At 71.5% G+C, this 114,960-nt stretch carries 96 protein-coding genes, 6 tRNA genes and 1 pseudogene (2 of these 103 running past the window's edge); 56 read left to right on the top strand and 47 right to left on the bottom strand.

Translation table 11 applies throughout. From position 1 onward, the window contains the following. Together AB0N27_RS25775 and AB0N27_RS25770 are read right to left on the bottom strand one after the other, a co-directional pair. Positions 1-311: the 5' end (the start) of a M36 family metallopeptidase gene (locus AB0N27_RS25775; protein WP_364374830.1), read on the bottom strand. The gene continues 2,620 nt to the left of window position 1, outside the view; only the first 311 of its 2,931 coding nucleotides appear in the window; it begins with the start codon at positions 309-311; the stop codon falls past the left edge of the window. A 163-nt stretch (positions 312-474) separates the two neighbouring features. Continuing rightward, positions 475-1,077: a TetR/AcrR family transcriptional regulator gene (locus AB0N27_RS25770; protein ID WP_364374827.1), complete on the bottom strand. Its 603-nt coding sequence runs from the start codon at positions 1,075-1,077 to the stop codon at positions 475-477. 407 nt (positions 1,078-1,484) lie between these two features. On the opposite strand from AB0N27_RS25770, the gene AB0N27_RS25765 reads away from it, so the two are divergent. The 3 genes from AB0N27_RS25765 to AB0N27_RS25755 all read left to right on the top strand — a co-directional run bounded on the left by AB0N27_RS25765 (position 1,485) and on the right by AB0N27_RS25755 (position 1,750). Beyond that, positions 1,485-1,557, top strand: a tRNA-Gly gene (locus AB0N27_RS25765). Positions 1,558-1,591: 34 nt separating this feature from the next. After that, a tRNA-Cys gene (locus AB0N27_RS25760) sits at positions 1,592-1,662 on the top strand. A gap of 13 nt (positions 1,663-1,675) precedes the next feature. Next, positions 1,676-1,750 (top strand) — tRNA-Val (locus tag AB0N27_RS25755). A gap of 97 nt (positions 1,751-1,847) precedes the next feature. Here the strand turns inward: AB0N27_RS25755 and AB0N27_RS25750 are convergent. From AB0N27_RS25750 to AB0N27_RS25730, 5 genes are all read right to left on the bottom strand, one after another. Beyond that, positions 1,848-4,601: an ABC transporter permease gene (locus AB0N27_RS25750; RefSeq protein WP_364374824.1), complete on the bottom strand. Its 2,754-nt coding sequence runs from the start codon at positions 4,599-4,601 to the stop codon at positions 1,848-1,850. Continuing rightward, positions 4,598-7,765 (bottom strand): FtsX-like permease family protein, encoded by a 3,168-nt coding sequence (locus tag AB0N27_RS25745; RefSeq protein WP_364374821.1) that lies wholly within the window; start codon positions 7,763-7,765, stop codon positions 4,598-4,600. Before AB0N27_RS25745 ends, AB0N27_RS25750 begins: the two co-directional genes overlap by 4 nt. Before the next feature lie 7 nt (positions 7,766-7,772). Continuing rightward, entirely contained in the window at positions 7,773-8,495 is a 723-nt protein-coding gene (locus tag AB0N27_RS25740; protein ID WP_364374818.1) for an ABC transporter ATP-binding protein, read from the bottom strand. Next, a complete protein-coding gene (locus AB0N27_RS25735) occupies positions 8,492-9,424 on the bottom strand; it encodes an ABC transporter ATP-binding protein (protein ID WP_364374815.1) in 933 nt (310 codons plus the stop codon). Before AB0N27_RS25735 ends, AB0N27_RS25740 begins: the two co-directional genes overlap by 4 nt. Before the next feature lie 125 nt (positions 9,425-9,549). Next, a complete protein-coding gene (locus AB0N27_RS25730; protein WP_364374812.1) occupies positions 9,550-10,530 on the bottom strand; it encodes a DUF5937 family protein in 981 nt (326 codons plus the stop codon). Positions 10,531-10,600: 70 nt separating this feature from the next. Between AB0N27_RS25730 and AB0N27_RS25725 the strand changes: the two genes are divergently transcribed. Then, entirely contained in the window at positions 10,601-11,416 is an 816-nt protein-coding gene (locus AB0N27_RS25725) for an isocitrate lyase/phosphoenolpyruvate mutase family protein (protein WP_364374809.1), read from the top strand. 82 nt (positions 11,417-11,498) lie between these two features. On the opposite strand, the gene AB0N27_RS25720 is transcribed toward AB0N27_RS25725, so the two are convergent. Then, positions 11,499-11,744, bottom strand: a complete 246-nt coding sequence (locus AB0N27_RS25720; protein WP_364374807.1) for a DUF6458 family protein — start codon at positions 11,742-11,744, stop codon at positions 11,499-11,501. A 149-nt stretch (positions 11,745-11,893) separates the two neighbouring features. On the opposite strand from AB0N27_RS25720, the gene AB0N27_RS25715 reads away from it, so the two are divergent. Both AB0N27_RS25715 and AB0N27_RS25710 read left to right on the top strand, forming a co-directional pair. Next, a tRNA-Gly gene (locus tag AB0N27_RS25715) sits at positions 11,894-11,966 on the top strand. Positions 11,967-11,999: 33 nt separating this feature from the next. After that, positions 12,000-12,074: transfer RNA gene (locus tag AB0N27_RS25710), tRNA-Val, on the top strand. A gap of 398 nt (positions 12,075-12,472) precedes the next feature. Here AB0N27_RS25710 and AB0N27_RS25705 read toward each other — a convergent pair. Beyond that, on the bottom strand, positions 12,473-13,447 hold the full coding sequence (locus AB0N27_RS25705) for a nitroreductase (protein WP_364374804.1): 975 nt from the start codon (positions 13,445-13,447) through the stop codon (positions 12,473-12,475). 194 nt (positions 13,448-13,641) lie between these two features. On the opposite strand from AB0N27_RS25705, the gene AB0N27_RS25700 reads away from it, so the two are divergent. Further along, positions 13,642-14,280 (top strand): response regulator transcription factor, encoded by a 639-nt coding sequence (locus AB0N27_RS25700; RefSeq protein WP_285793775.1) that lies wholly within the window; start codon positions 13,642-13,644, stop codon positions 14,278-14,280. Positions 14,281-14,290: 10 nt separating this feature from the next. Here the strand turns inward: AB0N27_RS25700 and AB0N27_RS25695 are convergent, their stop codons facing one another. The 5 genes from AB0N27_RS25695 to AB0N27_RS25675 form a co-directional block, all read right to left on the bottom strand. Continuing rightward, positions 14,291-15,967, bottom strand: a complete 1,677-nt coding sequence (locus AB0N27_RS25695; protein WP_364375026.1) for a GAF domain-containing sensor histidine kinase — start codon at positions 15,965-15,967, stop codon at positions 14,291-14,293. Between the two features lie 96 nt (positions 15,968-16,063). Then, positions 16,064-17,086 (bottom strand): nitroreductase, encoded by a 1,023-nt coding sequence (locus AB0N27_RS25690; protein ID WP_364374802.1) that lies wholly within the window; start codon positions 17,084-17,086, stop codon positions 16,064-16,066. Positions 17,087-17,398: 312 nt separating this feature from the next. Then, positions 17,399-18,250: a universal stress protein gene (locus AB0N27_RS25685; RefSeq protein ID WP_364374799.1), complete on the bottom strand. Its 852-nt coding sequence runs from the start codon at positions 18,248-18,250 to the stop codon at positions 17,399-17,401. Positions 18,251-18,261: 11 nt separating this feature from the next. Further along, positions 18,262-20,655, bottom strand: coding sequence for a phosphoketolase family protein (locus tag AB0N27_RS25680; protein WP_364374796.1), 2,394 nt, complete (start codon positions 20,653-20,655; stop codon positions 18,262-18,264). 65 nt (positions 20,656-20,720) lie between these two features. Then, on the bottom strand, positions 20,721-21,581 hold the full coding sequence (locus AB0N27_RS25675) for a universal stress protein (RefSeq protein WP_364374793.1): 861 nt from the start codon (positions 21,579-21,581) through the stop codon (positions 20,721-20,723). A gap of 147 nt (positions 21,582-21,728) precedes the next feature. On the opposite strand from AB0N27_RS25675, the gene AB0N27_RS25670 reads away from it, so the two are divergent. The 7 genes from AB0N27_RS25670 to AB0N27_RS25640 all read left to right on the top strand — a co-directional run bounded on the left by AB0N27_RS25670 (position 21,729) and on the right by AB0N27_RS25640 (position 27,919). Next, on the top strand, positions 21,729-21,965 hold the full coding sequence (locus tag AB0N27_RS25670) for an HTH domain-containing protein (RefSeq protein WP_007457155.1): 237 nt from the start codon (positions 21,729-21,731) through the stop codon (positions 21,963-21,965). Next, a complete protein-coding gene (locus tag AB0N27_RS25665) occupies positions 21,965-22,543 on the top strand; it encodes a Clp protease N-terminal domain-containing protein (RefSeq protein ID WP_364375023.1) in 579 nt (192 codons plus the stop codon). Before AB0N27_RS25670 ends, AB0N27_RS25665 begins: the two co-directional genes overlap by 1 nt. Before the next feature lie 93 nt (positions 22,544-22,636). Continuing rightward, entirely contained in the window at positions 22,637-23,641 is a 1,005-nt protein-coding gene (locus tag AB0N27_RS25660) for a diacylglycerol kinase family protein (protein WP_364374789.1), read from the top strand. Next, on the top strand, positions 23,634-24,635 hold the full coding sequence (locus AB0N27_RS25655) for a YihY/virulence factor BrkB family protein (RefSeq protein ID WP_364374786.1): 1,002 nt from the start codon (positions 23,634-23,636) through the stop codon (positions 24,633-24,635). The genes AB0N27_RS25660 and AB0N27_RS25655 overlap by 8 nt, the downstream gene beginning before the upstream one ends. A 70-nt stretch (positions 24,636-24,705) precedes the next feature. Next, positions 24,706-26,196, top strand: coding sequence for a phosphatase PAP2 family protein (locus tag AB0N27_RS25650; RefSeq protein WP_364374783.1), 1,491 nt, complete (start codon positions 24,706-24,708; stop codon positions 26,194-26,196). Positions 26,197-26,206: 10 nt separating this feature from the next. After that, positions 26,207-27,022, top strand: coding sequence for an endonuclease/exonuclease/phosphatase family protein (locus AB0N27_RS25645; protein WP_364374780.1), 816 nt, complete (start codon positions 26,207-26,209; stop codon positions 27,020-27,022). A gap of 48 nt (positions 27,023-27,070) precedes the next feature. Beyond that, positions 27,071-27,919 carry a hypothetical protein gene (locus AB0N27_RS25640; protein ID WP_364374777.1) on the top strand — a complete coding sequence of 283 codons (849 nt, stop codon included), beginning with the start codon at positions 27,071-27,073 and terminating at the stop codon, positions 27,917-27,919. A 136-nt stretch (positions 27,920-28,055) separates the two neighbouring features. Here AB0N27_RS25640 and AB0N27_RS25635 read toward each other — a convergent pair whose 3' ends face one another. Beyond that, positions 28,056-28,886, bottom strand: a complete 831-nt coding sequence (locus tag AB0N27_RS25635; RefSeq protein ID WP_364374774.1) for an alpha/beta hydrolase — start codon at positions 28,884-28,886, stop codon at positions 28,056-28,058. Further along, on the bottom strand, positions 28,883-29,845 hold the full coding sequence (locus tag AB0N27_RS25630) for a TIGR03557 family F420-dependent LLM class oxidoreductase (RefSeq protein ID WP_364375020.1): 963 nt from the start codon (positions 29,843-29,845) through the stop codon (positions 28,883-28,885). Before AB0N27_RS25630 ends, AB0N27_RS25635 begins: the two co-directional genes overlap by 4 nt. 350 nt (positions 29,846-30,195) lie before the next feature. On the opposite strand from AB0N27_RS25630, the gene AB0N27_RS25625 reads away from it, so the two are divergent. Further along, a complete protein-coding gene (locus tag AB0N27_RS25625) occupies positions 30,196-31,554 on the top strand; it encodes a cellulase family glycosylhydrolase (protein ID WP_364374771.1) in 1,359 nt (452 codons plus the stop codon). 55 nt (positions 31,555-31,609) lie between these two features. Here AB0N27_RS25625 and AB0N27_RS25620 read toward each other — a convergent pair whose 3' ends face one another. The 6 genes and pseudogenes from AB0N27_RS25620 to AB0N27_RS25595 form a co-directional block, all read right to left on the bottom strand. Next, the gene (locus AB0N27_RS25620; RefSeq protein ID WP_364374768.1) at positions 31,610-31,930 is read right to left on the bottom strand and encodes a multidrug efflux SMR transporter; all 321 of its coding nucleotides are present in this window, start codon (positions 31,928-31,930) and stop codon (positions 31,610-31,612) included. A 113-nt stretch (positions 31,931-32,043) separates the two neighbouring features. After that, the gene (locus AB0N27_RS25615) at positions 32,044-32,274 is read right to left on the bottom strand and encodes a GH36 C-terminal domain-containing protein (protein ID WP_364375017.1); all 231 of its coding nucleotides are present in this window, start codon (positions 32,272-32,274) and stop codon (positions 32,044-32,046) included. A 168-nt stretch (positions 32,275-32,442) separates the two neighbouring features. After that, a pseudogene (locus tag AB0N27_RS25610) lies at positions 32,443-34,178 on the bottom strand (alpha-galactosidase); the annotation flags it as partial. After that, the gene (locus tag AB0N27_RS25605) at positions 34,175-35,056 is read right to left on the bottom strand and encodes a carbohydrate ABC transporter permease (protein WP_364374765.1); all 882 of its coding nucleotides are present in this window, start codon (positions 35,054-35,056) and stop codon (positions 34,175-34,177) included. The gene AB0N27_RS25605 and the pseudogene AB0N27_RS25610, both read right to left, overlap by 4 nt. Further along, positions 35,053-36,009, bottom strand: coding sequence for a sugar ABC transporter permease (locus AB0N27_RS25600; RefSeq protein ID WP_364374762.1), 957 nt, complete (start codon positions 36,007-36,009; stop codon positions 35,053-35,055). Before AB0N27_RS25600 ends, AB0N27_RS25605 begins: the two co-directional genes overlap by 4 nt. A 21-nt stretch (positions 36,010-36,030) precedes the next feature. Further along, complete coding sequence (locus AB0N27_RS25595) at positions 36,031-37,359, bottom strand: ABC transporter substrate-binding protein (protein WP_364374759.1); 1,329 nt, start codon at positions 37,357-37,359, stop codon at positions 36,031-36,033. A gap of 283 nt (positions 37,360-37,642) precedes the next feature. Between AB0N27_RS25595 and AB0N27_RS25590 the strand changes: the two genes are divergently transcribed. Together AB0N27_RS25590 and AB0N27_RS25585 are read left to right on the top strand one after the other, a co-directional pair. Further along, positions 37,643-39,634 carry a beta-galactosidase gene (locus AB0N27_RS25590; RefSeq protein WP_364374756.1) on the top strand — a complete coding sequence of 664 codons (1,992 nt, stop codon included), beginning with the start codon at positions 37,643-37,645 and terminating at the stop codon, positions 39,632-39,634. 37 nt (positions 39,635-39,671) lie between these two features. Next, entirely contained in the window at positions 39,672-40,445 is a 774-nt protein-coding gene (locus AB0N27_RS25585) for a DeoR/GlpR family DNA-binding transcription regulator (RefSeq protein WP_364374753.1), read from the top strand. A 104-nt stretch (positions 40,446-40,549) separates the two neighbouring features. Here AB0N27_RS25585 and AB0N27_RS25580 read toward each other — a convergent pair whose 3' ends face one another. Together AB0N27_RS25580 and AB0N27_RS25575 are read right to left on the bottom strand one after the other, a co-directional pair. Continuing rightward, complete coding sequence (locus tag AB0N27_RS25580) at positions 40,550-40,786, bottom strand: hypothetical protein (protein ID WP_364375014.1); 237 nt, start codon at positions 40,784-40,786, stop codon at positions 40,550-40,552. A gap of 86 nt (positions 40,787-40,872) precedes the next feature. Further along, complete coding sequence (locus tag AB0N27_RS25575) at positions 40,873-41,145, bottom strand: DivIVA domain-containing protein (RefSeq protein WP_364374750.1); 273 nt, start codon at positions 41,143-41,145, stop codon at positions 40,873-40,875. 330 nt (positions 41,146-41,475) lie between these two features. Between AB0N27_RS25575 and AB0N27_RS25570 the strand changes: the two genes are divergently transcribed. The 4 genes from AB0N27_RS25570 (at position 41,476) to AB0N27_RS25555 (ending at position 44,772) form a co-directional block, all read left to right on the top strand. Further along, a complete protein-coding gene (locus tag AB0N27_RS25570) occupies positions 41,476-42,348 on the top strand; it encodes a helix-turn-helix transcriptional regulator (RefSeq protein WP_364374747.1) in 873 nt (290 codons plus the stop codon). Then, positions 42,345-42,566, top strand: coding sequence for a DUF397 domain-containing protein (locus AB0N27_RS25565; protein WP_364374744.1), 222 nt, complete (start codon positions 42,345-42,347; stop codon positions 42,564-42,566). The genes AB0N27_RS25570 and AB0N27_RS25565 overlap by 4 nt, the downstream gene beginning before the upstream one ends. Before the next feature lie 119 nt (positions 42,567-42,685). After that, on the top strand, positions 42,686-43,756 hold the full coding sequence (locus tag AB0N27_RS25560) for a HEAT repeat domain-containing protein (RefSeq protein ID WP_364374741.1): 1,071 nt from the start codon (positions 42,686-42,688) through the stop codon (positions 43,754-43,756). 62 nt (positions 43,757-43,818) lie between these two features. Further along, the gene (locus AB0N27_RS25555) at positions 43,819-44,772 is read left to right on the top strand and encodes a sporulation protein (protein WP_364374738.1); all 954 of its coding nucleotides are present in this window, start codon (positions 43,819-43,821) and stop codon (positions 44,770-44,772) included. A gap of 66 nt (positions 44,773-44,838) precedes the next feature. Here AB0N27_RS25555 and AB0N27_RS25550 read toward each other — a convergent pair whose 3' ends face one another. Next, positions 44,839-45,210 (bottom strand): hypothetical protein, encoded by a 372-nt coding sequence (locus AB0N27_RS25550; protein ID WP_364374735.1) that lies wholly within the window; start codon positions 45,208-45,210, stop codon positions 44,839-44,841. A gap of 176 nt (positions 45,211-45,386) precedes the next feature. Beyond that, positions 45,387-47,429 (bottom strand): glycerophosphodiester phosphodiesterase family protein, encoded by a 2,043-nt coding sequence (locus AB0N27_RS25545; RefSeq protein WP_364374732.1) that lies wholly within the window; start codon positions 47,427-47,429, stop codon positions 45,387-45,389. A 189-nt stretch (positions 47,430-47,618) separates the two neighbouring features. Here AB0N27_RS25545 and AB0N27_RS25540 point away from each other — a divergent pair, with 189 nt between their 5' ends. Further along, positions 47,619-48,038 (top strand): hypothetical protein, encoded by a 420-nt coding sequence (locus AB0N27_RS25540; RefSeq protein ID WP_364374729.1) that lies wholly within the window; start codon positions 47,619-47,621, stop codon positions 48,036-48,038. Positions 48,039-48,118: 80 nt separating this feature from the next. Here the strand turns inward: AB0N27_RS25540 and AB0N27_RS25535 are convergent, their stop codons facing one another. Both AB0N27_RS25535 and AB0N27_RS25530 read right to left on the bottom strand, forming a co-directional pair. Continuing rightward, entirely contained in the window at positions 48,119-50,347 is a 2,229-nt protein-coding gene (locus AB0N27_RS25535) for an AAA family ATPase (protein ID WP_364375011.1), read from the bottom strand. A 256-nt stretch (positions 50,348-50,603) separates the two neighbouring features. Then, a complete protein-coding gene (locus tag AB0N27_RS25530) occupies positions 50,604-51,734 on the bottom strand; it encodes a sigma-E factor regulatory protein RseB domain-containing protein (protein ID WP_364374726.1) in 1,131 nt (376 codons plus the stop codon). A 97-nt stretch (positions 51,735-51,831) separates the two neighbouring features. Between AB0N27_RS25530 and AB0N27_RS25525 the strand changes: the two genes are divergently transcribed. Then, positions 51,832-52,488 (top strand): response regulator transcription factor, encoded by a 657-nt coding sequence (locus AB0N27_RS25525; protein WP_357988570.1) that lies wholly within the window; start codon positions 51,832-51,834, stop codon positions 52,486-52,488. A 59-nt stretch (positions 52,489-52,547) separates the two neighbouring features. Next, positions 52,548-53,915 (top strand): ATP-binding protein, encoded by a 1,368-nt coding sequence (locus AB0N27_RS25520; protein WP_364375008.1) that lies wholly within the window; start codon positions 52,548-52,550, stop codon positions 53,913-53,915. An 11-nt stretch (positions 53,916-53,926) separates the two neighbouring features. Here the strand turns inward: AB0N27_RS25520 and AB0N27_RS25515 are convergent, their stop codons facing one another. Beyond that, positions 53,927-55,516 (bottom strand): tetratricopeptide repeat protein, encoded by a 1,590-nt coding sequence (locus tag AB0N27_RS25515; RefSeq protein WP_364374722.1) that lies wholly within the window; start codon positions 55,514-55,516, stop codon positions 53,927-53,929. 57 nt (positions 55,517-55,573) lie between these two features. Further along, entirely contained in the window at positions 55,574-56,035 is a 462-nt protein-coding gene (locus tag AB0N27_RS25510; protein ID WP_364374719.1) for a MarR family transcriptional regulator, read from the bottom strand. Positions 56,036-56,084: 49 nt separating this feature from the next. On the opposite strand from AB0N27_RS25510, the gene AB0N27_RS25505 reads away from it, so the two are divergent. Next, complete coding sequence (locus tag AB0N27_RS25505; protein WP_364374716.1) at positions 56,085-56,606, top strand: VOC family protein; 522 nt, start codon at positions 56,085-56,087, stop codon at positions 56,604-56,606. 24 nt (positions 56,607-56,630) lie between these two features. Further along, a complete protein-coding gene (locus tag AB0N27_RS25500) occupies positions 56,631-57,515 on the top strand; it encodes a hypothetical protein (protein ID WP_364374713.1) in 885 nt (294 codons plus the stop codon). Positions 57,516-57,720: 205 nt separating this feature from the next. Here the strand turns inward: AB0N27_RS25500 and AB0N27_RS25495 are convergent, their stop codons facing one another. Beyond that, positions 57,721-57,900 (bottom strand): DUF4236 domain-containing protein, encoded by a 180-nt coding sequence (locus AB0N27_RS25495; RefSeq protein WP_030333600.1) that lies wholly within the window; start codon positions 57,898-57,900, stop codon positions 57,721-57,723. Positions 57,901-58,149: 249 nt separating this feature from the next. Between AB0N27_RS25495 and AB0N27_RS25490 the strand changes: the two genes are divergently transcribed. The 7 genes from AB0N27_RS25490 to AB0N27_RS25460 all read left to right on the top strand — a co-directional run bounded on the left by AB0N27_RS25490 (position 58,150) and on the right by AB0N27_RS25460 (position 63,597). Then, positions 58,150-58,227 carry a putative leader peptide gene (locus AB0N27_RS25490; RefSeq protein WP_349881247.1) on the top strand — a complete coding sequence of 26 codons (78 nt, stop codon included), beginning with the start codon at positions 58,150-58,152 and terminating at the stop codon, positions 58,225-58,227. 134 nt (positions 58,228-58,361) lie between these two features. After that, positions 58,362-59,393 carry an ABC transporter substrate-binding protein gene (locus AB0N27_RS25485; protein ID WP_364374709.1) on the top strand — a complete coding sequence of 344 codons (1,032 nt, stop codon included), beginning with the start codon at positions 58,362-58,364 and terminating at the stop codon, positions 59,391-59,393. After that, positions 59,390-60,235, top strand: coding sequence for an ABC transporter ATP-binding protein (locus tag AB0N27_RS25480; RefSeq protein ID WP_364374706.1), 846 nt, complete (start codon positions 59,390-59,392; stop codon positions 60,233-60,235). The genes AB0N27_RS25485 and AB0N27_RS25480 overlap by 4 nt, the downstream gene beginning before the upstream one ends. After that, on the top strand, positions 60,228-61,082 hold the full coding sequence (locus AB0N27_RS25475; protein ID WP_364374703.1) for an ABC transporter permease: 855 nt from the start codon (positions 60,228-60,230) through the stop codon (positions 61,080-61,082). The genes AB0N27_RS25480 and AB0N27_RS25475 overlap by 8 nt, the downstream gene beginning before the upstream one ends. A 9-nt stretch (positions 61,083-61,091) precedes the next feature. Then, a complete protein-coding gene (locus AB0N27_RS25470) occupies positions 61,092-62,426 on the top strand; it encodes an LLM class flavin-dependent oxidoreductase (RefSeq protein ID WP_364374700.1) in 1,335 nt (444 codons plus the stop codon). Then, the gene (locus AB0N27_RS25465) at positions 62,423-62,983 is read left to right on the top strand and encodes a flavin reductase family protein (protein ID WP_364374697.1); all 561 of its coding nucleotides are present in this window, start codon (positions 62,423-62,425) and stop codon (positions 62,981-62,983) included. The genes AB0N27_RS25470 and AB0N27_RS25465 overlap by 4 nt, the downstream gene beginning before the upstream one ends. Next, positions 62,980-63,597 (top strand): malonic semialdehyde reductase, encoded by a 618-nt coding sequence (locus tag AB0N27_RS25460; RefSeq protein ID WP_364374694.1) that lies wholly within the window; start codon positions 62,980-62,982, stop codon positions 63,595-63,597. Before AB0N27_RS25465 ends, AB0N27_RS25460 begins: the two co-directional genes overlap by 4 nt. A gap of 64 nt (positions 63,598-63,661) precedes the next feature. Here the strand turns inward: AB0N27_RS25460 and AB0N27_RS25455 are convergent, their stop codons facing one another. Then, on the bottom strand, positions 63,662-65,386 hold the full coding sequence (locus AB0N27_RS25455; RefSeq protein ID WP_364374691.1) for an exo-alpha-sialidase: 1,725 nt from the start codon (positions 65,384-65,386) through the stop codon (positions 63,662-63,664). Between the two features lie 359 nt (positions 65,387-65,745). Between AB0N27_RS25455 and AB0N27_RS25450 the strand changes: the two genes are divergently transcribed. From AB0N27_RS25450 to AB0N27_RS25440, 3 genes are all read left to right on the top strand, one after another. After that, positions 65,746-68,085, top strand: coding sequence for a beta-galactosidase (locus AB0N27_RS25450; RefSeq protein ID WP_364374688.1), 2,340 nt, complete (start codon positions 65,746-65,748; stop codon positions 68,083-68,085). A 212-nt stretch (positions 68,086-68,297) separates the two neighbouring features. After that, the gene (locus tag AB0N27_RS25445) at positions 68,298-69,077 is read left to right on the top strand and encodes a DeoR/GlpR family DNA-binding transcription regulator (protein ID WP_364374685.1); all 780 of its coding nucleotides are present in this window, start codon (positions 68,298-68,300) and stop codon (positions 69,075-69,077) included. A gap of 143 nt (positions 69,078-69,220) precedes the next feature. Beyond that, positions 69,221-71,995, top strand: coding sequence for a TIM-barrel domain-containing protein (locus AB0N27_RS25440; RefSeq protein WP_364374682.1), 2,775 nt, complete (start codon positions 69,221-69,223; stop codon positions 71,993-71,995). A gap of 73 nt (positions 71,996-72,068) precedes the next feature. Here the strand turns inward: AB0N27_RS25440 and AB0N27_RS25435 are convergent, their stop codons facing one another. The 3 genes from AB0N27_RS25435 to AB0N27_RS25425 are packed head-to-tail and all read right to left on the bottom strand — an operon-like array spanning position 72,069 to position 75,657. After that, on the bottom strand, positions 72,069-72,215 hold the full coding sequence (locus AB0N27_RS25435) for a hypothetical protein (RefSeq protein ID WP_364374679.1): 147 nt from the start codon (positions 72,213-72,215) through the stop codon (positions 72,069-72,071). Continuing rightward, on the bottom strand, positions 72,212-74,563 hold the full coding sequence (locus tag AB0N27_RS25430) for a family 20 glycosylhydrolase (protein WP_364374676.1): 2,352 nt from the start codon (positions 74,561-74,563) through the stop codon (positions 72,212-72,214). Before AB0N27_RS25430 ends, AB0N27_RS25435 begins: the two co-directional genes overlap by 4 nt. Positions 74,564-74,583: 20 nt before the next feature. Next, positions 74,584-75,657, bottom strand: coding sequence for a right-handed parallel beta-helix repeat-containing protein (locus AB0N27_RS25425; RefSeq protein WP_364374673.1), 1,074 nt, complete (start codon positions 75,655-75,657; stop codon positions 74,584-74,586). A gap of 307 nt (positions 75,658-75,964) precedes the next feature. On the opposite strand from AB0N27_RS25425, the gene AB0N27_RS25420 reads away from it, so the two are divergent. Genes AB0N27_RS25420 through AB0N27_RS25410 form a run of 3 tightly spaced genes read left to right on the top strand, consistent with a single transcriptional unit; the run spans position 75,965 to position 78,717 of the window. Beyond that, a complete protein-coding gene (locus AB0N27_RS25420) occupies positions 75,965-76,993 on the top strand; it encodes a 1-phosphofructokinase family hexose kinase (protein WP_364374670.1) in 1,029 nt (342 codons plus the stop codon). Then, positions 76,969-77,865: an SIS domain-containing protein gene (locus AB0N27_RS25415; RefSeq protein ID WP_364374667.1), complete on the top strand. Its 897-nt coding sequence runs from the start codon at positions 76,969-76,971 to the stop codon at positions 77,863-77,865. The genes AB0N27_RS25420 and AB0N27_RS25415 overlap by 25 nt, the downstream gene beginning before the upstream one ends. Before the next feature lie 9 nt (positions 77,866-77,874). Continuing rightward, entirely contained in the window at positions 77,875-78,717 is an 843-nt protein-coding gene (locus AB0N27_RS25410; protein WP_364374664.1) for a ketose-bisphosphate aldolase, read from the top strand. A gap of 30 nt (positions 78,718-78,747) precedes the next feature. Here the strand turns inward: AB0N27_RS25410 and AB0N27_RS25405 are convergent, their stop codons facing one another. Further along, a complete protein-coding gene (locus tag AB0N27_RS25405; protein WP_364374661.1) occupies positions 78,748-79,938 on the bottom strand; it encodes an ROK family transcriptional regulator in 1,191 nt (396 codons plus the stop codon). Positions 79,939-80,046: 108 nt separating this feature from the next. After that, entirely contained in the window at positions 80,047-82,479 is a 2,433-nt protein-coding gene (locus tag AB0N27_RS25400) for a family 20 glycosylhydrolase (RefSeq protein ID WP_364374658.1), read from the bottom strand. A 275-nt stretch (positions 82,480-82,754) separates the two neighbouring features. Between AB0N27_RS25400 and AB0N27_RS25395 the strand changes: the two genes are divergently transcribed. From AB0N27_RS25395 to AB0N27_RS25370, 6 genes are read left to right on the top strand one after another with little or no spacing between them, the layout of a single operon-like run. Continuing rightward, positions 82,755-83,570, top strand: coding sequence for an ABC transporter permease (locus AB0N27_RS25395; protein ID WP_364374655.1), 816 nt, complete (start codon positions 82,755-82,757; stop codon positions 83,568-83,570). After that, positions 83,567-84,349 carry an ABC transporter ATP-binding protein gene (locus tag AB0N27_RS25390; protein WP_364374652.1) on the top strand — a complete coding sequence of 261 codons (783 nt, stop codon included), beginning with the start codon at positions 83,567-83,569 and terminating at the stop codon, positions 84,347-84,349. Before AB0N27_RS25395 ends, AB0N27_RS25390 begins: the two co-directional genes overlap by 4 nt. Next, a complete protein-coding gene (locus AB0N27_RS25385; RefSeq protein ID WP_364374650.1) occupies positions 84,346-85,347 on the top strand; it encodes an aliphatic sulfonate ABC transporter substrate-binding protein in 1,002 nt (333 codons plus the stop codon). Before AB0N27_RS25390 ends, AB0N27_RS25385 begins: the two co-directional genes overlap by 4 nt. Before the next feature lie 28 nt (positions 85,348-85,375). Beyond that, complete coding sequence (locus AB0N27_RS25380) at positions 85,376-86,788, top strand: sulfatase (protein ID WP_364374648.1); 1,413 nt, start codon at positions 85,376-85,378, stop codon at positions 86,786-86,788. Between the two features lie 53 nt (positions 86,789-86,841). Beyond that, the gene (locus tag AB0N27_RS25375) at positions 86,842-87,153 is read left to right on the top strand and encodes a DUF202 domain-containing protein (protein ID WP_364374646.1); all 312 of its coding nucleotides are present in this window, start codon (positions 86,842-86,844) and stop codon (positions 87,151-87,153) included. Positions 87,154-87,186: 33 nt separating this feature from the next. Beyond that, on the top strand, positions 87,187-87,510 hold the full coding sequence (locus AB0N27_RS25370) for a DUF202 domain-containing protein (protein ID WP_364374643.1): 324 nt from the start codon (positions 87,187-87,189) through the stop codon (positions 87,508-87,510). A 58-nt stretch (positions 87,511-87,568) separates the two neighbouring features. Here the strand turns inward: AB0N27_RS25370 and AB0N27_RS25365 are convergent, their stop codons facing one another. The 5 genes from AB0N27_RS25365 to AB0N27_RS25345 form a co-directional block, all read right to left on the bottom strand. Continuing rightward, positions 87,569-90,202, bottom strand: coding sequence for a discoidin domain-containing protein (locus tag AB0N27_RS25365; RefSeq protein WP_364374640.1), 2,634 nt, complete (start codon positions 90,200-90,202; stop codon positions 87,569-87,571). An 81-nt stretch (positions 90,203-90,283) separates the two neighbouring features. Continuing rightward, entirely contained in the window at positions 90,284-92,557 is a 2,274-nt protein-coding gene (locus tag AB0N27_RS25360; protein ID WP_364374637.1) for a family 20 glycosylhydrolase, read from the bottom strand. Positions 92,558-92,587: 30 nt separating this feature from the next. Beyond that, positions 92,588-95,374 carry an alpha-L-fucosidase gene (locus AB0N27_RS25355; RefSeq protein ID WP_364374635.1) on the bottom strand — a complete coding sequence of 929 codons (2,787 nt, stop codon included), beginning with the start codon at positions 95,372-95,374 and terminating at the stop codon, positions 92,588-92,590. Positions 95,375-95,430: 56 nt separating this feature from the next. Then, entirely contained in the window at positions 95,431-98,220 is a 2,790-nt protein-coding gene (locus AB0N27_RS25350) for a glycoside hydrolase N-terminal domain-containing protein (protein WP_364374632.1), read from the bottom strand. Between the two features lie 553 nt (positions 98,221-98,773). Next, positions 98,774-99,505 (bottom strand): FadR/GntR family transcriptional regulator, encoded by a 732-nt coding sequence (locus AB0N27_RS25345; RefSeq protein WP_364374629.1) that lies wholly within the window; start codon positions 99,503-99,505, stop codon positions 98,774-98,776. 138 nt (positions 99,506-99,643) lie between these two features. Between AB0N27_RS25345 and AB0N27_RS25340 the strand changes: the two genes are divergently transcribed. The 8 genes from AB0N27_RS25340 to AB0N27_RS25305 all read left to right on the top strand — a co-directional run bounded on the left by AB0N27_RS25340 (position 99,644) and on the right by AB0N27_RS25305 (position 108,924). Then, on the top strand, positions 99,644-101,272 hold the full coding sequence (locus AB0N27_RS25340; protein WP_364374626.1) for an ABC transporter substrate-binding protein: 1,629 nt from the start codon (positions 99,644-99,646) through the stop codon (positions 101,270-101,272). Positions 101,273-101,375: 103 nt separating this feature from the next. Further along, positions 101,376-102,332, top strand: a complete 957-nt coding sequence (locus AB0N27_RS25335) for an ABC transporter permease (protein ID WP_364374622.1) — start codon at positions 101,376-101,378, stop codon at positions 102,330-102,332. Beyond that, a complete protein-coding gene (locus AB0N27_RS25330; protein WP_364374619.1) occupies positions 102,332-104,290 on the top strand; it encodes a dipeptide/oligopeptide/nickel ABC transporter permease/ATP-binding protein in 1,959 nt (652 codons plus the stop codon). The genes AB0N27_RS25335 and AB0N27_RS25330 overlap by 1 nt, the downstream gene beginning before the upstream one ends. After that, the gene (locus AB0N27_RS25325) at positions 104,287-105,360 is read left to right on the top strand and encodes an ABC transporter ATP-binding protein (protein WP_364374616.1); all 1,074 of its coding nucleotides are present in this window, start codon (positions 104,287-104,289) and stop codon (positions 105,358-105,360) included. The genes AB0N27_RS25330 and AB0N27_RS25325 overlap by 4 nt, the downstream gene beginning before the upstream one ends. Continuing rightward, positions 105,357-106,295 carry a dihydrodipicolinate synthase family protein gene (locus tag AB0N27_RS25320; protein WP_364374613.1) on the top strand — a complete coding sequence of 313 codons (939 nt, stop codon included), beginning with the start codon at positions 105,357-105,359 and terminating at the stop codon, positions 106,293-106,295. The genes AB0N27_RS25325 and AB0N27_RS25320 overlap by 4 nt, the downstream gene beginning before the upstream one ends. A 2-nt stretch (positions 106,296-106,297) precedes the next feature. Beyond that, positions 106,298-107,233 (top strand): ROK family protein, encoded by a 936-nt coding sequence (locus AB0N27_RS25315; protein WP_364374610.1) that lies wholly within the window; start codon positions 106,298-106,300, stop codon positions 107,231-107,233. Then, the gene (locus AB0N27_RS25310) at positions 107,230-107,910 is read left to right on the top strand and encodes an N-acetylmannosamine-6-phosphate 2-epimerase (RefSeq protein ID WP_364374607.1); all 681 of its coding nucleotides are present in this window, start codon (positions 107,230-107,232) and stop codon (positions 107,908-107,910) included. The genes AB0N27_RS25315 and AB0N27_RS25310 overlap by 4 nt, the downstream gene beginning before the upstream one ends. 48 nt (positions 107,911-107,958) lie before the next feature. Continuing rightward, the gene (locus tag AB0N27_RS25305; RefSeq protein ID WP_364374604.1) at positions 107,959-108,924 is read left to right on the top strand and encodes an acetylxylan esterase; all 966 of its coding nucleotides are present in this window, start codon (positions 107,959-107,961) and stop codon (positions 108,922-108,924) included. Between the two features lie 15 nt (positions 108,925-108,939). On the opposite strand, the gene AB0N27_RS25300 is transcribed toward AB0N27_RS25305, so the two are convergent. Further along, on the bottom strand, positions 108,940-109,395 hold the full coding sequence (locus AB0N27_RS25300) for an Rrf2 family transcriptional regulator (RefSeq protein WP_030333674.1): 456 nt from the start codon (positions 109,393-109,395) through the stop codon (positions 108,940-108,942). A 7-nt stretch (positions 109,396-109,402) separates the two neighbouring features. Then, positions 109,403-110,425 carry an AraC family transcriptional regulator gene (locus tag AB0N27_RS25295; RefSeq protein WP_364375004.1) on the bottom strand — a complete coding sequence of 341 codons (1,023 nt, stop codon included), beginning with the start codon at positions 110,423-110,425 and terminating at the stop codon, positions 109,403-109,405. A 200-nt stretch (positions 110,426-110,625) separates the two neighbouring features. On the opposite strand from AB0N27_RS25295, the gene AB0N27_RS25290 reads away from it, so the two are divergent. Next, the gene (locus AB0N27_RS25290) at positions 110,626-111,402 is read left to right on the top strand and encodes a glucose 1-dehydrogenase (RefSeq protein WP_364374600.1); all 777 of its coding nucleotides are present in this window, start codon (positions 110,626-110,628) and stop codon (positions 111,400-111,402) included. A 113-nt stretch (positions 111,403-111,515) separates the two neighbouring features. Here the strand turns inward: AB0N27_RS25290 and AB0N27_RS25285 are convergent, their stop codons facing one another. Next, entirely contained in the window at positions 111,516-111,947 is a 432-nt protein-coding gene (locus AB0N27_RS25285; RefSeq protein WP_007457244.1) for an SsgA family sporulation/cell division regulator, read from the bottom strand. Between the two features lie 273 nt (positions 111,948-112,220). Between AB0N27_RS25285 and AB0N27_RS25280 the strand changes: the two genes are divergently transcribed. Both AB0N27_RS25280 and AB0N27_RS25275 read left to right on the top strand, forming a co-directional pair. Further along, positions 112,221-112,799, top strand: a complete 579-nt coding sequence (locus AB0N27_RS25280) for a TIGR02611 family protein (protein ID WP_364374596.1) — start codon at positions 112,221-112,223, stop codon at positions 112,797-112,799. Positions 112,800-112,849: 50 nt separating this feature from the next. Continuing rightward, a tRNA-Val gene (locus AB0N27_RS25275) sits at positions 112,850-112,921 on the top strand. 233 nt (positions 112,922-113,154) lie between these two features. On the opposite strand, the gene AB0N27_RS25270 is transcribed toward AB0N27_RS25275, so the two are convergent. Both AB0N27_RS25270 and AB0N27_RS25265 read right to left on the bottom strand, forming a co-directional pair. Further along, entirely contained in the window at positions 113,155-113,952 is a 798-nt protein-coding gene (locus AB0N27_RS25270; RefSeq protein WP_364374594.1) for an aminoglycoside phosphotransferase, read from the bottom strand. A gap of 463 nt (positions 113,953-114,415) precedes the next feature. Next, on the bottom strand, positions 114,416-114,960 hold the 3' portion of the coding sequence (locus tag AB0N27_RS25265; protein ID WP_364374591.1) for a GNAT family N-acetyltransferase. It continues 112 nt past the right edge of the window; the window shows 545 of its 657 coding nt (coding positions 113-657); its start codon lies beyond the right edge, outside the window; the stop codon is at positions 114,416-114,418.

Genomic DNA, 114,960 nt, shown 5'->3' with positions numbered 1-114,960 from the left:
GGGGTGCGGCCGGGGCCGAGCGCCTGCGGGGTGCCGAGGCGGTTCCACCGCACGTCGGGGTCCGCGGCGCGGGCCAGGCCGCGCTGGCGGGCGTCGGGTGCCGCCGTACCGGTGCGGTTGTCGACGTCGGCGGGTTGGTGGCCCTCGGCGAACGGGCCGGACCTGCGCTCGGCGGAGGGTGGGTTCGCGCTGGGGGCCGCGGTGCTCACGCCGGTGGGGAGCAACGCGGCGGCCGTGGCCGTCGTCGCCAGGATGGCGATGAGCCGGCGTCGACGCCGGCTCATCGGGGGTGACCACTCCGGTTGTGGCACGGGACCTCCTCGTGGGAGCGGGATGGCCGGCGGCTGCCGACCGATGCTGCGCGGTCACGCATGCGCATCTGTGGATATCAGTCGGCCGGGGGCAGGGCAAGGTCCGGAGCCTGTGCAATGTCGTCGGCCCGCCATTGGGCGGGCGGCCGGTCGCCGGAGCGGGTCAGTCCAGCTCGGTCGGGTCGAGGCCCAGTTCCCGGGCGGTGACCAGCCGGACCCACTCGCCGAACTGCCGGCGGGAGATCACCCGGTCGTGCACGGCGAGCTGCACGGCCAGGCCGTCCATCACCGCGCTGATCCGCCAGGCAGCCCCGTCCGGGTCGGCGCACTGGAAGGTGCCGTCGGCCACGCCGGCGGCGATGACCGCGGCCAGGTCCTGCCGCCAGCGCAGGTCGAGCCGGCGGGAGACCTTCTCCAGCTCGGGGGTACGCAGCGACTCGGACCAGCCGTCGATCCACATCGACCAGGAGGTGGCCCGCCCGGCCGGTGTGTAGAGCTTGAGGATCCGGCGGAGCTTGGTCAGTGGCGGGGCCGTGGACCGGATCACCGCGTCCAGTCGGGCCAGATCCTGCTCGACCGCGTACGCGAACGCCTGCGCGAGCAACCGCTCCTTGGTGGCGAAGTGGTAGAAGACAAGCGCCTGGCTCACGCCGGCGGCCTGCGCCACGTCCGCCGTCCGGGTGTTCGCCAGACCGCGCTCGACGATCACGTCACAGGCGGTGCGCAGCAGGGCATCCAGGCGGATCTCGGCCGCACGTCTCGTCACGACCGTTACCGTAGCCCATCTGACCGAACACGAACAGTTACCGCCGCTGTCCGATTCGCGCTGCGGCAGTCGGAAGCCGGACACTTCCAGAAGGTGTCGTCGGTCGTTCTTCTGAGGGTGTTCGTCGAGGTCCGTCGCGCGTCCGCCGGGTGCGGGGACGCTGGTGGGCGAGGGTCGGACCGCCGGTGCGGGATCTGTCGGGTGATGCCGGAGTGTGACGACAGAACGTCAATTGAGACACCAGGCCAGCCCCCTAGGAAGCCCAGCCGGCGGTGGTCGTGATCTCGTCCGGCGCCACCCCCGAGCCACCGGAACGGGACGGGACGCGCCGAGACGCCCCCCGAGTTGGCAGTCGTTCCCGGGCTCGGCTAAAGTTCTCATCCGTCACCCGGGAACACCGGGGGCGTGCGGACGTAGCGCAGCTGGTAGCGCATCACCTTGCCAAGGTGAGGGTCGCGGGTTCGAATCCCGTCGTCCGCTCGGAGCTGCCGCCACGCATGACGGGGGCAACCTCGGTGGGGTGGCCGAGAGGCGAGGCAACGGCCTGCAAAGCCGTGTACGCGGGTTCAAATCCCGTCCCCACCTCGGCATTATGCACGGGCGATTGGCGCAGTGGGAGCGCGCTTCCTTGACACGGAAGAGGTCACTGGTTCAAACCCAGTATCGCCCACCAGATGGACAGGTGATTCGCCGAGACCCGGTACCGGGTCTCGGCGATTTCCGTTTCCGGAGTGATCAGCCGGGCGCCGCCGGGCCCGATCGGCCTCCCGTCACCCGCCGGCGCGGAGGACCTCGCTCAGCCGGTCGCGTCGCCGCAGCGCCGACTCGACAGGTACGACAGTGACGGCCGCCGCCAGCAGCGCCACGCTCACCAGGCCGAGCAGCCACCACGGCAGGACCGCCCCCGGGTCGGCGGCCTGGCCGGTGAGCAGACGCAGGTCGAGCGGGCCGAGCGTCAGGCGCGCCAGGAGGGCCCCGAGTAGCGGGCCGCACACGGCGGCGACCACGACCGGCGGCAGCAGTTCTCCGGCGGCGACCCAGCGGGCGTCGCGTGGCCGCAGACCGAGGGTCCGTAGCCGGGTCAGGGTCTGCCACCGCTCCGACGCGCCCGCGGCGGCCGCGAGCGCGAGACCGAGCAACCCCAGCGCCAGCAGCACCGCGGCGGCCGTCCACGCCAGCCGGAGGAGCCCTGCGGACAACGGAGCCACTCGCTGCGCCCGCAGGACGTCCGGGCGCAGGACGACGTCGGCGGCGACGCCGCTGTTCGACACGGCCCGCGCCGCGCCGGGACCGGTCACCCAGACGGTGTTCGGAACGGCGGGCAGCCCGGCGTCGGCGAGGGCCGCGGCGTCCACGATGACGACGTCACCGGCGCCCCCGACGGAGGGCGCGGCACCTACCGCGACGAGGTGGATCGCCGGACCGCCGTCGCGGGGAAGCTGCAAGCGCGTGCCCTGCCGCACATCGCCGTCGCTCGACCGGACCAGCGCCGGGACGTCCCCGGGGCCGGGTGCCGTGAGCCGGGCCAGCGCCGGCGCGTCGGGCAGCGGGGTGGTGGCCAGCAGGCGCCCGAACGCGGCGGCGTCCACGATGACCAGGCGTGGGGTGGACAGTGTCGAATCGGTGAAGACGCGCGCCGAGTCCGTCACCTGCGCGACGACGACCTGCTCCACCCCGGGCGCGGCGGCGATGCGCTCGGCCAGTGCGGGCGTGGCGGCCCCGGCGTCGGCGCCCACGTCGAGGCGGGCGTCGGCGCCGACGGCGCTCCACGCGCCGTCGGCCAGGCCCCGGGTGACAGTGGCGCCGAGGATGAGCGCGAACGACGCGAGCGCCGTGGTGCTCACCAGAACCAGCAGCGGCAGCGCCCGCCCGGCCGTGGTCGCCGCCCGAGCGGCACCGAACACGGCAAGCGGGCGGCGCGAGCGCAGAGCCTGCCGGAGCGCGAACCGCGCCCCGAGGGGCAGCAGCCGGAGCAGGACGAGCGCGCCGACGAGCACGCCCAGAGCGGGTGCGCTGATCGGCAGGATCTGTTCGCTGGTCAGCTCACCGGTGTCGCCGCCGGAGGCGGTGGGCAGGAGCCCGCGCTGGCGCAGTGTGACGAGGGCGGCGACCGCGGCGACGAGGACCGCGGCCTCCACGGCGGCGCGCCGCAGCTGCCCGGTCGCCCGGGTCCAGCGTCGGGCGGCCGGGTTGGCGGGTTGCCGCCGGTCGCGGCTGGCGCGGGCGGCGGCGAGGGTGCCGAACGCCGGCCCGGCGACGACACCGGCCAGGATCACGGGAACGACCCAGGACCAGGAGACGCCCGGAGCCACCGTGCGGGCGAGCGCGAGCCCGACGGCGGCGGCCGACACGGACACCACTGTGGACTCGGCGATCAGTTCGGCGCCGAGGTCGGGTAGCGCCGCCCCACGCTGCCGGGCGGCGCTCAGCGCCGGGGTGCGGCGGCGCACCAGCAGGTCGGCGGCGAGCAGCAGGACCAGCACCGTGGCGGTGAGGACCCCGGTGAGCAGGACGGCGGCCTGTGCGGATACGGCGCTGATCCGCGTACGGGCGGTGCGCAGGGTGGTGTCGAGCTGCGACTCCCACTTCAGGGACTCGTCGCGGGCGCCTGACGAGGCGGAGGCCGCCTTGAGTTTGACCACCTGGCTGGCGAGCGTCGCGGTGGTGTCCCAGGTGAGCGCGTCGGCTTCGGGGGCGAAGTGGACCGTGCGTCGTAGTTGGCCCTCGTCCACGGCGAGCCGGGCGTCCGGTAACGACTCGCGCGACAGCAGGCCGGCGAAGCGGGTGACGCCCACGCCGTCGGCGCCGGGCACGGGGCGCAGGAGCGCCGGAGCCAGGAGCCAGGCGGGGTCACCGCTGTCCGCGGGTCGGTAGATCCCGCTGATCCGGACGTCCCTGTCGCGACCCCGGCCGTCCCTGACCGGGATCCGATCGCCGGGGCCGAGGTGGAGCGCGGCGGCGTCCGCCTCGCACAGGCCCACCTGCACCGGCCAGGGCGGTCCGTCGTAGGGGGTCTCCAGGTACTCGTCGGGGACGGCGGAGCCGGGCGCGCTGCCGGCCACCCAGGTCACGTCCGGGCCGCCGGCGTCACCGGCCAGATAGGTGAACTGGAAGGTACGCGGCACGTCGCCCTCGGTGATGCTCAGGATCGGGCCGTTGACGACGGCGATGGGCGGAAGCAGCGCGGCGTCCAGGTCGGGCCCGAGCGCGTCTGTCGCCCGGGCGCGGAAGTCGTCGACGTCCTCGGCGAGGCGGGCTGTCCGTACCCGCCCGCCGGTCGGGCCGTCGTCCCGTTCCCAGTCGGCGTGTGCGAGGACGTTCGAGTCGTGGCCGGAGCGGCGGACCTCGTCCTGGACGGCGTCGTCGGCGGCGGCGCGCAGCAGCGCCGGCACGGCACCGGCGAGCAGCGCGACGGCCGCGATGACGGCGGCGGTGAGCAGCAGCGGGCCGGCGTCGGTCCGGCCCCGGCCGCGGATGCTGGGCCAGTGCGGCGTCGGCCACCGGCGGGCCAGCCACCGCTTCACGGCGCCACCCGCAGGTGCGCGGCGTCGGCCCGGCGGACCTGGACGGTGACCACGACGGCGACCGCCAGCAGGCATCCGGCCAGCAGGATGGCGAGCAGTGCGGCCTCGGCCGGCCACGGCCACTGTGGCTGGGCGGCCGGGACGGGTGCGGCGCCGGTGTCGGAGCGTACGAGCAGGGGAGCGACGACGTGGGTGGCGAGCGCGCCGACGGCCGCGCCCGCCGCGAGCAGGGGCAGCAGGACGCCGGCGTGCTGGCCGAGCAGCACGGCCCGGCTGTCGCGTCGGGACATTCCCAGGCCGCGCAGCCGCGCCACCTCGACGGCACGGGCCTGGAGATCGCAGGTGACGTGCAGGACGACGCCGGCGAGCAGGAGCAGGGCCGCGGCCGGGACGATGAGCCGGAGCGCGCCCGGCAGCCCGGCGCGCAGCGGGCCGCCGGTGAGGCGGGCGGTCTCCGCCTCGCGGGTCGTGACGGTGCCCAGGTGCAGGGCGGTGGCCCGTTCGGCGGCGCCGGGACCGGCGGGGTGGCCGACCCACCAGGCGTCGACCGGGAACGTCAGATCGCCTGTGACGACGCGTGCGCGGGACAGCGTGTCCAGGTCGGCCAGGATGGCGACGGCGCCGGGGGCGGACGGTACGGTCGGCACGACCTGGGTGACGACGATCGGGACGGGCGTGATGCCGATCGTGACACTGAGCCTGCTGCCGCTGTCGGCGCCGACCTCGTCGGCGAAGCGGGCGGAGACGGCGACGGGCACCGGTCCGGGGTCCGGGAAGGCGCTGGCGACGATGGTCCGGGCGGCGTCGTCGGCGCCGCCGAGCTCGACGGTCGCGGCCATCCGCAGCGCGGTTCCCGTCGGCGTGGTGGACACCGTGACGGCCGGACCGCTCACCCTGCTCGGGACCGGTGGCGCGGACGTGGCGGTCCAGTCCGATCCGTCAGTGGCCTTCTCCGCCGACCCGGCGGGCGGCACGGTGAGCGTGACGGCTACGGCCACCGGGCCGCCGACCGCGTCGGTGGTGACCGGTAGAGCGACCGCGACGAGGCGCAGCCCGTCGGCCGTGGCGCAGGCGGGCAGCCGCGCCTCCCGGCCGTCGAGCGGTACGGGGGGACCGGTGCAGGACGTGCGGAGGCCGGCGGCGTCCTGCAACAGCAGCCGGGGCGTCACGGTCAGCGGGGTGTCGCCGGCCGCGGTTCCGCTCAGGACGAGTGGGGCGCCGGCCGCAACGGCGAGGCCGGTGACCCGGGTGCGTGGCGCCAGCGTGGCGGCGACGTCGGCCCATCCTCGGTCGCTGTCCACCTGCCCGCGCAGCAGCGCGTCGGCGCGGGTGGTGTCGACGGCGACCAGGCGCGGCGCGTCGCCTGCCGTGCCGAGCCACTGACCGACTGTGGTACCACGGTCGAGGGCCGGGCTCACCGCCCCGCCGGTGGCCGCGCCGATTAGCGCGCTGTCGCCGGCCACCGGGGCCGTGCCGAGGGTGAGTGCGAGGTCGGTGCCGACGGCGAGCGCGGCCTGGTCGCGCTGCGACTGGTGCCACGTGGTGTCGAAGGCGAGGCCGAAGGTCGCGGACGCGCAGGCCAGCCCGACCAGCAGCCCGGCGGCGACCGCCTGGGGCCGGCGGGCGGCCTCGGCGACCGCCAGCGGAAGCGCCAGCCCGCGGGCGCGGTAGGCCAGCCGGTCGACGCCGCGCAGGGCGGGCAGTACCACCCGGAGCGCCAGGGCGGCGCCTGCGGTGAGCAGCAGCGCCGGCGCGAGCACCCGGACCGCGTCGGCGCGGGGGCTGGCGGCGGTGGGCTGCGCGTACAGCTGCCACCACCCGGCGGCGGCGAACACCGCGAGCAGCAGGTCGGCGCCGGAGCGGGCCAGCAGTTCGCGGCGGGTGCCCCGGTCGCCGGCTGCCGGGACGGGCCGGATCGCCAGGACGGTGAGGACGGCGGCGAGCACCAGCGCGCCACCGGCGACCGCGAGGACCTGGGCGCCGACGATGGCAGGCCGTACGGTCAGGCCGGCGTCGTCAAGTGGTGGCAGACGGGTCAGGCCGGCGTGCACTGCCGACGAGGCAGGTGTCGCGAGCGCGGCGGCGACGGCGGCGACGATTCCGGCCTCGAGTGTCGCGGTGGCGGCGAGTTGGCGACGGCTGGTGCCCACGGCGGACCGCAGGGCGGTCTCGTCGGCGCGTATGCCCGCTGTCAGCCGGCCGGCGAGGACGAGTGCCGTCGCGGTCAGGACACCGCCGAGGACGGCGATGGCGAGCACGACGGCGGCGGTGACGTGTCGCTGGTCGTCGGCGGCCCGCAGGGTCAGCGGCAGGTCGGAGGCGACACGGGCGAGCGTGACACGGTCGCCGAGGGTGCCGGCGAGCCGGCGGTCGGCGTCGCGGACGCGTCCGGCCATGGCCTCCAGGTCACTGCGGTTGGCGTGGGACAGGTCCGGATGGGCGCTGATCTCCATCCGGTCGACTGTGGCTCCGGTGGTGACCAGGTCGGCGAGGTCCACGAGGAACGGGCCGTAGGCGTTCACCGGCTGAAGGAAGCGGCCGTCCCGGTAGCCGGTGGCGGAGCCGGCCGCGGCGAGCGGGTCGCGCTCCCAGCCGCGTCCCGGCAGCGGGCGTACGACACCGACGACTGTCACGTCGATGGCCGGTACGGGCGGGTGGGCCAACTCGGTGCCGAGGCGCACCCGCTGGCCGGGGGTGAGGCCGAGCAGGTGGGCGGTGGACTCCAGCAGCACCGCGTCGCCGGGGTGCTGCGGCCAGCGCCCGGTGACCAGCTCGGCGCGGGCCGGCAGGTCGTCCATCCCGGAGAGGTACGCCTGGGCCCCGACCGTGGTGCCCGGTGCGAGGGTGGGCGGCAGCGCTCGCAGCACCGTCGAGGCCCGCGCGGTCGTCGTCACCGGGAACGGTGCGTAGGCGGAGGCCACGACGGAACGGGTGTCGGCGGCGACGGACGGGACGTCCGGGCCCTCGACGGTTCCGGTGTAGACGGTCGCGTCGACGGCGGCGGGGGCGGCGCGGGCCATGGCGACCTCCAGTGCCCGCTCGGCGGTGCGGGTGACCAGCAGGGTGCAGGTCCCGAGCACTGTCGCGCCTATCGTGACGACACCGAGGAGGGCTGCCAGCAACGGCCACTGCGCGCGGGCACGCCGGCTGACCAGCCTCAGCATCGTCGGGTCACCTGGCGTCCGGTGCGGGCTCGGACGGCTGCCCGGCCGCCTGGTCGTCGAGGTGCCCGTCGTGCAGGCGGATCACCCGGTCGGCCAGGGCCATCATCACCGCGTCGTGCGTCGATACCAGCACGGTGACGCCTTCGGACTCCGCTATCCCGCGCAGCAGGGCCATCACCGACAGGCCTGTCTCGGCGTCCAGTTGCCCGGTGGGTTCGTCGGCGAGCAGGAGCCGGGGCGAGGCGGCCAGCGCGCGGGCGATCGCCACCCGCTGCTGCTGGCCGCCGGACAGCTCGGCCGGCCGCTGCTGGGCGTGGTCGGCCAGGCCCACCAGGTCCAGTAGCAGCTCGACCCGCCGTTCGCGCTCGGCGGGGGCGACGCGGGCCAGCCGCAGCGGCGCGGCGACGTTCTCCGTTGCCGACAGCACCGGGATCAACCCGAAGCTCTGAAAGACGTACGACACCTTCTCGCGTCGCAGCCGGGACAGGCCGTCCTCGTCGAGCGCCGTGACGTCGGTGCCGTCGACGTGCACGGTGCCGGCGTCCGGGCGGTCCAGGCCGCCGATGACGTTGAGCAGGGTGGTCTTGCCCGAACCGGACCTGCCGACGAGCGCCACCATGGAACCGGCGGCCACGTCGAACGACACGCCGCGCAGGGCGTGGACGACTGTCGGCCCGGTGCGGAAGCGCCTGTGTACGCCCCGCACGCGCAGCAGGGGCTCGCCGCTCATTCGCCGCTTCGCGAGTCGGAGCGGATCGTGATGTGGTCGGATTCCAGGGCCAGCCGGACCCGTCGGGTCAGTGACAGCGCCTCGCGGAACTCGCGGGGCACCTGGACCCGCCCGGCCCGGTCCATCACGGCGTACTCCTCGGCTGTCATGTGCGTGTCGCCCTCCGCGTCGGTGGTGGCGCGGCGCAGCACCTCGCTGCTGGTGCGACCATCCCGGATCGCGACGGTCCGTTCGACCTGGCCGCTGACCTCCGGGTCGTGGGTCACCACGACAACTGTGACGCCGTACCGCCTGTTGACGTCCCGCAGCACACCGAAGACCTCCGCGGACGTGGCGGCGTCCAGCTCACCTGTCGGCTCGTCGGCGAGCAGGACCTGCGGCTGGTTGGCCAGTGCCACGGCGATCGCGACCCGCATCTGCTGCCCGCCGGAGAGCTGCCTGGGGCGGCGGTCGGCGCAGTCGGCGACGCCGAGGCTGTCCAGCAGCTCGGCCGCGCGCTCCCGGCGTTCCTTCTTCGCGGTACGGGCCGCCGTCATCGGCAGGTCCACCATCTCCCGCGCGGTCAGGTAGGGGATCAGGTTGCTCGCCGTCTGCTGCCGTACGAACCCGACGGTGTGCCGCCGGTAGTCCACCCGGTCCGCGCGGGACATCGCCAGCAGGTTCCACCTGTCGACCCGGACCCGCCCGGCGGTGGGGGTGTCGATGCCGGCCAGGATGGAGAGCAGCGTCGACTTGCCCGACCCGGAGGCGCCGACGACGGCGACCATCTCACCGCTCTGCACGGCCAGGTCCAGTCCCTGCAGTGCCTGCACCTCGACCGACCCGGTCTGGTAGATCCGCACCAGGTTCTCGCAGACGATGAGCGAGTCCCGGCCGAACTCGGGTGCCCGCGCGGACGGCTGCGGCAGGGACAGCGGGTTGCTGGACATTCCCAGCAGTTTCGCAATCGGCGGCTTCGTTGACCATGCCCCGGGGCGGCTTTTCTGCGTAACGCGCGCTGCCGGTGCGCCTCACCAGCGCGCGAACGGCGTCGGGCCACCCGCCCGGACGTCGCCTACGCGGTGGCGGACAGCAGTGCCTCCGCGAGGTCGGTGCGGGCGCTGAGCAGGGTCCGGCCCCGGCGGTGGGTAACCACCAGGCCTGCCGCGCGCAGCGCCGTGAGGTGCTGGGAGACCCCGGCGGGTGACATCCCGCTGCGCCGGGCCAGCTCGGTGTTGCTGACCGGCCCGGTCAGCTCGGTGAGCAGCCGGGCCCGTCCGCGACCGAGCACGACGGCCAGCGCGTCCGGGACGCCGTTCGAGGGCTCCCACAGGGTGCCGAGCCCGCGGGCGGGGTAGGCGAGCTGGGGCGCGTCGCCGGCGGACACGCTCGCCACCGACGGCCAGACGAAGACCGACGGGACCATCACCAGGCCGGGGCCGTTCGCGACGTCCGGGGCCAGGCAGTGCCGCTGCGCGACGACAAGCGTGTCGTCCTCCCACCGGACCTGCCGGTGCAGGTCGTTCAGGAGCACCGCCGCGCCGTCCTCGGCGAGCAGGCGGGCGCGGGCGGTGACGTCGGCGTCGAGCAGCAGCCGCAGCCGTGGCCAGTGCGGTGCCAGGGCGATCCGCCAGTACGCCTCGATCTCCTCGCACAGGTGGCGCAGCCCGGCCGGCGGATCGGCGTACAGGGTGGCGAGCGCCGGCGGCCGGTCGCCCGGATACAGGTCCAGGTGGGCGCGGACGGTGTCGGCCGGGGTGGCGCGCAGGGCTGCCAGTTCGGCGACCAGGTCGGGATTGAGGCCGGCGGGAGGCGGGGTGAGGAAGTCCGCCAGGTAGCCGGGTGGGGCCGGTACGAGCTGCCAGAGCAGCGCGCCGTCCGCCTCGATGAGACCCGCCTCGATCAGGGGTCGACGTACCCGCCGTACCCAGGGCAGGTGGACCGCGTGGTCCCCGGGGTCGCGCAGCACGCGGACGCTCGCGACGACCTCCCAGAGGCAGGAGACGGCGAACCGGATGCGGGCGACGGCGCCCGCCGACATGCTGATGGCGACCACGGCACCCCCGGTGGATTCAGCTGGGACTGAAACATTACCGGCGGCGTCGGCGCCGCCCGAGACTTGCCGGGTGAGCGAACACCACACCCGAGCTGCCCTGTTCCGATCCCTGCACATCCCCGGGACGCCACTGGTCCTGGTCAACGCCTGGGACGCCGCGAGCGCCCGCATCGTGGCGGCGGCCGGCGTCCGCGCGGTGGCCACCACCAGCGCCGGCGTCGCCTGGAGCCTCGGCGCGGCCGACGGCGACGTCCTCGCCCGCGACGCGGCCGTCGACCTGATCGGCCGGATCACCGCCTCCGTGTCGCTGCCGGTCACCGCGGACATCGAGTCCGGGTACGGGGCGACACCGGCGGAGGTAGGCGTGACCACCCGCGCCGTGCTCGACGCCGGTGCCGTAGGCGTGAACGTCGAGGACGCCCACCGCGCGGCCGGCCCGCCGTTGCGCGACGTACCCGACCAGTGCGCGCGGATCGCGGCGGTGCGGGGCGCTGCCGACGCGGCGGGACTGCCGCTCTTCGTCAACGCCCGGATCGACACGTTCCTCGCCGGTGCCGGGGACGTCGACGAGACGGTGGCGCGGGCCACCGCCTACCTCGCCGCCGGCGCGGACGGCATCTTCGTGCCCGGGGTGGTCGCCCCGGAGACCATCAGCGCGCTGGTGGAGGCGGTGCCGGCGCCGCTGAACGTGCTCGCCGGACCCGGTGCGCCCACGGTGGGGGAGCTGGCCCGGCTGGGCGTGGCGCGGGTGAGCCTCGGCTCGTCGGTGGCGGAGGCCGCGTACGCGGTGGCCCGCCGGGCGGCCGACGAGGCCCTCGGCGCGGGCACGTACGGCGCGCTGGCGGACGCCCTCGACTACGGCACGCTCAACTCGCTGATGGGATGAGCGGCGTCGTCACCAGGCGTGGAACGGAGTGCGACGAGCCGGCCGCCTCGGGGGGAGGTGGCCGGCTCGGTAGGCGGAAGCCTCACAGCGGCGGGGCGATGTCCCGCCGCTCCTCGACCCGGCGGTACTCGACCGGCTGCTCGGTGCTGGCGACCACCGCGTTGCGGCGACGACCCCAGATCAGCGTGGTCATGATCAGGCCGAGCACACCGGCCCCCATCAGGATCCAGCCGACCACGTCGAGGTTGATGCCGCCGACGCTGGCGTCGAGCGCGAAGGTGAGGATCGCGCCGAGGGCGATCAGAAAGATGCTGGTGCCGATACCCACGACAGCCTCCTTAGGGGATGTGGTGTGCTGTCGAGGTCCTTCAGTACCCCGTCGTCAGGCAGCGCAACCGCCACCGCCGCAGGGTGCCGCGCCCGCCGATCTTGGCATCGGGTAGAGTCTCACCCGTCGCCGGCGCTCGCCGGGGGCGTGCGGACGTAGCGCAGCTGGTAGCGCATCACCTTGCCAAGGTGAGGGTCGCGGGTTCGAATCCCGTCGTCCGCTCTCGATCCGCCAGCTGGTTCCGGCGGAGACCACGGGCGATTGGCGCAGTGGGAGCGCGCTTCCCTGACACGGAAGAGGTCACTGGTTCAAACCCAGTATCGCCCACCATCCCTGAACGACCCGGTGGCCGTTCCGGCCGGCCGTTGCGGCACCCTGACCGCGCGCATCCAAGGCATCCCCCGTCGACAGCCGGTCGTTGGCTTCTGCCCGGAGCAGATCCGCTGCTGGTGAACGCGGGTGCCGCCGACCATGGCTGGCGGGCAGGGTGGCCGCATGCGACTGCTGATGGTGGGTGGGACGGGTTTCGTGGGCGGCGCGACGGTCGCCGAGGCGGCCCGCCGGGGGACGAATGAGATCTGGTGGTCGACACTGGCCGCGACGGAGGTCCACGGCGAGCGGTCGGTGCCGCCGCGCGCCGGACGTCCGGCGCGGGTGCGGTGGGCCTGGACGCGCAGCGGGAGGCGGCGCTGCTCGCCTGAGCGTTGTCGCTGCCGGTGGTGCCGGGGTCAGGCCGGCACCACCGGCAGCTCCAGCACCTCGTCGACCGAGCGGCGTGGGGTGGGCCGGCCCGGCTGGCCGTACCCGATCCGCAGCACCATCTGCGGGGTGCCGAACCGGCCCAGCGCCAGCCGCAACTGGTCCCGGGCGGTGGGCACCTCGATCGGTTGGGAGAGCATCGACACGCTGAGCCCGGCGTCGGTGGCGGTGAGCAGCAGCCGTTGCAGCGCCTGCCCGGCGACGACCTGGTCCACGGCTGTGTTGCCCATCGACCCGAGCACGCCCACCAGCGGCTCCGGTTCGAAGTCCCGCCCCGGCGCCCGGTCGCGGCCGCCGAAGCCGCGCGTCGGCAGCAGGTCCTGCGGTTCGCCCTGCGGGCCGCCGGCCGAGGCGGGTACGCCGTCCGGCGCGGGCTCCCGGCGCAGCCACTCCTCGCGTTCGGCCCGGTAGGCCGGGTCGCGCTCCAGCACCCGGTGCGCGCTGTGGGCGATCTCGCCGAACGCCGTGACCGCGCTGACCCCGACCAGCAGTTCCAGCCAGCAGTCCTCGGCGCGGGCCGCCTCGCCGAGCCGCCACCGCGCGTCGGCCGGCACCGGGTCCGGCCAGAACGGCATCCGGTTGCTGAACCGGCGGGGGATGGCCGCGTACAGGCTCTGCTCGGTGGGGGTGGGTCGACGCGGAACGTCAGGCACCAGCCGGGCCAGCAGGTCCGGCTCGGCCGGGTCGGGACGCAGTCGTACCCGGGCCGGGAGACCCGCCACGGCCAGCGCGACGCGTAGGTTGAACAGGGCCGCGCCGCAGGCGATCCGGACCCCCCACCCGTTCGGGTCGGTCGCCGGCAGCCGACGGGTCTGGTCGGCCAGCACCTCGATCCCACCGTCGCGCAGGCGCAGCCGCCACGGCTGGGTGTTGTGCAGCGACGGCGCCCGGACCGCGTCCACGGCGGCGGCGCGCAGGTGGGCCGGGCTGTAGCCGACGTCCATGGCGGTGCTCCTCTCGGTCCGGCCGGTCGCCGAGACGTGCGGCCGACGCACCCCCACGGTCCGCCCCACGGGTGGGTGACGAGCAGGGCCGGACGTCCCGACCAGCCGGGTCCGACCGCCCGCGAACTCCGGCCCGTCCTGATCGGGACCTTCGGCCCGTGCGTTGGGTCGCGGCAACGGGGTAGAAACGAGGGATGATCCGCGTCTTCCTCCTCGACGACCATGAGGTCGTCCGCCGTGGCCTGGCCGACCTGCTGCAGAGCAGCGGCGACATCGAGGTGGTCGGCGAGTCCGGCTCCGCGCAGGAGGCGGCCCGCCGCATCCCCGCGCTGCGACCCGACGTGGCGATCCTCGACGCCCGACTGCCCGACGGCAACGGCATCGACGTGTGCCGCGACGTCCGGGCCGTCGACTCGTCCATCAAGGGCCTCATCCTCACCTCGTACGAGGACGACGAGGCGCTGTTCGCCGCGATCATGGCGGGCGCCGCCGGGTACGTGCTCAAGCAGATCCGCGGCACCGACCTGGTCGACGCGGTGCGCCGGGTGGCGGCCGGGCAGTCGCTGCTCGACCCGGCGATCACCACCCGGGTGCTGGAGCGCATCCGCAACGGTGTCGAGCAGCCGCGCGAGCTGAAGTCCCTCACCGAGCAGGAACGGCGGATCCTGGAGTACGTGGCGGAGGGGCTGACCAACCGGGAGATCGCCGGGAAGATGTTCCTGGCCGAGAAGACTGTGAAGAACTACGTGTCGAGCGTGTTGGCCAAGCTGGGCCTGGAACGTCGTACGCAGGCCGCCGTCCTGGCGACCCGCCTGCTCGGCAAGACTCCCTGAGCCGACCCGGTCAGTCGCGCAGCGGAACTGTCCAGCACAGCTCGGTGCCGTGCGGCTCGACCCGGCGGACGGTGAAGATGCCCCCGTGGCCCTCGGCGCGTTCCCGCAGGTTGACCAGGCCGCCCCGGGCGGTGGCCGGGTCGCAGCCCACCCCGTCGTCGGTGACCGTCAGGCTGACCTGCCCGCCGTCGACCCGGACGGCGACGGTGACCCGGCTGGCCTGCGCGTGGCGGACCGCGTTCGACAATGCCTCGCGCAGCACGGCGGTGAGGTCCGGGCGGATGGCGTCCGGGACGGCGCTGTCCACCGGGCCGGTCAGCTCCAGGTGCGGCCTGAAACCCAGCGATTCGGCGGCCAGCTCGACCGCCTCGCGGATCTCGGTGCGCAGCGCGGCGGTCATCGGTGTGCGCAGCTCGAAGATGGTCCGCCTGATGTCGCGGATGGTGGCGTCCAGGTCGTCGACGGCCGCGTTGATCCGCTTGGCGACCTCGGGTCGGGTCATCATCGGCGCGGCGCTCTGCAGTTGCAGGCCGGTGGCGAAGAGCCGCTGGATCACCACGTCGTGCAGGTCGCGGGCGATCCGCTCGCGGTCCTCCAGGACCACCAGCAACTCCCGTTCCTCCTGACCGCGCGCCCGCTCCATGGCCAGCGCCGCCTGCCCGGCGAAGCTGCCCAGCAGGGCCATCTCGTCGTCGCTGGCGCCGCCGCCGCGCTCCGGCGAATGCGCGACGACGAGCACGCCGTGCAGCGTCTCCGCGGTGGCCAGCGGTGAGATCACCGCCGGGCCGGTGTGCAGCAGCGCCGGCCACGGCGCGGCGTGGCCGAGGTCGTCCACCTGGTCGTGGCGGCCCTCGGCGATGGCCCTCCCGAAGCTGGTGTCGGCCGCCGGCAGGACCGTGCCGACCAACCCGCGGGCCTGCTCGTCGACACCGTCGACCACCTCGACTGTGAACTGCTCGGCGTCGGTGTCGTAGAGCAGCACCAGCGCCAGCTCCGCCTCGGCCACCTCGCGGGCGCGCCGCGCCACCAGGGCCAGCGCGTCGGTACGGCGCACCTCACCGAGCAGCACCGAGGTGATCTCGGCGGTCGCGGCGAGCCAGCGTTCCCGCCGGTGCGCCAGCGCGTACAGGCGGGCGTTCTCGATTGCCACGCCGGCGGCGGCGGCGAGCGCGACGACGATCTCCTCGTCGTCCTCGGTGAACTGCGCGCCGCCCTGCTTCTCGGCCAGGTAGAGGTTGCCGAACACCTGGTCCCGGATGCGCACCGGCACGCCCAGGAAGCTGTGCATCGGCGGGTGGTTCGCCGGGAAGCCGTAGGAACGGGGGTGCTGGGTGATGTCCGGCATCCGCAGCGGCCGGGGCTCGTCGATGAGCAGGCCCAGCACGCCCCGCCCGTGCGGCAGGTCACCGATCCGCGCGTGCTGCTCGGCTGTGATGCCGTGCACGATGAAGTCGTGCAGCAGCCGGTCCGGGCCGATCACGCCGAGCGCGCCGTACCGGGCGCCCACCAGCTCCGAGGCGGACTGCACGATCCGTTGCAGGGTGGTACGCAGATCCAGGTTGGTGCCGATGCCGACCACCGCGTCGAGCAGGGCACGCAGCCGCTCCCGACTGGTGACCACCTCACCGACCCGGTCCAGCATCTCCTGGAGCAGTTCGTCGAGGCGTACCCGGGACAGGGGGCTCAACCCGAGAGACGGGGTCACCGGCGATTCGTGGCGGGGATGCGAAGGGCTGCTCGTCACCCGGCGATGGTAGCGCCGTGAATTTTCCGGCCGGGCTGCTCAGCCCTGCTCACCGCGGACCGCTGAGGTGTCGACCACCTGCTCGGTGGTCAGTCGCGGGGTGTGCGGCGGGCCGGCGTGTGCCGGGTCGGCGATCCCCATGCGCAGCACCAGGTACGGGTAGCTGAGCCCGGCGAGGAGCTGACGCAGCGTCTGCCGGGTGCCCGGCACCTCCACGACGGCGCTGAGCGGCACCACCGACACACCGAGGCGGGTGGCGGTCAGCCAACCGGCGGAGAGTGCCTCGCCGGCACGCAGCCAGCTGTCCGGTTCGTCCTCGTCGCCGTGCAGCAGCGCGTACACCGCGGCGCGGTCGTGGCCGGGACCCATCGGCAGGCTGCCGGGGCGGCCGAAGTCGCGGGCCGGCACCGTGGTCTGCGGGAGCTGCTCGGGCAGCACCTCCGCCGGTAGCCCGGTGCCGGTGCCGGCCCGGCCCGTCCAGTACGCCAGTTCGGCACGCAACTCCGGGTCTTCGGACTCGACCGTGTCGGCGTGCCCGGCCGTGGCGGCCAGCTCCAGCACCTGGTCGCGGTCGAGGATCTGCAACCGGCAGCCCTCGGCGGTGACCGCCCGGCTGATCTGCGTGATCGCGTCCGTCGGCACCGGCTCGTCGCTCACCGGCCGCCGGTCGGTGTGCCGGACCTGCATGCACTGCACCATGTGCATGGCGTCCGGGTCGGCGTCGGTGCGGCTCAGGTCGGTCAGCCGGGCCAGCAGCTCGCGGTCGCCCGGGTCGGGCAGCCGCTCCACGACGGCACGCCACCCCTGCGCGGCAAGCGCCACCCGGGCGTGGTGCAGGGCGGCGCCGCAGCTGATCGCGAGGAGCCGACCCTCCGGGTCGGTGGCGGCCAGCTTGCGGTCGGCGACCGAGCGCAGCTCCAACGCGTCGGGCAGCACCCGCCACCGCCACGGCTGCGTGTTGTGCACCGAGGGGGCGTGGCCGGCGGTGGCGGCGGCCTCCGCCAGCGCGGTGGTCAGCTGGCTCTCCTGACTCATGGTCACGACCTTTCCGTCTCTGCTCATCGTGCCTCACGACACGATGCCGTGCGGGACTTGCCGCACCATCCTGTGCCATCGGGCGTCAACCCGCAGGGGTCGCAGGTCCCGACCGCACCGGGACGTTGCGCCCGCACACCGACGAACTCCGGGTGTACGGTTGCCGCCCGGCCCCGGGCTGCGACGATGCGCAGTGGGGGCGGTGGAGTCGACCGAGTGTGTGCCGGAGCGGCCGGTCCGGGTCCGCCTCCGGCGGTGGTGGGCGTGGGAGGAGTTCTTCTCCCTGGATCCGTCGGACCCGTCGGCCGAGCGGCGGTGAACCACGAGCCCCGGCCGGTCTCAGCGTTCCCGGACCACCGCCACCGGGCAGTGGGCGTGCTGGATCAGCTGCTGGCTGACCGAGCCGAGCAGCATGCCGGCCAGCCCGCCCCGGCCCCGGGTGCCGACCACCACCAGCCGCGCGTCGCGGCTCGCCTCGATCATCATCGCCGCGGGGCTGCCCGGCACCAGGTCGACAGTGACGTCCAGGCCGGCGAACGTGCGCCGCCACGGCTCCACCAACTCCTCGATCGCGGCCCGCTCGTCGGGCACCCCGGCCGCCCCGCCGGGGCCCGGCGTCCAGGCGTGCAGAACGCGCAGCGGAACCTGCCGCTGCGCGGCCCGCTCCGCAGCGAAACCCAGCGCCACCTGCGACGGCTCCGAGCCGTCCACGCCCACCGCCACCGGGCCGACCGATGCGCCGCCCGGGACGTCACCGTCGCGGACCACGACGACCGGGCAGCGCGCGTGCGCGGCGACCGCCACCGCCGTCGACCCGGCCAGCAGGCCACCGAACCCGCCGTGTCCCCGGCTGCCGAGCACCAGGATCCCGGCCTCGGCGGAGCGCTCCTGCAACACCAGGGCCGGCGGCCCGTCGTACACCTGGCCGGTGATCGTCAGCCCGGGGTTCGCGGCCGTGGCGTCCGCCGCTGCCCTGCGGACCAGGTCCTCGACCTGCCGCCGGGCGGTGTCGTCCGGCCAGACGCCGGGCGCCACGCCCGGGCCCACCCAGCTGGCCACCGTCAGCCACTCGAACACGTACGCCAGTCGCACCGGCTGCCCGCTGCGCCGAGCCTCGTCCAGCGCCCAGTCCAGGGCCCTCGACGCGTCGGTGGAGCCGTCGTAGCCGACCAGGATCTCCGCGTCACGCACGTCGTCCTCCTTCAGCGGTTCGTCGGGTCGGTTTCGCGGACCCAGCGCCACTCCGCGACCTGGGGGTCGTCCTCGCCGTACCGGCGGGTGTAGTCGCGGGCGGCCTGCCGGGCGTCGACCATCTCCTGCCGCAGGTGCGCGGCGCGCGCGCCCAGCCCGGGCACCCGGTCGATGACGTCGATGACCAGGTGGAAGCGGTCCAGGTCGTTGAGCATCACCATGTCGAACGGGGTGGTGGTGGTGCCCTCCTCCTTGTAGCCGCGTACGTGCAGGTTCTCGTGGTTGGTACGGCGGTAGGTGAGCCGGTGGATCAGCCACGGGTAGCCGTGGTAGGCGAAGATGATCGGCCGGTCCGGCGTGAAGATGGTGTCGAACTCCTTGTCGGGCAGCCCGTGCGGATGCTCGGTGTCCGGTTGGAGCCGCATCAGGTCGACCACGTTCACCAGCCGCACCTTCAACTCCGGCAGGTGCTGGCGCAGCAGTTCCACGGCAGCGAGGGTCTCCAGGGTGGGCACGTCGCCGCAGCAGGCGAGCACCACGTCCGGTTCGGTGCCCGCGTCGCTGCTGGCCCACTCCCAGATGCCCAGGCCGCGCCGGGTGTGCTGGATGGCCTCGGTCATCGTCAGCCAGTTCGGCGCCGGCTGCTTACCGGCCACCACCACGTTGATGTAGTGCCTGCTGCGCAGGCAGTGGTCCATCGTGGCGAGCAGGGTGTTCGCGTCCGGCGGCAGGTAGACCCTGACCACCTCGGCCTTCTTGTTGACCACGTGGTCGATGAAGCCGGGGTCCTGGTGCGAGAAGCCGTTGTGGTCCTGGCGCCAGACGTGGCTGGACAGCAGGTAGTTCAGCGAGGCGATCGGCTGCCGCCACGGGATGGCCCGGGTCACCTTCAGCCACTTGGCGTGCTGGTTGAGCATCGAGTCGACGATGTGGATGAACGCTTCGTAGCTGGTGAACACGCCGTGCCGGCCGGTCAGCAGGTAGCCCTCCAGCCATCCCTGGCACAGGTGCTCGGAGAGCACCTCCATCACCCGCCCGTCGGGGGAGAGGTGGTCGTCGCCGGGCACCGTCTCGGCCACCCAGGCCCGGTCGGTCACCTCGAAGGCGGCACCCAACCGGTTGGAGGCGACCTCGTCGGGGCCGAGCAGCCGGAACGTCTGCGGGTTGGCGGCGATGACGTCGCGGATCCACGGGCCGAGCACCCCCGTCGCGCCGGCCATCGGCTGGCCCGGCTCGGGGACCTCCACGCCGTAGTCACGAAAGTCGGGCAGGGTCAGGTCTCGCAGCACCACTCCGCCGTTGGTGACCGGGTTGGCGCTCATCCGTCGATCGCCGCGCGGCGGCAGCGTACGTAACTCGTCCACCGGCGCGCCGGTGGCGTCGAACAGCTCCTCGGGCCGGTAGCTGCGCAGCCACTGCTCCAGCTCGGCCAGGTGCGCCGGGTTGTCGCGAACCTCCGACAGCGGCACCTGGTGGGCCCGGTAGGTGCCCTCCACCTGCTTGCCGTCGACCTCGCCGGGGCCGGTCCAGCCCTTCGGCGTCCGCAGGATGATCATCGGCCAGCGGGGGCGTTCGACGACACCCCCGGTACGCGCCCGGCTCTGGATCGCCGCGATCTCGTCAAGCGCCCGGTCCATCGTCGCGGCGAGGGTGCGGTGCACCTCGGCCGGGTCGTCGCCGGCCACCACGTACGGCTGGTAGCCCGACCCGTGCATCAGTTCGAGCAGGTCGGCCTCGGGGATCCGGGACAGCACGGTCGGATTCGCGATCTTGTAGCCGTTGAGGTGCAGGATGGGCAGCACCGCGCCGTCGCGGGCCGGATTGAGGAACACGTTGGAGAGCCAGCTGCCGGCCAGCGGACCGGTCTCCGCCTCGCCGTCACCGACGACGCACGCCACCACGAGGTCCGGGTGGTCGAACGCGGCGCCGTACGCGTGACTCAACGCGTACCCCAGCTCGCCGCCCTCGTGGATCGAACCCGGCACGTCCGCCGCGACGTGGCTGGGAATGCCGCCGGGGAACGAGAACTGCCGGAACAGCCGGGCCATCCCTGTCTCGTCGCGCGCCACGTCGTGGTAGCGCTCCGACCAGGTGCCCTCCAGCCAGGTGTTGGCCACGATGGCCGGGCCGCCGTGCCCGGGGCCGGTGACCAGCATGGCGTTCAGGTCGCGCGCCACGATCACCCGGTTGAGGTGGGCGTAGATCAGGTTGAGGCCCGGGCTGGTGCCCCAGTGGCCGAGCAGCCGCGGCTTGATGTCGTCAGGGGTCAGCGGGTCGCGCAGCAGGGGGTTGCCCAGCAGGTAGATCTGCCCCACGGTGAGGTAGTTCGCGGCGCGCCAGTAGGCGTCCAACCGGCGCAGCTCGTCGTCGGTGAGGGCGCCGTGCACGTCGAGAGCGGTGTCCATGATGCTGCCTCTCGCGGGTCGGATGGGCGTCCGGCGTCCAGCTTCGCGGCTGGCGGCGCCCCGGATCAGGGCCGTTGGTCCCGTGTCGGGCGGGCGGCGGGGCCGGTGAGCGGCTTCGTGGCGAGGCCTCGCACGACGACCACCGGGGCGGGGGAGTGGTAGAGCAGGGACTGGGCGACGGCGCCCAACATGGCTCGGCCTGGTTCGTCACCCCGGGCCGCGACCACCGCCACCTGCGCCGAGCGGGACGTCTCGACGAGCACCTCGCCGGGATCGCCGCGCTCGACACGGCTCTCGGTCACCACCCCGGGGCGGTCGGCGGTGTGCCGAGCCAGCGCCTCGGTGAGCTGCTCGGTGACCGCGTCGGTGTCCTCGTCGTACTCCGCCACCCGCATGGCCAGGAGTCGTGCGCCACGCTGGGCCGCGCACTCCAGGGCCCAGCGCAGGGCGAGGTGGGAGCTGGGTGAACCGTCGACGCCGACAAGCACCGGGCCCTGCGGCGGTGGCTCGCTGCGGACCGCCAGCAGTGGGCAGCCGGCCCGCGCTGCCAACTGCACCGCGGGCGTCTCGGCCGGTACGCACTTACCGCTGCCGGCCATGCCGCTGTCGCCGACCGCCAGCAGGAAGGCCGCCTCCGAGCGCCGGATGAGAGTCATCAGCATGGCGCTCTCGACGATCTCGCCGCGTACGGTGAGCCCCGGTTCGGTCCGGTGGGCGAGTTGGGTGGCCTGTGCGATCAGCTGCTCGGCCCGGTCCCGGGGCGCGGCGACGGTGTCGGCGGCGAAGGCCGCGTGCCAGTCGAAGGTGTGCAGCAGGCGCAGTGCCCGGCCGTGCCCGGCGGCCTCCAGGGCCGCCTGCTGGACGACCGGGAGATCGCGCTCCGAGCCGAGGCCGACGATCACCTCCGCATCGGCGGATGCGGTCATCCGACATCACCTCCCGGGCGTCGCGCCCGGCACGACCACGCTGTCCCTCACCGAGGGTAGTCGGGCGGGTGCGGCAGCGGGGCCGGTTCACCCACGCCTCGTCAACCGAGGTTGACACGAGTGGCGCTGTCAACGTATGTTGACGGCATGAGTCAGGCGACGGAACTCGCGGCGGCAGCCGGCAGCACCGACCCCCGGGTCGGGCTGCGCGCCGTTCGCGCGCTGCGCCGGCTGCTCGAGCGGCTCGAGGTGGTCCAGGTGGACAACGCCCGTCGACAGGGCTGGTCCTGGCAGGAGATCGCCGACGCGCTCGAGGTCAGCCGGCAGGCGGTGCACAAGAAGCACGCCGGACGACCGGCGGTCAACTCATCCTGGGAGGCGTGATGTTCGAACGGTTCACCGACCGGGCGCGCGACGTGGTGCGGCGGGCGCTGGAGGAGGCACGGGCCGAGGGGCAACGACCGGTCGGCACCGAGCACCTGCTGCTCGCCCTGCTCGCCGACGAGGCCGGGCTGGCCAGCCGCGTACTGACCGACGCCGGCGTGCGCGCCGACGACCTTCGCGAGCGGGTACGCCGGCACACCGCCAGCGGCGGCGCCGGCCTCGGCGACGCCGACGCGGCAGCCCTGCGGGAGATCGGCATCGACCTGGCCGCGATAGTGGCCCGCATCGAGGAGTCCTTCGGCCCGGACGCGCTGCGCGAGGCCGTACCCGCGCCGCGCCGCCGCTGGAGGCGCAGGAGGCACCTGGGCGGGCCGTTCTCACCCCGGTCGAAGAAGGTCCTGGAGCTGTCCCTGCGGGAGGCGCTGCGCCTGCGCCACAAGCACATCGGCACCGAGCACATCCTGCTGGGCGTGCTCCGCGAGGGCCACGGGCTGGGCGCGCAGGTGCTCACCGAATCCGGCGTCGACCTCGACGATCTGCGCCAGCGGGTGGAGAACGCCCTGCGGACCACCGCCTGACCGCCCCGCAGGCGTTGAAACCTGTCTGTGGCACTTCCGACGCCCGGCGTCCACGGGCTCGCTGAAGCCGTCCCGGTGCTGCACACTGACGCCGTGGATCCTGGACAGGACAGACGACCCTCGGGCGGCGACGGCGGGCTGCGCTCGGCAGTGGTGGTCAACCCGGTGAAGGTCGACGATCTCGACGAGCTGCGACGCACGGTCGACGACGCCCTGGCCGCCGCCGGCTGGCCGGCCCCTCAGTGGTACGAGACGACAGTCGACGACCCGGGCCGGGGCCAGACCGAGCAGGCAGTCAAGGACGGGGTGGACCTGGTCTTCGCCTGCGGTGGCGACGGCACCGTGATGTCCTGCGTCAGCGCGCTGGTCGGCACCGAGGTGGCCCTCGCCGTGCTGCCGCAGGGCACCGGCAACCTGCTCGCCGCCAACCTGGGCCTCTCCACCGACCTGGCGGCCGGCCTCCAGGTCGCCGTCGAGCGGGGCCGTCGGCTGCTCGACGTCGGCGCGGTCGAGGACCGCTACTTCACGGTGATGGCAGGCATGGGCTTCGACGCCCAGATGCTCGAAGCCACGAACGAGACCACCAAGGCCCGCATCGGCTGGCCGGCGTACGTGGTGGGCGCCGTCCGGCACCTGCGCGACAGGCCGATGCGGGTGCAGATCCGCATCGACGACCGGCCACCGGTACGCCGTCGGGCCCGCTCGGTCCTGATCGCTAACGTGGGCCGGCTCCAGGGCGGCGTACGGCTGCTCACCGAGGCCGAGCCGGACGACGGCTGGCTCGACGTCGCGGTGCTCACCCCGCACAGCCTGCGGCACTGGCTCGCGCTCGGCTGGGCGGTGATCCGCCGCAGCGGCGAGGTGCCCCGGATGGAGGTGTTCCGCGGCCGCAGCGTGGTGGTCACCAGCAACCGGGCCCAGCCGCGCGAGCTCGACGGCGACCTCATCGCCCCGGGCCGCCAACTGCGGGCGGACATCAAGCCCGAGTCGCTCTGGCTCTGCGTCCCCCAGCCGCAGGACGCCCCCGACCTGGCCGTCGACGCACAGGGCGCCGGAGAGCGGGGCGAGCAGCTGATCGAGGAAGCGCGCCGTGAGTAGCACCCGCATCGTGCCGGAGACCCGGCTGATGGCCGACGCGGAGCTGTCCGCCGACGACGCCTGGCGCACGCTGCGCCGGCAGGGTGGCTGGCACCTGCTGCGGGACGCCTTCATCCGGTTCCGCTACGGCGACGGGTTCAGCCACTCCCGGGCGTTCGCGCTGCAACTGTGCCTCGCCGTGGTGCCGTTCCTGATCGCCCTCACCGGGCTGGTCAGCGAGCTGGGCGTCCGGGAGGGCGGCCAGGTGGTCGCCGATACCGTCCTGGCGCTCACTCCCGGCCAGAGCGAGCAGGTGGTCGGCGAGCTGCTCGGCGAGGGCGAGCGGGTCGAGGACGCCGGGGAGCTGGCGCTCACCCTGGGTCTGCTCACCGGCCTGATCGCGTTGACCACCACGATGGCCCAGATCGAGCGGGGCGCCAACCGCATCTACGGCGTCGAACGGGACCGCCCCGCGCTGGGCAAGTACCTGCGCGCCGCCGTCCTCGCAGTCACCGCGGGCCTGCCCGCGCTCGCCGGGTTCCTCATCCTGGTCGGCGGCGGCGCGATGGGTGACTCGGTGCGCGAGCACTACGAGTGGGGCGATGTCGCCCAGGGCATCTGGGACGCCGTACGTTTCCCGCTGAGCCTCGGGCTGACCGTGCTCGCGGTGGCCGTGCTGTTTCGGCACGCGCCCCGCCGCCGGCAGCCCGGCCTGTCCTGGCTGCTCTTCGGCGCCGGCATCGCCACCGCCCTGTGGTGGATGGCCAGCCTGCTGCTGGCCGCGTACGTGCGGTTCAGTGACGGCTTCGGGCAGACCTACGGCGCGTTGACGGGCATGATGGCGCTGCTGCTCTGGGCCAACCTGACCGGGATCGCGCTCTTCGGCGGGCTGGCGTTCGCCGCCCAGTTGGAGGCGCTGCGCATCGGCGTGCAGGAGCCCGCCCAACCGGACCTGTGGGAGCCCGACGCCCAGCGCGGCGAGCTGCTCGACACCGGGGACATGTCCGCCCTGTAGCGCCCCCCGCGTGTACGCACGACGCGGATCGGGTAAAGCGCCTCGCCAGAGACGACAAGGGAGGTGCGGGGTGACCGCGGTCAAAGAGGTGGCGCGGCGTCCGATCGGTCATTTCGCCGAACGGAGCGTCGCCGGCCTGGCGGCCGTCACTGGCGCCGGGGTGGCCTTCGGGCTGCTGTTGCTGCTCGTGCGGGTGCGCTGGAGCCCGTTGCAGGACGCGGACCACGCCGTCGCCGAGTGGTTCAACGGGCTCGTCGCCCCGCACCACGCACTCGTCACAGTGCTCCAGGCGGTGACCGACCTGGGCGGCCGGCCGATTCTCATCTGGCTGGTCACCATCGCGGTGGTCGGTCTGCTGATCCGGCGGCAGCCCCGACTGGCCGTCTACCTGATCATCACAGGGGTCGGCGGTCTGATCCTCGACCCGTCACTCAAGACGCTCGTCGGCCGGCTCCGCCCGATCGTGGACGTGCCGGTCGCCAGCGCCCCGGGGAACAGCTTCCCCAGCGGGCACGCGCTCGGCTCGTTCGTCGCGTACGGGGCGCTGCTGCTGGTGTTCCTGCCGGCGATGGCGCCGCGCTGGCGTAAGCCGGCGATCGTCGGCGTCGGCGTGCTGGTGGCGCTGATCGGCCTGACCCGGATCGCGCTGGGCGTGCACTTCGTCTCCGACGTGTTCGGCGGCTGGCTGCTCGGCGCGGCGTGGCTGGGCGTCACCGCGTACGCCTTCCGGCTGTGGCGGCGCGAGCGGGGCCGGCCGGTGCCGCCGCTGAGCGAGGGTCTGGAGCCGGAGGCCGGGCACGACATCGCCCCCGCCCCGGCCGAGGAGCACGTGCTGGCCCATCCGCGCTCGGCGGTGGCCGAGCTGCTGGTCGGCTGGGTGCTCGTGTTCGGCGCGCTGTACGGCTTCGGCACGTACGTCAGCTACCACGCCAAGGGCACCTTCTTCGACACCCTGGACACGGAGGTGCCGCGCTGGTTCGCCGAGCGGCACACCGAGATGCTCACCGACCTGAGCTGGTGGTGGAGCAAGTTCGGCGACACCCACGCGATCCTGCTCATCTCGCTGGTGTTCTGCCCGCTGGTGCTCGCGGTGTGGCGGCGTTGGCGGCCGGTGCTGTTCGTGGCGCTGGCGATGATCGGCGAGCTGACCCTCTTCCTCGCCTCGGCGCGGGCGGTCGACCGGCCGCGTCCGCCGGTGGAGAACCTGGACGGGCAGATGCCCACCTCGTCGTTCCCGTCCGGGCACATCGCGGCGACGATCTGCGTCTGGCTGGCCATCACCCTCATCGTGTTCCCCCGTACCGACCGCTGGTGGCGGTGGGTCTTCGTGGCGCTGGCCGTGATCATGCCGGTCGGCGTGGCCACCTCGCGGATGTACCGGGGCATGCACCACCCGACCGACTTCATGGGTGCGATCCTGCTCTCCGCGCTCTGGATCGGGCTGCTCTACCTCGTCGTCCGCCCGAACGCCGACCTGAAGGAAGGCAACCAGCCGGCCATCGAGTCGGAGGACGTGCACACCCTCGACGACGAGCTGGCGCGGGCCGGCCGGGCCGATTGAGCGCGGCGCCGTGCTGCGCGTGATGACCTGGAACATCCGCACCGGCGGGCGGGACCGCGGTGGTTCCGACCGGTTGGATCAGGTGGTCCGGGTCGTCACCGAGCAGGCGCCGGACGTGCTGGCCCTGGAGGAGCTGCGCGGCTTCGACCGCGACGGGCTGATGGCCACTGTGGCGGGCCGGGTGGGGATGGCGCCCCACCTGGCCCGGTCCTGCTTCGGGCAGCCGGTGGCGGTGCTGGTCCGGCCGCCGTACCGGGTCGTCGACGCGGGCCCGGTGCGCCGCCCGTTCCACCACGCCGCCGCCCGCGCCGTGGTGGCCACCTCCGCCGGCCCGCTCACCGTGGTGGGCGCCCACCTCTATCCGTACTCCGGTGGGCGCCGGCGGATGGAGGTCGACTGGCTGGTGTCGGCCGTGCGACGCGCGCCCGGGCCCCTGACGCTTGTCACAGGCGATCTCAACTCGCTCGATCCGACCGTCGACCACACCGCACGGCTGGCCGGGATGCCCGCGATGTACCGGCGGCGGCACCTGCGACGGGCCGGCGGGACCGTGGACACCCGTGCCATCGCCCGGTTGCTTGCCGCCGGGCTTGTCGATCTCTGGCCCGCGTCCGCCTCCGGGGCGCCGGAGGCCGAGGGGCTCACCGTGCCCACCCGGTTCGGCGGGGCCGAGTTCGCCGGAATGCGCCTGGACTACCTGTTCGGCAGCCCCGAGCTTGCCGAACGCGTCACCGACTGTCGGGTGATCCGTGGCGGTGCGGCCGACACGGCCTCGGACCACTATCCGCTGCTTGCCGACCTGGACCTCGACAACGCTCCACACTGAACGGTCCAGGACCGTGAGCCGTGGCACGGGACCGTTATCGTGCCCACCGTGACCGACCGACCCACCGATCACCCGCCGCTGCCCGGTCGTCCGGGCTCTCCCACTACGGCACGTACGGCCGGGCACGGGGGAGAGCCGGCCGCCGTCGCGCTTCCGCTCGTCGCGGCGGTCGCGCGCGGTGTGGCGCTGGTCGTGGTGCTGCCGGTACGCCTGCTCTGGGAGCTGATCGAGGCTGCCGGCCGGCTGGTGCACCGGCACCTGCTCACCCCGGCCGGCCGGTTCCTGCGCCGCTGGCTGCTGGCGCCGCTTGTCTGGTGCGTCCGCCACCTGCTGTGGCTTCCGCTGGTGTGGGCGGCCCGCACGCTGGTCTGGGTTCCGCTGCTGTGGTCGGGGCGGGGTCTCGCGTGGCTGGCCCGCGTGCTGGTCTGGGTTCCGCTGGTCGCCCTCGGCGGCCTGCTGGCGGTGGTGGGGACGGCGGTGGGGCGTGCTGCCCACTGGCTGTTCTGGAGGCCGTTGGTGTGGCTGGGCGCGCTGCTCGCACCCGTCGGCGAGGTCCTCTGGCGGGGTGTGGAGCTGCTCGGGGGTGCGTTGGTCTGGCTGGCCAGCGGGATCTGGCGGGGGGTTCGTGGCCTCGGTCGCCTGCTCGCCGCCGCCGTCCTCGGCGCGTGGCGGACGGCCGGACGGGTGCTGCGGCTGCTCTACCGCCTGCTGCTGCGCCCGCTGCTGCTCGGAGCCCGGTGGGTCTGGTCGGTGACGGTGGTGCCGGTGGCGCGCGGCGTCAGGGCGGCCTGGCGGGCCACCGTCGCGCCGGTGGCCCGCTGGATCCGCCGGTCGGTGTTCGACCCGGCCCGGTTGGCCTCCCGTGAGGTGCTCACCGCACTGGGTTTGCGCCGCTGAGGCGGTCGGGCCTCACAGCACCAGGTTGAGCAGGACTGTCAGCACCACCGAGGCGACGATCGAGAAGAGGATCATCAGGAGGCAGCCGAGTCCGCCGCCGAGCGGGCGGATCTCCGTGTTTCCGAAGCGCATGGGTTCACCTTTTCGTCAGGGTGGAGCTGAGGAGGTGGCGGACCGCGTCGGCGACCGCCGTCGGGGCAGTGGTTGCCACGTTGTGCGCGGCACCGGGGACGACAACGAGGTCGCCGTCGACCAGCCGGGCCGCCTCGTCCCGCCAGCCGGCCGGTGCGACCGGGTCACGACGTCCGGCGACGACGAGGGTCGGCGCGGTGACCCGGACCAGATCAGCCTCGATGGCGTTGCGGGCCGAGTGCGACAGGGTGGCGAAGACCCGCCAGGGCCTGGCGTTCCACACGTCCCGCACCAGGATCGGCGCCTGCAACGGCGCCTCCCGCGCGGTGTCCACCAGCCACCTGCCGAACAGCCCTCGACGGGACCGGGCAGCCGGGTCGCTGGTCGGCCCGGCCAGGACCAGCGCACGTACCGCGTCCGGGTGGGTGGCGGCGAGCGAGGCGGCCACCTCCGCACCGAACGAGTGCCCGAGCAGGCACACCGGCGGCAGCCGGTACGCGGCAAGCCAGGTGGCCAGGTGCTCGGCGTGCCGGCGCACGTCGTACGCGCCCCGGGGGCGCTCGGACAGCCCGAAGCCGGGCAGGTCCGGCACGTACACCTGATGGGTGGCGGCGAGCGCGACGGCAAGCGGGGTCAGGTAGCGGTGGGAGACCGCGAGCCCGTGCACCAGGACCACAGGCGGCGCCTCGGTGCCCGGGTCCTCGCTTCGCCGGGTGTGGGTGCGCAGGCCGTCGACGAGCCGCCATTCGCTGACCAGACCGGCGGCCGGCCGGGGCGCGGCCATCGCGAGGCGCAGCTCGGTCCTCCCGAAACGGCCGCCGGGGGTCAACCTCACAGTTGCCGCAGCCGGGGCAGCAGTTGCTCCTGCGCCCAGTCCAGGAACATCGGCTGGGTCTCCCCGCCGACCTGGATGATCGCCACGTGGGTGAAGCCGGCGTCGACGAACTTGCGGAACGCCTCGACGTGCGCGTCGACGTCCGGGCCGCAGGGGACGCCCTGGGCGACGTCGTCCTCCCGGACGAACTGGGTGGCGGCGGCGAAGGAATCCGGCCCGGGCAGGTCGGCGTTGACCTTCCAGCCCAGCCCGAACCAGCGGAACTGGTCGTGCACGATCTTGCGGCACTCCGCCTCGTCCGGCCCGTAGCAGATGGCCACCTGCCCGTAGCGGGGCTGGCCGGCGCCGCCGGCGTCGTCGTACATCTCGATGATGTGCCGGTCGGGTTCGGTGGCGATGATGCCGTTGCCGTACTCGGCGGCAAGCGTCGCGGACTGCCGACCGGACGCGGCGACGGCCATCGGCACCGGACGCTCGGGGCGGTCCCAGACGTACGCGTCGGGCACGTCGAAGTGGTTGCCGGAGAAGGTGAGCGTCTCGCCGTTGAGCAGCGGCCGGATGATCTGCAACGCCTCCTCGAACATCTCGTGCCGCTGTTGCACGTGCGGCCAACCGCCGACCACGTGCTCGTTGAGGTTCTCGCCCGCGCCCAGGCCGAGGGTGAAGCGTCCGTCCGAGAGCGCGCCGATCGTGCTTGCCTTCTGCGCGACCACTGCCGGGTGGTAGCGGCGGATCGGACAGGTGACGAAGGACATCAGCTCCGCGCGGGAGGTGGCGTGGGCGACCGCGCCGAGCACCGACCAGGCGTACGGGGAGTGGCCCTGGGAGTCCAGCCAGGGGTAGTAGTGGTCGGACATCACCAGCTGGTCGAAGCCGGCGGCCTCGGCCCGGATCGCGTGGTCGACCAACTGCTTGGGACCGGCCTGTTCGCCCATCAGGGTGTAGCCGACGCTGACCATCCTGGTTTCCCCTTCCACCGACGTATCGTTCCCGGGATACCCAGGTCGGCAGCCCTCAACCCTCCCGTCCGGTTCACGGGTGGTGGTGCGTGACGGGATTAACCGGTTAAGATTCGGTGTCGCGCGCATCCTGTGGTGGGGATGTTCGCCCCGTGACGGCCTGCGCTCGCGTGGGCCGTCGCGGCTGTGCGGGGTCGGCTGCGGCCACTGAACCGGTTGCGCCCACCGATCCATCGTCCTACGCTGATGCCTGCGCCGCCGGGAGCCGAGCGGTGGCTGCCGGGCTGCAGCCGCCTTCCCTGTCACGTCCCACCCCTGTCGGGCACCGGGGGTCCTGCCTGAGGAAGGCCATGAAGACTCGACTCTCCGCCGCCGGCGCCGCGCTGCTGGCGCTGCTCGTCGCGGTGCTGGCGTTCGGCCAGCCGGCCCGCGCCGCCGCCGGTTTCACAGTCGCCAACGGCAAGTTGTACGACGCCAACGGCACCGAATTCATCATGCGCGGCGTCAACCACGCGCACACCTGGTACCCGCAGCAGACCAGCTCGTTCGCCGACGTGAAGGCGCTCGGCGCGAACACCGTGCGGGTGGTGCTCTCCAGCGGCGACAGGTGGACCCGCAACACCAACGCGGACGTCGCGAACGTCATCTCGCTGTGCAAGGCCAACCGGTTGATCTGTGTGCTCGAGGTGCACGACACCACGGGGTACGGCGAGCAGAGCGGCGCGATCACCCTCGCCCGAGCGGTCGACTACTGGATCAGCCTGGCCGACGTCCTCGCCGGCCAGGAGAAGTACGTCATCGTCAACATCGGCAACGAGCCGTACGGCAACCAGAACTACGGTTCCTGGGCCACCGACAACGCGGCGGCGATCAAGCGGTTGCGCACCGCCGGCCTGACCCACACGATCATGGTGGACGCGCCGAACTGGGGGCAGGACTGGTCGTTCACCATGCGCGACAACGCCGCCTCCGTCTTCGCCGCCGACCCGGCCCGCAACACGGTCTTCTCCATCCACATGTACGGGGTGTTCGACACCGCGGCGGAGATCAGCGACTACCTGGGCCGGTTCCGGGCCGCCGGGCTGCCCATCGTGGTCGGTGAGTTCGGGTTCAACCACTCCGACGGCGACCCCGACGAGGACACCATCCTCGCCTACAGTCAGGCCAACGGGATCGGCTGGCTGGGCTGGTCGTGGAGCGGCAACGGCGGTGGCGTCGAATACCTCGACCTGTCCACGTCCTTCAACCCGGCCAACCTGACCACCTGGGGTCAGCGGCTCTTCAACGGCGCGAACGGCATCCGGCAGACCGCCCGGGAGGCAAGCGTCTACGCCAGCATCCCCCCGCCGACCACCCCGCCGCCGACGACGCCCCCACCGACCACCCCGCCGCCCACGACCCCGCCGAACGGTGGCTGCACCGCGACGTACACGATCACCAACTCCTGGCAGGGTGGCTTCCAGGGTGAGGTACGGGTGACCGCCGGCGCGAGGGCGATCACCGGCTGGACCGCCGGGTGGACCTTCGCCAACGGGCAGAGCGTCACCCAGTCCTGGAATGTGGCCCTGACCAGCAGCGGCACCACGGTGACCGCGCGCAACGTGGACTACAACGGACGGCTGGCCGCCGGTGCCAGCACCAGCTTCGGCTTCATCGGCGGTTGGACCGGCACGAACGCCGCGCCTGTCGTGAGCTGCACGGCGAGCTGAACGACGGGCTGGTGGCCGAGCCCCACGCCGGGCCCGGCCACCACGCCCGTTTCGGTCAGTGCTCGCCGACCAGGTTCACGATCACCACTCCCGCGATGATCAGAGCGATGCCTGTGAGCTTCACCGGCCCGACCGACTCGCCGAGGAACACCGCCCCGATCGCCACGATGGCGGCGGTTCCCAGACCCGACCAGAGCGCGTACGCCACACCCACAGGTATCTCCTTGACCGCCTGGGCCAGCAGCAGGAACGCCACGCCGTAGCCGGCGAGGCAACCCACAGTCGGCCACAGGCGACTGAACCCGGCGGTGCTCTTGATCAGGCTGGTCGCCAGCACCTCGGCGGCGATGGCGATCCCCAGCAGCACGTACGCCATGCGCCGTCAGCCCCTCGTGGTCGGTGACACGTCGCTGCCCAGGCTAGCGCCGGCACCCGGTACCGCCCGCCGTCGACAGGGGGCGGCGCGAAGCACACGCGCCTCCGGACCGCTCAGTCGACGGCGTCGACCTCCAGGACCAGGCTCTGCTCCGGGTGCAACGCGGGCATCTGCACCCCCACCCGGGCCAGCGCCGCGCCGCTGAGCGTGACGCCCGTCGCCAGCCAGATCGGCGCGGACCTGTTGATCGTCGCCGGGGCCGGGACACCGTCCGCCGGCCGTACCCGGTAACGCCGCTCGGGGTCGAGGCCGGGCAGTCGTACCGCGCCCGGGACCTGCGCCACAGAGGTGGCCAGCCGTGCCACCGCGTACACCGCCCGGGTCTTGTCACCCGCGACCACGCCGTGCGCCCAGACGGCCGGGTCCGGGTGGTCGACCCGGACCACCCGGCCGGCGTGCAGCAGCGGGCGCAGCCGCTTGTGCAGCGCCACCCAGGCGGCCAGCTCGGTCTGTTCGGCGGCGCTGATCGACGCGATGTCCCACTCGATGCCGTGGTGGCCGAACAGCGCGGTGGCCGCCCGGAAGGCCAGGTCGTGCACGCGGTGGGTGGTGTGCGAGCGTTCCGGGCCGATGTGCGTGCCGATCAGTTCCGGTGGCAGCAGCAGCCCGGTCCAGCGCTGGATGGCGAGCCGTTCCAGGGCGTCGTTGCAGTCGCTGGCCCAGACCCGGTCGGTGCGGGCCAGGATGGCCAGGTCCACCCGGGCGCCGCCGGACGAGCAGCTCTCGATCTCCACGCCGGGGTGCCGTCTGCGCAATTCGTCGAGGAGCCGGTAGACCGCAAGCGTCTGCCCGTGCACGCCGGGTCGGCCGTGGTGCCCGGCCTCGGTGAGGTCCCGGTTCTGGTCCCACTTGAGGTAGCTGATTCCGGGATGGGCGCTGAGCAGTTCGTCGAGCCGTTCCAGCAGGTGGTCGTACGCCTCGGGGCGGCCCAGGTCGAGCACCTGCTGGTTGCGCCAGGCCGGCGGCAGCCGCCCCGGTACGGCCAGCAGCCAGTCACGGTGCGCGCGGTACAGGTCCGAGTCCGGGTTGACCATCTCCGGCTCCACCCAGAGACCGAACTGCAGGCCCCGACCTGTCACGTGGTCGATGAGCGGTTGCAGGCCGTCGGGCCAGACGTCCTCGTCGACGTACCAGTCGCCGAGCCCTGCTGTGTCGTCGCGCCGGCCGCGGAACCAGCCGTCGTCGAGCACGAACCGCTCCACCCCGATCTGCGCCGCCCGGTCGGCGAGCGCCCGCAGCCGGTCCAGGTCGTGGTCGAAGTAGACGGCCTCCCAGACGTTCAGCGTGACCGGGCGCGGGGAGCGCGGGTGCCCGGCCCGGGCCCGCAGGTGGGAATGGAGTACGTCGCTGAGCCCGTCCAGCCCGGCATCGGACCAGACGGCGTAGAGCAGGGGAGTGTCGTACGACTCGCCGGGGCCGAGCCGGATCTCGCCGGGGGCCAGCAGTTCGCCGCCGCCGACTGTCGACTCGCCTGTGGGACGGCGCTCGGCGAACGTGACGTGGTCGCCGCTCCACGCGGTGTGCACCGCCCACACCTCGCCGTGGCCGAAGTCGAACCCGGCGGTGCCGGCCACCAGCAGCAGGGTGGCGTCGTGCCCGGTACGGCCGTGCCGGCCCTCGCGGACCCAGGCGCCGTGCTGCCACGGATGCCGCTGCGGGGACCGTTCCCGGCACCAGCGGCCGGTCAGGTCGAGCAGTTCGGTGGCGACCGCCGGCACCGGCAGCACGGGCGTCAGCTCCCGCAGCTCGTACGCGCCGTCGCCGTCGTTGCGCAGCCGGTGGCGGAGGGTCAGCAGGCCGCGCTGGTCAGCGTCAGCTCGATGGTCAGGGACAGTCCGGCGGCCGCGTCCGACGCGCGCACGACCACCCGCGCCGTGGCGTCGGCGGGCTGGTCCACGTCGACACCGTCCAACCGGAACGCCGTGGACCAGTCCCGCCCGTCACGGTGCCCGGCCAGAGCAGGCCTGCCGCTCCAGCCGGCGCTCGCCTCCGGCAGCAGCGACAGCACGGCGGGCTCGTCGAAGCTGCTCGGCACCACAGGCGGTGCCGTCGCGTCGGTGAGCTGGCGCAGGCCCTCGTCGTCGAGGTCGCCGACGTCGCCACCCCAGTGCACGACCCGGGGCAGCCCCGGGCCGCGCGCGTCGAGCACCAGGCTGGTCCGCGCGTGGCGCAGGTGCAGGATCGTCATCCCTTCGAGGCTCCCAAGGTCAGGCCCCGGACGAAGTGCCGCTGGAGCATAAAGAAGATCACCAGGGTGGGGATCGCGACGAGCACGCTGCCCGCCGAGACCAGGTTGTTGTCGGTGAAGAACTCGCCGCGCAGGTTGTTGAGCGAGCTGGTCACCGGGAACTTGTCGCCGGTACGCATCAGGACCGTGGCCCAGAAGAACTCGTTGTAGATCCAGGTCACCTCCAGGGTGGCCAGTGCGGCCAGGGCCGGCCGGCACAGCGGCATGGTGACCTGCCAGTACTGCCGCCAGATGCTCGCGCCGTCGACCATCGCCGCCTCGTACAGGTCGCGGGGCAGCGCCTTCATGTAGTTGCTGAGCACGAAGACGCAGAACCCGCACTGGAAGGCCACGTTGATCAGGATCAGCCCCCAGTAGCTGTCGTAGAGCAGCTCCGAGTCGCTCATGAACTCCGGCAGCGGCACCTCGGTGAACAGCCGGAACAGGGGGATGAGCAACGCCTGTTGGGGCAGCAGGTTGGCCGCGGTGAAGATGCCGAGCAGGACCAGGTTGAGTTTCCAGCTGAACCGGGCGATGACGAACGCCACGCAGGAGGCGAGGAAGAGCGTCAGCAGCACCGCGGGCACCGTGATGTACACCGAGTTGAGGAAGTGCTTGCCGAACTCCGCCGTCCGCCAGGCGGTGACGTAGTTGTCGAAGGTCCAGCCGCCGAACGAGACGTAGCCGTTGACTGCCGTGTACTCGTACGAGCGCAGCGAGGTCAGCACCGCCCAGGCGATCGGGAAGAGCCAGACCAGCGCGACGACGATGAGGAAGCCGTGCAGCAGCAGCCGCAGCGGGGTCGGCCTGCGGCGACGGACCGGGATGTCGGTGCTCATTGCCGGTTCTCCCTCATCACTGTCGCCAGGTAGATGGTGATGAAGACAAGCGAGACGACAAGCATGATCGTGGCCAGTGCCGAGCCGAACCCGATCCGGCTCGCCTCACCCACCACGTTCTGGGTGACCAGCGCGGAGATCAGCTCCAACCCGTTGCGGCCCTTGTTGACCACCCAGACCAGGTCGAACGCGCGCAGCGACTCGATCACCGTCACCACCAGCACGATGATGTTGATGGGCCGCAGCACCGGGAAGACGACCCGGAAGAACGCCCGGCTCTCCGAGGCGCCGTCGACCGCGGCGGCCTCTCGCAGCGACGGGTCGACGCCCTTGAGCCCGGCCAGGTAGAGCAGCATGATGTAGCCGACGTGCCGCCAACCGGAGGCGACCATGACCGCCCAGATGTTGACGTTCGAGTCGCCGTACCAGTCGATGTTGCTGCCGAAGACGGCGTTGATCAGCCCCTGGTCGCGGGAGTAGAGCAGCTGCCAGACGAAGCCGATGAGCGCCAGCGAGAGCACCACCGGCAGGTAGAGCGCGGTCTGGTAGAAGCGGCTGCCCCGCAACTCCTTGTCCAGCAGCACGGCCAGGAACATGCCGAACGGGGTGGCGACCACGAACAGCACCGCCAGCCAGAGCAGGTTGTGCTGGATCGCCGGCACGAACGGCGGGTAGATGTTCACCACGTCGCTGTAGTTGCGCGCGCCGACGAACTCGATCTCGTTGAGTGGGCCGATGCCGTCCCAGTTGGTGCCGGAGAGCAGCACGGTGGCCGCCGCCGGCAGCCAGACGAATCCGGTGACGAGCAGCAGCGGGACGAGCACCATCAGCGTGATGACCACGCGGTCGGTGCGGGACAGGAGCCGTAGCCGCCGGCGACGACCACCCGTGGAGGTGGTCGCGGCCGGCGGCGGCACGGCGCGATCCGCTTGGATCAGGGGCAGGTCGGACACGATGTCCTCCCCCTTCCGCCGTCAGTCGGTGAAGATCGACTTCTTCTGGTTCTCGATGGACGAGGTGAGCCCGCCGATGTCCTTGGGGTCCTTGATGAACTGCTGGATCGCCGGAATGATCACCGTGGAGGCGAAGTCCGGTCGGGTGTCCCGGTCGAGGAACTGCGCGATCTCGGTGGCCGACCCGACCAGCTCCGCGGCCTTCTTCTGCAGGGCGGTGTAGCCGCTGACGTCCGCGCCGGTGTTGGCGACCAGGGTGGCCGGGTCGTTCTTGACGGTGATGTCCGCCGCGTCCTTGCCACCGAAGTACTCAAGCAGCTTGCGGGCGTTGTCCTCGTTCTTGGGCTTGCGGGCCATCATGTAGCCGTCGATCGGCGCGTCGAGCGCCTTGGCGCCGATCGAGGGGTCGATCTCGGGGAAGGTGAAGAAGTCGAGGTCGTCCTGCTCCTCGTTGGTGAACTGCTGACCGACGAAGAGGCCGAGCAGGTACATGCCGCTCTTCTTCTGCTGCAACGACTGGGCGGCCTCCTGCCAGGTGCGTCCGAGGCTGTCCGGCTGGTGCAGGGGGAGCAGACCGGCCCAGGTGTCGAACACCTTCTTGACCTTGTCGGAGGTCCAGGCCTCCTTGCCGGCCATCAGGTCGATGTGGAACTGGTAGCCGTTGATCCGCAGGTTGAGGATGTCGAAGGTGCCCATCGCCGGCCAGCCGTCCTTGTCGGCGAAGGCGACAGGGGTCAGGCCGTCTCTCTTCATCTGCGTGCCGAGCGCGGTGAACTGGTCGAGGGTCGTGGGCACCTGGTAGCCGTACTGCTTCCAGACCGACTTGCGGTAGAAGACGGCCCACGGGTAGTACGTCGCCGGGACGAAGTACTGCTTGCCGTCGTCGCCTGTGGATGCCTTCTTGAACGCGTCGGAATAGCCGGAGAGCTTGCTCCACACGTCGCTGATGTCGCCGGCCAGGCCCTTCTGCGCGAAGAAGCGCATCCGGTAGCCGGCGAACCAGGTGAACACGTCGTCCGGCTTGCCCTGGAGGTAGTTGTTGATGTTCTCCTGGAACGTGTTGTGGTCGACCGTGTTCACCGCGACCTGGACACCGGACGAGGTCTTGAACCCGTCGGTGACCTTCACCAGGACATCCTTGGGCTTCGGGTCGGACTGGTTGGACCCGAGCGACACGTCCTTGCTGGACCCGCCGGAGCCGGAGTCGTCGCCGCAGCCGGCGAGCAGGCCGGTGCCGAGCAGCGCGCCGGTGCCGGCCGCGCCGGCCAGCAGCGACCGTCGGTTGATGCCGGCGACGGACGGCGGTACGAGCCGAGCCAGGTACTCGGCTTGGGATCGGGGACGGGACATCTGTGCCTCCTGCGGATGAAGAGGTGCTAGTCCAAGGGCCATCAGAGGTGGTGACTGCGGAACCGCCGTCGTGATGACACATCGGGATCCACCGAGAATCCACATTGGCGAACACGAACGGCCATTGGGGCCTCAAGCTACCCGTCCGCAGGGCGCTGTCAAGAGGGCTGTTCGCCTCTGATAACCCAGTCGTGACGCGGCCGTTACGTGGTAAACGTTGGAAAGGAAATCGATGTTGGAAACTGTTGACTTGCGTGGATCGCCGGGTGCACCCTCAGCTGTCATGCGGCGATGGCAGGGCGACGGCATCCATTTCGGCGGCGACTACAACCCCGAGCAGTGGCCCGAGGAAACCTGGTCCGAGGACGTCGAGCTGATGCGCCGGGCCGGGGTCAACCTGGTCTCCGTCGGCATCTTCTCGTGGGCGCTGCTGGAGCCCAGCCCGGGCCGGTTCGAGTTCGGTTGGCTGGACCGCGTCCTGGACCTGCTGCACGACGGCGGCATCCAGGTCGACCTGGCCACCGCCACCGCCAGCCCGCCACCCTGGCTGGCCCGCGCGCACCCGGAGACGTTGCCCCGCCGGGCCGACGGCGCGGTCCTCTGGCCGGGCGGCCGGCAGGCGTACTGCCCCAGCTCGCCGGTGTTCCGCGAGCGGTCACTGGAGTTGGTGCGCGCGGTCGCCGGCCGGTACGCCGAGCATCCCGCCGTGGTGATGTGGCACGTCTCCAACGAACTGGGCTGTCACAACGTGCACTGCTACTGCGACGTCAGCGCCGAGGCGTTCCGGGGCTGGCTGCGCGAGCGGTACGGCGACCTGGACCGGCTCAACGACGCCTGGGGCACCGCCTTCTGGAGCCAGCGCTACGGCGACTGGGCCGAGATCAACCCGCCACGGACCGCGCCGACCTTCGCCAACCCCACGCAGCAGTTGGACTTCCTGCGGTTCTCCTCCGACGAGCAGCGCGCCCAGCTCCGCGCCGAACGCGCGCTGCTCAAGACCCTGGTCCAGCAGCCGATCACCACCAACTTCATGATCGGCATGAACGTCAAGCACATGGACTACCACTCCTGGGCGCCCGACGTGGACCTCGTCTCGAACGACCACTACCTGACCGCCGCCGACCCGCTGGCGCACCTCGGGCTGGCGCTCGCCGCCGATCACACCCGGGGCGTCGCCGGGGGTGACCCGTGGCTGCTGATGGAGCACTCCACGAGTGCCGTCAACTGGCAGCCGCGCAACGTGGCCAAGCTGCCCGGGCAGCTGCGCCGCAACAGCCTCGCGCACGTCGCCCGCGGCGCGGACGGGGTGCTGTTCTTCCAGTGGCGTGCCTCCCGGGCCGGCGCGGAGAAGTTCCACTCGGCACTGGTGCCGCACGCCGGCCCGGACACCAAGGTGTTCCGCGAGGTGTGCCAGCTCGGCGCGGACCTGAGGGCGCTCGCCGAGGTACGCGGCAGCCGGGTGGACGCCGACGTGGCGATCCTGTTCGACTGGGAGGCGTGGTGGGCTGTCGAGTTGGACTCGCACCCCAGCGTCGACGTCACCTACACCGACCGGCTCAACGCCCTGTACGGCGCGCTGTGGCGGGCCGGCGTGACCGCCGACATCGTGCACCCGTCCGCCGATCTCAGCCGCTACCGGCTGGTCCTCGCACCCACCCTCTACCTGGTGCGCGACGCGGACGTCGAGGCACTGCACAGGTACGTCGAGGCCGGCGGCACGGTGGCGGTCACCTACTTCAGCGGCGTCGTCGACGAGAACGACCACATCCGGCTGGGCGGCTACCCGGGCGCGTTCCGCGACCTGCTCGGCGTACGCACCGAGGAGTTCTTCCCGCTGCGCGCGGGCGAACAGGTGCGCCTCGACGACGGCAGCACCGCCGACGTGTGGACCGAATGGGTGCACCCCGACGGCGCGGAGGTGCTGTCGTCGTACACCGACGGGCCCTTGCCGGGCGTGCCGGCGCTGACCCGGCACCGGGTCGGCGACGGCGCCGCGTGGTACGTCGCCACCCGGCTGGACGAGCCGGCCACCGACCGGCTGGTCGCCCGGCTCCTCGACGAGGCCGGCGTCCGCCCGGCGGTGCCGGCGCCGACCGGCGTGGAGGTGGTACGACGACGCGACGGTGAGCGGACCTGGCTGTTCGTCCTCAACCACACGGGGGCGCAGGTCCGGCTCCCGGTGGCCGGCGTCGAGCTGTTGACCGGTGAGCGGTGTGCCGGTGAGCTGGCGGTGCCCGCCGGGGAGGTGGCGGTCGTCCGTGAGGATCGGGCCTGATCGTCAGGACGGCCCCGGCGCGAAGGAGGTTCCCCACATGCTCGCCCAGCAGCGGCAGACCGCCATCCTCGATCTGATCCGCCAGCGCGGCGGCGTGCGGGTGAGTCAGCTGGTCAGCCGGTTCGGCGTGTCCGACATGACGATCCGGCGCGACCTGGAGGTGCTCGCCGAGCGCGGCCTGGTCGACAAGGTGCACGGCGGCGCCACGCTCGCCGGCCCCGGATCGGCCGAGGAGCCCGGCTTCGCCGCGAAGTCGATCCGCCAGCAGGAGGAGAAGCGGGCCATCGCCGAACGGGCGGCGACGATGGTGGAGCCGGGAATGGCCATCGCGCTGTCCGCCGGCACCACCACCGCCGCGCTGGCCACGCTGCTCTCCGACGTACGCGGGCTGACCGTGGTGACCAACTCGATCCCGGTGGCCGACGCGCTCTACCAGAACCCTCGCGCCGACCAGACAGTCGTGCTGACCGGTGGGATCCGCACCCCGTCGGACGCGCTGACCGGGCCGGTTGCCGAGGCGGCCATCAGCGCCCTCAACGTCGACCTGCTGTTCCTGGGTGTGCACGGCCTCAGCCCGCGTACCGGCTTCACCACCCCCAACCTGCTGGAGGCCGGCGTCAACAGGTGCCTCATCGGCGCCGCCCGCCGGCTCGTGGTGCTCGCCGACCACACCAAGTGGGAGACGATCGGCATCGCCACCATCGCCCCCCTGGAGGCCGCCGACGTACTGATCACCGACCGTGGGCTTCCGACCGAGGCGCGGACCGTGATCGGCGAGCAGGTAGGCGAACTGGTGGTCGTGGAGCCCTGACGCCACTCAGCCCGGCCGCCCGGCTCGCCGCCGCTTGGTGAGGTACGGCAACGCGAACCAGCAGCTTCCCGGTAGTTGCGCGGATCTTGACCGGCCGCGCGGGCTCAGAGGTCATCGGCGGGCCGGCAGGATGCGGGGTGGTCGGCCGGCAGCCCGCACCGCAGGCGATCGGGCATGATCCGGTCGCAGAACACCCAATGTCGTACGTGCTGCGCGTCCTCGGCCGAGACTGTGGTGCCGGCAACGTCGACCTGCGGCGTCGAGGCCAACGCACGAGCCAGTGTCCGCGCCAGCTCCAATGCCCCGGCCAGGTCGGCGACCGCCACCGGCAGGTGGATCACATGCCGAGGTCTCTCCGTGTACGCCTCGACGGCGAACCTCGGCAGCGGCGTGAAGAGCCCGCTGTACTGGTGCTCCCATCCTGGGCTCACGGCTGACGCCGCTCGGGCCAGGCGCTGTGCCAGTCGCGTAGCGCCCGCTTCACCCGGGCGTTCTCCTCGCTGAGCCGGGCCACGTCGTGATGCAGCGTCGCCAGGTCGAGCGCGACGCGGTGCAGGAACTGCCGTACCTCCCGGGGGTCCAACCCGCGTCGGCCGAAACCGACCACGGTGAACTGCCGGTCGCGGACCTGGCTCGGGTGCAGCCGGGCCAACCGAGCGCCGCCGTGGAACGTGCCGTCGTAGAGCGTGCCTCGGGTCATTCATCACCTCACGCGTCGTCGACCGATGGGCGGGTCAGGGTCGCAAGGCGCCCTTTGCCGTGGTACTTATTCGTCAAGTCGGTTCGGAGCCGGGATTCGCACATCCCGACGCTCCAGTTGAGACCCGACGAGAGCCGGTATGCGACTGCCACTCGCGAGGCCGTCTCTCGTCACCTTCTCGGCTGTTGGCACAGCCGCGGTCGTCGTGTTTGCACCGGGCGTCCCCGGGGGCCGGCGATCACCCTCACCCGAAGGCCACGTTTCCAGTGGCCTCGGTCTTGGTGCAACGACACCAACGGAATCCTTCAGTGGATGCCTGGAGAGGTGAGCATGGCCGCGAACAGAGAGCCGTTCGTTCGAACCCTGCGTGCCCAATGGCTGGGCCAGCAGATGCGTGAGCTGCGCGAGAAGCGTGGGCTCACCCTCAAGTACGTCGCGCAGTATCTTGAGCGTGACTTCTCGTCCCTGGCCCGATACGAGAGGGCGGAATGGCCCTTCCGCCGAGATCTGGTAGTGGCGTTGCTGGACCTTTACGGCGTCTACGACGAGCGAGAACGAGATCGGCTGATCCAGCTGGCGCAAGACGCCTGGCGCGTCGACCGCTGGGACAACGGCTTCGACAAGACGATCTACGACAACTCGTTCATCGACTTCCCATGGTTGGAATCGAGAGCCGATGAGGTTTGTACCTACGCGGCGCATCTGATACCCGGCCTGCTTCAGACACGCGACTACGCCGAGGCGGTCATCAGAAATGCCGAGCCCGACTCCGCAAGCGAGGTCGAGATTCGGAAGTGGGTCCAACTACGCATGGATCGTCAGCGGTTGCTGGATGCTCCTTCCCCCATGAGACTCGCCGTGATCATTGAGGAGATCGTCCTGCGGCGGCCTGTCATGAGCAGAAGCGTCATGGCTGCTCAACTGACTCACCTGGCGCGCGCTATCGCGAGGCCGACCGTCGAGATCCGTGTCCTTCCGCTGACCCTCGGGCTGCACGCTGGCCTGGATGGCACCTTCTGGCTCTTCAGGATGCCGGCCCCCTACTCAGACGTCGCCCACGCCGAAACCCTCGGTGGGCGTCTCTTCCTGGAATCGGGCAATGCCTCGCGCTACGTCCGCGCGTACGATCGCCTCCGGGAGGCCGCACTCAGTGCGACTGAGTCGGCGAAGCTGATCACAGCACTCGCGGAGGAGCTGTCATGAGCGAGTCCACGCCTGATGTCGCCTGGCACATCAGCACGAGGAGCCCCGACAACGGCGGCAACTGCGTCGAGGCGGGGCCTGTGCTCGACGGTTCTCGTCGGGTGGCGGTGCGCGACAGCAAGGACCGTGCGGCGGCGATCCTCGTCTACGGCGACAGCGACTGGACCGCGTTCGTCAACGGGGTCAAGGACGGCAGGTTCACCCGTACCGACCCATGATCCACACGACATCGCCGACGTCGGGGTGTCCCGGTTGGGTTGATGGCCCCACTTCGGGGATGTCGAGTCGATCAGAAGTCGGTGGCGGCATGCGCTGATCGGCGGGCACCATCGTGGCCGTGGAAGCGCACGAGGTGGCGGACCTGTTCGACCGGGCGGTGCAGCGGCTACGGCGGACCGTCGAGGATGGCGACTCCGACGACGGATCGGTGTTGCTCCGGCAGGCGGCCGACGCGGGTGCCCTGGCTGTCCGGCTGGCCCTCGGCCGGCTCGCCGATCCGGACCGCGTGGTGCGCGCGGCGGCGTGCGACCTGCTTGGCGTCACGAGCAGCCAGCACGAGGACGTACGCGTGGAGGCGACGACGGCCCTGATCTCGCTGGCCGCCACCGAGACCGATCCCGAGGTGCACTGGTCGATCGCGCGCGCGTTGGGCGCCACCTGCGACCCTCGCGCCCTGCCGACCCTGGTCACCCTCGCGGACAGTCCCGACAGCGACGTACGGTTCCAGGTCGCCGTCGCGGTGCCGGCAGTCCTCGACGACCCGCCGGCCGAAGCCGGCGAGGCGGTGCTGATCGACCTGTGTGCCGACCCCGACCCGAAGGTCCGGGAGTGGGCCACCTTCAGCCTGGGCTGGGCGAGCACCGCCGACGGCGATGCCGTCCGGAGGGCACTGTGGGACCGCATCCACGACGCCGACCCGGAGGTACGCGCCGAAGGCATCCGAGGGCTGGCGCGGCGACGGGACGTGCGGGCGCTTCCACTTGTACGTGGGCTGCTCGCCCAGGACGCGGTGCACACGTTCACCTTCCAGGCCGCCGCGTACCTGGCGGACCCGTCGTTGCTGCCGCTGCTGGACGGGTTTGATCCCACCGCGGACGGCGTCGCCGAGGCCCTGCTCGAGTGTGACCCGGTCCGCCGCGCCGAGCGCGATGAATTGGCATGGCGACTACTGCTCGCCGTTTACCTGCGTCGCCCCGACTGGCAGGTCACCGTCGGCGGCGAGCGTTGCGATCTCGGCCTGTACCTCGATGTCACCGACGGAGGAGGCGTCGCCGGTCACTGGTTCGCCGACGGGTTGTTGAGCCGGGCCGGCGGCGACCCGGACCATGCAACCGAGCTGGCGATCGAGGATCTGGCGACACACGGGACGCGGCACGCTTCACAGCCACCTCACAGCGCATCTGGATAAGGTGCGCGTCGAGTCAACGTCCGACTCCAGCCTGGAGCGGTCGGCGTCGCACAGGAGTTCCGATGGTCTTCAAGAAGATGTTGAGCGCGTTCGGCGTGGGTGGCCCCAGTGTGGACACCGTGCTGACCAACCCCAACACCCGGCCCGGCCTGACCCTCGACGGGCAGGTGAACCTCGTCGGTGGTGACGCCCCGGCGGCCATCGAGCAGGTGGTGATCGGGCTGGTCACCCGGGTCGAGGTCGAGGGGCACGACGCCGAGTACTCGGGCACCCTCGAGTTCCACCGGATGGCCGTCAGTGGCGCGTTCGAGCTCGCCCCGAAGCAGCAGCTGTCGATCCCGTTCCAGCTGCCGGTGCCCTGGGAAACCCCGATCACCGACGTGTACGGCCAGCGCCTGCACGGCATGACGATGGGCCTGCGTACCGAGCTGGCCGTGGCGCGCGCGGTCGACAAGAGCGACCTGGACCACGTGGCGGTGCACCCGCTGCCGGTGCACGAGCGGATCCTGGAGGCGTTCCAGCGGCTCGGCTTCCGGTTCAAGCACGCCGACCTGGAGCGCGGTCACATCCGCGGCGTGCAGCAGACGCTGCCGTTCTACCAGGAGATCGAGTTCTTCGCCGCCCCGCAGTACGCGAGCACCATCAGGGAGGTCGAGCTGACCTTCGTGACGAGCCAGCGCGGCGTCGAGGTGATCCTGGAGTGCGACAAGCGCGGCGGTTTCCTCAGCGCCGGGCACGACGCCTTCGGCCGCTTCCAGGTGTCGCACGCCGACGTCGACCGCGTCGACTGGGCACAGGTCGTCGACGGCTGGCTGCGGGAGACGACCTCCCGTTACGGCAGCCTGCTCTCGCAGTACGGCCCGAGCCACGGGCGCGGTCACGGACACGGCCGTGGCCCCGGTATGGGTGGCATGGTGGCCGGCGCGGCGCTCGGCGTCGCCGGCGGCATGATCGCCGGCGAGATGATCGAGGACGCCTTCGAGGGCGACTTCGGCGACTTCGGTGGCGACGAGTAGTTCCGTCCACAGACGGCAGTGGCCTCCGGGAGATTCTCCCGGAGGCCACTGTGCGCCGTGATCCGGTCAGTGCCGGGTCTTGCGCTCTTCGCCGCTGCGCCAGGCGCTGCCGGCCTTGGCCAGACCCCGGCTACCGAGGTAGCCCAACGTCAGCAGGGTGATCAGGAACCAGGCGTTGTCGGCCCGGAAGATGTCGACCCCTGCCGAGTTCCGACCCACGACCTGCGACGCGCCCAGTACGGCGGCCACCGCGATCAGGTAGATCCAGAACTCGGTGGTCTTGAACGCCTGCTTGGTCTCCGTACCGGGTGCCCGCATGTCGTTCCGATGCCCGTCGTGCATGACCGGCATCTGCTGCGTGTCCCGCATGGCAGCGGGGTTCTGCGGGTCGTTCATCGGCCGGTTCATCGGCCGGGTGGAAGCAGCCTGCGTGCTCATCTGGTCCTCCTCAGGATGCGATGAGTCGTACCTGCCTTCCCTCGCCCCGCTACCGCGTTTCGGCCACGGCGCGGTTCGTGTTCACGGCGGGGACGCCCCCCGACTACCCGACGCCGGTGAGCAGGTAACACCGACCGCCGGCCGAAAAATCCAGCCGGCGGTCGGGTCGGCGCACGTCAGCGCAGGCCGTTGCGGACGGCCACGCTTACCAGCAGGTCCGGGTCGTCGGTGATGATGCCGTCGACACCGAGGTCGATGACCCGCTGCATGACAGTCGCGTCGTCGACGGTGTACGGAATCACCTTCAGGTCGTACCGCGTCTGGAGGGTCCGTACGTCCGGTCCGTGGAAGTACGCCGGGTTCTCCCGCAGGTACCAGTCGGCCGAGGCGACAGTGCCCTGCTTCGGGTCGTGCACCTGCCAGTTGGCGGACACCGTGCCCGCCCCCGCGGCGCGGGTCAGCCTGCCCAGGTCCCGGTACTTCCACCAGTCCAGCCCAGCGGTCCACGGGCTCTTCACCGACGGGTCGCCGTACACGGCCTCCAGCGAGCACTCGTCGGCGAGGGTGGCGCACTCGGTCGGCCCGTACTGCCAGACCAGGCCGACCGTGCCGATCCGCTTGTCGAGTTGCTTGGCGTACGTGATGGTGCGCCAGTCGAACGACTGGATGGTGGCCCGGCTGGTGAAGCCGGCCCGCTGGATGGCGTCGACGAGCTTGCGGGTGAAGCTGCGGTACGGCTCGGTGTCGTTCACCACCGGGCTGATCTTCGTCTCGATGTTCATCCCGACGTCGGTACGGCCACTGGCCTTCACCAGGGCGAAAACCTCGTCCAGGGTGGGGATCCGGGCACCTGGGACGGGCACCTGCGCGGGCAGCTCCGGCAGCGTCCTCGTGCCGCAGTCGACGGTCTTGAGCTGCGCCAGGGTCAGCTCGTGCACTCCCTTGCCCACGTACGGGAACATCGGGTCGCCGCGGCGTACCGGGGCGGTGTCGACGCAGTGCGACCCGTTGACCGTGCGGTCGTGCAGCACCACGAGCGTGCCGTCGGCGGTGACGCCGGTGTCCAGTTCGAGGGTGGAGATGGCCCGGTTGGAGAGCGCGTTGGCGAACGCCGACAGGGTGTTCTCCGGCCGGGTGGCCCGTCCGCCCCGGTGCGCCTGGATGTCGAACGGCGCCGCGTACGCCTTGGGCAGCCGGTAGCCGCGCTGCGCCAGCACGCCGCGTAGCCGGTCCGGGTAGTCGGTGATGATGCCGTCCACGCCGTCCTCGATCAGCTTGGTCATGGTCGGCACGTCGTCGACTGTCCACGGGATCACCTTGATCCCGTAACTGTGGGCCCGGGCGACCATGTCCCTGGTGACGTACGGCTGGTAGCCCGGGTCGGTGACAGTGCCGTTCTGCGGCATGCCGTGTACAGGTGAGAAGGCGCTCGCGCCGAAGCTGCGGATCGCCCTGATCGGGTCGCCGCCGAAGTCGTCGATGTCCAGTCCGCCCAGCCACGGCGAGGCGCCCGGCTGACCGGTCTGGAGGAAGTCGTAGTTGGTGAGGGCGACAAGCGGGAGCTTCGGTTCGACCTGGCGCATGCGCATCAGCGCGCCCCAGTCGAAGCTCTGGATGGTGACCTGCCTGAGCAGCCCGGCCGCGCGGATCTCGGCCGCGGTGACCCGCACGAACTGCTCGCGGGGCGCGGTCTCGGTCGGTGCGCCGGCCTCCACCTTGGTCTCGACGTTGAGCGTCACGTCGCTCGCCCGGTAGCGGTTCACCAGGGCGAACACCTCACGCAGCAGCGGCATCCGAGCACCCGGCACGGCGAGCTGGCCGGGCTTGTCCGGCAGCGTCTTCGCACCACAGTCGAGAGTGCGTACCTGGGCCAGGGTGAGCGTGTTGACGTACTTCCCGACGTACGGGAACTCCGGGTCGCCGGGCGTCACCGGGGCGGTGTCGACGCACTTGGCACCGCTGATCTTGCGGTCGTGGGTGACGACCGCCTGGCCGTCCTCGGTGATCTGCACGTCCAGTTCGAGGGTGCTCACCCCGAGTTGGAGGGCGTTGCCGAACGAGGCGAGGGTGTTCTCCACCCGCAACCCGAGGCCGCCGCGGTGGGCCTGCACGTCGAATGTCCGGTCCGGTCGCGGTTTAGCCTGGGCGGGCACCGCGAGCCCGGTCGTCACCGTCGCGGCCACCAGGGCCGCGACGGCGGTACGGCGTACTGTGCGCACGCTGTCTTCCCCTCCTGCCGGCGGGCGTCTCCCCCCGGTCGCCGGACAGCATGGACATCCCGGACTGCGGGCAGACGGCCAGTGGACGGCGCGACGGTGAACCGTCGTGGACGACCTCCGGTCGCGCCGGTTTGCCCGGCCGGTGGCCGGGCACGCAGTCAGTTCCACAGCTTCTGCGAGGTGATGATCGTGCGTGAGGACGACATGCGGCAGGACGCCGCCCGCCAGGCCGAGGATCGGATCGCCGGAGGCGTGTACGGCAAGGGAGCTGTCGAAGAGGTGACGCTGCCCCGCACGGACGTGGAACGGGTCATCCAGGAGGAGGACCCGTACGATCCGGCGCACCAGCCGATCGACCCGACCGTGCTGCGCGACGGTGGTCCCGTCGCCGGGCAGGGTGCGGTCACCACCACCGGTGGCACCGCCGGGCCGGCGAGCGTACGTCGGGTGGCCCGGCAGCCCGAGCGGCACCCGGGCACTGTCGCACCGACCACGACCGGCGATGCCACCACAGGCGGTCTGAGCACCCCGACGGGTGGCGGCACCAGCGACCAGTCCACGTCGGCGACCGGGCCGGCCAAGTCCACCCAGGACAAAACCCGCGACTGACGACCAGGCGCCTATCTACCGACTCGTGATCATGAGGTTGACGTGGCTGTCAGAGACCACAGGCCACGTCAACCTCATGATCAACTGGCGTCGGGCTGGGGGCGCAGGACGCCGAGGCGTTGGGTGGCGCGGGTGAGCGCGACGTACAGGTCGCTGCGCCCACGGGGAGACTCGGCGACCATCCGGTCGGGGTCGACCACGAGCACCGAGTCGAACTCCAGCCCCTTGGCCTGCGCGACGGTCAGGACGACGACAGCGCTCTCCAGCTCCGGGTGCTCGCCCACGGCAGCCTCGGGCAGCGCCGCGGTAAGCGCGGCGCCCAACTCGTCCACCCGGCTGGCCGGCACGATCACGCCCAGCCGGCCCTCGGCCAGCCCGGCGGCCTCCCGGGTGGCCGCCGCCACCAGCTCCGCCGACAGCTGCCCGTCGGGCACCGCCCGGTCCCACGGGGGTACGCCGCTCTCCCGCACCGAGCGGGGCGGCCGCAGCTCCGGGTCGATCTCGGCCAGGACGTCGGCGGCGACCGCCATGATCTCGGCGGGTGTGCGGTAGCTGACGGTCAGCTCGGTCAGCCGCCACCGCTGCGCCACGTACGGCGCGAGCGCCTCGGCCCAGGAGGGCGTGCCGGTGAGCGCGCCGGTCTGCGCGACGTCCCCGACGATGGTCATCGAACGGCTGGGGCAGCGGCGCATCAGCAGTCGCCACGCCATCGGCGACAACTCCTGCGCCTCGTCGATGATCACGTGACCGAACGCCCACTTCCGGTCGGCGGCGGCACGCTGCGCGGTGGTCAACCGGTCGGCCTCCTCCTGCCGTTCCAGCAGACGGTCCGCGTCGATCAGGTCGGTGACGCCGAGGATCTCGCCACCCTCGGCCTCGTCCTCGACGTCGATCGAGCGGGAACCCCTGGCGATCTCCAGCACGCCCTCGGCGTACTCGCGTTCCATCCGGCGGATGCGGTCCCGCCGGGCGGCGGCGGCCCGCTCGTCCTCGCCGAGCAGTTCGGCGGCCTCGTCCAGCAACGGCACGTCGGCGGGCGTCCAGCCACCCGGCTCGCGGTGCAGCGACGCCCGTTCCTCGTCGGTGAACATCGGCGTGGCGGCGGCGATCCGGTCCGGGTCGGCGTACAGGTCGGCGAGCAGGCGCTGCGGGGTGAGCACCGGCCAGAGCCGGTCGAGGGTGGCCTTGACCTCCGGCTCGTCGCTCAGCTCCCGGCGGATCTCGGCCCGGTCGGCCTCGTCGAGCAGATTGTCCCCGCCCAGCGGGTCGGCGCCGATCCGTTCGGCCACCTGCTCGGCGAGCGCATGCACGATCTCCACGTCGAACAGCGCCCGGGCCAGGTTGTGCGGGCGCTCGGTGCGACGTACCCGGTCCCGGGCGGCCCGTACGGTCTCCGGGTCGAGGATCAGCGCCTCGCGCTCGACCTCGATCTCCAGGGGCTCGTCCGGCACCCACTGCCGGTCCCGCACGGCGAGCGCCAGCACCTCGGCCAGCACCGCCCGGCCCTTGAGCGCGGCGGTCTCGGCCGGTTCGGTCCGCTGCGCGCTGACCCCGGGGAACAGGTCGCCCTGGGTACGCAGCAGCACGCCGGTCTCGGCGAGTGTCGGCAGCACCTGGGAGATGTAGCGCAGGAAGGTCGCGTTCGGGCCGACCAGCAGCACGCCCCGGCTGGAGAGTTCCCGGCGGTGCGTGTAGAGCAGGTACGCCGCCCGGTGCAGCGCGACCGCTGTCTTGCCGGTGCCCGGGCCGCCCTGCACCACCATGACGCCCGGCAGTTCGGCGCGGATGATCCGGTCCTGCTCGGCCTGGATGGTCTCCACGATGTCGCGCATCCGACCGGTGCGTCCGGCGTTCAGCGCGGCCAGCAGCGACGCCTCGCCGGTCAGCTCCTCGTGCGCGCCGGGGGAGGCGGTGTCGATGTCGAGCACCTCGTCGTTGAGCCCGGTTACCTTGCGCTGGCGCGTACGCAGATGACGGCGGCGGCGGATGCCCTGCGGGTTGGCGGCGGTGGCGAGGTAGAACGGGCGGGCGGCGGGTGCCCTCCAGTCCATCAGCAGCGGGTCGTAGTCGCCGCTGGTGTCGAAGATGCCGATTCGGCCGATGTAGCGGCGCGAGTCGTCGTCGCCGTCGAGCCTGCCGAAACAGAGACCGTTCTCCACTGCGGAGAACTGTTCGACCTGGTCGGCGTACATGGCCACCGAGCTGTCGCGCTGGGAGCGGTCCTGAAGGGTGCCGCCGGTGCTGCGCAGCGCGTCGGTGAGCCGGTCGGCGGCCTGCTCACGGAGCCCGTCGAGCCGGTCGTAGAGCATCGAGACGTACTCCTGCTCGCGGCCGATCTCGTCGTCGAGCGGCAATTCACCGGAACCGCCGGAGTGCCTTGACAAGCCGTCTCCTAAAGATTAGAATCTTTTGCAGGAACGGCTTTGAGCCGTTCTTTTTTTGTGCCTCGAATTGTCGAAGATAGCGCGTTCCGTCGGCTCCCATCAAGCCGTACGGCCCGGCGTGATCCGCACAACGAAGCGCCGGGCCGACCAGTGGTCGACCCGGCGCGTGCCCGAGGAGAGATCAGCCGCGAGCGGCCTGGTAGAGCCGTTCCGGCGTGACCGCTCCGGCCAGCACCCGGCCGTCGTCGGTCAGCAGCACACTGAACAGCTTGCTGGTGAGCAGTCGACCGCTGCCCCAGTCGCCGCTGACCGCCGGCAACCCGCCCAGCAGCTTCGACACGTCGACGTCAGGCGCGGCGCCGGCTGGCGGGACGGCCGGCTTGGCGTCGGCCGGCTTGCCGCCGACCGCACCGTCGAGCTTGGCGACCAGCACGGTCGTCCAGCCGGAGCCGACGGCCCGTACACCTGGGTCACCCGTCGGTGCGGCGTGCTCGGGACGGCCGCCGGCGGCCGGCCGCTCGGCGGCCTCCTCCTTCACGGTCACCCCGGGCGGCGGGTTGAACGTGAACTGGTCCGCGTCGGGACGCCGGTAGTCGACCTGGGTGAACGCCACCTCGAAGGCCGGCTGGTCACTGCCCTTCGCCAGCACCTCGAAACGCAGCGGAACGTGCTGCTCGGCGTCGATGGCGATACGCAGCTGGTGCACGAGCGAGTCGCGGTCGCGGGGCTGGAGTACCAGCTCGTACGCGTCGTGGCCGGCCACGGTGGCCGCCCGGCCGACGCTTACCTCGGTGCTGGGGTCGATGGCGCCCAGTGCCAGGTCGGCCGCCTCCTGCGGGGTGGCCGGCAGACTCGGCGTGGCCTGCGGGGCGGCCTTCTCGGCGGTGCCGTCGCCCAGGGTGCGGTGGCTGGCGGTGTTGGTGCGGCTCTGCCAGGTCCACAGGTCCCGGCCGTTGCGGATCACATCCTGCTCGCCGAGGGTGTCCAGCAGCGCGACCCGCTGCCGCTCCGGCCCCGAGTACCAGACACGCAGCGTGTGCGTACCGGTCAGCAGGGTGGTCACGTCGTTGCCGGGCACCAGACCGAGAAGGGGCGGCAGGCCGAGGTCGGCGCGTTGCACGACGGTGCCGGACAACCCCTCCAGCCGGGAGGTCTGAAGATCGACGAGGAGTTGGGCGGCGGTACGGGGCGGCAGGCTCGGTTCGGCCTCGGCGGCCAACGTGCCGACGGCCGCGCCACCGCCGATGACGGCGACGGCGGCGGTCGCGGGGACCAGCCAGCGCAGGACGGGACGGCTTCTCAGGACGGACATGGTGGGCACCTCCTGCGCACCATCCTGCCCGGTGCCGGCTGTGAACGGGCTGAGGACGCCGATCCGCCGCCGTTGACCCGGGTGGCACCCTTGGACTGTGCGGTTGCTGGTGGTGGAGGACGAGGCCCGGTTGGCGGCCGCCCTGCAGCGCGGTCTGCAGGCGGAGGGGTTCGCGGTGGACGTGGCGGCGACCGGCCCGGCCGGCCTGGACGCGGCCCGGCACGGCGGGTACGACGCGATGATCCTCGACGTGATGCTGCCGGGGCTGTCCGGCTACGAGCTGGTCCGGCGGTTGCGCGCGGAGCAGCACTGGCTGCCGGTGCTGATGCTCTCGGCAAAGGACGGCGAGTACGACCAGGCCGACGGTCTGGACTGCGGGGCGGACGACTATCTGACCAAGCCCTTCTCGTACGTCGTGCTGCTGGCGCGTCTGCGGGCGTTGCTGCGCCGGGGAGCGCCGGAACGTCCGGCCGTGCTCACGGTCGGCGACCTGAGGCTGGACCCGGCCCGCAGGCGGGTCACCCGGGCGGACGCCGAGGTGACGCTCACCGCACGGGAGTACGCCTTGCTCGACTACCTGATGCGCCGGCCCGGCCAGGTCGTCTCCAAGATCGAGTTGTTGGACCACGTCTGGGACGCCAGCGTCCAGACCGCGCCGAACGCCGTCGAGGTCTACGTCGGCTACCTGCGCCGCAAGCTCGGCCGGGACCGGCTGGAGACCGTGCGGGGCGCCGGCTACCGGCTGGCCACGTGACAGGGGTCGGCCGGCCGTGGCGGAGCCGGCTGCCGGCGCTGGGGCTGCGGGGGCGGCTCATGGCGATCGGCGTGTTCGGCCTCACCGTCGGGTTGGCGCTCGGCGGGGTGGTGCTGCTCGGTGCGCTCGGGTTCGTGCTGCAACGCACCGTGGACACCGAGGCGTTCCGGACCGCGGACGCGGTCGCGCTGCTCGCCGCCGAGGACGCGCTGCCCGATCCGCTGCCGGTGGCCGGTGGGCAGGTCCGCGTCCAGGTCATCGACGCGCAGGGGCGGATCCGGGCCGCCTCCATCGACGCGGACCGGCTGGTGCCGATGGTCCGGCCGCAGCGGCTGGACCCGGGCCGGCGGCAACGGCTGGAGGTGCCGGCGGAGCGGGTCGGGCTCGCCGGCCCGGTGCGGGTGGTCACCGTGCCCGCCGGTACGGCCGCCGATCCGCTGACCGTGCTTGTCGCCCGGTCGATGGCCGACGTGCGGCACAGCACGCACGTGGTCCGGACCATCCTGCTGGTGGCGTTCCCGCTGCTGGTGGCGGTGCTCGCCGCGGTGGCGTGGCGGGTGGTGGGCGCGACGCTGCGGCCGGTCGAGGCGCTGCGCCGGGGCGCCGAGGAGATCACCGGACGCGCCGGGACAGGCCGACTGCCGGTGCCCGCCTCGGCCGACGAGATCCACCGGTTGGCGGTCACCCTCAACGGCATGCTGGACCGGTTGGAGTCGGCCCGGGTCCGGCAGCGGGCGTTCGTCTCCGACGCCGCGCACGAGCTGCGCAGCCCGCTGACGAACATCCGCACCGAGCTGGAGGTCGCTCAGCGGCTCGCCGACCGGACCGACTGGACGGCGGTGACCGGCAACCTGCTCGCCGACACCGAAAGGCTGAGCCGGCTGGTCGACGACCTGCTGCTGCTGGCCCGCCTGGACGAGGCGCCGCAGGCGCGCGGCAGCGGCCCGGTGGAGCTGGGCGGGCTGCTGACCGAGGTCGCCGCGCGCTGTCCGTCGCCGCCCGTGTCCGTGGCCCCGGCGACCGGGCCACTGTGGACGACCGGGAACGCCGACGAACTGCGCCGCGTACTGGCGAACCTGGTCGACAACGCGGTCCGGCACGCGCGCGGCAGCGTGCTGCTCGCGGCCGAGGCCCATGCCGAGGTCGGGACCGGGGGAGTGACGTACCACCTGGTGACGGTGACCGACGACGGCCCGGGCATTCCGGCGGCCGACCGGGAGCGGGTCTTCGGCCGGTTCACGAGGCTCGACGACGGCCGGGCCCGCGACGACGGCGGCGCGGGCCTCGGCCTGGCCATCGTGCGGGAGCTGGTACGACGTGCCGGCGGCAGCATCGCCCTCACCGACGCCGAGGGCCAGTCGTCGGGTCTGCGGGTGTGCCTCCTGCTGCCCGCGCTGCCGGCCGAGGACGGCACCGACCTCCGCTGACGGGCGGGTGGTCAGCGCCGGCGGGTGCAGACCTGCTCGGAGTTGGCCACGGTGTCGGTGGACCAGACGACGGCCACCGTGAAGCAGTAGTCGTTGGTGCGGTTGAGCGCGTAGATGACGTAGGTGCTGGTGCCGGCCGGCAGGGTCGCGAAGACGTTGCGCTCCTGGCCGGCACGGCCGCCAGCGATGACCACCGGACCCTCGCCGCCCGGCGGGTAGGTCCAGCGCAACGTGATGCTGTCCCGGGTGTCGCTCAGGGCCACCGCGCCGGGCGGACTGCCGGGTGGGGCCGCGGCCGGTGCGGCCTCGGCCGAGGTCGGCGCGGCGCCCGGCGCCGGCGCGGTCGTCGCCGGTGGGCCGGCGGTGGGGGAGCCGCTGGCCGGTGGCGGGGTCGGGTCGTCGTCACCGTCGACGCGCGCCACCCCGGCGATCACCGCGGCGGCCCCGAGCAGCACCACGACCACGCCGGCCACCAGCACCGGCACCAGGCGGTTGCGCGGCGCCGGCGGAGCCCGGTGTACGGGTACCGGAAGCAGTCGTGACGGCGTGTACGGCTCCAGCGGCGCGTACGGGTCGCCCGGCGGCCGGCGCAGCCGGTACACCCCGGACTGCTCCTCCGTCGCGCCGGCCAGCCCCACGACCGACGGGGGGACCGGCGTCTCGGTGACGTGGGGGACCGGCTCCTCGACCGGCTCCTCGACCGGCTCCTCGACCGGATCCGGCGGCCAGGCGGCGCTGCCACCCGGCTCGTCGGCCGGTGCCCGGGGGGTCGGAACGCCCCCGCCGGTCGCCGCCGCCGCGGCCTGTTGCGGCGGGTGGTAGCCGGCCTCGACCGGCCCGTCGTCGAGAGGTGGGACGCGGGCGGCGGGCACCGTCGGGGAGCCCTCGGCGGCGGACGGCTCGTCGGCGCAGACATGATCCGGATTCGCCGCCGCCCGCGCCAGAGCCGCCACCTGCGCCGCCAACGGGTCGTCGGCCGCGAGGTGCTGCCGGCACAGCTCGCGGGCCAGCGCCAGATTGTCGTGGGCCTCGGTGAACTGTCCACAGTCGCGCTGCATCGCGCCGAGCCGGGCCAGCATCTTGATGCCGCTGGGGTGGCCGTCGCCGTACACCTCGCGGTGCAGCTCCCAGGCGTCCTGGAGCCGGTCCCGTGCCACTGTGCACTGGCCACGCGCGTACTCGACGGTGGCCAGGTCGGCGTGCGCCGCGAGCACCCGCAGCGACTCCGGGCCGTCCTGCGCGGTCAGCTCGATGATGACTTCCTGGTAGAGCCGGGCGGCCCGGGAGTGGCTGCCGACCCGGTGCAGCACCGCGGCCAGCGTCGCCGCGGCGGCCACCGTGCGCGGGTCGGAGCGGCCGTGCAGCCGGGTGGTGGCCGCGTACGCGAAGGCGGCCCACCCGCGAGCGGAGTGCGGTTCGCCGAGGGCGACCAGGACCCGCGCCTGGAGGCTGGCGGCCTCGGCCAGCTCGGCTGTGGCGTTGGCCGGGCGGGGATCGGCGTCGGTGAGCGCGTCGGAGAGCAGCCGCTGCGCGCCCACCAGATCACCTGAGGACACGAGGTGGTGCGCCTGATCAGTGAGGTCGCCGAAGCCGGAGGGCACGCCCCATCGTGCTCATCCGACGACGGTAAGTACAAGACCCACGGCGGTGTCGATCGGTCAGGATCCTGTCAGGTGCTCGGCCAACGTCTCGCTGATTCGGCGTAGCTGGTCGACCTGGGCCGGGCTCAACGCGTCGAACAGGTGCCGGCGTACCCCCTCGACGTGGCCGGGTGCGGCCGCCGCGAGGGTGGCGAAACCGTCGTCGGTGAGCACCGCGACCTGCCCGCGCCGGTCGGTGGGGCAGTCCTCGCGACGTACCCAGCCGGCGGCCTCCAGCCGGGCCACCGCGTGCGAGAGTCGGCTGCGCGACGAGCCTGCCGCCTCGGCCAGGTCGCTCATGCGGAGTTGGCGGCCGGGAGCCTCGGAGAGCCGGACCAGGATCTCGTAGTAGGCGTGCGGCATTCCCGCGTCGCGTTGCAGTTCACGGTCGAGCGTGTCCATCAGCGCCCGGGAGGCGGTGAGGTACGCCCGCCAGGTGCGCTGCTCGTCGGGGTTCAACCAGCGGGTCATGACGACCATCATACCCACGGTAGTTGAGCGTTCAACTAAACGGCGTTACTCTGGGGTCATGGGTATCCACCGGCTCAACCACGCGGTCCTGTACGTCAGCGATCTCGCCCGCAGCGTCGCCTTCTACCGGGACGTGCTGGGCTTTCGTCCGGTGGCGATGACCCCGGACGGCTTCCGGGGCGCCACCTTCCTCCAGGCCCCCGACTCGACGAACGACCACGACCTCGGCCTGTTCGAGATCGGCGCGGGCGCCGGGCGCTCGACCGCCGGCCGGGCCACCGTCGGTCTCTACCACCTGGCCTGGGAGGTCGACACCCTCGACGAGTTGGCCGCCACCGCCGAGCGGCTCGCCGCCGCGGGCGCGCTGGTCGGCACCTCCGACCACGGCACCACCAAGAGCCTCTACGGCAGGGACCCGGACGGCCTGGAGTTCGAGGTGGTCTGGCTGATCCCGGCCGACCTGCTCGACGACGCCGCGCTCGCCGCCCGCAAGCAGATCGGTCGGCTCGACCTGGACGCCGAGCGGCGGCGATACGGCGGCCAGACCCGCGGCGGGGTGGGGATCTCCGTCCCGGCCTGAACCGCCATGCGGTAGAACGGACCGATGCCGACCGACCGGACCACCGACTTCCTCCGCGAGCTGCTGGTCCGCCAGTTGACGACCTGGCTGCCCATGGCCCTGCAACGCTCCCGGCGGGCAACTGTCGCACTGGCCGGCGTCGACGGGGGTGGCGCGGAGGCCGCGCTGCGGGTGGTCGCCGGCCACGCCGCGCAGGTACGCGGCCGGCAGGTCACCGTCCTGGTGCTGACCGACAGCGCCGCCGACCTGCCGGCCCGACTCGGACCGGTCGAGGCGGACCTGCCCGCCGAGGTGACAGTGCACCTGCTGCCGGGCACCCCGGACCGGCTGCCGGTTGCGGTGAAGGCGGCAGGCGCGGCCGGCTCGCCGCTGTTCACTGTCGTGGCCGTGCCCGGCGCGGTGAGCGCCGACGTGCTCACCGCCGCCGCCAACGGGCGTACCGGCGAGGTCCTGCTGCACGCGGGCAGCAGTGCCCGCGACGCGCTCGTCGCGACCGGATTCCCGCTGGTCGCCGAGGTGGCGCCGGTGCTGCCCGACGACGGGGCGGCGGGTGTGATCGCGTTCGGCAGTCGCTCGGACCGCAGCCTGGAGGCCGTACGCGACGCTCTGTGGGCGGTCGGCGCCGACCTCGACGTGCGCTACCGCGACCCGGCCGACCCGACAGGCGCGACCGCCGACGTGGCAGGCGATCCAGACCTCGAACCGCTGGCCCACGCTCTATTGGCCGAACTGCGCCGGCGCGGCCCCCGAACGGTCACCGAACTGCGCCGGCACACCCTCACCGCGACCGTCTACCGCGCTACCGACGCCAACCACGCCCTGGAGAGCCTCGTCGACGCGGGCGAGGTGACACGCGAGCGCCCCACTGGCCGCCTGGCCGGAGACGAAACAATCACCCCCCACCCCTGACCCGCCCCCGCCCCGCCCCCGCCTCGCCCCCGCCCCCGCCCTCGCCCCGCGATCTTGCACTTTCTGCCCCGACGAAGGGTGTCAGACCGGGCATAACGGCGACCGAAAGTGCAAGATCGCCGGGGCGGGGCGGGGCGGGGCGGGCCCCGCAGACGCCGAGCGGGGCGCCGGTGAATCACCGGCACCCCGCTCGACCCCCGGGATGCTACGACCGGGACTTGTCCTGCTTCCAGGACAGCGGACCCGGCAGGTCGACCCGGTGAGCCCGTGCCTTGGAGTTCCAGGACCAGCGCCCGATCTTGATGCTCCAGGAGGAGAAACCGTTCTCGGTGAAGTTCAGGATGATCGGACCGTACTTCTTGCGCTTGCGAAACATGAGGCCCATCGGAGGACTCCCCTCGTCACCGTTCCCTGCCGTGTCGAGATCGAACATTCCCGAACCGGCGAATGCCGAAACCCCCTCGCCGTCCCGGGTGGACGATCGCCCGGAGCGGTGCCGCAATCTCTAGTCAACAGATAGGTGTTGCGCGAAGGTAAACGCTGTTGGGGGCGGTTCGTAACATCGGCAGCGATACAAGTCTCACCTTCTGGAAGAGCGTTGACCTGTCGATCCCGCCGCCGGCAGCATGAGGTCATGTCGCAGCGGGACGAGCTCCTTCTCACCGCTCGCGTGCACGTCGACCTGGTCCGGCACGCGAGCGCGCTCTGTTGAGCTGACCGGTTCATCCGGCTCGGCCGCAATCGCCGCCCTCACACCGCTCGCCCGCTCATCGCGGAGCGGCGTGCCTCCACGCCCCCACATCCGGGCGTACCCGTTCCCATCGTGGACAGATCAGGAGACACCCCATGTCCCCACCCCGTCGTACCCTCCTGCGCGCCCTCGCCGCCGCCACCACGTTGACCCTGCTCGCCGGCGCTGCCGGCTGCGGCGGCGACGCCCGGGCCGGTGGCGGGCAGGCCACCGAGCTGCGCTACCAGGGCTCCGTCGGCCAGGTCACCCTCCCCGAACTCGCCGCCGACCTCGGCTACCTCGGCGACGTCCGGCTCAAGTGGATCGGCAACGTGACAGGTGGCCCGCAGGACATCCAGGCCACCGCCACCGGGCAGAGCGACTTCGGTGGCGCATTCAACGGCGCGATCGTCAAGCTCGCCGCCGCCAACGCACCGATCACCGCAGTGGTCAGCTACTACGGCTCCGACGCGCAGACCTTCCAGGGCTACTACGTGCTCGACGACAGCCCGATCCGCAGCCCTCGCGACCTGATCGGTCACAAGGTCGGCATGAACACCCTCGGCGCGCACGCCGAGGCGGTCCTCAAGACCTGGCTCGCCCGCGGCGGGCTCACCCCCGCCGAGATCAAGCAGGTCGAGCTGGTCGCCCTGCCACCTGTCAACACCGAACAGTCGCTGCGGCAGAAACAGATCGACGTCGCGGTGCTCGGCGGAGTGATCCGGGACAAGGCCGTCGCCAGCGGTGGGCTGCGCACCATCGTCACCGACTACGAGCTGCTCGGCGCGTTCAGCGGCGGCACCTACGTCTTCCGCGACGACTTCATCAGACGCAACCCGGAGACCGTGAAGGCGTTCGTCACAGGGGTCGGCAAAGCCATCGAGTGGGCCCGTACCCAGCCCCGGGAGACGGTGGTCGCCCGGATGCGCGACATCATCGCGGGGCGAGGCCGCAACGAGGACCCGTCGCTCGTCGCGTACTGGAAGAGCAGCGGCGTCGCCGGCCGTGGCGGGGTGATCGCCGAACAGGAGTTCGGCACCTGGATCGACTGGCTCGCCGCCGAGGGCGAACTCAGGGGCGACCGCCCGGAACCGACTGACATCTTCACCAACCGGTTCAACCCGTTCGTGGACGGGGGCGGCGCGTGAGCACCGACAAGATCCTCTTCGACCGGGTGAGCAAGACCTTTCCGGTCCGCGCCACCCGACGCGGCGGCGCCGGCGCGGTCACCGCGCTGGACCAGGTGACCCTCGGCGTACGCCCCGGCGAGTTCCTGGTCGTCGTCGGCCCCAGCGGCTGCGGCAAATCCACCCTGCTCGACCTGCTCGGCGGGCTCACCCGGCCGACCGGCGGGCAGGTACTCGTCGACGGCCGGCCCGTCACCGGCCCCGGCCTCGACCGGGGCATCGTCTTCCAGCAGTACGCGCTGCTGCCCTGGCGCACCGCCGCCGGCAACGTCGCGTTCGGGCTGGAGGCCAAGGGCGTGCCCCGCGCCGAACGCGCCGCCCTGATCGAGCACCACCTCGACCTGGTGGGCCTGCGCGCATTCGCCGACCGCTACCCGCACGAGCTGTCCGGCGGGATGAAGCAGCGGGTCGCCATCGCCCGCAGCCTCGCGTACGACCCGGACGTGCTGCTCATGGACGAGCCGTTCGCCGCCCTGGACGCGCAGACCCGCGACTCGTTGCAGGACGAGCTGGTACGCATCTGGGCGGGTACCGGCAAGACGATCGTGTTCATCACCCACGGCATCGACGAGGCCGTGTACCTGGGTCAGCGGGTGGCGGTCCTGACGTCCCGACCCGGGCGGCTCAAGCAGGTCATCGACGTCGACCTCGGCGACCGGGACGCGGCCGAGGACGTCCGCTCCACCGACGCGTTCCGCCACCACCGCCATCAGATCTGGACGCTGCTGCGGGACGAGGTGCGGGCCGCCCAGGCGGCCGAGGGCACCGGTGTCCGCGTCACCGAGGAGGCCCGCGTTGGTTGACATCGCCGAACGTCCCACCCGACTGGTGACCGCACCCGCCGTGCCGGACCGTGTCGTCCCCGGGCGGGCCGGTCGACTGCTCGGCGTCGGGGCGAGGGTGCTGCACCGTACCGTCGCCATCGCCGCGCTGGCCGCGATCTGGGAGGGCGCGCCCCGGCTGGGGCTCGTCGACCGGGTCTTCCTGCCCCCGCTGTCCGAGGTCCTGGTCGCCTGGTGGGAGCTGCTGCGTACCGGGCAGCTCGCCGAGCACGTCGGCGCGAGCCTGACCCGGTCGCTGACCGGGCTCGGCCTGGCGGTGCTCACGGCGATACCGCTCGGGCTGCTGATCGGCTGGTACCGGCCCCTCGCCGAGCTGCTCAGCCCGCTGCTGGAGGTGTTCCGCAACACCGCCGCGCTGGCCCTGCTGCCGGTCTTCGTGCTCATCCTCGGCCTGGGGGAGACCTCCAAGATCGCCCTGGTGCTGTACGCGTGCTCCTGGCCGATCCTGCTGAACACCATCGCCGGCGTGAAGGGCGTCGACCCGCTGCTGATCCGCTCGGCCCGCTCGATGGGCCTGAACCATCTGCGGCTGTTCCAGAAGGTGATCCTGCCGGCCGCGGTGCCGACCATCTTCACGGGCGTCCGACTGGCCGGGGCGTACTCGATCCTGGTGCTCGTCGCGGCCGAGATGGTCGGCGCGAAGGCCGGCCTCGGTTACCTCGTGAACTACGCGCAGTACAACTTCGCGATCTCCGACATGTACTCCGGAATCATCACGATCTCCGCCATCGGCCTGGTCGTCAACCAGCTCCTCGTCGCCCTCGAACGTCGCTTCTCCACGTGGCGCGTCGACGTCTCCGCCGGATAGGACACTCTCATGCCTCGAACCCTGCACCTCAACGCGTTCCTGATGGGCGTCGGCCACCACGAGGCCGCCTGGCGGCACCCCCGCACCGACCCGCGTCGGGTCACCGACGTGCGGCACTTCCAGGAGCTGGCCCGCATCGCCGAGCGCGGCACCCTCGACTCGATCTTCCTGGCCGACGGGCTGTCGGTCGGGCCGAACCCCCGGCACAACATCCAGGCCGTCTTCGAGCCACTGACCCTGCTCGCCTCGCTCGCCGCGGTGACCGACCACATAGGTCTCATCGCGACCGTGTCCACCACGTACAACGAACCGTTCCACGTCGCCCGCAAGTTCGCCTCGCTGGACCACCTCAGCGGCGGACGCGCCGGCTGGAACATCGTCACCTCCGCGCAGGAACGCGAGGCGGTCAACTTCAACCGGGACAGCCACCCCGAGCACGCCGACCGCTACCGGAGGGCCGCCGAGTTCGTCGACGTGGCGATCAAGCTCTGGGACAGTTGGGAGGACGACGCGCTGGTCTTCGACACCGCCGCCGGCGTGTTCGCCGACACCGACCGGGTGCACGAGGTGGCCCACCGTGGGCCGGAGTTCCAGATCCGGGGCCCGCTGAACATCCCCCGCGGCCCACAGGGCCGGCCGCTGCTGGTGCAGGCCGGCTCCTCGCCGGACGGGATCGCCTTCGCCGCCCGCTACGCCGAGGCGGTCTTCACCGCCCAGCAGACCCTCGCCGACGGGCAGGGGTTCTACGCCGAGCTGCGCCGGCAGGTCACCGCCGCCGGCCGCGACCCGGACCTCGTGAAGGTCCTGCCCGGCATCGCGCCGGTGATCGGCGGCACCGAGGCAGAGGCAGTGGCGCTCGCGGCCGAGCTGGAGGAGCTGATCGTCCCCGAGTACGCCCTCGCCCAGCTCTCCGGGATGCTCGGCCTCGACCTCACCGGCCTGCCACTGGACGGGCCGCTGCCGGAGCTGCCAGACTCCGACACCGTGCAGGCGCATCAGAGTCGATACCAGCTCGTCACCGAGCTGGCGCGCCGGGAACAGCTCACCATCAGGCAGTTGATCGGCCGGCTCGGCGGCGGTCGGGGCCACCGGGTCGTCGCCGGCACCCCTGAACAGATCGCCGACCAGATCGAGGTGTGGTTCACCCAGGGCGCCGCCGACGGCTTCAACATCATGCCGCCGCACCTGCCCGGCGGCCTGGCCGACTTCGTCGACCACGTGGTGCCGGTGCTGCGGGCCCGAGGGCTGTTCCGCAGCGAGTACACCGGGCGGACCCTGCGCGAGCACTACGGGCTGCCCCGACCGGCGAGCACGTACGCCGCGCCGAGCCTGGTGGCGGCATGACCACCGTGGAGCGTCCGACGGCGGACGCCGCCGAGCTGCGCCCCGTCGACCGGGACCTGTTCAGGGTGCTGCTGCGCCGGCAGGCCACGAGCGTCACGGTGGTCACCGCCGTGGCGCGGGCAACCGACCCGGCCTGCCTGGGCGGGATCGGAGCCCCGCTGCGGGCCGGGTTCACCGCCACGTCGTTCACCTCGGTGTCACTGGACCCGCCGCTCGTCTCGTTCTGCCTCGGGGTGGCGTCGTCGAGCTGGCCGGTGCTGGCCCGCGCCGAGCACGTCGCGGTGCACCTGCTGGCCCACGGGCAGCGGGACGCGGCCACCATCTTCGCCACCAGCGGCATCGACCGCTTCGCCGCGTACCCGGACTGGACCCCGGGACCGTTCGGGGTGCCGCTGCTCGGCGGGGTGCTGGCCCGGCTGCTCTGCCGGGTGGTGCACCGGGTCCCGGCCGGTGACCACACGCTGGTGATCGCCGAACCGCTGGCGCTCGGCGACGGCGGCGACGGCGCGCCTCTCGTGCACCACCAGGGCGGTTACACCACGGCGGCGCCAGCGTGAGCGCGCCGACCACGTCCGAGCTGCTCGCACTGGACCGGGCCGCCCAGGATCTGCTGTTCCGAGAGGCCCGTACGGCCGAGGCGTTCACCGACGAGCCGGTCACCGACGAGCAGGTCGCGGCGATCCACGACCTGATCCGGTACGGGCCGACCGCGTACAACGGTCAGCCACTGCGGGTGCTGCTGCTGCGCTCGCCGGAGGCCCGGGCCCGGCTGCTGCCGTACCTGTCAAGCGGCAACCGGGCCAAGACGGCCAGCGCCCCGCTGACCGCGATCCTCGCCGCCGACGTGGACTTCCACAGGCGGCTGCCCGAGCTGTACCCGCACCGCCCGCAGGCCCGCGAGTGGCTGGCGGACCGGGCGGCGCGGGTCGAGCAGGCCCGCTTCAACGCGACACTGCAGATCGGCTACCTGATCGTCGGTGTCCGGGCTGCCGGTCTGGCCGCCGGCCCGATGGCCGGGTTCGACGCCGCGGGCGTGCAGCGGGAGTTCCTTCCCGACGGCCGCCACGAGGTGTTGCTCGTGCTCAACCTCGGGCATCCGGCCCCGCAGACCGGGCCGGCACGTCTGCCTCGGCTGGACACCGATGAGGTGGTCCGCACCCTCGACGGCTGAGCGGGGAAACGGGACCGTCCCCGGTGCCGGCGTCACGCCGGCACCGGGGACGCGAGGTCGCCTGTCAGGCGCCCTTGACCCAGTCGACAGTGAAGCGGGCGAAGAAGATGCCGCCGGTGTTGCCGACCTCGTACAGGTTGCCGACCGTGCCGTCGTTCAGCACGGCCATCGTCGAGTAGCCCGCGCCGCCCGGCTTGACCAGCGCCCGGGCCGGCCAACTCGCGCCGTCGTCGGTGGAGAGCCGGACGGTGAGGTCGTTGCGCGCGGCCGGGGCCGCGTTGTTGCTGAACAGGGCGGTGCGGGTGCGCACCGGCGCGCCGTTCGCACCCACCTCGGACGGGCGCAGGTAGGAGATCTCGTCGGCGTTGCAGAGCGGGTCGGTCAGCAGCGCGCTGGCGGTGGCCGGACCGAACGTCACAGCCCCGTCGGTGGACGTGGAGTAGAACCGGCTAGGGGTGCTGTTGTGCCGCATGTTCTGCACGATGGCCCCGGTGCCGCGCTCGACCGCCTTGCTCTCGTTGATGTTCCCGCCGGCGGGTCCACCGCGCCGCCACGTCACGCCGTTGTCGTCGCTGTAGACGTTGGCGGTCTGGGTGAGACCCGCCCCGTCCCGGTAGACGAACGGCTGGATCAGACGGCCCGTGCTGGTCTGGATGCCGTGCCCGGAGGAGAAGAACGCCTGCTGCCAGCTCGCGACCTTGATCGTTGGGTTCAGCTCGACCGGGGCGCTCCAGGTCGCGCCGTTGTCCCGGCTGGTGATGTATTGCAGGTGCAGGCTGTTCGGGTCGTTCGCCGTGTTGAGGCCGGACGAGCCGGACCAGAAGCTGATGCCCGGCCTGGGGGAGTACGTGTAGAAGCAGTAGACGGTGCCGGTCCGGCGGTCGACCAGCAGGCTGGGGTCGCCCGCTCCCTCGCTGGTGGTGGCGGGCGCGTGGATGATGCGCGGCTGGTCGAAGGTACGCCCACCGTCGGTGCTGCGGGTCATCGCGATCTGGATGTTGTTGGTGCCGCCACCGAGGTCGTACGAGCCGTTGACCCGGGCGTCCGCGACGGCGATGACCGTGCCGTTGTTGGTGACGGCCATGCCCGGGATACGGACCGAGGCCGCCGTGCCGTCGTACCGGCCGTTGGCGCCGTTGAGGTTGCGAATGACGCTCTGGGTGGTCAGCACCGCAGTGGTGTTCATCTGTGGGGTGCCGGCGGCCAGGCCGCAGCCGGTGGTGCCACGCACCGTGGTGTCGAAGCCGGGGGCGGTGACCCGCAGGTTGTACGCGGTGCCGGCGCCGACGGTCCAGTAGTGCAGGTAGTTGCCGCCGGCGGCGATGGTGCGGATCCACGGGGATCCGGTGCGCCCCGCCCAGGTGACTGTGAAGTCCCGGGCCGTGGTGGTGCGGTTCTCCAGCGCGAGCTGAAGCCGTCCGGCCGTGCAGTCGTAGCTGCTCACCGCTGACATGCCGGTGCCGCAGTGGAAGATGCCTGCCGACGTGTCGTCGAGCCCGGTCGGGGTGGTGGTGCGCAGCGTGTACGCGGTACCCGCCGGGAGGGTCCAGTACAGGTCGTTGCTGCTGCTGCCGGCTGCGACGGTCCGGGTCCAGGGGGAGTTGGTGCGGCCCGGCCAGGTGACGGTGAAGGTCTGCGCGGTGGTGCTGCCGTTGGTGAGCCGCAGGTTGAGCCGGCCGGTCGTGCAGTCGGCGCTGGCGGTGGCGCTCACGCCGGCGGGGGCGGCGTGCGCTGGCGTGGCGGGCAGGATCGCTGCCACGCCGAGGACGGCGGCCAGGACCGCTGTCACGCGGCGCGGTAGTGCTCGGACAGGAGACACGGGGGATGTCCTTCCGGGACGGAGGGTGGGGCGGGGGAAACCCAGGGCATAAGACGTCGGATATCTGATGTCGAGACGGTAAAGGGCGGCGCGCGGGTCGTCAATAGATCGATGAGCGAGCGTGGCCAGACGCCCTCCGGTCCGCAGTGGACGCACCCGTCAGCCCACGGCTCTGATCAAAGATGCAAAGTTGCCTCAGATATTTACATCATGTTGCGCGGTCTGGCAGGCTCGACACACATCGACCATTGTCATCGCGTCGGCATCCGGGCCGCCCCCGGCCGTGATCGCCGCCGGCGTGCCGACGATGCCTGTCCGAAGGAGACACCATGCAACGGCGTCAACTCCTCACCCTGGGCGTGCTCAGTCCGTTCGCGGCGATGCTGGCATCGGGCGGCCCGGCCAGTGCCGCCGCCGCGCAGACCTTCGGGTTCTCCGCCGATGGCAGCAACTTCCTGCTCGACGGCCAGCCGTTCCAGATCCGCAGCGGCGAGATGCACCCGGCCCGCATCCCTGTGCAGTACTGGCGTCACCGGATCCAGATGGCCAAGGCCATGGGCATGAACACGATCGCCATCTACGTGATGTGGAACCACGTCGAGGAGCGGCCCGGTGTCTTCGACTTCACCACCGACCGACGCGACATCGCCGGCTTCATCAGGCTGTGCCAGGCCGAAGGCATGTACGTGCTGCTGCGCCCCGGCCCCTACGTCTGCGGCGAATGGGACCTCGGCGGCCTACCGCCGTACCTGCTGCGCAACCCGACCATCAGGCTGCGTGTCCGCACCGCCGCCGACCCGAACTACATGGCTGCCGTCACGCGCTACGTCAACGCCCTCGCCACCCTGGTCAAGCCGCTGATGGTGGGCAACGGCGGACCGATCCTGATGGTCCAGATCGAGAACGAGTACGGGTCGTACGGCAACGACGTCGTCTACCTCGAGGAGCTGCGGCAACTGTGGCTGCGGGCCGGGATCACCGGACCCTTCTACACCGAGGACGGCCTCGGTCAGGTGCAGGGCAACCGGACGGTCGTCACCGGCGGCGCGATCGCTCTCAGCGGCGGTGACGCGGCGGCAATCGCGGCGGCCCGCCAGTCGTTCCCGACGGTTCCGGCCATGTCCGGCGAGCTCTACCCGGGCTGGTTGACCCACTGGGGCGACGGCGGCTTCGCCGGCTCGAACACCGACATCTCCAGCCAGTTGCGGGGGCTGATGGCCGGCCGGCTGTCGTTCAACCTCTACATGATCCACGGTGGCACGAACTTCGGTTACTCCGCGGGCGCGAACGCCGCCGACAACGGGTCGGGCTACCAGGCGGACATCACCACCTACGACTACGGCGCGCCGATCAACGAACAGGGCGGGCAGTCGCGGCTGTATCCGACCTACCGGGAGATCATCGGCACGGCCCTCGGGGTGACGCTGCCGGCCGTACCCGCGCCGATCCCCACCATCGTGCGGACCGGCAGCCAGGCCGTCCTGCCGGCGCCGTACGCCTCGCTGTGGGACAACCTGCCGGCCGCGCTGCCGACGCAGACGAATCCACAGCCTATGGAGATGTACGGTCAGAACTCCGGCTTCATGCTCTACCGCCGCGTCCTGCCCGGCTACACCAGGGGCACGCTGGACATCAGGTCGGTACGCGACTACGCGACGGTGTTCCTCGACGGCGTCTACCAGGGTGGGCTGTCCCGCAGCAGCCTTCCGGCGGCCTACACGACGCCGCTCGGGGTGACCGTGCCTGACGCTCCGTTGCCGTTGAGGGCCTCGGCGAGTGGCAGCCCCACGCTCGACATCCTCGTGGAGGGCATGGGGCGCACCAACTACGGTCAGGCGCTTGTCGACCGCAAGGGCATCACGGAGCGGGTGTCCCTGGTCGACGCGGGCACCCTGACCGGCACCCTGACCAACTGGCAGACCCACCTGCTGCCCGTCGACGAGGCGTTCGTGGCCGGCCTCCGTCCGGTGATCACCAACAGCTCGCGGCCCGGCATCTTCTTCAAGGCCACGGTGAACCTCGCCCAGACCGGCGACACGTACCTCGACATGGCCCGGTGGACCAAGGGCGTGGTCTGGGTCAACGGCCGCAACCTCGGCCGCTACTGGAAGGTGGGGCCGCAGCAGCGGCTCTACTGCCCGGCACCGTGGCTGCGGGTCGGTTCCAACGAGATCGTCGTCTTCGACCTGCACCAGGTGCAGGCGCAGCCGATCACCTTCGAAACCACCCTGAGCGGCCAGTCGGGCGCCGTGCGCCACACGGTTGTCAACCGGGCCAGCGGCAAGGCCCTCGACGTGCCGGACCTGTCCCGGGTCACCGGCACGCAGCTGATCCAGTGGACCCCCAACGGCGGAGCCAACCAGGCGTGGCTGATGGCCGGCACGGTGGGCGGCGTCACCACCATGACCAGCGTCAGCTCGAATCTGCTCGCGGACGTCGAGGGCGGCTCCACGGCGGAGGGGGCGCGGGTCATCCAGTGGACCGCGACCGGCGGCGGCAACCAGCAGTGGCGGGTGGCCACCGCGTCCGGTGAGTTCGTGAAGCTCGTGAACGTGCAGACCGGCAAGGTCCTCGCGGTGGCCGGCGGTGCGACGACGAACGGGGCCGCGATCGTGCAGCAGAGCGACACGGGCAGCGCCTCCCAGCACTGGCGGCTCACGCCGGCCTGACGCTGGCGGGCGACATGACGCCGGCCCGACCACCGGTCGGACCGGGACGGTACGGGTCGGTGGGCGACCAGTCGCGGTGCGGCGGCCGCGCGGGATCGCCCACCGGCCCTCGTCGTTCCCGTGGGCTGTCTCCTCGGTCGTGGTGCGGTACGGACGTTGCATCAGAGATGCAAAGATGGCCGTATGGGCGGGCCGAGCGACCGGAGTACGACGTGAACCAGCGCGAGCGGTGGCACCGGCTCCTGGAGATGGTCGCGGTCGAGGGCCAGCTCGAGATCGAGTCCACCGCCCGTGAACTGGGCGTCAGCACGGCGACCATCCGACGCGACTTCGACGAGCTCGCCACCCAGCAGTTGGTGACGCGCACCCGGGGCGGAGTGGTGGTCACAAACGTGTCCTACGACCTGCCGCTGCGCTACAAGGCGGTCCGGCAGGCCTCGGAGAAGCAGCGCATCGCCGCCGCCGCCGTCGCGCTGATCCCACCGCGCAGCACCGTGGGGCTCAACGGTGGCACCACGACGACCGAGGTGGGGAGGGCGCTCGCGCTGCGTACCGACCCGAACGGGCAGCTGCCGGAGGTCACTGTGGTGACCAACGCGTTGAACATCGCCAACGAGCTGATCGTGCGACCGCACATACGTGTGGTGCTCACCGGCGGGACGGCTCGCCCGCAGTCGTACGAGCTGGTGGGCCGCATCGCCGAGACGATGCTCGCGTCGGTGGCGCTGGACGTGGTGGTGCTCGGGGTGGACGCGATCGACCACCAGCACGGCGCCAGCGCGCACAACGACGGCGAGGCGGCGATCAACCACGTCATGGTGACAAGCGCGGCGCGGACGATCGTGGTGGCCGACGCCTCGAAACTGGGCCGCCGGAGCTTCAACCGGATCTGCCCGCTCGGCAACATCGACACCCTGATCACCGATAAGTCGGCGGACCCGGAGAAGGTCGGCCTCATCGAGCAGGCCGGGGTCAAGGTGCTCCGGGTCTGACGGGCGCCGCGTTCGGCAAAGATGGAACCCGGTGCAAAATTACGGGCCGATTCTTGCATCTTGAGTCAAGCGGGTGCAGCATCTCGTCTTATCGGCCTTCGTGAATGTCTGGGCCGCATCGTCCCTCACCACCGGGAGAAACGATGATCTGGTCACCGCTGCCCGCCCACCGCCGCCGTACCACCGTCAGGGCCGCCATCGTGGTCCTCGCCCTGCTCGCCGCGATGCTGCACGCCGTACCCGCCCGCGCGGCCACACCAGGGCGCGCCACCGGCATCACCCGAGCCGGGAACACGTACACCATCACCACCAGCACGGCCGCCCGCATCCGGCTCACGCTGGCGCGCGCGGACATCTTCCGCGTCTGGGCCGCACCGAACGGCACGTTCACCGAACCGGCCGCGAACGAGATCACCGTACGCACCGATTTCGGCAGCGTCGCCAGCACGGTGACCGACGACGGCAGCTCCTTCCGCATCGCCACCGCGGCGGTTGTCATCCGGATCAACAAGGACCCCCTGACGATGCAGGTCCAGCGCCCGGACGGGCGGCCGGTCTGGCGGGAGTCGCAACCGCTCGACTGGTCCGCCGGGCGTACGACGCAGCGCCTGGCGCGCGACGCGGACGAGCAGTTCTACGGCACCGGCCTGCGCCTGGGGGAGTGGGCGCTGCGCGACAAGACGGTGCCGATCGCCGTGGACAACAGGTGGCGGGAGAACACGAACGCCAGTCCGGCGCCCTTCTACCTGTCCACGAACGGCTACGGCGTCCTGCGCAACACGTGGGCGCCCGGCTCGTACGGCTTCACCGCACCGGTCACCACCACCCACAACGAGGAACGCTTCGACACGTACTACTTCGTGGGCGATTCGCTCAAGGCCGTGCTCGGCGCGTACACCGACGTGACGGGCAAGCCGTTCCTGAGCCCGATGTGGGGCCTCGAACTCGGCAACGCCGACTGCTTCAACGCGTCCAACCCGGCCTACCAGGGCGACCACAACCGGGCCGGACACCAGCGGACTCCCGACGTGTTGTCGTACGCCCGGGAGGCCCGGGCCAAGGACATGCCGTCGGGGTGGTTCCTGCCCAACGACGGGTACGGCTGCGGCTACGCCGACCTGCCGGCGACAGTGGCAGGCGCCAAGGCGCTCGGTTTCCAGACCGGCCTGTGGACCTCCACGGGGCTCGGGTCCATCGACTACGAGGTCGGGACCGCCGGCAGCCGTGGCGTGAAGACCGACGTCGCGTGGATCGGCGGCGGCTACCAGAACGCGTTCCGTGGTGTCCAGCAGGCGGTCGACGGCATCGAGCGGAACTCTGACGCCCGCCGCTACGTGTGGACCGTCGACGGCTGGGCCGGCACCCACCGCAACGCCGTCGTCTGGACCGGTGACACGTACGGCAGCTGGGACGACATGCGGTGGACCGTTCCGGCCGTCGCGGGCGCCGGGTTGTCCGGCCTCAACTACGCAACGGGTGACGTCGACGGGATCTTCGGTGGCAGCCCGAACACCTACGTGCGGGACCTGCAGTGGAAGTCGTTCACACCGGCGTTCATGACGATGTCCGGCTGGGGCGTGACCAATCCGGCGCCCGGCTACCAGGACAAGCAGCCCTGGCGCTACGCCGAGCCGTACCTGTCGATCAACCGCCGTTATCTGCAACTCAAGATGCGGCTGATGCCGTACCACTACACGATGAGCCGGGTGGCAAGCGTGACAGGCGTGCCGGCGACCCGGGCCCTGGTGCTGGAGTACCCCGACGACCCGGTCGCCCGGGGCAACGCCACGTCTGGGGAGTTCATGGCCGGCGACGCCTTCCTCGTGGCGCCTGTGGTCTCCGACACCGAGTTGCGCGACGGCATCTACCTGCCGGCGGGGACCTGGACCGACTACTGGACCGGGCGGGTGTACCAGGGGCCGCTCACGCTGAACGGGTACGCGGCACCGCTGGACCGGCTGCCCCTGTTCGTCAAGGGCGGCTCGATCGTGCCGATGTGGCCGCAGATGAACTACACAGGTGAGAAGCCGGTCTCCACGCTCACCTACGACCTGTACCCGCGCGGCTCGTCGAGCTTCACGCTCTACGAGGACGACGGGATCACCCGCGCCTACCAGGGCGGGGCCTACGCCACCCAGCAGGTCCGGATGGCGGCACCGGCGTCCGGCACCGGAACGGTCACCGTCGACGTGGGCGCCTCCACCGGTGCGTACGCGGGCAAGCCGTCGTCGCGCTCCTACGAGTTCACTGTGCACCTGGCGGCCGCGCCGCGCGCGGTAACCGTCGCCGGCCAGACGCTGCCGGCCCTCGCCACGCGCGCCGCGTACGACTCGGCGGGCAGCGGCTGGTTCTACGCGGACGGAGTGCTGTCGGTGAAGGCCGGGTCGCGGAGCAGCGCGTTCCAGACCCGGATCGACGGCGCGGTGCTGCCGGTCGCCGGCACCAGTACGACGCCGCCGCCGATCCCGCGCGACAACTGGCGGCTCGTGTCCGTCGACAGCGAGGAGACGAGCGCGGAGAACGGCAGGGCCACCAACGCGTTCGACGCCGACCCGGGCACCTTCTGGCACACCGCCTGGTCGTCCACGCCCGCGCCCCTGCCGCACGAGATCCAGATCGACCTGGGTGCCACGTACCAGGTCGACGGACTTCGGTACCTGCCCCGGCAGGACGGGGGAGTGAACGGCCGCATCGGCCGCTACGAGGTGTACGTCTCGGACAGCCCGAGCGCCTGGGGCACGGCCGTGGCGTCCGGGACGTTCGCCGACACGGCGACCCAGAAGGTGGTGCCGTTCAGCGCCGCCCGCAGCGGCAGGTACCTGCGCCTGCGGGCGCTGAGCGAGGCCGGTGACCGGGGGCCGTGGACGACGGTGGCCGATCTGGCGCTCACCGGAAGGGCGGTGGCGTCGGGGGGTTGAGCCCAAACGGCTGTGGTCCGTCGGACGGGGCGGCGCCCCGTCCGACGGACCACGAGCCGGATCCACGTGCCGGCTAGGACAGCGACCACTGCTGGCGGGCTGCCGTGGCCTGCGCGGCGGATGCCGGCATCAGCAGGCTCAGCAGAAGCGTCAACGCGACTGCGGCGGCGGTTCCGGCCCGGGGCGCCAGGCCCGGACGCGCCCTCGAACTGTCGTTCATCGGGTGATGGTCCATTGCTGTTCGGTACCTCCGCGGTAGGTCGACTGGACGACGGCGGCGCCGTCGTTGGTCGCGGCGTTCGCCACGGTGAGCGCCCTGCCGGAGTTCCTGTTGATGATCTTGTAATGCGTTCCGACCGGGATGACGCTCCACAGCTGGTTCGCGCCGCCGTGGCTCGTCCACTGGACGACGCTCGCTCCGTCGGCGGTGGACGAGCCGGACACGTCCAGCACCTTGCCGCTGCTGCGGTTGACGATGCGGTGGTAGCCGCCGCCGGCCTCGACGAGAGTCCACCGTTGGTGCGCCGCGTCGTTGCTCGACCACTGGATGGCGTTCGCGCCGTCTCCGCTGCCCGTCGGCACCTCGAGCACCTTGGTGCTGTTGCGGTTGACGACCCGGTACTCGGTCGACGGGTCGAACGCCGCGGCCGGGGTCGCCGCCCGGGACAGCTCGACCTTGTCCGCGGTGACCGCGGTGCCGGACGAGCTGGCGTTCCTGCTGTTCAACACCCGCACCCGCAGGACGTGCGAGCCCTGCGCCAGCGGTCCACTGGTGAAGACCATCGCCTGGTCCACCCGGGTGGGGGAGTACAGGTCGACCACCGTCTCCGGGCCGCCGTCGATCGAGACGCCGGCCCGCCCGTGGTTCGCCGCCCGGGCGGCGAAGAGCTTGATCTTGTTTCCGGTGAACCGGACCTGGTACGCGCTGTCGAGCGTGCTGCTGTAGTGGTCGTCGCCCTGGAACTGCCGGGCGCCGTTGGTCCCGTACTGCCAGGTGCCCGAGTAGCTGAACTGGTTGTCGCCGGTTCCCGTGGTGTTGTCGTTGACCTGGACCACGCTCGGCACGCCAGGAGCGTTCCCGATCGCGTCCACGCGGGTGAAGAACGCCTCAACGGTGCTCGATCGCGGGCCGCCCCACAGACGCTCCGCCACGACCTCCGTCGGCCGCTTCGCGTACTGGTCGAACCACTCGTCGGTCTGGTGCTCCACGGCGTCCGACCAGCGGGCCATCTGGTAGCCGTTGACCTTGGCGTTCTGGTCCGGCGTCCAGCTCTCGTAGACGTTCTTCGTGTTGACGTAGAGATTGAGCCCGGGAGTTACGTACAACGTGCTCTCCGGAACGCCGACCACCGTGTAGCCCAGGTTGTAGAAGTAGCTCAGCGACCCGGTGTACGGCGTGAGCACGATGCTGGTCGACGGCTTGATGCTTGTCTGCTGGCCGTTCGTCTCCCACCAGTTCCACAGCTGGGTCGTCTTGCCGTACGACCGCACCTTGTCGTTCATCAGGTTCATGAACTCGGTGAAGACGTCACCGGTGTACGGGAAGCCCCGCGCCTGCCCGTAGCTGACCAGCTCGGGGCAGCTGTTCTTGGCGCTGTCGGTCTGGTACTCGTCGCCGCCGATGTGGAAGTACTGACCGTCGAAGAGCGGTACGAACTCCGACAGCAGGTTCATGGCGAACGTCCGGGCGGAGTCCTTCGTCAGGTTGAGCGTCCAGCCGCCCCTCTCACCGCCCGGCCAGGGCGCGTAGTCCATCGACGGGCAGGAGAACCGCATCGACGGGTCGTACGTCGTCATCGCGGTCGCGTGGCCCGGCAGGTCGATCTCGGGAACGATCGTGATGTGGTACCGCTTGGCGACGTCCTGCATCCGGCGCAGGTCGGCCTTGCTGTACGACTGGGCGGAGGCCAGACCGGGGTACCTGTCGCTGCGCAGACGGAACCCGTTCCACTCGGTGAAGTGTATGCGCAGCGTGTTCAGACGCAGCCACGCCATGCGGCGCAGCAGGTTCTCCAGGTAGTCCATCTCGTAGAAGTGCCGGCCGACGTCGAGCATCACCCCCCGGTCCCGGTACTGCGGGTAGTCCCGGATGGTCCCCGCCGGCACCGTCGTCCTCGTCGCGCTCTGCTTGATCACTTGCAGCAGGGTCTGCGTGCCGTAGTAGGCGCCGGCCGCCGCGTTCGCGCGGACCACGACGGCCGACCCGGCGGTCAGCAGGTAGCCCTGGTCGCCGATGCCGGGGTCGCCGGCGTTGAGGGTGAGCAGGATGTCGCCGGTTCCCGGTGTCGCCGACGAGACGACGGGCACGTCGGCACCGCTTATCGCGCCGAGGTCGACGCGCAGCGACGTCGCGGCCGTCGACAACTGACTGGCGTACGTGGGGTCGACCAGGATGCGGGAGGTCCCGGTGAGCGTCCAGACGCCGGTCCCGCCGGTCCACTCCCGGAGGCTCGGCGCGACCTGGGGTGTCGGATTGGCAGCCCGGGCCGCCGACGGGACGCTGAGCCCCGCGCCGACCAGCAGGGAGGTGAGTACGAGAGGAAGGAGCCGCTTGCGGGACGAGAACACGGTCGTGTACCCCCGATCGTTCAGAGCGGTAGGAGATCCTTGACGTTGCCCTGCAACAGGGGCGCGGTGCCGCTGTTGGACTGCGTGCCGACCAGGTGCACCGGGACGCTGCCGGCGCAGGTGACGGCGAGGTTGGAGAGCGTGCACCCGGAGAGCAGCCACCGGCTGCCCTGCAGGTTCGTGGCGCGGACGTCGCTGTACCAGAGGGTGTTGCCGGTGAAGGTCGGCGGCAGGACGCCGTCGACGACCACACCGGGGCCCGGGTCGCGGACCGTCGCGCCGATCGGGAACGACAGCGCGGTGCTCCACCGCACGGGGACGCCGCCGTTGGAGTGGTTGACGGTGTTGCCGGTCAGGCTGCCGTGCCCCCAGTTGTCACTGGCGAGCGCGCCGTACGGGCTGGTCTGGGCGAACGAGTAGTACGCGCCGTAGCAGCCGACGATGACGTTGTCGTTGACTGTCCAGTTCCCTGACGAGTTCCAGATCGCGAGTCGGCACGAGGTGAAGCTGTTCGCTGTCAACTGCGAGTACTCACTGCGGTCGGCGAGCGAGACACCGAAGTAGCAGCGGTGAAAGGCGTTGCCGCTGACCTTGAGCCGGTAGCCGAAGTAGTCGTCGGCCGTCGAGCCCGTGATCGCCAGGCCGGCGCCGCGCCAGTTCGTGAAGTCGCAGTCCTGGATGCGGACGCCTGTGCTGCGGCTGATCCGGACGGCGACGTGCGCGAACTGTGGTGAGGTGCCGACCGGGTTGGCCTGGCGTCCGAGGAAGTGGACGCCGCTGATGGTGACGCCGGTGCGGCCCACGATGGACAGCGCGCCGGTCTGGTCGGTGGCGACGGTGACCGTCGCGCCGTTTCCGACGATGAGGCAACGGTCGGGCAGGGCGACGGGGGCGGTGAGGGTGTAGGTGGCGCCGGGGGTGAGCTGTACCTGAGGCGTACGGGCGAGGACGGCGTTCCAGTCGTCGGAGACGCCGAGTACCGGCAGGGACGTCGCGGTGACCGCGGCGTCGGCGCGCCCGGGAGGTACGACGGCGGCGAGGGCACCGGCGGCACCCGCCAGGGCGAACGAGCGGCGGGGGAGTCGTGTGGTCATGGGATCCTTCGGACCGAGGGTTGTCCTACGTCAGATGTCGGACGAACTTATGAGCCTTATCGACGCACGTCAAGGGATCGATGCAGCCTCGCTGCCCGTGCAACATGGTGCAAGTTTCTGCGGCACCGGACCGCCGCCCGGATGCCCTTGATCGGGTGTCGATGACCGTACGTGAAGGCGGAGGACCGACCTTGACGCCGCCGGGGGCAGCTCCTAAGGTTTGCAACATCTTGATTGATTCCGCCGCCTGGATGTCACGAAAGATCATCCGTGCTCGTGTGGCTGGCATCTTCCGGGAGGGGCGGACATGAGACGAGACCTGGACGGCGATCCGCCGGAGTCCCGGGTCCGGGCCGACCTGATCGTCTCGGTGGCGCTCAATCCGGCCCTGGACGTCACCTACACCGTCCCCGACCTGGTACCGGACACCTCCCACCGGGTGACAGGCGTGGTGTCCCGCGCCGGCGGCAAGGGCCTGAACGTCGCCCGGGTGCTGCGGCAGCTGGGCGCCGAGACGATGGTCCTCGGCCTGACCGGCGGTGCCGCCGGCGACCAGATCGAGGCCGAACTGGCAGCCGCCGGCATACCGGCGTGGTTCACCCGCCTCGACGCGGAGACCCGCCGCACCGTCACCGTCCTCGGACGGGACACGGCGACAGTCCTCAACGAACCAGGCCCGCAGGTCACCGCCGACCAGTGGGAGTCGTTCCGAGACGGGTTCGCGCAGCGGGTCCGCGCGGCCCGGGTGGTGGTGCTGTCCGGCAGCCGGCCACCGGGCGTCCCCGAGACGGCGTACGCCGACCTCGTCACCATCGCACGGGCCGGTGGGGCCGAGACCATCGTGGACACCGAAGGCCCAGCGCTCCGCCACGCGCTGCGGGCGGCACCGACGCTTGGCAAACCAAACGCGCACGAGGCGGCGGATCTGCTCGGCCGCCCGGTACGCACCCGCGAGGACGCCGTGGAGGTGGCGCACCAGCTGGTCCGGCTCGGTGCCGACGCCGGTGTCGTGTCCCGTGGCGCGGACGGGTTCGTCGCGGTGACCGGCGGAGCCGCCTACAGCGCCCGCGCGCCCGAACGGGTCGCCGGCAACCCGACAGGTGCCGGCGACGCCCTCGCGGCCGTGCTCGCGTACGGGCTGCTCACCCGCGCGCCGTGGCCTGACGTCCTGGCCCGGGGGGCGGCCGTCTCGGCGGCCGCCGTCGCCTGTCCGTGGGCGGGCGGGTACGACGACGGCGTGGCTTCCCGGCTGCTGCCCGGAACCACAGTGCAAGAGCTCACCGAGTACCGCACCGACAGAGAGCAGGAACCGTGTCGCACGTCGCCTCCGAGATAACCTCCCAGCCCGAGACGTGGCGTCGCGCCATGGAGCTGGCCGCCCGGCCGGGCGTGGCCCGGGCCCTGCCCCAGCCGGGCGAACGGGTTGCCGTCGTCGGCTGCGGAACGTCGTACTTCATGGCGCAGAGCTTCGCCGCGCTGCGGGAGTCGGCCGGCCAGGGCGAGACCGACGCCTTCGCCGCCTCCGAGTTCCCCGCCGGCCGACGGTACGACCGGGTGGTAGCAATCACCCGTTCCGGCACCACCACCGAGGTGCTCCGACTCCTTGAGCAGTTGCCACCCGGCAGCCGCTCGACGGTGCTCACCACCGACGCCGACCGGCCGGTGACCCGGCTCGTGAGCGACTGCGTGGTTCTCGACTTCGCCGACGAGCAGTCGGTGGTGCAGACCCGCTTCGCCACGACCGCCCTCGCCCTCTGGCGTGCCGGTCTGGGCGAGGACCTGACCCGGGCCATCGACCAGGCGCGGACCCACCTGGCCACGCCACTGGACCCGGCCGTTGTCGCTCGGGACCAGTTCACCTTCCTCGGCACCGGCTGGACTGTGGGCGTGGCGCACGAGGCGGCCCTGAAGCTGCGTGAGGCGGCGCAGATGTGGGCCGAGTCGTACCCGGCGATGGAGTTCCGGCACGGTCCGATAAGCGTCGTGGACAGCCGGTCGGTGGTCTGGATCTTCGGGCCCGTGGTGCCGGGCCTGCACGACGACCTGGCCGCCACCGGCGCGATCGTGGTGCACGAGGAGATCGACGCCATGGCGCACCTCACGACCGCGCAGCGCCTCGCCGTCGAACTCGCCGTGCGTCGCGGTCTGCACCCGGACCAGCCCCGGCTGCTCACCCGGTCCGTCGTCCTGACCGCGCCTGTCGCCTGAGGCCGGTCGATGACCCTCGTGCCGACCGCCGACCTGGTAGCGGCCGCCCAGGCCGCCGGTACCGGCGTGCTCGCGTTCAACGTGATCACGATCGAGTACGCCCAGGCGATCGCCGCCGCGGCGGAACGTGCCGGCCGGCCAGCGATCCTGCAGATCAGTCAGAACGCCGCCCGCTACCACTCCGGTGTGTCGGCAATCGCGGCGGCGACGGCCGAGGTCGCCTGGCAGTCCAGCGCCACCCTCTCGCTGCACCTGGACCACGTGGACGACGTGACCCTGCTGGAGCAGGCACCCGACGCCGGCTTCAGTTCGGTGATGGTCGACGCGTCCGCGCTGGCGTACGCCGCGAACGTGGCGACCACCCGCAAGGCGACCGACTGGGCGCACGAGCACCGGCTGTGGGTGGAGGCGGAACTCGGCTACGTCGGCGGTAAACCGGATGCCCCGGCGAGCGCCCACACCGCAGGTGTCCGCACCGACCCGTCCGAGGCCGCCCGGTACGTCGCCGAGACCGGCGTCGACGCCCTGGCCGTCGCCGTGGGCAGCTCCCACGCGATGGCCGACCGGACCGCCTCGCTGGATCTCGACCTGGTGGCCGCGATCCGCGACGCCGTACCCGTGCCCCTGGTCCTGCACGGCTCCTCGGGGGTGCCGCTGGAGCAGATCCGCGCCGCCGTCGCCCACGGCATGGTGAAGATCAACGTCGGTACGGCCCTCAACGTGGCGTTCACCGACGCGGTCCGGGACGCCCTGCCGCGGTCCCGCGATCCGCGCCGGTACCTGGCAGCGGGACGCGACGCGGTGACCGGGACGGTCGAGCACCTGCTCACGCTCCTGCCGGCGGTGCCGTAGCCGGGAACCGCGCCGGCGGGCGTGCTGGGCCTATGCCGTCGGCAGGGCCGGCAGAGGCTCGGCCGTGTTGAGCCGCAGGGCTGCCGCGACGGCACCCAGTGCCCCGCCCTCGTCGCCGAACTGGGCGGTCACCACGTCCAGGCGGCGCGGGTGTCGGGGGATCGCCAGCTGACGGATCGCTGCCCGGACCGGGTCGAGCACCACGTCGCCGGCATGGGCGACGGTGCCGCCGATGGCCACCTTGCCCGGGTCCAACTGCACCACCATGCCGGACAGGACCCGGCCGAGCAGCCGCGCGGCGTGCCGCATCACGTCCACGACTGCCGGCTCGCCGGCTTGTGCCCGCGCCACCAGATCGGACGGGTCGGCGACTGTCACACCACGGCCGGCGCACTGCTCGATGAGCGCCGAGGGGCGGATCAGCAACTCCAGGCAGCCGCGGCCGCCGCACGGGCAGGGGTCGCCGTCGGGATCGACGCTGACGTGGCCGATCTCCCCGGCGGCGCCGTTCGCGCCGCGGGCGAGCCGACCGTCGACGATGAGCCCGCCGCCCACACCGTCGCTCCACCGGACGTAGATGGCGTCCCGTACGTCACGGGTCGCGCCCCAGGTGCCTTCCGCGAGGGCGGCCAGCCGGGAGTTGTTGTCGGTGACGACGGCGACCCCGTACCGGTCCCGGATCCGCGCGCTCACCTGCTTCGCGGCCACCGACGGGCTGCCGCCGTCGGCAGGTCGACCCCGACCGGCCACCAGGCCGGGCAGGCCGAGGCCGATCGCCTCCAGCGCCCGCAGGTCGATGTCGTGTTCCTGCACGAGGTCGTCGATCAGCTTGATCGCCGCGTTGGCGCGTCGGGCCGGCCCCGCCGTCAGCGCGACGGCGCGGCTGCCCCGGGCCAGGATGTCGTGGCCCAGGGTGGCGACGACGACGGTGATCGTCGCCCGGCCGAGGTCGATGCCGACGATGCGGCCGGCGGACGGGTTGAGGCTGACGGTCGTGGACGGCCGACCCCGGCCCCGGTGCCCGGACAGCGCCGGCTCGCGCTCGACGACCACACCGCGGGCGATGAGGTCGCCGATGATGTCGAACAGCGTGGTGCGCGACAGCCCGGTCAGCCGGATGAGTTCGGCCCGGCTGAGCGGGCCGGCGCTGCGGAGCTGGGCCAGCAGGGCCTCGGTGTGCGCCAGCCGCACGCGTTGCATGGCATCCGGGCGTTCGATCACGGCACCATCATGACCGATACCTGCTTTCACCAGTCGTTCCCGCAGCGTACGGGCCGGTAACCACCAACCGGCGCCGCCACCGGCCGGGGTGGCGGCGACGGCCGGTGATCAGGCGGCCCGGACGGTGACTGTCAGTGCCGCCTGGACCGGGGCCAGTCCGGCCGCGCGCACCGACAGCGTTCCGGTGTACGTTCCCGCCGTACCGAACGCGCGGCGGGACACTACCGTGAATGCGCTGTTGATCTGCATCGCCGGGATGCTCGGCTCGCGCGTGGCGGTAGGCGTCAGCGCCTCCACCCGTCCGTCACTCCAGGTGACCGTGGCGGCCAGGTCGGTGGAACGCAGCCCCGGGGCGGTGACCGTCCAGGTGGCTCCGGCAGGTGCGCCGACGGGCACGGTGCCCGATCGACCGATCGCCTGCTGGCGCCACGGCACGTCGGCGGTGGGGAAGAAGTTGACACCCTCGACTGTCAACCGGCCCCCGGCCACGGACAGGCGGGTGATGAAGTCGGCGTAATCGCGCTGCGCCTGCGGCGTCCATCCCACCTCGGCGGTGGCGATGAGGCGCGGGAGACTGTAGTACTGCGCCTGGCCGACCCGGCGGATGAACTCGCCCCAGAGGGCCGACTCGACCCCGAGCACGCTGGTCTCGGCGATGTTCGGGATGAAGGTGCCCGGGTCCCAGTTGTAGTGCCGGTCCAGTCCGCACGGCCCACCGCAGGCCCAGGTGCCGCCGAGCGGCTGGCGGGAGTCCTGCTTCTGCGGCACGTACGTGTGGGCGGCGGGGGAGAGGACGACTGTGGCACCACGACCGGTCACCGCGTTGGCCACTGCGGTCCGGTCGCCGTTCCAGTACTGCACGACCGCCTTGTTGGCCGGCAGCGTCGTGCCCGCGTACTCGTTCCAGCCGACCACCGTCTTGCCGAGCGAGGCGACAGTCGCGGTGAAGGCGTCGACCATCGTGGTGTAGTTCGCGTGGCTGGTGACGTGCGCCTCGTCGCCACCGATGTGCAGGTAGGGCCCCGGGGTCATGGCGGCGATCTGGGTCAGGACCCGCGTGACGAACTCGTACGTCGTGGGGCTGGCGGAGTCGAACGTCGAGTAGCCGACGTTGCCGGTGCCGTTGGCAGGTGCGGTCTGCTGGCCGGGAGCCGGCTTGGGCTGGGCGCCCGCCGTGTTCAGCTGGGGGATCGCGTGCAGCGCCGCGTTGGTGTGGCCCGGCATGTCGATCTCCGGTACGACCGTCATGCCGTTCAGGCCCGCGTAGCGCACGATCTCGGCGTAGTCGGCCCTGGTGTAGAAGCCTGTGACACCCAGCTCGGTGCCCATCAACTGGCCGCTGTCGTTGTACGTCATGGCGGTGCGTCCGCTGACCGAGGTGAGCAGGCCGTAGTCGATGCCCGACGGATTGCTCGCCGGGTTGTCGATGGCGATCCGCCAGCCCTGGTCGTCGGTCAGGTGCAGGTGCAGACGGTTGATCTTGTATTGGGCCGCGCTGTCGATGTACGCCTTGATCTCGTTCATCGGGTAGAAGCTGCGGGCGACGTCGAGCATCATCCCGCGGTGCGCGAAGCGGGGGTAATCGGAGATCGTCACGGCCGGCACGGTCCAGGTGGCGCCGACGACGGTGTCGGACTCCACCCACTGCGGCAGGAGTTGACGCAGCGTCTGCACCCCGTTGAGCGCGCCGTTCGCCGTATCGGCGCTGATCTGGACCTTCGCGGTGGTCACGCTGAGCCGGTACCCCTCGGCGGCGTGCCCGACGGGACCCTTGCCGGCGCCGACCTCGACGACGATGGGCGCGGGCGCGCTGCTCTGGCTGACCACCGGCAGGGCGTACCCGGTGGCCGGGCGCAGGAGGCCGGCGAGGTAGGTCGCCGGTGCGGTCGCCTGCTGCCCGACCGCGACGATTGGCGTGTTCCGGTTCACGGTGTACGGCGTGCCGCCGTTCTCCGACAGTGACACGGGCTTGGGCAGCAGACCCAGTGACGGAGCCGGGGCCGGCGCGGTGTCGTTCCAGATCTCGAACTCGGAGATCGAGTATCCGTAACCCGCCCACCGCTTGTGCCCCCGCATCCGCACGTGGGACACCGGCTGCGACGAGTTCACCGCTATGACGTCCGTCCGGGGGCAGGTGTCGCGCTGAAGGCGGGCGACGTCGGTCCAGGTGGTGCCGTCCGCCGAGGTCTGCAGCGTGAAGTCACGGGCGCACGCGTTGGGCCAGGTGAGCGCGACGTGGTCGACAGTGGCGGGGGATGCCAGGCGTACCTGCACCCAGTTGTCGTCCTGGTATGTCGACGACCACCTGGTGCCGCGGTCGCCGTCGTTGACGTGCGCGGCGACGAAGTCGGCGCGGTCGAGTTCGACGCTCGACGCGGTGGCGGTGCCGGTCCGGGCCAGGTTCACGGGAGTGGCCGCGGCAACGGCCGGCGTGCCGGACGGGACCGCTGCGGCGAGCGTCGCGGCGAGGATCACGGCGAGGTGCGCCGCGAGCAGCCGGCGTCTCGGTCGGGTGGCAGGGCGGGAGCGCGGAATCGACATGGGACTCCTTCGTCCGTCGTCCGGGTCGCCGGGCGACTGGGTGGCTCGGTACGCCGAAGTCTCGTCATCACCTTCAATTTAGTCAATGGCCCACACATTAATCGTCGTGATGCGGGGAGGCGGTGGGCTCGGGTCGGCGGTGCCGCCGACCCTGGGTCTTTTTAGTCCGAAGGGTTGACAGGATTAGCCGCGTCACCAAGGATTCGCTTACCTTGAGCGCCGCCTACCGGAAAGAGGGGGCGCCACACGTCCGACCTGGGCTACGGAGGGCCACCGTGCCGACAGACGTTCAACAGCCCCGGACCCGCGGGCCGGGCACCACCCGGGCGGCGTCGCCGCCCCGCCGCGCAGTGCCACTGCCGGTCTGGAACGTGATCGCCGTGGTGCTCGGCCTCGCCATCTGGACCGTGCTCGCCCGGGCCGGCGTCTCGGGCCTTCCCGGGCCACGGGCCGTAGCCGTCCGCGCCGGCGAGCTGGCGATGGACGGCACCCTGCTCGACGACAGCCTCGCCAGCCTGCGCCGGGTGTTCATCGGCTTCGCGCTCGGCAGCGCCCTCGCGGTGCCGGTCGGCTTCCTCATGGGCTGGTACGGGACGGCCCGCGGCCTGATCGAGCCCTACGTGCAGTTCTTCCGCACGATCCCGCCCCTGGCCGTCATCCCGCTGGCCATCCTGCTCATGGGCATCGGGGAGACCCCGAAGATCTTCGTCATCTTCCTCGCCGCGTTCCTGTCCTGCGTCGTGTCGACGTTCCAGGGCGTGGTGAGCGTCGACACCACCCTGATCAACGCTGCCCGGGTGCTCGGGGCCAACGACGCGGTGGTGTTCCGCCGGGTGGTCGTCCCCGCCTCCACGCCGTTCATCCTGGTCGGCATGCGCGTCGGCCTCGGCGCGGCGTGGGCCACCCTGGTGGCCGCCGAGCTGATCGCCGCCCAGGAGGGCCTCGGCTACCGCATGCAGCAGGCACAGATCTACTACGACCTGCCGAGCATCTTCGTCGGCCTGATCACCATCGGCGTGCTCGGCCTGATCATGGACCGGCTGCTGCTCGCCGCGGAGAAGCGCCTCACCGGATGGCAGGAACGCCGATGACCGAGAAAATCTCCTTCCGCTCCACCACCCGGACGTTCGAGGTGGGCGGCAAACCCTTCCACGCCCTGCGGAACGTCGATCTGGACATCGCCGACCGCGAGTTCGTCACAGTGGTCGGCCCGTCCGGTTGCGGCAAGTCGACACTGCTGAACATCGCGGCCGGCCTGGTCGAACCCACCGACGGTGAGGTGCTCGTCGACTCGCGACCGGTACGCGGGCCCGGCCCGGAACGCGGCGTCATCTTTCAGCAGTACGCGCTGTTCCCCTGGCTGACCGTGCGCCAGAACGTCGAGTTCGGCCTCCAGATCGCCAAGGTCGGGCGGGCCGAACGGCGACGTAAGGCGCAGCACTTCATCGACCTGGTGGGCCTCACCGATTTCGCGGACGCGCTGCCCCGAATGCTGTCCGGCGGAATGCGGCAGCGGTGCGCCATCGCCCGCGCGTACGCCGTCGACCCAGGCGTCCTGCTCATGGACGAACCCTTCGGCGCCCTGGACGCCCTCACCCGTGTGCAGATGCAGGACCAGTTGCTGGCCACCTGGGGCTCCGAGCGACGCACCGTCATGTTCATCACCCACGACGTCGACGAGGCCGTCTACCTCGCCAACCGGGTAGTCGTCATGGCCGCCCGACCGGGCCGTGTGCACGAGGTCATCGACGTCGACCTGCCGTACCCGCGCACCGAGGCCGTACGCCTCTCACCAGAGTTCTCCCGGATCCGCAATCGCGTCTGGCGCGCCGTCTACCACCAGACCCCTCAGGAAGGTGCATCACTATGAGCCCTCTCTCCCGTCGCGCCGTGCTGGCCGGTCTCGCCGGCCTCGGTACCGCCGCGGCCCTCGCCGCCTGCGGCGACGACGACGATTCCGGATCCGGCGGATCCGGCGGCGATCCGGTGAAGCTCGGCTACATCGCCGACTTCACGGGCGCGAGCCTCATGGCGATCGCCGACGACAAGAAGCTGTGGGCCCAACACGGCCTCAAGCCGGACCTGAAGGTCTTCACCAACGGGCCCCTTCAGGTGCAGGCCCTCGGCGCGGGCGACCTCGACTTCGGCTACCTGGGCCCGGGCGCCCTGTGGCTGCCGGCCTCCGGCAAGGCCCGGGTTGTCGCCATCAACTCGCTCGGCTTCGCCGACCGCGTCATCGCCCAGCCGGGCATCACCTCCATTGCCGCGCTCAAGGGCAAGAAGGTGGGCGTGCCCGAGGGCACCTCCGGCGACATGATCGTGCGGCTGGCCCTGAAGCGCGCCGGGCTCTCCATCGACGACGTCCAGAAGGTGGCGATGGACCCGAGCACTGTCGTCACCGCGTTCGGCTCGGGCCAGATCGACGCCGCCGGTATCTGGTACCCGCTCATCGGCACCATCAAGAAGCGGGTGCCGAACCTGACCGAGCTGGCCAAGAACGACGACTTCTACCCGGCCGTCAGCTTCCCGTCCGCCTATGTCGGGCGCAACGACGTGGTGACCGGCAAGCCGGAACTGGTGAAGAAGGTGCTCGCGGTGCTGCGTGCCGCCAACGACGAGCGGGCGGCAAACGTGGACCGGGCGGTCGAGGTCACCGCGAAGTTCCTCAAGTCGGCTCCGGTGGACCAGCTGCGCGCCGAGGCGACCAACGCCCGGTTCCTGCCGTCGGCCGAACTCGCCGCCAAGTCGACCGACGGCACCGTCGCGGGCTGGCTCACCGGCCTCAACGGACTCTTCAAGGACCTGGGCAAGCTGCCGGACGTGGTCGACCCGAGCACCTACTACGACGCCACCGCGTACGCGTCCTGAGCACGGTCGCGTGAGAAAGGACCAACAGGTGCGGCCCAACATCGTCTTCATCATGGCCGACGACCACGCCGCGCACGCGGTGGGCGCCTACGGAAGCAAGATCAACGAGACGCCGCACATCGACCGCATCGCGGCCGGAGGCGCCCTGCTGGAGAACTGCTTCTGCACCAACTCGCTGTGCGCGCCCAGCCGCGCGACAATCCTCACCGGCACCTACAACCACGTCAACGGCGTGCAGACGCTGTCGACCGAGTTCGACAACCGGCAGCTGGTCTTCCCGGAACTGCTGCGCCGCGCCGGCTACCAGACGGCCCTGGTCGGCAAGTGGCATCTCGGGCACGGTCCGGAGCACGACCCCCGCGGGTTCGACTACTGGGAGGTCGTGCCCGGCCAGGGCCGCTACCGCGACCCGGTGTTCATCGGCATGGACGGCACCGAGCAGGTCCGTCCCGGCTACTGCACGAACATCATCACCGACCTGGCCGTCGACTGGCTCGACAAGCGCGACCCGCAGCGGCCCTTCTGCCTGCTGGTGCACCACAAGGCGCCACACCGCAACTGGGAACCCGACGAGAAGCACCGCGACATGTACGTCGAGGACGTGGCCGTACCGGGGTCGTTCGACGACGACCACTCCGGGCACGCCGCCGCCGCCCGAGCCGCCCGGATGCGGGTGGACCGGGACCTGACGGCCAACGACATCAAGGAGATGCTGCCGCCGCACCTGGACCCCGACGAGGCAGCGCTCTGGACCTACCAGCGCTACATCAAGGACTACCTGCGGTGCGTCGCCAGCGTCGACGACAACGTCGGCCGCCTGCTCGACTACCTTGACGAGCACGGCCTGACCGATGACACCATCGTCGTCTACACGTCCGATCAGGGCTTCTTCCTCGGCGACCACGGCTGGTACGACAAGAGGTTCATGTACGAGGAGTCGCTGCGGATGCCGTTCCTGATCCGCTACCCGGCGGAGATCCCGGCCGGCTCCACCACCGGGGCGCTCGCCATGAACGTCGACTTCGCCCAGACGTTCCTCGACTACGCCGGAGTGCCCGCCGACAGCCGCATGCAGGGACGCTCCCTGCGACCACTCCTGCGCGGAGAGGACGTCGACGGCTGGCGGCAGTCGGTGTACTACCGCTACTGGGAACACGACGACGACGAGCACCACGTGTGGGCCCACTACGGCGTACGCACCCACGACCACAAGCTCGTCTACTACTACGCGGACGGTCTCGGCCTGCCCGGCACCTCCGCCACGGCGCAGGAGCCGGAGTGGGAGCTGTTCGACCTGCGGGCCGACCCGTGGGAGATGCGCAGCGTCTACGACGACCCGGCGTACGCGCAGGTCCGGGCGGCGCTCACCGAGGAACTGGCCCGGGTCCAGCGGGAGTGTGGTGACGTCCCGTGGCAGCCGTCGGCACCGGTCACCGGGTGACGGAGGAGCCGACGGGACGATCCGACCGTCGCTGGCCATGCCGCGTCTACGGGGTGGGCACCGAGCCGGACCCACGGTTCTCCCTCGCCAACGAGCGCACCTTCCTCGCGTGGCTGCGGACCGCGCTGGGTCTCATGGTGGCCGCGGCGGCGGTGAAGGCCTTCGGCACGGAAGGCTCGCAGTGGGCGGCGGCCGTGCTGGCGGTGCTCGCCGTCGGGGTGGCCGTCGAGGCGTTCCCCCGGTGGAGCCGCAACGAACGGGCACTGCGGCTCCAGCTGCCGTTGCCGTCCACCCCCGTCGCGGTCGTGTCGGCGGCGGGGGTGGTCGTGGCCGGCCTGACCATCCTCGTCGTGGTGCTGGTCTGATGTGTGGTGCTGATCTGGCGTCGTGGTGCTGAGGTGACGGAGCCACCGCGCCTCGACGACCGGGGGGCGCAGGCCGAACGCACCCTGCTCGCGTGGCTGCGCACGGCGCTGGCGACGGCCACCGTGCTGCTGGCCGTCGGCCGGGAGCTGGTGCCCCGTCATCCGATCGCCGCGGGGATCGTGCTGGCCTGCGCACCGTTCGCCGTCGTGGTGGCTGTGCTGGCTCGACGCCGGTATCGCACCGTACGGCTGCCCACGCACCTGGGCCACCCGGAGGGTGCCGCCCTGCTGGCCGTCGGCAACGTGCTGGTGGTGGCGGGGGGCGTGGCGGTCCTCGCCCATGTCCTCGCCAGGTGAGGTGGGATGCGGCCGTCCCGGGGCGACGATAGGGGCGCCCCGGGACGGCCGGTACCGGTCAGGCCGTCGAGCCGTACAGGCTGATCTCGGCGGCGGAGGCGTACCCGGCGCCGTTCGCGGCGCGCGTGGTGCGCAGGCGGACGTGCCGGGCGGTGGTGGGCGTGAAGGCGGCAGTCTTGAGGGTGCTGCCTGCGCCGAAGGTGCCGGCGGCGATCTGGGTCCAGGTGGTGCCGTCGGTACTGACCTGGATCTGGTAGTCGGCGATGGTGCCGTTGGTGCCGCCGTCCTGGCGGGGCAGGTAGTCGAGTCTGTCGATCCGGTAGCTGCCGCCGAGGTCGATGCTGAGCTGGTGCGGCATGGGGGCGACACCCCCGACGTAGCGGGTGTGCCAGATGGTGGCGGGGTTGCCGTCGATGGCGTTGGCGGCGGCGCCGTTCTCCCCGACTGTCTCCACGCTGTCCGCCGTCGCGGTCCAGCCGGTACGGGGCAGTTGGGGGCTGCTGCCGCCGCCGATCGGTTCGTCCGTCGGCGTGGCTTGGAAGATGGCGACCTCGAACGGCGCCAGCGTGATGCTCCCCGGTGCGGCCGGACCGGAGACGAAGCCGGCGCGCCGCCCGTCGCGTTCGGTGAACCGGTACCGCTGGTGCGTCCCGCCGGGCAGCTCGAAGACCGTCTGCGGGTTGACAGTGAAACTCTGCGCGGACGCCGACGGGTTGCGCAGCATCAGCATCCCCTTCGACGCGCCCGCCGAGGAGTTCCAGGCGGCAGTGCCGTAGACCGCCCCGGCGGCCGGGTCACCGCCCACCCAGTGCACGTCGCTGAGCAGCCCCTGGTTCGCGCGCGCCCACCTGGCGTTGGCCGCCACGGTGTCCCAGAACCACGCCGCGCCCGGCCGACCCGCGTCGACGAGCGTGTTGCGGACGTACAGCTCCTGAAGGCTCAGCCCGAGCGCGAAGTAGGCGCGGATGTCCTGCGACACCTCGGCCTGGACACTGGGCTTGGTCAGGTCGTAGTCGGCGGTGAACTGGGGTGTGCGGTCGGAGAAGATGATCCCGTGGTTCATCAGGCTCGGGATCGGGAACAGCGGGTTCTGCCTGGCGTTGTTGCGGAACGTCTCCGAGTCGCGGTAGTTGACGTAACGCTGCTGTGCGCTGCCGGCGCCGACCAGACCCGCGTCGTGCCCGTCGCGCCAGATGGAGTCGGTGTACCACAGCCAGTACGGCGACCCCCAGGTGCCGACCGTCGCGTTGACGAACACGTCCTTCTGGTGCGCGCGCAGGTCGCCGGTCAACCCGAGCAGGGCCTCGTAGTCGGCGATGTAGCTGGCGTTCGGGCCGGACTGGTAGAGCCCACCGCCGATGCCGTCCAGCTTGAACCCGCGTACCCCCTGGTTGTCCATCATGTCGAAGGCGACCGACCGGAACCGGTCGTAGTAGCGGGAGCCGCCGAGCTTGAACTGGCCGCCGCTGTGCGTCTCCAACCGCTGGTCGGTCGGTTTGCTCGCGTTGAGGGCCTGGCGGGTGGCGGCGCTGGTGCCGTACCCGCCAAACGGTGACATCCAGACCGACATCGAGGCCCCGTACTGTCCGGCGGCGGCCTTCTGCGGTGCGAAGCCGGTGGGGAACTGGGTCGGGTCGAACGACCAGACGTGCAGGTTCGTCTCGTCGACCGGGGGCGTGCGCAGGTAGTCCCAGCCGTCGTCGACCCAGAAACTGTCGATGGTGGCACCACGGTTGCGCAACTGGGTGCCGAACAGGTTGATGGCCCGGGTCAACTCCGTGCTGTTGATGACCTCGCCCGGCGGTTTGAGATCCAGCCAGCTCTGGTAGTGCAGGAACGTGCGTCGGTCGTGGGCCCGTTCGCGTTGCAGGTAGTACTGGAACGAGCGGCGGAGCTGCCCGGCGGGTGAGACACCGGTGGAGGCCGTGTAGACCCACGACGTGCCGGCGGTGAGGTCACCGGCGCGGGGCACCGCGATGTCGACGGCGGACCCGTTCACACTGGCCTTCGCCATCGGGTTCTCGATGCCGACGAACACCGTCTCGGCGCCCGCCGCGCCGTGCACCAGCGGGCTGCCGTCGTCGGCACCGAGGACCCGCGCGTTTGTCAGGCCCAGTTCGACAAGGCGCAGCGAGGTCACGTCGAACGTTCCGGCCACCGAGCGCACGGTGAAGCTGTGCTGCACCGAGTTGGCCCCGCCGCGCAGTCGTACCTGCCACTGCACGTCGAGCGTCCGGGTGCCGCCGCCGTACCGGAAGGTGGTGGTGACCGCCTTGCCGGCGAAGCGTTCCGCGAGCCGGGCCGCCCCGGCGTTGGCCGGCAGGTCGCTGACCACGGGACCGGCCGAGACGCTCGTGTTCGCCGTCGTGATGGTGCTGCCGTCGGCGAGGGTGAGGGTGAAGAGCCCCCGCATGCTCATCGGCACCGAGGTGTTCGCGGCCCGGTTGTCGAACCGGGTCAGCGACACCGTGCTGCCGGCCACGCTCCAGGTGGCCGACAGCGCCGCGTTGGCAAGTGTGAAGCTGCCGCCGGAGAGCGACGCGGTAGCCGCGCCCGGCGCGACGCCGGGGAAGACCAGACCGGCGGCGTCGGCGTAGGTCGGGTCCGCCGGGACCGCCGCGCCGGCCGGGGCCGGATGGCCCCCGACCGTGGCGACGGCACCGGCGACCAGAGTCAGGACGATGGTGGGCACGACGAGCCGCCGTGGCCGTGGCCGTGGTCGGGATGCGGGTGGCAGTGGCGTGTCGTGCTGCATCGTGCCTCCATCGGTGGTTCAGAGGGTGGTGGGCGTGCTCCAGCGCTGGTTGGCGCCGTTCGTGCACGGCCAGAGGATGAGGCGGGTGCCGTTCGCGGTCGCGCCGCCGTTGGCGTCCAGGCACTTGCCGCCGGTGCGGTAGCTGCTCGTGGCGGCGTCGTAGGTCCAGCGCTGGTACGCGGCTGTCGAACAGGTGCGGATCACGATCGAGGTGCCATCGGTGAGGCTTCCGTTCGCCGGCTCCAGGCACTTGCCCAGGGCGGTCAGGGTGCCGTCGTTGCGGTGGGTCCACGTCTGGTTGCCGCCGCCGTTGCAGTCCCAGAGGTTCACCGCGGTGCCGTCGGCGGTGTTGCTACCGGGAACGTCGATGCAACGCCCGCTGGAGATACCGGTGATGGCACCCCGCTTCGGCCCGTACACCTCGAACTCCTGCAGCGAGTAGCCGTAGGTGGTGGCCCGCTGGGTGCCCTGCACGCGCACGTACCTGGCGGTGGTGTTGAGGATGTGCTCGTCGGTGCCGCCGTCACCGGCGGTGACGGTCACCGCGGTGGTCCAGGTGGTGCCGTTGGTGGAGGTCTGGATCTGGTACGCCCTGGCGTACGCGGCCTCCCAGCGCAGTGCCACGCGTGACAACTCCTGGCTGCTGCCGAGGTCGACCTGGATCCAGCTCGGATCGGTGTAGGCCGACGACCAGCGGGTGCTCAGGTCACCGTCCACGGCCGCCGACGCCGGGAAGGCCGCCGTCTCGGTGGACGACGCGGTCGCCGGACGGTTGAGCGCCAGGTTGCCTGTCGCCACGGCCGGGCCGCCGGGAGCCCGCCCGATGCGGTCGATGATGGTGTTGAAGGCGGTGTACGTGGCCGCCGGCTTCGGCGATCCCCAGGTCTGTTGGGCGACGACGCGCAGGATCGTCCGGATGCCGGCGGCGATCTGGTCCTCGGTCTCCGCGTCCGGGTAGTCGCACCAGACGTGCACCACGGTGCCCAGGTTGCGCGACGGATCGTTCACCGTGTTGTTGCCTTGGAACCGTTCCGGCGTCCAGGTCTCGTAGGCCCACGTCACGCTCGGCTTGCTGATGGCGGGGACGTAGTAGGTGGGATCCCACGCCTGGTTGGAGATGGTGTGCCCCCGGTCCACCAGGGCCTGCGGGGTGATGCCGTAGTTGTACCAGACCTCGACGTGGATGTTCGACGCCGGCCGGATGGTGCCGTCGGTGCCGATCCCGTCGTTCCACATGCGCGTCGTCTTGCCACCGGCGCGCACGATGTCGTTGGCCCAGTTGATGAAGCCGTAGTAGGCGTCCTTCGCGATGGCGTTCGGCCCGTACGTGGCGCGGGCGTACGTCAGCAGTTGCGGGTAGGCGGCGTAGTTGCCGACGTACTCGTCCGCGCCGATGTGCCAGTACCGGCCGGGGAAGAGCGGCAGGAACTCGGTGATGAGGTCCCGGGTGAGGGTGTAGGCACCCGGCTTGGACAGGTCGAGGTAGTAGGGGTTGCGGTTGCCGCTGGTGTCGGTGAGTTGAAGGTCCGGATGGTTGGCCAGGATGACGTTCATGTGGCCCGGCATGTCGATCTCGGGGATGACCTCGATGTGGTACCTGGCGGCGAGGGCGATCAGGTCGCGGATCTCCTGCTTGGTGTAGTACTGCTGCGACATCACCTCCGGGTGGGTGGTGCTCTCCAGCCGGAAGCCGAACGTGTCGGACAGGTGCAGGTGCAACCGGTTCATCTTCAGGTAGGCGAGTTCCTTGACGTGCCGGCGGAGCCAGTCGACTGTGAAGTACTTGCGGCCCACGTCCACCATCAGGCCGCGTTCGGACTTGGTGGGCGCGTCGGTGGTGGTGCCGGCGGGCACGCTCGTGGACTGCTTGAGCAGTTGCAGCACCGTCCTGGTCCCGTAGAAGGCGCCCGCGTCGGTGGAGCCCTGGATGGAGATGCTCGATCCGACAGTCATGGTGTAGCCCTCGGCGGGCTGGCTGCCGCCCAGGGTCAACCGGATGTCGCCGGCAGCCGCGCTCCCGGTGGCGACCGGCACCGTGCGTCCGGTCAGGTCCCGCAGGTCGGCCGCGAAGGTGGCCGCGTCGTCGTTGAGCTGGGTGGTGTACGCGGGGTCGACAACGATGCGGGTCGCGGCACCGAACGTGTAGCTGCCGGTGCCCGCCGTCCACTGCCTGAGCGCCGGGATCACCTGTAGGTCACCCGGCACGGCAGAGGCCGGCGTGGCGGGCACGGTCAGCAGCGCGGCGGCAAGTGCTCCCACCGCTCCGGTGACGCTGATACCTCGAAGACGCATGAACCGTTCCTCTCGGGAAGGGGCTGGAGATCAGCAGGACGCCGGGTTGGCGGTGCTGTCGGTCGCGTACGCGGTGAGCGTCGCGACCTGCGGTACGCCGCGCGCGGCGGTGACCCGCAGCCGCAGCCGGTCGCTGGTCACTGCGGTGGAGAGCGGAACGATCCGCTTGTAGCCGACCGTTCCGGCGGAGGCGACCTGTTGCCAGCCGCCGTTGATCCAGGCGTCCACGGCGAACGCCTCGACGCGCTGGCCGTTGCCGACCGACTCCTGCACCAGGACCCGGTCGAACGTGCGGACCCGGCAGGCGGTCAGCTCGACCGCGCCGGTGGTGGCCCCGTTCGCGGGCGACCAGTAGGTGCCCAGGGCCGTGTCGGTGAGGGCGGCGTGGGTGCCTGTCGCTCCTGCCTTGGCGAACAACTCCCGGCCGTACCTGGCGCGTTGCGCGGTGCCGAACCCGTCGAGGGCTGTGACGTCCGGCGCGTCGATCACGCCGGCCCGGTTGGGCGGCACGTTGAGCAGCAGGTTGGCGTTGCGGCCCACCGCGTTCTCGTAGAGCTGCATGAGCGCGGCCGGTTGCTTGACCGAGCCGTTCTGGCCGGAGTGCCAGAACCAGCCGGGCCGGATCGACACGTCCGCCTCGGCCGGATACCACGACAGGTAGGTGATCGTCCCCAGGTTGCGGCCGATCAATGCACTGGAACCCAGGTCGCCGGAACCGGCACCGGCGAGCATGTCGTCGTCGCGGTTCAGCGCGCCGGGATCGGTGCCCTTGAACGGCAGCGCGCTCCACTCGTCGGCCCGGAACGCCCCGGACTCCGAGCCGACCCAGCGCACGTCCGGTCCGTTGATCGCGATAGTGGCGTTCGGTTGCAGCGCCCGGATCAGCCGGTACCAGTCACCGACCTGGTACGGCTGCGGGTACGCGGTGTACGGGTTCGCGCCGTCGAACCACACCTCGGCCATCGGCCCGTACTCGGTGAGCAGTTCGTAGAGCTGGTTGAGGAAGTAGGCGTTGTAGTCGTCGGCCTGGTACGCGTACGTCTGGGTCGGGGTGCGGGTGTCACCGGCGACGAGCGTCGGGATGGTCACCGCCCGCTTGGCGCTGCCGTTGCCGAACCGGTCGCCTCCGCGCCGGCCGGGGATCTCCGCGCCGTCGGCGGGGGAGAGGTAGAAGCCGACGGCCAGGCCTGCGGCGCGGGCGGCGTCGACAGTGGCCCGCAGGATGTCGCCCTGGCTGGTCCGACCCCACCAGGGGCTGCTGCGGACCGAGTGGGTGCTGTAGCGCGACGGGTAGAGCAGGAACCCGTCGTGGTGCTTGACGGTGAGGATGACCTGCTTGAACCCGTTGCGCTTGAGGACGTCCATCCACTGCGCGGGGTTGACTGTCGTCGGGTTGAACAGGGCCGGGTCCTCGTTCCCGCTGCCCCACTCGACGTCGGTGAAGGTGTTCATGCCGTAGTGCAGGAACGCCGTCAGCTCCCGCTGCTGCCAGGCGAGTTGGGCGGCTGACGGGACGACCTGCGCGGCCTTCTGCCGGATCCGGTCGACTGTGTCGCACCTGTCGACGGTGATGACGGTGGCCGGGGTGACCGGGCCGCTGGTGCCGGGGTTGCCCGCGCAGCCGGGCGGCGGTGGGGTGCCTCCGCAGACCGGCGCGTCGAGTTGGAAGTCGGCCGGTCCGGCGGCGCCGGTCATCGTCGCCAGGGCGATGGCGTCCACCGTGCCGTGCCAGCCCCGGTTCCGGGTGCCGGCGTCGTTGCCGAAGGTCAGCAGACCCTGCGACGCGTTGGCCGCGGCGACGGGTGTGGTGACAGTGGTGCCCACCTGGCAGCCGTTGACGTACGCGACGAGCCGGGCCGCCGAGTCGCTCACGTACTCGTAGGCCAACGCCACGTGGGTGTCCTGCGTGGCGGGCAGGTCCGGTCCGCTCTGCCGGGTGTCGTGGTACGGCGCGTCCGGCCCGTACATGCCGATCTCGGTGGTGGTCTGCGAGCCGTTGGCGTAGCGGTAGTAGCCGCCGCCGGCGAGGCTGAGCACGGTGTCGAAGCTCAGGGTGGCGCCGCTCTGGCGGCGTACGACGGCCTCGGCCAGCAGGCTCCGGTTGACGTACTTCGCGCTGGTCACCGGGATCCGCGGGGAGAACCCGATGCCGGTGCCACCGCCGGTGAGCGTGACCGACGTGCCGCCGATCGTCTCGCTGCCGGCCAGCCGGGTGAGCTGCCCGTCCACCAGTTCGCCGGTAGACGGCGTGTAGCCGGTGGTGGAGGTGAACGTGCCGCTGAAGCCGACGTCGAGCAGCGGTTGGTAGTCGGCGGCGGCGACCCGCCACTGCTGGTTGGTGGCGGTTCCGCAGGGCCAGAGGATGACTGCGGTGTTGTTTGCGGTGCCGCCGCCGTTGGCGTCGAGGCAGGTGCCTGTTGCCTGGTTGCGCAGGGTTTTCGCTGTGGTGTCGTAGGTCCAGCGTTGGTTGGTGGCGGTGCCGCAGGTGGCGATGGTGGCGGCGGCGCCGTTGGTGGCGTTGGCGGCGGTGAGGCACTTGCCCCGGTTGCGGATGGTGGCGTCGGCCTCGCGGGTCCAGATCTGGTTTGTCGCGCCTGTGCAGTCCCAGAGGATCAGGGCGGTGCCGTCGGTGGTGGCACCGCCGGGCACGTCGACGCAGCGGCCACTGGCCACGCCAGTGATCGTGCCGTCTCCCGGTGCCGCTGCGGCCGGTGCCGCCGGCGGGGTGAGTTGGATCAGGCAGGTGGCGAGCAGGGCCAGGGCGGTCAGGGCGGCCCCGCTCGCGCGCGGGCGGGGGCGGCGCAGGGTGGGGGGCATGGGTGTCCTCTCCGAGAGCGGGGCAGGGAGGGGCGGTGCGGTGGTGTGAACGGGTGCTACATCAGCCACTGCTGGTTGGTGGCTGTGGTGCAGGGCCAGAGGATGAGTGCGGTGTTGTTGGCGGTGCCGCCGCCGTTGGCGTCGAGGCAGGTGTCTGTTGCCTGGTTGCGCAGCGTTTTCGCGGTGGTGTCGTAGGTCCAGCGTTGGTTGGTGGCGGTGCCGCAGGTGGCGATGGTGGCGGCGGTGCCGTTCGTGGTGCTGGCGGCGGTGAGGCACTTGCCCCGGTTGCGGATGGTGGTGTCGGCTTCGCGGGTCCAGATCTGGTTGGCCGCTGCGGTGCAGTCCCAGAGGATCAGGGCGGTGCCGTCGGCGGTGGCCGCCCCCGGTACGTCGACACAGCGCCCATTCGCGACTCCGGCGATCGTGCCGGTCGCGGCAGTGGAGACGGCCTGGTAGCGGTGCCCGGCCTCGGCCGTGAACGTCACCCGGTCACCTGTGCGCGTCACCGGCACGGTCTGGTTGGTGGTCAGGTCCACAAGCGACGCGGTGGCCAGCATCGGGTTCCGGACGGTGAGGGTGCCGCTGCTGCCGGCGGTGAGCGTGATCCGGCTGGCCAGGCGGTTGCGCCACTCGGCGTCCACTGTCACGTTGCCGCGTGCCCGCAGACCGCTGACCGAGCCGGTGGGCCAGGCCGCCGGTACGGCGGGCAGCACGTCCACGACACCGGTCTGGCTCTGCAACAGCATCTCCGCGACGCCGGCGGTGGCTCCGAAGTTGCCGTCGATCTGGAACGGCGGGTGGGTGTCGAACAGGTTGGCGAGGGTGCTGCTCTTGAGCTGCTCGGCGAGCATCTTGTGGGCGTGGTCGCCGTCGAGCAGCCGGGCCCAGAAATTGATCTTCCAGGCCTTGCTCCAGCCGGTGCCACCGTCGCCGCGTGCCGTGAGGGACACCTTGGCGGCGTTGGCAAGGGCGGGCGTGGTCGACGGCGAGATCTGCCGGCCCGGGTGCAGGGCGTACAGGTGCGAGACGTGCCGGTGGTCGTTCGTCGGGCTGTCCCAGTCCGCCTTCCACTCCTGCAACTGGCCCCAGGAGCCGACCCGCAGACCGCTGTCGAGTTTGCTCAGCGTGGTCTGCCACTGGGCGCGCAGGGTCGCGTCGACGCCGAGCGTGGTGCTCGCCTCGATGGTGTTGGTGAGCAGATCCCACACGATCTGCTCGCTCATCGACGCGCCGGCCGAGAAGTCACCCTGCTCGGGTGAGTAGCTGGGCGAGACGACCAGCTTGCCGTCGCGCGGGTCGACGTGCAGGTTGGCCCGCCAGAACTCGGCGGCCTCCTTCATCGCCGGGTACGCCTGGTCGCGCAGGAACGCGGTGTCGCGGGTGAAGCGGTAGTGCTCGTAGAGGTGCTGGCACAGCCAGGCAGCCGCCTCCGGGAACCAGAAGGCGGTGGCCCAGTCCTGGACGCCGGTGAAGCCGTACGGGTTGGTGCTGAGGTGGGTGACCCAGCCGGTCGTACCGTAGATGTTCTGCGCGGTGGCCCGGCCCGGTGCCCGCAGGGCGTCGATGAAGTCGAACAGCGGCGTGGCCGTCTCGGACAGGTTCGTGATCTCCGCCGGCCAGTAGTTCATCTGGACGTTGACGTTCGTGTGGTAGTCGGCCTGCCAGGGCGGGCTGTTGGAGTTGTTCCAGACGCCCTGGAGGTTGGCCGGCAGGGAGCCGCCGCGCGAGGACGAGATGAGCAGGTACCTGCCGAAGGAGAAGTACAGCGACTCCAACGCGCGGTCCTGGGCCCGTCCGGCGGCGCCGGTGTAGGCCGACCGCAGGTCGTCGGTGGGGATGTTCGGCATCTGCCCGCCCACGTCGAGCCGGACGCGGTCGAAGAGCTTCTGGTAGTCGGCCAGGTGGGCCGCCCGCAGGGCCGCCCATGTCGAGGTCGCCGCGCCGTCGACCGCCTGGGTCACCCGGGCGTGGGGGTCGGCGCCGCGATAGGTGGGGTACGTGTCGGCGTACGACGTCGCGGCGGACAGCACGACGAGAGCCGAGTCGGCGCCGGCGACGGTGATCCGGTCGCCGCCGTCGGTCCGGGTGCCACCGGTGGTCACCACCCGGTACTGGGTCTCGTGGATCAGCCCGTTGCCGGGCAGCGTGCCCCGCACTGTGATCCGGCCGTTCGCCACCGTGACGGTGCTGCCGGGCTGGGCCGGGACGGCGCGCAGGACGAAGGAGGTCTTCCCGGCCTGGCTTGCCGACAGCCGGGCGACGATCACGTTGCCGGGGTAGCTGGCGACGTACTCGCGCTGGTAGGTCACCCCGCCGTGGGCGTACCCGACGCGGGCGGTGGCCTCGCCGAGGTCCAGTTCACGCCGGTAGCCGCTCACCGTGGCGGGTGTGCCGGACATGTCGAGGTACATGTCGGCCAGGTTCTGGTACGAGCCGAATCCGGTCGCCGGCTGGCCGAGCGCGGTGGCGACCGCGCCGGGTGCCATCCGGGTGTCCCTGTCGATCTGCGCCCGCACCCCGTCGAGGGCTCCGGGCCGTGGTGCTGTCCAGTTGCCGTGGTGGTAACCGGTCGTGCCGGGCCCGCCCGTCCACAGCGTCTTCTCGTTGAGCTGGAGGTGTTCGGTCTGGATACCACCGAAGACCATGGCGCCGAGCGCGCCGTTGCCCAGCGGCAGCGCGTTGCTCTCCCAGTTGGCGGCCGGTTCGTCGTACCAGAGCGCGAGTTTCGGGTCGGCGGCGGCTGCGGCTGCGGCGGAGCTGGTGGACACGGGTGTCAGGGACGCGGCCACCAGAAGGGCCACTGTCGCGGTGCGCAGGATCGTCCGGATACCGCCGGTGAAAGACATAGGGCCTCCTCTATGCCACGGCAGTTAACGTGGGATGTATATTTTTGTCAATGGCGCGAACCTAAGTTCCTGATGACGCTGCATGGAGGCAAGATCGTCTCGTTCGACCATGGAACAACAGGTCATCCGGCCTATTGTTTTGGGCATCGACACATGTTAGACATCTGATGTCGGAGCTGTGATCCCGAAAACATATGATGTATGCGGGAGGTGTGGTGCGGCCTCTACATGCCAGCCGCCCGCTGACCGTCGATGCGCACGATCACCTCTGGAAAAGATCCCGCCGCGTACGGGTGGCTCGGTGACGACCGGATGCGGTCGGTCCGGCGCCCGTTCACCGTGGCCCAGTGGCAGGCCCAGCTACGCGCGGCCCAGGTCGCCTGCTCCGTACTCCTGGAGGCGGGCTATGTGACGAGGCGGAGTCGGACGACCTGCTCCGGTGGGCCGCCGAGGCCCGGATGTCCGAGGCGGCCGTGGCCGCTGACCGGCATCGCCGTCCGACTCTCGGAGCAGCTCAACCGTCAGCGGCACGGTGGGTGGCGATCGCGGCGGGTCAGGCCTGTACGACGCGGGCGATGCTCGCCCGGATGGGCGCGTAGTGCTCGGCGATGGCGGCCTGCAGGCCCTCCACGTTGCCGGCCGCGACCGCGTCCACAATCGCCCGATGCCGCTGGGCGGTGATCAACCGGTCCTCCTGCTCGGTGCGCAGCGTGGGAGCGACGATGGCCTGTACCTGCCAGAACGCCTCGGTCAGCTGGAGGATCAGGTCGTTGCCGAGGGGCTCCAGCAGCTTCACGTGGAAGGCCCGGTCGACGTCGAGGAAGTCCATGCCCTGGGAGGCCAGGTCCTTCATCTCGTCGGCGAGAGCGGAGAGAGCGGTCCGGTGCTCGCTGTCGAGGACGGCGATGACCTGAGCGGCCAGCCCCTGTTCGAGGGTCTGCCGGACGTCGACGACCTGGCCCAGGACGTGGTGGTCCTTCTCGCCGCTCAGCAGGCCGCGGAAGGCCAGGCTCTCCACGAGCGCGGCGAGGGACATGCGGCCGACGAAGGTGCCGTGACCGTGCCGCACCTCGACGATGTCGAGGGCGGAGAGGATCTTGACGGCCTCGCGGATGCTCGAGCGGCTCGCGCCGACCGCCTCGCACAGCTCCGCCTCGGTGGGCAGGATGTCTCCGGGCTTGAGGCGATTACGAAGAATGTACTCCTTGATCTTGGTCGCCACCTCCTGCCGGCGGGGACCCGGGCGCTCCGCACCGCGTAGCGGGGACGCGTCAATGGTCGTCATCTGCCACTTGCCCTTCGTTCACGGATCTGACACGCTCACCATATCGGCATCAGATGTCTGACGTCAGACCCCATTACCTTCGAATCCCTCAGCGCGAGCGGTGACGCGAGCGCATGAAGAGCCTATGGAGGCAGCTACGTGAGCACCACCGTTGAGCTAAAGGAGAGTCGGCGCTTCCCCCCGCGCCGGTTCCGCTCGTTGGCCGTCGCATCCACCGCGGCAACCCTCGCACTCGGGCTTGTCGCGTGCAGTGGCGGCCCCGCCTCGACAAACGCCGTCGAGGGCGGTAACGGGGGTGCGACCTCGATCGAGACCACTCTGGCGTTCACCCTCTCCAGCGGTTTCGACCCCGCGAACGCCTCGTCGGCGGTCGCGACGGCGGTCAACCAGCACATCTTCGAAGGTCTCGTCGATCTGGACCCGGTCACCCGGGAACCCTACCGGGCCCTGGCCAAGGAAGATCCGGTAGCCAGCGCCGACGGGCTCAGCTACACCGTGGGCGTGCGGGACGGCGCGAAGTTCTCCGACGGCACCCCCGTCACCGCCGAGGACGTCGCCTGGTCCTTCGAGCGCGTGCTGAAGCCGGCTGACCCCAAGGCCCCGCCGCTGATGCGGGGCTTCGTGTCGTTCATCGACTCGGTGACCGTGAAGGACGCGACGACAGTCGAGTTCAAGCTGAAGTACCCGTTCGCCCTGTTCTCCGAGCGGATCTCCGTGATCAAGATCCTGCCGAAGGCGAAGACCGCGGACGTGGCCGCGTCGAAGACGTTCGACACGGCGCCGATCGGCTCCGGTCCGTTCAAGTTGGACAGCGCGTCCAAGGAGTCGGGCGTCAAGCTCAGCAAGAACCCGAACTACAACGGCTCGCGTGCGGCCAAGGTCGAGACGATGACCTGGAACACCACCTCGGAGGCTTCCGCCCGGGTGTCCGACCTTCAGGGCGGCCGCGTCCAGGCCATCGAGTCGGTGCCGTACCTGAACGTCGACTCGCTCAAGGGCAAGTACACAGTCGAGGCGAAGCAGGCCTTCAACCAGGTCTTCCTCATGTTCAACTCGTCCGCGGCGCCCTTCAACGACAAGCGCGTACGCCAGGCTCTGCACTACGCGATCGACAAGGACTCGGTCATCAAGACCGCGCTCAACGGCTACGGCACGCCGGCGACGAGCTACCTGGACGAGGGCAACAAGGACCACCAGAAGGCCGCCACCGTCTACGACTACAACCTGGACAAGGCCAAGGCCCTGCTCCAGGAGGCCGGCGTCACCAACCTGACGTTCCAGCTCGACACCACCGACAACTCCGTCGTCAAGGATGTCGCCCCGCTGGTCATCGAGCAGTGGAAGAAGATCGGCGTCAACGCCAGCCTCAACACGGTGCCCTCGTCGGCCATCTACGGCGACGTCGTTCCGAAGGACACCTTCCGGGTGCTGATGGCCACCGGCGACCCGAGCGTCTTCGGCGTCGACACCGACCTGCTGATGCGCTGGTTCTACTACGGCGAGACCTGGCCGGGTCAGCGGTACCGCTGGAACGCCGCGGACCGCAATGCCATGGCTGACCTGCTGGACAAGGCGGCGCAGACCTCCGACGAGGCGGCCCGCAAGGCGCTGTGGAAGCAGGCCCTGGACAAGGTGGCCGACGAGGCCCCCCTGTACCCGATCCTGCACACCAAGGTCGTCACCGCGTACGACCCGTCGAAGCTCGACGGCTTCTCGGGCGCGGCGACCACCGGCCTGTACTTCCTGGGCACCAGCCGAAAGGGCTGAGCCCGCCTCGGGGGCCCCACCCTGGCCCCTGCGCGTCCCGCCCAGCCCCTGTCCCTCGGGCTGGGCGGGACGCCCCGGCGGCCCTCGACGAGAGAAAGACACCATGCTGAGCGTTCTGAGTCTGGTCGCGCGACGACTCCTGACACTGATACCCCTGGTGCTGGGCATCACGATCTTCGTCTTCGTGATCATGCAGTTCTCCCCGATCGACCCCGCGCTGTCCGTCCTCGGCGATCAGGCGACCCCCGCGCAGGTGGCCGCGTTCAAGGCCGCCAACGGTCTGGACGACCCGCTGCCCCTGCGGTACCTGCACTTCCTTGGTGACCTGCTCCGGGGCGATCTCGGCGTGACCTTCCCGCCGTCCGTCCCGGTCGCCGACAAGATCGCCACCGCGCTGCCCCTGACGATCCAGCTGACGGCCCTCGGGATCGTCGGCGCGTTGGTCATCGCACTGGGCCTCGGCATCCCCGCCGCGCTGTACCGCGACCGCTGGCCCGACCAGATCATCCGGTTCGTCTCGATGGCCGGTATCGCCATGCCGTCGTTCTGGCTGGCCCTGCTGCTGATCCAGGAGCTGTCGGTCCGCCGCCCCGTCTTCCCGACCGGCGGATACGTCAACCCCGGTGACTCGTTCTCCCTCTGGCTCCAGTCCCTCGCCATGCCCGCGCTTGCTCTCGCCGTGCCGGTCGGCTGCTCACTTGCCAGAATCGTTCGGACGTCGATGGTCGAGGAACTCGACAAGGACTACGTGCGCACGGCGATCGGCGCTGGACTGCCACCCCGCGTGGTGATCGGACGCAACGTGCTGCGCAACGCGCTTGTCAACCCGCTCACCGTGCTGGGCCTGCGGATCGGTTACCTGCTGGGCGGCACCGTCGTCATCGAGGCCATCTTCTCGCTGCCCGGCATGGGCACCCAGATCATGAGCGCGGTGCAGCAGAACGACACCGCGCTCGCGCAGGGGACCGTGCTGACGATCGCCATCTGCTTCGTCTTCGTGAACCTGGTGGTCGACATCCTCTACCTCTTCGCCAACCCTCGACTGCGCGGAGCCCACTGATGCGTCGAACACTCACCGCCCGGCTGTCGGCTCCCGGCATCGCCTTCAAACGGCTCGGCCTCACGGCCCGGATCGCACTGAGCTTCGTCCTGCTCATCGTCGTGGTGGGCATCTTCGCGCCGCTGCTCCTGCGGCACGACCCCGCGCAGGCCGGGCTCGGCCCCGCGCTGACCGGCCCGAACGGCGACTACTGGTTCGGCCTGGACAAGCTCGGCCGCGACGTGTTCTCGCGGCTGGTCGCCGGCACCCGACGCTCGTTGATCGTGGGCTTCGGCGCCGCCGGCATCGCCCTGGTGGTCGGCGCGATCCTGGGCGCGCTTGCCGGAACCAGCCGGCCGGCGGTCGACGAGGTGGTGATGCGGTGCCTCGACGTCGTCATGGCATTCCCCGCCATCGTCCTCTCCGCCCTGCTGATCATCTCGTTCGGCAAGAACAGCCTTCTCGTTCTCGTCGTCGCTATCGGTTTCGTCTTCGTTCCCCAGATCGCCCGTATCGTGCGCGCCAACGTGCTGTCGCAGTACCGGGAGGACTACGTCGCCGCCGAGAGGATCATCGGCGCCCGACGACCGCACATCCTCTGGCGGCACATCCTGCGCAACTGCGCCGCGCCGATCCTCGTGTTCACCACCGTCATGGTGGCCGACTCGATCGTGTTCGAGGCGTCCCTCTCCTTCATCGGCGGCGGGCTGGCGCCCCAGGAGGCCGCCTCCTCGTGGGGGTCGGTCATCGCCTTCGGCAAGGAGATGGTCCAGATCGGTGGCTGGTGGGCCACGTTCTTCCCCGGCCTGCTGATCCTGTTGACGGTGCTCGCCCTGAACGTGCTCTCCGAGGGCATGTCCGACGCCTGGGCCGCCCCGGCGGCGCGGCGGGCCACCACCACGAAGGCCGGCGACGCGCAGGAGGAGGCGCAGCCCGGCTCCGGTGAGGTGGTGCAGCTGCCCGGCCTGCCCGAGGCGGCGCAGCGACTGCGCGAACGGGCCCGTCCGCTCCCGCAGGGTGAGCCCGTCCTGGAGGTCCGGAACCTGTCGATCGGGTTCGAGGGGCGTCACCGGGGCGTGGACATCGTCGACGACCTGACCTTCGACGTCCGCCCCGGCGAGGTCCTGGGCCTGGTGGGGGAGTCCGGCTCCGGCAAGTCCCTGACGTCGCTCGCCGTGATGGGTCTGCTCCCGCAGGGCGCCCGGGTACGCGGCGAGGTCCGCTTCGCGGGCAGCGACCTGCTCACGATGAGCACGAAGCGGCGCCGTGCCCTGATGGGGCGCGAGATCGCGATGATCTACCAGGACGCCCTGTCGGCCCTGAACCCCTCACTGCGCATCGGTCCCCAGCTCGCCCAGATGATCAGCCGTGGCGGCACCCGGTCCGCCGAGGAGCTGATGGAACTCGTGGGCCTGGACGCGCAGCGCACCCTGTCCGCGTACCCGCACGAGCTCTCCGGCGGGCAGCGGCAGCGCGTGGTGATCGCGATGGCCCTGTCCCGGGACCCGCGCCTGATCATCGCCGACGAGCCGACCACCGCGCTCGACGTCACGGTCCAGGCGCAGGTCATGGAGTTGCTGCTGCGGCTGCGCGGCCAGTTGGGCTTCGCGCTGATCCTGGTCAGTCACGACCTGGCGCTGGTCAGCGACGTCGCGGACCGCGTCGTGGTGATGTACGGCGGGCAGATCGTCGAGAGCGGTGTCACCGCCGACGTGGTCGGGGCGCCGGCGCACCACTACGCCCGTGGCCTCCTCGGTTCCGTGCTCTCCCTCGAGGCCGGCGCGGAGCGGCTCACCCAGATCCGCGGAGTGGTGCCGTCGCCCGCCGACTTCCCGGCGGGCTGCCGGTTCGCCGACCGCTGCCCCATGGCCACCGAGATCTGCCGGGAGGAGACGCCCCGCCTGGAGGGCGTCGCCGCCCACCGGTACGCCTGCCACCACCCGGCCGTCACCGTCAGGGAAGAGGAGCTGGCCCGATGAGCGCGTCAGTCCCACACCAGTCGATCGTCGAGCTGCGCGACGTGCACGTGGTCCACCGCACCCGCGGGGGCGGCCTGTTCAGCCGCGAGCGGGTGTACGCCCTCACCGGCGCGGACCTGACAGTTCGCGCCGGCGAGACAATCGGTGTCGTCGGCGAGTCCGGCTGCGGCAAGTCCACGATGGCCAAGGTGCTCGTGGGTCTGCAACGGCCGACGAGCGGCACCGTCGCCTTCGCCGGCAAGGACGTCTGGTCGATGAACGCGGCGGAACGCCGGCTGCACATCGGTGCCGGCGTCGGCATGATCTTCCAGGATCCGGCCACCTCGCTGAATCGGCGCATGCCAGTCCGGGACATCCTGCGCGACCCGCTCGACGTGCACCGTCGCGGCACCCGCCGGGAGCGTGAGGAGCGGGTCTCCGAGCTCATGAACCTGGTGGGCCTGCCCCGGTCGGTCGCCGACGTTCTGCCGAGCCAGCTCTCCGGCGGCCAACGCCAGCGGGTGTCGATCGCGCGTGCCCTGGCCCTGGAGCCGGGCCTGGTCATCGCCGACGAGCCCACGAGCGCCCTCGACGTGTCGGTACGGGCGCAGATCCTCAACCTGCTCCTGGACCTCAAGGAGCGGCTGAACCTGGCCATGGTCTTCGTCTCGCACGACATCCAGACGGTCAAGCGGATCAGTGACCGCGTGGTCACCATGTACCTCGGCCGGATCGTGGAGCAGACACCCGCCGCCGGCCTCCCCGAGGTCGCGCAGCACCCGTACACGCGGGCGCTCTTCTCCGCCACGCCGGGTCTGCTCTCGCCCCTGGATCCCATCCCGCTCGTCGGCCCAGTCCCGCTCGCCACGAAGCCGCCGACCGGATGCCCGTTCCGGACCCGGTGCTGGAAGGCGACCGACGGCTGCGCCATCGAGATGCCGCCGGTCCGGTCGGGCGACGGCGGCGCCGGCTCCCACGAGTTCCGGTGCTACCACCCCGTACCCGCTGGTTCCAGCAACGCGGAGCTGGTCGAGCTCGCCAGAGCGTCGACCGGCCGTACCACCCCCCTACATGTCGAGGAGACAGCGTGACCACCCCTGCCCCGCGGTTCGCCGGAGTCGTGCCGCCGGTCGTCACCCCCCTGACCGAGGAGGGTGCGGTCGACGTCGCCTCCCTGGAGCGGCTCGTCGAGCGGATGCTCGCCGCAGGCGTCGATGGCATCTTCGCCCTCGGCAGCTCCGGTGAGACCGTGTTCCTCACCGACAGCCAGCGGGACCAGGCCCTGGAGACCGTGGTGAAGACCGTCGGTGGCGCCGTACCGGTCATCGCCGGCTGCATCGAGCCGACCACCCGCCGCGTCCTGGACCGGGCCGAGGCGTCGACGCGTCTGGGCGCGGACGGCCTGGTGGCCACCGCTCCCTTCTACGCCATCGTCGGCCCGCACGAGGTCGAGCGGCACTTCAGGTCGCTCGCCGCGTCGGTCGAGCTGCCCCTGCTCGCGTACGACATCCCGGTCTGCGTGCACACCAAGCTCTCCCCGGATCTGCTGAGCCGGCTCGCCGCGGACGGCGTCCTCGCCGGCGTCAAGGACTCCAGCGGCGACGACGTCTCCTTCCGCCAGTTGGTGCTGGCGATCGCGGACCGTGCGCCGGACTCCGGCTTCAGCCTGTTGACCGGCCACGAGGTGGTGGTCGACGGGATGATGCTCGCCGGCGCCTCCGGTTCGGTCCCCGGACTGGGCAACGTGGACCCGGAGGGTTACGTGCGCCTGCACCGGGCCTGCGTCGGCGGCGACTGGAATGCCGCCCGCGCGGAGCAGGACCGCCTGACCCGGCTGTTCCGGATCGTCGACGCGGCCGATCCGGCGACGGCGGCCGGGGCCACCCGGGGCGTGGGCGCGTTCAAGACGGCCCTGACCCTGCTCGGTGTCATCGACAGCAACGCCGTGTCGTTGCCCCTGCGACCGCTCGACGCCGACGAGACGGCGCGGGTGCGGGGCCACCTGGAACTGGCGGGGCTCGTCTAGCCATGCCCACGGTACGCACGCCCCCGGTCGTCGCCGCGCTCGACATCGGGGGCACCAAGACGGCTGCCGCCATCGTGACGCGCGACGGCGAGGTCGTCGACCGGCTCACCGCCGCGACCCCCGGTCGCGCCGGGGCGACCGCCATCCTCGACACCGCCGCGGATCTCGTCGATCGTCTGCGGGCGAGGGTGACGGGGGCACCCGTCGGCGCCCTCGGCGTCGGCAGCGCCGGCGTGATCGACCACCTGACGGGCCGGGTGCTCTCGGCCACCGACGCCCTCGCCGGTTGGGCCGGCACGGACCTCAGTGGACGACTGCGGGAGCAGCTGGGCGTACCCGTGTGGGTCATCAACGACGTGCACGCGCACGCCCTCGGTGAGGCGCGGCACGGCGTCGCGGCCGGCTACGGGACGACGCTCTTCATCGCGGTAGGCACCGGCATCGGCGCCTCGTTCGTCATCGACGGCGCCGTACTCACCGGCGCCCACTCGACGGCCGGCCACGCCGGCCACCAACCCTCGCCGTACGCCGGGCAGTTGCCCTGCACCTGCGGCGGGCAGGGTCACCTGGAGGCGATCGCCTCCGGGCCCGGCCTCACCGAGGAGTACGTGCGGCGTACCGGCCGGCGGGTCGACGACCTGCGGTCGGTGGCCGCCCGGGCGGCGGACGGCGACGACACGGCCCGGGAGGTGATCCTGCTGGGCGGGGCCGCCGTCGGCTCGGCGGTCGGCGGACTTGTCAACATGCTCGACCCCGGTGCCGTCGTGATCGGCGGCGGGGTCGCCGGCCTCGGCGACCTCTGGTGGCAGGCGCTGCGGGACGCCGTGCGCCGGGAGACACTGCCCAGCCTGGACGACGTGCCCGTGCTGGCCTCCACTCTCGGCTCGGACGCCCCACTTCTCGGCGCCGCCACACTCGCCTGGAAGGGCATCTCATGAACCCGTTGATCGAAGGGCTCCGCCACCGTCTGGTCGTCTCCTGCCAGGCGTACCCGGGTGAGCCGATGCGCACCCCGGACACGATGCGACGGGTGGCCCTCGCCGCCGCCAAGGGCGGAGCCGCAGGCATCCGCGCCCAGGGTCTGGCCGACATCGCGGCCATCCGGGAGGCGGTCGACCTGCCGCTGATCGGGCTGTGGAAGGACGGGGACGACGACGTCTTCATCACCCCCACGCTTGAGCACGCGCTGTCGGTGGCCCGGGCCGGCGCCCACGTCGTCGCGCTCGACGCCACCGCGCGGCCCCGGCCGGACGGTCGAAGCCTGCGCGAGACAATCGCCGCCGTCCACCAGTTGACCGGGGCGCTGGTGATGGCGGACTGCTCCACCCTCGCCGAGGGGATCGCCGCCGCCGCGGCGGGCGCCGACCTGGTCGGCACCACCCTGGCCGGCTACACCGCGTACACCACCAAGCAGCCCGGACCCGACCTGGACCTGGTCGCCCGCCTCGCCGCCACCGTCGACGTGCCGGTGATCGCGGAGGGCCGGATCCACACCCCGGTCCAGGCGGCGCAGGCGCTGCGGGCCGGGGCGTGGTCGGTGGTCGTGGGTACGGCGATCACCCACCCCACCACCATCACCGGCTGGTTCGCCTCGGCGATGGCCAACGCCCGGTAGGGCACCCCCCACACCAACCGACAACCCTGCTGTCACGGAGGCCGTGCTGTGGCTCTGAGCGATCTCACCCTCGCCGAGTGTTGGGCGTACCGACCCGAACTGGCTGTTCCGGAGGACCTGGACGCCTTCTGGGAGCGGACGCTTCGCGCCGACGAACCCGCGGCGGCGACGTACGAGCCCGTCGAGACGGGCCTGACCCAGATCCGCACCCACGCGGTCACCGTCGCCGGCTACGGCGGCGAGCCCGTGCACGGCTGGCTGCACCTGCCGGCGGACGCCACCGGACCGTTGCCGTGCGTCGTCGAGTACCTCGGGTACGGCCGGGGCCGTGGCCTGCCCCACGAGAAGCTGTTCTGGGCCGCGGCGGGGTTCGCTCACCTGATCATGGATACCCGGGGGCAGGGCTGGAGCGCCGCACCCGGTGCCACCGCCGACCCGGACCGGTATCCGGCGGGAACCGTCCCGGGCTTCCTGACCCGGGGCGTCACCAGCCCTGACGACTTCTACTACCGCAGGCTGATCACCGACGCGGTCCGGTTCGCCCAGGCCGCCGGTGACCATCCCGCCATCGACGCCGACCGGGTCGCCGTCACCGGCATCAGTCAGGGCGGCGGCCTCTCGCTGGCGGTGGCAGCGCTGGTCCCCGGCGTGGCGGCGGCCATGCCGGACGTGCCCTTCCTCTGCGACTTCCGGCGCGGCGTCCAGGTCGCCGGGGCGGGCCCGTACGGCGAGATCACCGAATACCTCGCCCTGTACCGCGACCGGGCCGGCCAGGTGTTCCGCACCCTGTCGTACGTCGACGCCGCAGTGCTCGCGCCCCGCGCCACCGCGCCCGCGCTGTTCTCCATCGCCATGATGGACCGGACCTGCCCGCCCTCGACCTGCTTCGCCGCCTACCACAGGTACGGCGGTGACAAGGAGGTGCGCGTGTACGAGTTCAACGACCACGAGGGTGGTACGGCGCACCAGCAGGTCGAACAGCTCACCTGGCTGGGCAAGCTCTTCGGCCGCTGAGGACGGCCGCTGGAGTCAGCGTGGTTCCCAGGCGTCGGGCAGGGCGGTGAGTTTGCGCACGTGGGCGGGCAGCCGGCCGCTGACGATCTCGGCGAGGCTCACCTCGTCGACCACCCGCCGTACGGCGGCGCGCACCGCCACCCACAGGCCTGGCAGGTTCTCCGCCGACCCCTCGTACCGAGTCTCCTCGGGGCGCAGCCCGCGTACTCCCGCGAGGGGGCCCTCGACGGCGCGCAGCACCGCGCCGACTGTCACCTCGCGCGGCGGACGCGCGAGGGTGTAGCCGCCCTCGGCGCCGCGCTGGGCGCGCACGATGCCGGCGCGGCGCAGGTCCGCCAGGACGGCCTCCAGGAACTTGCGGGGCATGTCCTGCTCGGCGGCGATGGCCTGGGTGGACAGCAGTGAGGGGTACGCGGTGGCGAGGCTCAGCGCCGCCCGTACCGCGTAGTCGCCGCGCGCGGAGATCTGCACCCTGCCATCATGCCCGGCCGGTGCCGCCACCCGGGCCGGTGGGCGACCCGGTTCGGGTGCTGTGGCCGCCGTTGGCCGGTTCGCCGGTGCCACCGAGGCGGAAACGTCCCGCGTTGACGCCGGCGCCCTCGGCCGGCGGTCGGGGGCGGACCACCCGGCCGGTGGGCGGATGGTCCCGCGCGGCACGGAACGCGCCGGGGCTGATCCCCACCTCCCGGGTGAAGAACCGACCGAAGTTGGTGGGCTCGGAGAACCCGAGTTGCCTGCCGATCTGGGCGATCGGCTCGTCCGTCGCGGCGAGCAGGCGGGCGGCCTGCAACGCGACCCGTTCGTCGATGACCTGCTTCGCGCTGTTACCGGTGACGGCCAGGCAGGCCCGGGTGAGGGTCCGCACCGAGCAGCCGAGCGCGGCGGAGTAGTCCTCCACCCGCCGGGTGAGCTGGTAGCTGTGCTCCACCTCGCGGCGGAACCTGCGGAACGTCTCCACCTCGCGGCGGAACCTGCGGAACGTCTCCACCTCGGGCCGGAGCGGCGCGTGGTCGGCGTCGGGCAGGGTCAACCGCAGTAGCAGCACGGCGAGTTGGTGGCGCAGCAGAGCCCGGCCGGCTGGACTGTCGCCGTGCCGTTGACAGTCCACCGCCAACTGGCTGACCTCGGTGATCACCGCGTCCTCGTCCTCGCCGGCCAGCTGCCGCCACGCCGCCGGGGCGTCCGGGTCGACGTCGAACCCGCGCAACGCCCCGGAGTCCCAGCCGACCACCGTGCCGTCGAACTGCGGGCCGGGACAGCGCAGCACCTGACCGGCGCGGACCCGCAGCAGCGTGCCCGGTCGGCACGGCAGCAGGTGGAAATCCAGCTCGGCGTCGCCGTGCCCGCGGGTGGTGAGGATCAGCAACTCCCGTTCGACAAGCACCGGCCGACGCCAGACCCGGTCGCGGGCCAGGTCGGCCAACGCGAACGTGGCGATCTCGTCGGGGACGGGTGACGCCGTTCCGATCGATGGCGCGGGGGAGGGATCGGTGGGGACCATCGCCTGCGACGGTAGCCCGAACCGCAGGTCACCGCATCCCATCTCGGGCGAGATGGTCGTCATGGGAACCGCGGGCTTGTTCCGGTCCGGGCGGCCGGGCTACGTTACCCGGCGGTAGCGCCGTCCGGTCCGCGGTCCGCCCGGCGCCCCGCCGGCCGCCCACACCGCCGGTGGACCCGCCGACTCGCGATGGGATGGGCATGAGGCAGCTGTTCTCGGTCGAAGGCAAGACGGTTCTGGTCACCGGCGGCTCGCGGGGGATCGGTCTGATGATCGCCCAGGGCTTCGTCCGGGCCGGCGCCCACGTGATTATCTCGTCCCGCAAGGCGGACGTCTGCGAGGCGGTCGCCAAGGACCTCTCCGCCGAGGGCCGCTGCGAGGCCATCCCGGCCGACCTGAGCGACGACGCCGGCGCCGAGGCGCTGGCCGCCGCCGTACGCGAGCGCTTCGGACGACTCGACGTGCTCGTCAACAACGCCGGCGCGACCTGGGGCGCACCGCTTGAGGAGTACCCGGAGTCCGCGTTCGACAAGCTCTGGGCGGTGAACGTCAAGGCTGTCTTCCGGCTCACCACGTCGCTGCTGCCGGCGCTGCGCGCCGCCGCCAGCGCCGACGACCCGGCCCGCGTGATCAACATCGGGTCGATCGACGGCATCCGCGTGCCGTGGATGGAGGTGTACGCGTACTCGGCCACCAAGGCGGCCGTGCACATGCTCACCCGTGGCCTCGCCCACCAGTTGGCCGGCGAGCAGATCACCGTCAACGCCATCGCGCCCGGCCCGTTCGAGAGCAAGATGATGGCGTTCGCGCTCAACGACCCGGCGAGCCGCGCCAGCATCGAACAGCAGGTGCCGCTGGGCCGTATCGGTCGCCCCGAGGACATGGCCGGAACCGCCATCTACCTCTCGTCGCGGGCCGGCGCGTACCTCACCGGGGCCGTCATCCCCGTCGACGGCGGCATCACCACGCGCGGCTGAGCACCGGCCGACCCGGGGCGGACTGTCCGCGTACCCCTTGGTGTGCCGGGGCCGCGCGGACTCGGCAGATCCGCGCGGCCCCGGTGTGGCCGGTGTTCCCTTTCCGGCGGTGCTCAGCGACCGGCGAGCAGCCGGTTCACCGCCGTGTCGACGTCCAGGTGCTCGGCCTCGCGGCCGCGCGGGACGACGACGTACGTCCGTCGAAGGAATCGCACCAGGACGCTGCGCGGCACCTCGAAGAGGGCGTTGCCGTCCGGTGACGACAGGGCCAGCGCGACGAAGTCGCCGCGCGGGGTGGCCCAGGGCCAGACCCGCACATCCCCGATGCCGGCCGGCTCGTCCAGACCGGTGACCAGCAGTTCGCGTGCGAACGACCAACTCACCGCCTCGCCCCCCGCCGATTCGGCATGGAACAGGACATGGACCGCATACGGGTCAGCAGGGTCGTAGCGCAGACTGGCACGCACCGGCAAGGCGGTGGCGTCAGGTGCGACGAGCCTTAGCGACGTCTCGACCTCTACGGTCGTCGGTCGAATGACACTCATGGACGTTCTCCCCCCGGCACCGCTGCGGAACGCGCGTGTCCCGCTTTTCCCATACTCAGGTGCTACTCCTGGCTACGCTCCGCCATACGCTGACTTCACCCAGTGGTGGGAAGGGGGACGGAAAGGCCGCGTGAATGTGAGGATTCATGTAGGATTTCCGGTTCTGCCCAGTGCGTGATCCCGCCCGGCATCGGGTGGTTCAGTCGTCGACTTACTCCGGTAACGTCCAGTCGGGCGTTGCAGTGACGGGCCCGGGCGACACTGGGGGGTGAAATGGTCCCGAAACGATCCTCAGTGGATGAGCCAGCGACGTCCGGCCCGCCGAACGTCGCGGTCCGAGCAGCCGAAAAGCGGGGGTACGCAGTGCCGAAGGAGCAGCCAGGGCGACCCGGACGGACGACGTCCGGCGACAGCCGTTCCGGTGGCGTCCTCGTCGCCGGGAAGCCGCCGCAGCGCCCCCACTGGCGGCAGCGGATCTCGATGACCCTCGACCTCATCCGGGCCAACCCCACCGGCCGGATCGCCCTCAAGATCTTCATCGCGATCGCCGGGGCGCTCGTCGTGACCATCGGCATCGCCCTCATCCCGCTACCCGGGCCGGGCTGGCTGCTGGTCATCGCCGGGCTCGGCATCTGGGCCGTCGAATTCCACTGGGCCCGCCGCCTGCTCGGCTTCACCCGCCGACACGTCCAGGGATGGACGCGATGGGTGACGAGGCAGTCACTCGTTGTGCGAGCCGTGCTCGGTGCCGTCGGGCTGGTGTTCGTCGGCACCGTCGTCTGGCTGTCCCTCAAGTACAGCCTCGGCATCGACGTCGTCGCCGAGGCCATGCACTACATCGCGACGCACTGACCCCGGATTTCCGGTCCGGATCCACGATCGGGTAGAGTCAACGGCGCTGAGGGCGATTAGCTCAGTGGGAGAGCGCTTCGTTCACACCGAAGAGGTCGCTGGTTCGATACCAGCATCGCCCACTCTCAGTTTGTGCAGGTCAGAAGCCCGTTACCGGATGAGTCGGTAACGGGCTTCGCCGTATGTGCTACTTACATTGGGAGCAGATTGGGAGCAGCGCGGCTGCTTCTCTGTTCGGGCCGCCATGGACCTGTTCGGTTGAGTGACCTGATGTGCGGTCCCGAGCGGGCCTGCTGGCTAGTTGAGGGGTTGGGCCGACCGCTGCTGGTGCCGCGTGGCGGGAGGGTGGCCCCGGTTATGGCTGATGGGTTGACTGGCGGCCGTAGGTCCGATGGTTGGCCCATTCGCCGGTCCACAAGGCGAGGTCGTGTACCCAGAGCGCGGCGCTCTGCCGGGACTTGACGGCCCACTTTGTTGCGTTCTTCGACGCGAAGTGGTCCAGGACCTGACGGTCGGTCGCCGTCCATGCGGGAAGCTGGGTTAGCCACTCTTCTGCCTGTTCGGCGCTGTGGCCGCTGCCGATCAGCCACTGGACGAGCAGCGCGAGTTCGACCCATGCGGCGGCCTTGGTTGCCCACGCCCAGTCGACGATCCGTAGGCCGAGTGGCGTCACGATCAAGTTGGCCGGGTTGAGGTCGGAGTGGATAAGTGTCTCGCCGTTCATCGCCGGGTGCGCGAACCCGAGCCGGGTTGCCGGGGTGAACCACATCTCGCCAGGCGCAGGTGTCTTTTGAAGTGCTTTCAGCGCGGCGAGGAGCAGGTCGAGGTCACTACTGCCGGGTGACAGGTCGGGGTGGGGACCGGCAAAGTGTTCGGTCCCCACCACCAGCCAGCCATCGGATTCGAACTGCCACAGGACCGCGGGTGGGTGCCGTTCGATGGCGCGGGTGGCCGCGAGTTCGTAGCGCAGCGACCGAACGCTCAGCTCGCCGGAGGCAGCCTTGACGAAGATCCGCCCGGCGGGTCCGGTCACCGTCGAGGCGATCTCGGCGTGGTTGCCACTGGAAGCCGGGGTGACGTCGAAGGTTCCGCCGACCCGTTCGGCGATCCCTGCCGTGACACTCTCCGGCAGGGCGGTCCAGTCGCTACGCATCGGATCTCCCCTCTGCTACGTGCCCGGCTGAGGCGGATTTGGCGGACAGCAGGACTCGGCCTCGCCGCCCCAGAATTCCACGTCGACCCGGTAGTCGGTCGCGTGCAGCGCCGCGAGTGTGTAGGTGATGGCGGTGCCGTCATGCATGGCCCCGGTCAGGATCGGCCGGTGGTGCACGTAGTGGCCCGCGATCTGTTTGCAGGCGACGGTGTAGGGCTCGCTGATCTGCAGGGCGGGATGCCGGACAGCCGCACACAGCAGCGATGGTGACCACGCCGCCGACTATTTCAACCAGGCGGGCCGCAGCTGACAAGGCGCGGCGATCGTGAACGTGTTCCCCGGTCGGCCGATGCGGCTGCGGGAGCCAACGCTGGTCCCACCAAAGCACTGGGCTGGCTGCTCACGATGGGAGGTGGGGGAGCCGTCGTCCTTTCTGTCGACGGTTGGCCTGCGGATCGCATGCTCAGGGAACTGCACGGAATGGCGCGGGTTGGTTGGCTTGTGGTGGGACTGGCTTTGGTTGGCCAGGGGTGTGATGGCGCGGGTTTCGGCGCATGGTGCTCAGGGTTGGGCCTTCGGGCAGGTTGATGGTCGGTTGTGGTGTGTAGCCGTGACGGATGTGGGTTTTTTCCGCGTCGGTGGTGGTGCTGGTCCAGGACAGGAGGTTCACGTGGTCGAGTCGGCTGCGGTGGTGGTTGAGCAAGGCTGTGCCGCGGCCGGAGCGTCTGGCTGTGGGTTGTACGGCCAGGAACGCGAGGTGGTAGTGGGGTTCGGTGGGTCGTTCCTTGGCGAGCAGTCGGTCGAGTAGGTCGAAGCGGTCGGCGTGGGGGCCTGCGGCGTCGTTGAGGCGGGTGGGGTAGTTCGCGGGGGGTGGGATGGGTCGGTATCGGTGGAAGCCGACGGTGGCGGCGGTGGTGTCGTCGGTGAGGTAGATGTCGCCGTAGAACATGGCGTGTTCGATCCAGATGGCGAGGACGTCGGTGAGGATCCGGCGCCGTGGGCTTGGGT

The organism is Micromonospora sp. NPDC093244 (genome assembly GCF_040683695.1).
Taxonomy (GTDB): Bacteria; Actinomycetota; Actinomycetes; order Mycobacteriales; family Micromonosporaceae; genus Micromonospora.
Note: the sequence above shows the minus strand (reverse complement) of the source record. Positions and strands in the feature narration are given on the sequence as shown.

Excerpts from the sequence above, each read along its gene's own strand:
- AB0N27_RS25745 (WP_364374821.1), bottom strand. The coding sequence starts at position 7,765 with ATGCTGAGGCTGGTCAGCCGGCGTGCCCGCGCGCAGTGGCCGTTGCTG.
- AB0N27_RS25740 (WP_364374818.1), bottom strand. The coding sequence starts at position 8,495 with ATGAGCGGCGAGCCCCTGCTGCGCGTGCGGGGCGTACACAGGCGCTTC.
- AB0N27_RS25735 (WP_364374815.1), bottom strand. The coding sequence starts at position 9,424 with ATGTCCAGCAACCCGCTGTCCCTGCCGCAGCCGTCCGCGCGGGCACCC.
- AB0N27_RS25705 (WP_364374804.1), bottom strand. The coding sequence starts at position 13,447 with ATGGACGTCGGCTACAGCCCGGCCCACCTGCGCGCCGCCGCCGTGGAC.
- AB0N27_RS25700 (WP_285793775.1), top strand. The coding sequence starts at position 13,642 with ATGATCCGCGTCTTCCTCCTCGACGACCATGAGGTCGTCCGCCGTGGC.
- AB0N27_RS25690 (WP_364374802.1), bottom strand. The coding sequence starts at position 17,086 with ATGAGCAGAGACGGAAAGGTCGTGACCATGAGTCAGGAGAGCCAGCTG.
- AB0N27_RS25680 (WP_364374796.1), bottom strand. The coding sequence starts at position 20,655 with ATGGACACCGCTCTCGACGTGCACGGCGCCCTCACCGACGACGAGCTG.
- AB0N27_RS25675 (WP_364374793.1), bottom strand. The coding sequence starts at position 21,581 with ATGACCGCATCCGCCGATGCGGAGGTGATCGTCGGCCTCGGCTCGGAG.
- AB0N27_RS25670 (WP_007457155.1), top strand. The coding sequence starts at position 21,729 with ATGAGTCAGGCGACGGAACTCGCGGCGGCAGCCGGCAGCACCGACCCC.
- AB0N27_RS25665 (WP_364375023.1), top strand. The coding sequence starts at position 21,965 with ATGTTCGAACGGTTCACCGACCGGGCGCGCGACGTGGTGCGGCGGGCG.
- AB0N27_RS25630 (WP_364375020.1), bottom strand. The coding sequence starts at position 29,845 with ATGGTCAGCGTCGGCTACACCCTGATGGGCGAACAGGCCGGTCCCAAG.
- AB0N27_RS25625 (WP_364374771.1), top strand. The coding sequence starts at position 30,196 with ATGAAGACTCGACTCTCCGCCGCCGGCGCCGCGCTGCTGGCGCTGCTC.
- AB0N27_RS25620 (WP_364374768.1), bottom strand. The coding sequence starts at position 31,930 with ATGGCGTACGTGCTGCTGGGGATCGCCATCGCCGCCGAGGTGCTGGCG.
- AB0N27_RS25605 (WP_364374765.1), bottom strand. The coding sequence starts at position 35,056 with ATGAGCACCGACATCCCGGTCCGTCGCCGCAGGCCGACCCCGCTGCGG.
- AB0N27_RS25595 (WP_364374759.1), bottom strand. The coding sequence starts at position 37,359 with ATGTCCCGTCCCCGATCCCAAGCCGAGTACCTGGCTCGGCTCGTACCG.
- AB0N27_RS25590 (WP_364374756.1), top strand. The coding sequence starts at position 37,643 with ATGCGGCGATGGCAGGGCGACGGCATCCATTTCGGCGGCGACTACAAC.
- AB0N27_RS25585 (WP_364374753.1), top strand. The coding sequence starts at position 39,672 with ATGCTCGCCCAGCAGCGGCAGACCGCCATCCTCGATCTGATCCGCCAG.
- AB0N27_RS25575 (WP_364374750.1), bottom strand. The coding sequence starts at position 41,145 with ATGACCCGAGGCACGCTCTACGACGGCACGTTCCACGGCGGCGCTCGG.
- AB0N27_RS25570 (WP_364374747.1), top strand. The coding sequence starts at position 41,476 with ATGGCCGCGAACAGAGAGCCGTTCGTTCGAACCCTGCGTGCCCAATGG.
- AB0N27_RS25565 (WP_364374744.1), top strand. The coding sequence starts at position 42,345 with ATGAGCGAGTCCACGCCTGATGTCGCCTGGCACATCAGCACGAGGAGC.
- AB0N27_RS25555 (WP_364374738.1), top strand. The coding sequence starts at position 43,819 with ATGGTCTTCAAGAAGATGTTGAGCGCGTTCGGCGTGGGTGGCCCCAGT.
- AB0N27_RS25550 (WP_364374735.1), bottom strand. The coding sequence starts at position 45,210 with ATGAGCACGCAGGCTGCTTCCACCCGGCCGATGAACCGGCCGATGAAC.
- AB0N27_RS25535 (WP_364375011.1), bottom strand. The coding sequence starts at position 50,347 with ATGCTCTACGACCGGCTCGACGGGCTCCGTGAGCAGGCCGCCGACCGG.
- AB0N27_RS25530 (WP_364374726.1), bottom strand. The coding sequence starts at position 51,734 with ATGTCCGTCCTGAGAAGCCGTCCCGTCCTGCGCTGGCTGGTCCCCGCG.
- AB0N27_RS25520 (WP_364375008.1), top strand. The coding sequence starts at position 52,548 with ATGGCGATCGGCGTGTTCGGCCTCACCGTCGGGTTGGCGCTCGGCGGG.
- AB0N27_RS25510 (WP_364374719.1), bottom strand. The coding sequence starts at position 56,035 with ATGGTCGTCATGACCCGCTGGTTGAACCCCGACGAGCAGCGCACCTGG.
- AB0N27_RS25505 (WP_364374716.1), top strand. The coding sequence starts at position 56,085 with ATGGGTATCCACCGGCTCAACCACGCGGTCCTGTACGTCAGCGATCTC.
- AB0N27_RS25500 (WP_364374713.1), top strand. The coding sequence starts at position 56,631 with ATGCCGACCGACCGGACCACCGACTTCCTCCGCGAGCTGCTGGTCCGC.
- AB0N27_RS25495 (WP_030333600.1), bottom strand. The coding sequence starts at position 57,900 with ATGGGCCTCATGTTTCGCAAGCGCAAGAAGTACGGTCCGATCATCCTG.
- AB0N27_RS25490 (WP_349881247.1), top strand. The coding sequence starts at position 58,150 with ATGTCGCAGCGGGACGAGCTCCTTCTCACCGCTCGCGTGCACGTCGAC.
- AB0N27_RS25485 (WP_364374709.1), top strand. The coding sequence starts at position 58,362 with ATGTCCCCACCCCGTCGTACCCTCCTGCGCGCCCTCGCCGCCGCCACC.
- AB0N27_RS25470 (WP_364374700.1), top strand. The coding sequence starts at position 61,092 with ATGCCTCGAACCCTGCACCTCAACGCGTTCCTGATGGGCGTCGGCCAC.
- AB0N27_RS25465 (WP_364374697.1), top strand. The coding sequence starts at position 62,423 with ATGACCACCGTGGAGCGTCCGACGGCGGACGCCGCCGAGCTGCGCCCC.
- AB0N27_RS25450 (WP_364374688.1), top strand. The coding sequence starts at position 65,746 with ATGCAACGGCGTCAACTCCTCACCCTGGGCGTGCTCAGTCCGTTCGCG.
- AB0N27_RS25440 (WP_364374682.1), top strand. The coding sequence starts at position 69,221 with ATGATCTGGTCACCGCTGCCCGCCCACCGCCGCCGTACCACCGTCAGG.
- AB0N27_RS25435 (WP_364374679.1), bottom strand. The coding sequence starts at position 72,215 with ATGAACGACAGTTCGAGGGCGCGTCCGGGCCTGGCGCCCCGGGCCGGA.
- AB0N27_RS25425 (WP_364374673.1), bottom strand. The coding sequence starts at position 75,657 with ATGACCACACGACTCCCCCGCCGCTCGTTCGCCCTGGCGGGTGCCGCC.
- AB0N27_RS25420 (WP_364374670.1), top strand. The coding sequence starts at position 75,965 with ATGAGACGAGACCTGGACGGCGATCCGCCGGAGTCCCGGGTCCGGGCC.
- AB0N27_RS25410 (WP_364374664.1), top strand. The coding sequence starts at position 77,875 with ATGACCCTCGTGCCGACCGCCGACCTGGTAGCGGCCGCCCAGGCCGCC.
- AB0N27_RS25400 (WP_364374658.1), bottom strand. The coding sequence starts at position 82,479 with ATGTCGATTCCGCGCTCCCGCCCTGCCACCCGACCGAGACGCCGGCTG.
- AB0N27_RS25390 (WP_364374652.1), top strand. The coding sequence starts at position 83,567 with ATGACCGAGAAAATCTCCTTCCGCTCCACCACCCGGACGTTCGAGGTG.
- AB0N27_RS25385 (WP_364374650.1), top strand. The coding sequence starts at position 84,346 with ATGAGCCCTCTCTCCCGTCGCGCCGTGCTGGCCGGTCTCGCCGGCCTC.
- AB0N27_RS25360 (WP_364374637.1), bottom strand. The coding sequence starts at position 92,557 with ATGCGTCTTCGAGGTATCAGCGTCACCGGAGCGGTGGGAGCACTTGCC.
- AB0N27_RS25355 (WP_364374635.1), bottom strand. The coding sequence starts at position 95,374 with ATGCCCCCCACCCTGCGCCGCCCCCGCCCGCGCGCGAGCGGGGCCGCC.
- AB0N27_RS25350 (WP_364374632.1), bottom strand. The coding sequence starts at position 98,220 with ATGTCTTTCACCGGCGGTATCCGGACGATCCTGCGCACCGCGACAGTG.
- AB0N27_RS25345 (WP_364374629.1), bottom strand. The coding sequence starts at position 99,505 with ATGACGACCATTGACGCGTCCCCGCTACGCGGTGCGGAGCGCCCGGGT.
- AB0N27_RS25335 (WP_364374622.1), top strand. The coding sequence starts at position 101,376 with ATGCTGAGCGTTCTGAGTCTGGTCGCGCGACGACTCCTGACACTGATA.
- AB0N27_RS25330 (WP_364374619.1), top strand. The coding sequence starts at position 102,332 with ATGCGTCGAACACTCACCGCCCGGCTGTCGGCTCCCGGCATCGCCTTC.
- AB0N27_RS25325 (WP_364374616.1), top strand. The coding sequence starts at position 104,287 with ATGAGCGCGTCAGTCCCACACCAGTCGATCGTCGAGCTGCGCGACGTG.
- AB0N27_RS25315 (WP_364374610.1), top strand. The coding sequence starts at position 106,298 with ATGCCCACGGTACGCACGCCCCCGGTCGTCGCCGCGCTCGACATCGGG.
- AB0N27_RS25310 (WP_364374607.1), top strand. The coding sequence starts at position 107,230 with ATGAACCCGTTGATCGAAGGGCTCCGCCACCGTCTGGTCGTCTCCTGC.
- AB0N27_RS25295 (WP_364375004.1), bottom strand. The coding sequence starts at position 110,425 with ATGGTCCCCACCGATCCCTCCCCCGCGCCATCGATCGGAACGGCGTCA.
- AB0N27_RS25290 (WP_364374600.1), top strand. The coding sequence starts at position 110,626 with ATGAGGCAGCTGTTCTCGGTCGAAGGCAAGACGGTTCTGGTCACCGGC.
- AB0N27_RS25285 (WP_007457244.1), bottom strand. The coding sequence starts at position 111,947 with ATGAGTGTCATTCGACCGACGACCGTAGAGGTCGAGACGTCGCTAAGG.
- AB0N27_RS25280 (WP_364374596.1), top strand. The coding sequence starts at position 112,221 with ATGGTCCCGAAACGATCCTCAGTGGATGAGCCAGCGACGTCCGGCCCG.
- AB0N27_RS25270 (WP_364374594.1), bottom strand. The coding sequence starts at position 113,952 with ATGCGTAGCGACTGGACCGCCCTGCCGGAGAGTGTCACGGCAGGGATC.